Annotated in this window: 105 protein-coding genes, 3 tRNA genes, 2 pseudogenes and 2 riboswitches (1 of these 112 only partly in view); of the genes and pseudogenes, 58 read left to right on the top strand and 52 right to left on the bottom strand. The window is 60.8% G+C overall.

Annotated elements, in window-relative coordinates:
- Positions 1-112, bottom strand: a riboswitch (cobalamin riboswitch); it reaches 87 nt to the left of the window's first position.
- 28 nt (positions 113-140) lie between these two features.
- The 5 genes from ACF8GF_RS06790 to lpxO all read right to left on the bottom strand — a co-directional run bounded on the left by ACF8GF_RS06790 (position 141) and on the right by lpxO (position 5,966).
- Positions 141-1,307, bottom strand: a complete 1,167-nt coding sequence (locus tag ACF8GF_RS06790; RefSeq protein ID WP_176683868.1) for a DUF1624 domain-containing protein — start codon at positions 1,305-1,307, stop codon at positions 141-143.
- 109 nt (positions 1,308-1,416) lie between these two features.
- Positions 1,417-3,543, bottom strand: a complete 2,127-nt coding sequence (locus ACF8GF_RS06785; protein WP_392488659.1) for a TonB-dependent receptor — start codon at positions 3,541-3,543, stop codon at positions 1,417-1,419.
- A gap of 108 nt (positions 3,544-3,651) precedes the next feature.
- Positions 3,652-3,860, bottom strand: a riboswitch (cobalamin riboswitch).
- A gap of 94 nt (positions 3,861-3,954) precedes the next feature.
- A complete protein-coding gene (locus ACF8GF_RS06780; RefSeq protein WP_392488658.1) occupies positions 3,955-4,524 on the bottom strand; it encodes a GNAT family N-acetyltransferase in 570 nt (189 codons plus the stop codon).
- A 78-nt stretch (positions 4,525-4,602) separates the two neighbouring features.
- A complete protein-coding gene (locus ACF8GF_RS06775; protein ID WP_101196548.1) occupies positions 4,603-4,947 on the bottom strand; it encodes a carboxymuconolactone decarboxylase family protein in 345 nt (114 codons plus the stop codon).
- 119 nt (positions 4,948-5,066) lie between these two features.
- Positions 5,067-5,966 (bottom strand): lipid A hydroxylase LpxO, encoded by a 900-nt coding sequence (gene lpxO, locus ACF8GF_RS06770; RefSeq protein WP_021782806.1) that lies wholly within the window; start codon positions 5,964-5,966, stop codon positions 5,067-5,069.
- 158 nt (positions 5,967-6,124) lie between these two features.
- On the opposite strand from lpxO, the gene thpR reads away from it, so the two are divergent.
- The gene (thpR, locus tag ACF8GF_RS06765) at positions 6,125-6,670 is read left to right on the top strand and encodes an RNA 2',3'-cyclic phosphodiesterase (protein ID WP_176683866.1); all 546 of its coding nucleotides are present in this window, start codon (positions 6,125-6,127) and stop codon (positions 6,668-6,670) included.
- Between the two features lie 27 nt (positions 6,671-6,697).
- Here thpR and ACF8GF_RS06760 read toward each other — a convergent pair whose 3' ends face one another.
- On the bottom strand, positions 6,698-7,603 hold the full coding sequence (locus ACF8GF_RS06760; RefSeq protein ID WP_176683865.1) for an AraC family transcriptional regulator: 906 nt from the start codon (positions 7,601-7,603) through the stop codon (positions 6,698-6,700).
- 181 nt (positions 7,604-7,784) lie between these two features.
- On the opposite strand from ACF8GF_RS06760, the gene calA reads away from it, so the two are divergent.
- The gene (calA, locus tag ACF8GF_RS06755; RefSeq protein WP_392488657.1) at positions 7,785-8,837 is read left to right on the top strand and encodes a vanillin reductase; all 1,053 of its coding nucleotides are present in this window, start codon (positions 7,785-7,787) and stop codon (positions 8,835-8,837) included.
- Positions 8,838-8,947: 110 nt separating this feature from the next.
- On the opposite strand, the gene ACF8GF_RS06750 is transcribed toward calA, so the two are convergent.
- Complete coding sequence (locus ACF8GF_RS06750; protein WP_176683863.1) at positions 8,948-10,264, bottom strand: hypothetical protein; 1,317 nt, start codon at positions 10,262-10,264, stop codon at positions 8,948-8,950.
- Between the two features lie 205 nt (positions 10,265-10,469).
- Here ACF8GF_RS06750 and ACF8GF_RS06745 point away from each other — a divergent pair, with 205 nt between their 5' ends.
- The gene (locus tag ACF8GF_RS06745) at positions 10,470-11,669 is read left to right on the top strand and encodes a sugar transporter (RefSeq protein ID WP_176683862.1); all 1,200 of its coding nucleotides are present in this window, start codon (positions 10,470-10,472) and stop codon (positions 11,667-11,669) included.
- Between the two features lie 33 nt (positions 11,670-11,702).
- On the opposite strand, the gene ACF8GF_RS06740 is transcribed toward ACF8GF_RS06745, so the two are convergent.
- From ACF8GF_RS06740 to ACF8GF_RS06730, 3 genes are read right to left on the bottom strand one after another with little or no spacing between them, the layout of a single operon-like run.
- Complete coding sequence (locus tag ACF8GF_RS06740) at positions 11,703-12,287, bottom strand: LysE family translocator (protein WP_021782800.1); 585 nt, start codon at positions 12,285-12,287, stop codon at positions 11,703-11,705.
- A gap of 50 nt (positions 12,288-12,337) precedes the next feature.
- Complete coding sequence (locus ACF8GF_RS06735) at positions 12,338-13,168, bottom strand: AraC family transcriptional regulator (RefSeq protein ID WP_101196125.1); 831 nt, start codon at positions 13,166-13,168, stop codon at positions 12,338-12,340.
- A gap of 48 nt (positions 13,169-13,216) precedes the next feature.
- A complete protein-coding gene (locus ACF8GF_RS06730) occupies positions 13,217-14,140 on the bottom strand; it encodes a LysR family transcriptional regulator (protein ID WP_101196124.1) in 924 nt (307 codons plus the stop codon).
- Between the two features lie 103 nt (positions 14,141-14,243).
- On the opposite strand from ACF8GF_RS06730, the gene ACF8GF_RS06725 reads away from it, so the two are divergent.
- The 3 genes from ACF8GF_RS06725 (at position 14,244) to ACF8GF_RS06715 (ending at position 15,923) form a co-directional block, all read left to right on the top strand.
- Positions 14,244-14,897: an oxygen-insensitive NAD(P)H-dependent nitroreductase NfsB gene (locus ACF8GF_RS06725; protein WP_014591578.1), complete on the top strand. Its 654-nt coding sequence runs from the start codon at positions 14,244-14,246 to the stop codon at positions 14,895-14,897.
- A 142-nt stretch (positions 14,898-15,039) separates the two neighbouring features.
- Positions 15,040-15,489, top strand: a complete 450-nt coding sequence (locus ACF8GF_RS06720; protein WP_176683859.1) for an antitoxin Xre/MbcA/ParS toxin-binding domain-containing protein — start codon at positions 15,040-15,042, stop codon at positions 15,487-15,489.
- Positions 15,486-15,923, top strand: a complete 438-nt coding sequence (locus ACF8GF_RS06715; protein WP_176683858.1) for an RES family NAD+ phosphorylase — start codon at positions 15,486-15,488, stop codon at positions 15,921-15,923. The genes ACF8GF_RS06720 and ACF8GF_RS06715 overlap by 4 nt, the downstream gene beginning before the upstream one ends.
- 7 nt (positions 15,924-15,930) lie before the next feature.
- Here the strand turns inward: ACF8GF_RS06715 and ACF8GF_RS06710 are convergent, their stop codons facing one another.
- Positions 15,931-17,085 carry a cysteine desulfurase family protein gene (locus ACF8GF_RS06710; RefSeq protein ID WP_392488656.1) on the bottom strand — a complete coding sequence of 385 codons (1,155 nt, stop codon included), beginning with the start codon at positions 17,083-17,085 and terminating at the stop codon, positions 15,931-15,933.
- A 192-nt stretch (positions 17,086-17,277) separates the two neighbouring features.
- Entirely contained in the window at positions 17,278-18,204 is a 927-nt protein-coding gene (locus ACF8GF_RS06705) for a LysR family transcriptional regulator (protein WP_176683856.1), read from the bottom strand.
- A gap of 140 nt (positions 18,205-18,344) precedes the next feature.
- Between ACF8GF_RS06705 and ACF8GF_RS06700 the strand changes: the two genes are divergently transcribed.
- Positions 18,345-19,574: an acyl-CoA dehydrogenase gene (locus tag ACF8GF_RS06700; protein ID WP_176683855.1), complete on the top strand. Its 1,230-nt coding sequence runs from the start codon at positions 18,345-18,347 to the stop codon at positions 19,572-19,574.
- Between the two features lie 92 nt (positions 19,575-19,666).
- Here the strand turns inward: ACF8GF_RS06700 and ACF8GF_RS06695 are convergent, their stop codons facing one another.
- Complete coding sequence (locus ACF8GF_RS06695; RefSeq protein WP_176683854.1) at positions 19,667-20,731, bottom strand: TerC family protein; 1,065 nt, start codon at positions 20,729-20,731, stop codon at positions 19,667-19,669.
- A 321-nt stretch (positions 20,732-21,052) separates the two neighbouring features.
- On the opposite strand from ACF8GF_RS06695, the gene ahpC reads away from it, so the two are divergent.
- From ahpC to ACF8GF_RS06680, 3 genes are all read left to right on the top strand, one after another.
- Complete coding sequence (gene ahpC / locus ACF8GF_RS06690; RefSeq protein WP_176683853.1) at positions 21,053-21,616, top strand: alkyl hydroperoxide reductase subunit C; 564 nt, start codon at positions 21,053-21,055, stop codon at positions 21,614-21,616.
- 124 nt (positions 21,617-21,740) lie between these two features.
- Entirely contained in the window at positions 21,741-23,303 is a 1,563-nt protein-coding gene (ahpF, locus tag ACF8GF_RS06685) for an alkyl hydroperoxide reductase subunit F (protein ID WP_176683852.1), read from the top strand.
- Between the two features lie 316 nt (positions 23,304-23,619).
- Positions 23,620-23,808 (top strand): hypothetical protein, encoded by a 189-nt coding sequence (locus tag ACF8GF_RS06680; RefSeq protein WP_021782791.1) that lies wholly within the window; start codon positions 23,620-23,622, stop codon positions 23,806-23,808.
- A 4-nt stretch (positions 23,809-23,812) separates the two neighbouring features.
- Here the strand turns inward: ACF8GF_RS06680 and ACF8GF_RS06675 are convergent, their stop codons facing one another.
- The 3 genes from ACF8GF_RS06675 to nhaR all read right to left on the bottom strand — a co-directional run bounded on the left by ACF8GF_RS06675 (position 23,813) and on the right by nhaR (position 26,751).
- Positions 23,813-24,460: a YceH family protein gene (locus tag ACF8GF_RS06675; protein WP_021782790.1), complete on the bottom strand. Its 648-nt coding sequence runs from the start codon at positions 24,458-24,460 to the stop codon at positions 23,813-23,815.
- A gap of 88 nt (positions 24,461-24,548) precedes the next feature.
- The gene (gene sstT, locus ACF8GF_RS06670) at positions 24,549-25,760 is read right to left on the bottom strand and encodes a serine/threonine transporter SstT (protein ID WP_392461821.1); all 1,212 of its coding nucleotides are present in this window, start codon (positions 25,758-25,760) and stop codon (positions 24,549-24,551) included.
- Positions 25,761-25,857: 97 nt separating this feature from the next.
- Entirely contained in the window at positions 25,858-26,751 is an 894-nt protein-coding gene (nhaR, locus tag ACF8GF_RS06665; protein ID WP_176683850.1) for a transcriptional activator NhaR, read from the bottom strand.
- A gap of 132 nt (positions 26,752-26,883) precedes the next feature.
- Here nhaR and ACF8GF_RS06660 point away from each other — a divergent pair, with 132 nt between their 5' ends.
- Both ACF8GF_RS06660 and ACF8GF_RS06655 read left to right on the top strand, forming a co-directional pair.
- Complete coding sequence (locus tag ACF8GF_RS06660; RefSeq protein ID WP_176683849.1) at positions 26,884-27,123, top strand: hypothetical protein; 240 nt, start codon at positions 26,884-26,886, stop codon at positions 27,121-27,123.
- A gap of 28 nt (positions 27,124-27,151) precedes the next feature.
- Positions 27,152-27,904: a TerC family protein gene (locus ACF8GF_RS06655; protein WP_003250551.1), complete on the top strand. Its 753-nt coding sequence runs from the start codon at positions 27,152-27,154 to the stop codon at positions 27,902-27,904.
- A 131-nt stretch (positions 27,905-28,035) separates the two neighbouring features.
- Here ACF8GF_RS06655 and ACF8GF_RS06650 read toward each other — a convergent pair whose 3' ends face one another.
- Positions 28,036-28,215 (bottom strand): hypothetical protein, encoded by a 180-nt coding sequence (locus ACF8GF_RS06650; protein WP_176683848.1) that lies wholly within the window; start codon positions 28,213-28,215, stop codon positions 28,036-28,038.
- Between the two features lie 166 nt (positions 28,216-28,381).
- Between ACF8GF_RS06650 and ACF8GF_RS06645 the strand changes: the two genes are divergently transcribed.
- Positions 28,382-29,116 (top strand): peptidase C39 family protein, encoded by a 735-nt coding sequence (locus ACF8GF_RS06645; RefSeq protein ID WP_176683984.1) that lies wholly within the window; start codon positions 28,382-28,384, stop codon positions 29,114-29,116.
- An 89-nt stretch (positions 29,117-29,205) separates the two neighbouring features.
- Here ACF8GF_RS06645 and ACF8GF_RS06640 read toward each other — a convergent pair whose 3' ends face one another.
- The gene (locus tag ACF8GF_RS06640) at positions 29,206-30,489 is read right to left on the bottom strand and encodes an FAD-binding oxidoreductase (RefSeq protein WP_003250557.1); all 1,284 of its coding nucleotides are present in this window, start codon (positions 30,487-30,489) and stop codon (positions 29,206-29,208) included.
- A 203-nt stretch (positions 30,490-30,692) separates the two neighbouring features.
- Between ACF8GF_RS06640 and ACF8GF_RS06635 the strand changes: the two genes are divergently transcribed.
- The 4 genes from ACF8GF_RS06635 to ACF8GF_RS06620 all read left to right on the top strand — a co-directional run bounded on the left by ACF8GF_RS06635 (position 30,693) and on the right by ACF8GF_RS06620 (position 32,296).
- Positions 30,693-30,769 (top strand) — tRNA-Val (locus ACF8GF_RS06635).
- Between the two features lie 171 nt (positions 30,770-30,940).
- A tRNA-Val gene (locus ACF8GF_RS06630) sits at positions 30,941-31,017 on the top strand.
- 131 nt (positions 31,018-31,148) lie between these two features.
- Positions 31,149-31,718, top strand: a complete 570-nt coding sequence (locus ACF8GF_RS06625; protein ID WP_176683847.1) for an SPOR domain-containing protein — start codon at positions 31,149-31,151, stop codon at positions 31,716-31,718.
- Positions 31,719-31,870: 152 nt separating this feature from the next.
- Positions 31,871-32,296, top strand: coding sequence for a GTP pyrophosphokinase (locus ACF8GF_RS06620; RefSeq protein WP_209965023.1), 426 nt, complete (start codon positions 31,871-31,873; stop codon positions 32,294-32,296).
- 3 nt (positions 32,297-32,299) lie between these two features.
- Here ACF8GF_RS06620 and ACF8GF_RS06615 read toward each other — a convergent pair whose 3' ends face one another.
- The 3 genes from ACF8GF_RS06615 to ACF8GF_RS06605 all read right to left on the bottom strand — a co-directional run bounded on the left by ACF8GF_RS06615 (position 32,300) and on the right by ACF8GF_RS06605 (position 34,545).
- Positions 32,300-32,992, bottom strand: coding sequence for an endonuclease I family protein (locus ACF8GF_RS06615; RefSeq protein WP_339535281.1), 693 nt, complete (start codon positions 32,990-32,992; stop codon positions 32,300-32,302).
- A gap of 6 nt (positions 32,993-32,998) precedes the next feature.
- Positions 32,999-33,241, bottom strand: coding sequence for a DUF1654 domain-containing protein (locus tag ACF8GF_RS06610; protein ID WP_004574330.1), 243 nt, complete (start codon positions 33,239-33,241; stop codon positions 32,999-33,001).
- Positions 33,242-33,456: 215 nt separating this feature from the next.
- The gene (locus ACF8GF_RS06605; RefSeq protein WP_339442857.1) at positions 33,457-34,545 is read right to left on the bottom strand and encodes an asparaginase; all 1,089 of its coding nucleotides are present in this window, start codon (positions 34,543-34,545) and stop codon (positions 33,457-33,459) included.
- Positions 34,546-34,946: 401 nt separating this feature from the next.
- On the opposite strand from ACF8GF_RS06605, the gene ACF8GF_RS06600 reads away from it, so the two are divergent.
- From ACF8GF_RS06600 to ACF8GF_RS06570, 7 genes are all read left to right on the top strand, one after another.
- A complete protein-coding gene (locus ACF8GF_RS06600) occupies positions 34,947-35,906 on the top strand; it encodes a sugar ABC transporter substrate-binding protein (RefSeq protein ID WP_176683843.1) in 960 nt (319 codons plus the stop codon).
- A gap of 20 nt (positions 35,907-35,926) precedes the next feature.
- Positions 35,927-37,480: a sugar ABC transporter ATP-binding protein gene (locus tag ACF8GF_RS06595; protein WP_209965029.1), complete on the top strand. Its 1,554-nt coding sequence runs from the start codon at positions 35,927-35,929 to the stop codon at positions 37,478-37,480.
- Complete coding sequence (locus tag ACF8GF_RS06590; protein ID WP_176683841.1) at positions 37,477-38,472, top strand: ABC transporter permease; 996 nt, start codon at positions 37,477-37,479, stop codon at positions 38,470-38,472. The genes ACF8GF_RS06595 and ACF8GF_RS06590 overlap by 4 nt, the downstream gene beginning before the upstream one ends.
- A 4-nt stretch (positions 38,473-38,476) precedes the next feature.
- The gene (locus tag ACF8GF_RS06585) at positions 38,477-39,499 is read left to right on the top strand and encodes a LacI family DNA-binding transcriptional regulator (protein WP_104962064.1); all 1,023 of its coding nucleotides are present in this window, start codon (positions 38,477-38,479) and stop codon (positions 39,497-39,499) included.
- Positions 39,500-39,514: 15 nt separating this feature from the next.
- A complete protein-coding gene (gene rbsK / locus ACF8GF_RS06580) occupies positions 39,515-40,423 on the top strand; it encodes a ribokinase (protein WP_392488654.1) in 909 nt (302 codons plus the stop codon).
- Complete coding sequence (gene rbsD, locus ACF8GF_RS06575; RefSeq protein WP_176683839.1) at positions 40,420-40,818, top strand: D-ribose pyranase; 399 nt, start codon at positions 40,420-40,422, stop codon at positions 40,816-40,818. The genes rbsK and rbsD overlap by 4 nt, the downstream gene beginning before the upstream one ends.
- 64 nt (positions 40,819-40,882) lie before the next feature.
- Positions 40,883-41,884, top strand: coding sequence for a nucleoside hydrolase (locus ACF8GF_RS06570; protein ID WP_392488653.1), 1,002 nt, complete (start codon positions 40,883-40,885; stop codon positions 41,882-41,884).
- Here the strand turns inward: ACF8GF_RS06570 and ACF8GF_RS06565 are convergent.
- Positions 41,856-42,068, bottom strand: coding sequence for a hypothetical protein (locus ACF8GF_RS06565; protein WP_021782772.1), 213 nt, complete (start codon positions 42,066-42,068; stop codon positions 41,856-41,858). The genes ACF8GF_RS06570 and ACF8GF_RS06565 overlap by 29 nt on opposite strands.
- A gap of 274 nt (positions 42,069-42,342) precedes the next feature.
- Here ACF8GF_RS06565 and ACF8GF_RS06560 point away from each other — a divergent pair, with 274 nt between their 5' ends.
- Positions 42,343-42,663 carry an I78 family peptidase inhibitor gene (locus ACF8GF_RS06560; protein ID WP_176683837.1) on the top strand — a complete coding sequence of 107 codons (321 nt, stop codon included), beginning with the start codon at positions 42,343-42,345 and terminating at the stop codon, positions 42,661-42,663.
- A 201-nt stretch (positions 42,664-42,864) separates the two neighbouring features.
- Here the strand turns inward: ACF8GF_RS06560 and ACF8GF_RS06555 are convergent, their stop codons facing one another.
- Positions 42,865-43,077: a cold-shock protein gene (locus ACF8GF_RS06555; RefSeq protein WP_003250656.1), complete on the bottom strand. Its 213-nt coding sequence runs from the start codon at positions 43,075-43,077 to the stop codon at positions 42,865-42,867.
- Positions 43,078-43,239: 162 nt separating this feature from the next.
- Positions 43,240-43,545: a hypothetical protein gene (locus tag ACF8GF_RS06550; RefSeq protein WP_176683836.1), complete on the bottom strand. Its 306-nt coding sequence runs from the start codon at positions 43,543-43,545 to the stop codon at positions 43,240-43,242.
- Between the two features lie 338 nt (positions 43,546-43,883).
- On the opposite strand from ACF8GF_RS06550, the gene thrS reads away from it, so the two are divergent.
- From thrS to ACF8GF_RS06505, 9 genes are all read left to right on the top strand, one after another.
- Positions 43,884-45,806, top strand: coding sequence for a threonine--tRNA ligase (gene thrS / locus ACF8GF_RS06545; protein WP_176683835.1), 1,923 nt, complete (start codon positions 43,884-43,886; stop codon positions 45,804-45,806).
- The gene (infC, locus tag ACF8GF_RS06540) at positions 45,806-46,357 is read left to right on the top strand and encodes a translation initiation factor IF-3 (protein WP_012052879.1); all 552 of its coding nucleotides are present in this window, start codon (positions 45,806-45,808) and stop codon (positions 46,355-46,357) included. The genes thrS and infC overlap by 1 nt, the downstream gene beginning before the upstream one ends.
- Before the next feature lie 60 nt (positions 46,358-46,417).
- On the top strand, positions 46,418-46,612 hold the full coding sequence (gene rpmI, locus ACF8GF_RS06535) for a 50S ribosomal protein L35 (RefSeq protein WP_003250667.1): 195 nt from the start codon (positions 46,418-46,420) through the stop codon (positions 46,610-46,612).
- Between the two features lie 27 nt (positions 46,613-46,639).
- Positions 46,640-46,996 carry a 50S ribosomal protein L20 gene (gene rplT, locus ACF8GF_RS06530; RefSeq protein WP_003250671.1) on the top strand — a complete coding sequence of 119 codons (357 nt, stop codon included), beginning with the start codon at positions 46,640-46,642 and terminating at the stop codon, positions 46,994-46,996.
- Between the two features lie 109 nt (positions 46,997-47,105).
- Positions 47,106-48,122 (top strand): phenylalanine--tRNA ligase subunit alpha, encoded by a 1,017-nt coding sequence (gene pheS / locus ACF8GF_RS06525; RefSeq protein ID WP_176683834.1) that lies wholly within the window; start codon positions 47,106-47,108, stop codon positions 48,120-48,122.
- Positions 48,123-48,153: 31 nt separating this feature from the next.
- The gene (gene pheT / locus ACF8GF_RS06520; protein ID WP_392488652.1) at positions 48,154-50,535 is read left to right on the top strand and encodes a phenylalanine--tRNA ligase subunit beta; all 2,382 of its coding nucleotides are present in this window, start codon (positions 48,154-48,156) and stop codon (positions 50,533-50,535) included.
- A gap of 4 nt (positions 50,536-50,539) precedes the next feature.
- The gene (gene ihfA, locus ACF8GF_RS06515) at positions 50,540-50,842 is read left to right on the top strand and encodes an integration host factor subunit alpha (protein WP_003250679.1); all 303 of its coding nucleotides are present in this window, start codon (positions 50,540-50,542) and stop codon (positions 50,840-50,842) included.
- Complete coding sequence (locus tag ACF8GF_RS06510; RefSeq protein WP_003250681.1) at positions 50,823-51,179, top strand: MerR family transcriptional regulator; 357 nt, start codon at positions 50,823-50,825, stop codon at positions 51,177-51,179. Before ihfA ends, ACF8GF_RS06510 begins: the two co-directional genes overlap by 20 nt.
- A gap of 114 nt (positions 51,180-51,293) precedes the next feature.
- Positions 51,294-51,370, top strand: a tRNA-Pro gene (locus tag ACF8GF_RS06505).
- A 95-nt stretch (positions 51,371-51,465) separates the two neighbouring features.
- Here ACF8GF_RS06505 and ACF8GF_RS06500 read toward each other — a convergent pair.
- Positions 51,466-52,665, bottom strand: coding sequence for a tyrosine-type recombinase/integrase (locus ACF8GF_RS06500; protein ID WP_392519736.1), 1,200 nt, complete (start codon positions 52,663-52,665; stop codon positions 51,466-51,468).
- 35 nt (positions 52,666-52,700) lie between these two features.
- Here ACF8GF_RS06500 and ACF8GF_RS06495 point away from each other — a divergent pair, with 35 nt between their 5' ends.
- The 4 genes from ACF8GF_RS06495 (at position 52,701) to ACF8GF_RS06480 (ending at position 56,300) form a co-directional block, all read left to right on the top strand.
- Positions 52,701-52,937, top strand: a complete 237-nt coding sequence (locus ACF8GF_RS06495; RefSeq protein ID WP_392519735.1) for a hypothetical protein — start codon at positions 52,701-52,703, stop codon at positions 52,935-52,937.
- Positions 52,938-53,229: 292 nt separating this feature from the next.
- The gene (locus ACF8GF_RS06490) at positions 53,230-54,438 is read left to right on the top strand and encodes a hypothetical protein (protein WP_392519734.1); all 1,209 of its coding nucleotides are present in this window, start codon (positions 53,230-53,232) and stop codon (positions 54,436-54,438) included.
- A gap of 124 nt (positions 54,439-54,562) precedes the next feature.
- Positions 54,563-55,384 carry a type IV toxin-antitoxin system AbiEi family antitoxin domain-containing protein gene (locus ACF8GF_RS06485; protein WP_392519733.1) on the top strand — a complete coding sequence of 274 codons (822 nt, stop codon included), beginning with the start codon at positions 54,563-54,565 and terminating at the stop codon, positions 55,382-55,384.
- Positions 55,368-56,300 (top strand): nucleotidyl transferase AbiEii/AbiGii toxin family protein, encoded by a 933-nt coding sequence (locus ACF8GF_RS06480; RefSeq protein WP_392519732.1) that lies wholly within the window; start codon positions 55,368-55,370, stop codon positions 56,298-56,300. Before ACF8GF_RS06485 ends, ACF8GF_RS06480 begins: the two co-directional genes overlap by 17 nt.
- Positions 56,301-56,686: 386 nt before the next feature.
- Here the strand turns inward: ACF8GF_RS06480 and ACF8GF_RS06475 are convergent, their stop codons facing one another.
- Complete coding sequence (locus ACF8GF_RS06475) at positions 56,687-56,860, bottom strand: DUF2274 domain-containing protein (RefSeq protein WP_392519731.1); 174 nt, start codon at positions 56,858-56,860, stop codon at positions 56,687-56,689.
- 489 nt (positions 56,861-57,349) lie between these two features.
- On the opposite strand from ACF8GF_RS06475, the gene ACF8GF_RS06470 reads away from it, so the two are divergent.
- From ACF8GF_RS06470 to ACF8GF_RS06460, 3 genes are read left to right on the top strand one after another with little or no spacing between them, the layout of a single operon-like run.
- Positions 57,350-58,822: a DUF262 domain-containing protein gene (locus ACF8GF_RS06470; RefSeq protein ID WP_392519730.1), complete on the top strand. Its 1,473-nt coding sequence runs from the start codon at positions 57,350-57,352 to the stop codon at positions 58,820-58,822.
- Positions 58,819-60,774, top strand: a complete 1,956-nt coding sequence (locus tag ACF8GF_RS06465; RefSeq protein ID WP_392519729.1) for a DUF262 domain-containing protein — start codon at positions 58,819-58,821, stop codon at positions 60,772-60,774. The genes ACF8GF_RS06470 and ACF8GF_RS06465 overlap by 4 nt, the downstream gene beginning before the upstream one ends.
- Before the next feature lie 37 nt (positions 60,775-60,811).
- Positions 60,812-61,645 carry an HNH endonuclease gene (locus ACF8GF_RS06460; RefSeq protein ID WP_392519728.1) on the top strand — a complete coding sequence of 278 codons (834 nt, stop codon included), beginning with the start codon at positions 60,812-60,814 and terminating at the stop codon, positions 61,643-61,645.
- Between the two features lie 126 nt (positions 61,646-61,771).
- Here ACF8GF_RS06460 and ACF8GF_RS06455 read toward each other — a convergent pair whose 3' ends face one another.
- The 6 genes from ACF8GF_RS06455 to ACF8GF_RS06430 all read right to left on the bottom strand — a co-directional run bounded on the left by ACF8GF_RS06455 (position 61,772) and on the right by ACF8GF_RS06430 (position 70,658).
- A complete protein-coding gene (locus ACF8GF_RS06455; protein WP_392519727.1) occupies positions 61,772-62,530 on the bottom strand; it encodes a class I SAM-dependent methyltransferase in 759 nt (252 codons plus the stop codon).
- 296 nt (positions 62,531-62,826) lie between these two features.
- On the bottom strand, positions 62,827-63,729 hold the full coding sequence (locus ACF8GF_RS06450) for a helix-turn-helix transcriptional regulator (RefSeq protein ID WP_392519726.1): 903 nt from the start codon (positions 63,727-63,729) through the stop codon (positions 62,827-62,829).
- A 67-nt stretch (positions 63,730-63,796) separates the two neighbouring features.
- Positions 63,797-66,871 (bottom strand): efflux RND transporter permease subunit, encoded by a 3,075-nt coding sequence (locus tag ACF8GF_RS06445; protein ID WP_392519725.1) that lies wholly within the window; start codon positions 66,869-66,871, stop codon positions 63,797-63,799.
- On the bottom strand, positions 66,868-67,992 hold the full coding sequence (locus ACF8GF_RS06440; RefSeq protein WP_392519724.1) for an efflux RND transporter periplasmic adaptor subunit: 1,125 nt from the start codon (positions 67,990-67,992) through the stop codon (positions 66,868-66,870). Before ACF8GF_RS06440 ends, ACF8GF_RS06445 begins: the two co-directional genes overlap by 4 nt.
- The gene (locus ACF8GF_RS06435) at positions 67,982-68,830 is read right to left on the bottom strand and encodes an ABC transporter six-transmembrane domain-containing protein (RefSeq protein ID WP_392519723.1); all 849 of its coding nucleotides are present in this window, start codon (positions 68,828-68,830) and stop codon (positions 67,982-67,984) included. Before ACF8GF_RS06435 ends, ACF8GF_RS06440 begins: the two co-directional genes overlap by 11 nt.
- Before the next feature lie 373 nt (positions 68,831-69,203).
- A complete protein-coding gene (locus ACF8GF_RS06430) occupies positions 69,204-70,658 on the bottom strand; it encodes an efflux transporter outer membrane subunit (RefSeq protein WP_392519722.1) in 1,455 nt (484 codons plus the stop codon).
- 102 nt (positions 70,659-70,760) lie between these two features.
- On the opposite strand from ACF8GF_RS06430, the gene ACF8GF_RS06425 reads away from it, so the two are divergent.
- The 6 genes from ACF8GF_RS06425 (at position 70,761) to ACF8GF_RS06400 (ending at position 78,367) form a co-directional block, all read left to right on the top strand.
- Positions 70,761-71,378 carry a TetR/AcrR family transcriptional regulator gene (locus ACF8GF_RS06425; RefSeq protein ID WP_392519721.1) on the top strand — a complete coding sequence of 206 codons (618 nt, stop codon included), beginning with the start codon at positions 70,761-70,763 and terminating at the stop codon, positions 71,376-71,378.
- Positions 71,379-71,449: 71 nt separating this feature from the next.
- Positions 71,450-72,565 carry an efflux RND transporter periplasmic adaptor subunit gene (locus ACF8GF_RS06420; protein WP_333982524.1) on the top strand — a complete coding sequence of 372 codons (1,116 nt, stop codon included), beginning with the start codon at positions 71,450-71,452 and terminating at the stop codon, positions 72,563-72,565.
- Entirely contained in the window at positions 72,562-75,651 is a 3,090-nt protein-coding gene (locus ACF8GF_RS06415; protein WP_392519720.1) for an efflux RND transporter permease subunit, read from the top strand. Before ACF8GF_RS06420 ends, ACF8GF_RS06415 begins: the two co-directional genes overlap by 4 nt.
- Before the next feature lie 31 nt (positions 75,652-75,682).
- Positions 75,683-76,489: an oxidoreductase gene (locus tag ACF8GF_RS06410; RefSeq protein ID WP_333982522.1), complete on the top strand. Its 807-nt coding sequence runs from the start codon at positions 75,683-75,685 to the stop codon at positions 76,487-76,489.
- A 28-nt stretch (positions 76,490-76,517) separates the two neighbouring features.
- Positions 76,518-77,801, top strand: coding sequence for a beta-ketoacyl-ACP synthase II (fabF, locus tag ACF8GF_RS06405; protein WP_333982521.1), 1,284 nt, complete (start codon positions 76,518-76,520; stop codon positions 77,799-77,801).
- Between the two features lie 2 nt (positions 77,802-77,803).
- Positions 77,804-78,367, top strand: coding sequence for a helix-turn-helix domain-containing protein (locus ACF8GF_RS06400; protein ID WP_333982520.1), 564 nt, complete (start codon positions 77,804-77,806; stop codon positions 78,365-78,367).
- Positions 78,368-78,621: 254 nt separating this feature from the next.
- Here the strand turns inward: ACF8GF_RS06400 and ACF8GF_RS06395 are convergent, their stop codons facing one another.
- Positions 78,622-79,605 carry an MDR family oxidoreductase gene (locus ACF8GF_RS06395; protein ID WP_392519719.1) on the bottom strand — a complete coding sequence of 328 codons (984 nt, stop codon included), beginning with the start codon at positions 79,603-79,605 and terminating at the stop codon, positions 78,622-78,624.
- A gap of 47 nt (positions 79,606-79,652) precedes the next feature.
- Positions 79,653-80,285 carry a TetR/AcrR family transcriptional regulator gene (locus tag ACF8GF_RS06390; protein ID WP_392519718.1) on the bottom strand — a complete coding sequence of 211 codons (633 nt, stop codon included), beginning with the start codon at positions 80,283-80,285 and terminating at the stop codon, positions 79,653-79,655.
- Positions 80,286-80,459: 174 nt separating this feature from the next.
- On the opposite strand from ACF8GF_RS06390, the gene gcvA reads away from it, so the two are divergent.
- From gcvA to ACF8GF_RS06355, 7 genes and pseudogenes are all read left to right on the top strand, one after another.
- Positions 80,460-81,359, top strand: a complete 900-nt coding sequence (gcvA, locus tag ACF8GF_RS06385; RefSeq protein WP_333982517.1) for a transcriptional regulator GcvA — start codon at positions 80,460-80,462, stop codon at positions 81,357-81,359.
- 311 nt (positions 81,360-81,670) lie between these two features.
- Positions 81,671-84,166: a CoA transferase gene (locus tag ACF8GF_RS06380; protein WP_392519717.1), complete on the top strand. Its 2,496-nt coding sequence runs from the start codon at positions 81,671-81,673 to the stop codon at positions 84,164-84,166.
- Positions 84,167-84,424: 258 nt separating this feature from the next.
- Positions 84,425-86,071, top strand: a complete 1,647-nt coding sequence (locus ACF8GF_RS06375) for a BCCT family transporter (protein WP_392519716.1) — start codon at positions 84,425-84,427, stop codon at positions 86,069-86,071.
- Between the two features lie 115 nt (positions 86,072-86,186).
- Positions 86,187-87,344: an iron-containing alcohol dehydrogenase gene (locus ACF8GF_RS06370; protein WP_392519715.1), complete on the top strand. Its 1,158-nt coding sequence runs from the start codon at positions 86,187-86,189 to the stop codon at positions 87,342-87,344.
- Between the two features lie 66 nt (positions 87,345-87,410).
- On the top strand, positions 87,411-88,907 hold the full coding sequence (locus ACF8GF_RS06365; protein WP_392519714.1) for a CoA-acylating methylmalonate-semialdehyde dehydrogenase: 1,497 nt from the start codon (positions 87,411-87,413) through the stop codon (positions 88,905-88,907).
- Positions 88,908-89,004: 97 nt separating this feature from the next.
- A pseudogene (locus ACF8GF_RS06360) lies at positions 89,005-90,111 on the top strand (cache domain-containing protein); the annotation flags it as partial.
- A gap of 15 nt (positions 90,112-90,126) precedes the next feature.
- Positions 90,127-90,972, top strand: a complete 846-nt coding sequence (locus tag ACF8GF_RS06355) for a methyl-accepting chemotaxis protein (protein WP_371923283.1) — start codon at positions 90,127-90,129, stop codon at positions 90,970-90,972.
- A gap of 378 nt (positions 90,973-91,350) precedes the next feature.
- Here the strand turns inward: ACF8GF_RS06355 and ACF8GF_RS06350 are convergent, their stop codons facing one another.
- Positions 91,351-91,647: a helix-turn-helix domain-containing protein gene (locus ACF8GF_RS06350; RefSeq protein WP_392519713.1), complete on the bottom strand. Its 297-nt coding sequence runs from the start codon at positions 91,645-91,647 to the stop codon at positions 91,351-91,353.
- A gap of 278 nt (positions 91,648-91,925) precedes the next feature.
- On the opposite strand from ACF8GF_RS06350, the gene ACF8GF_RS06345 reads away from it, so the two are divergent.
- Positions 91,926-92,177 carry a helix-turn-helix transcriptional regulator gene (locus tag ACF8GF_RS06345; RefSeq protein WP_392519712.1) on the top strand — a complete coding sequence of 84 codons (252 nt, stop codon included), beginning with the start codon at positions 91,926-91,928 and terminating at the stop codon, positions 92,175-92,177.
- A 107-nt stretch (positions 92,178-92,284) separates the two neighbouring features.
- Here the strand turns inward: ACF8GF_RS06345 and ACF8GF_RS06340 are convergent, their stop codons facing one another.
- The 15 genes from ACF8GF_RS06340 to ACF8GF_RS06270 form a co-directional block, all read right to left on the bottom strand.
- The gene (locus tag ACF8GF_RS06340) at positions 92,285-92,572 is read right to left on the bottom strand and encodes a HigA family addiction module antitoxin (RefSeq protein WP_003108490.1); all 288 of its coding nucleotides are present in this window, start codon (positions 92,570-92,572) and stop codon (positions 92,285-92,287) included.
- Positions 92,573-92,589: 17 nt separating this feature from the next.
- Positions 92,590-92,868 carry a type II toxin-antitoxin system RelE/ParE family toxin gene (locus tag ACF8GF_RS06335; protein ID WP_392519711.1) on the bottom strand — a complete coding sequence of 93 codons (279 nt, stop codon included), beginning with the start codon at positions 92,866-92,868 and terminating at the stop codon, positions 92,590-92,592.
- A gap of 93 nt (positions 92,869-92,961) precedes the next feature.
- The gene (locus ACF8GF_RS06330; protein ID WP_392519710.1) at positions 92,962-93,195 is read right to left on the bottom strand and encodes a DUF2274 domain-containing protein; all 234 of its coding nucleotides are present in this window, start codon (positions 93,193-93,195) and stop codon (positions 92,962-92,964) included.
- Positions 93,192-94,454 (bottom strand): TrbI/VirB10 family protein, encoded by a 1,263-nt coding sequence (locus ACF8GF_RS06325; protein WP_392519709.1) that lies wholly within the window; start codon positions 94,452-94,454, stop codon positions 93,192-93,194. Before ACF8GF_RS06325 ends, ACF8GF_RS06330 begins: the two co-directional genes overlap by 4 nt.
- A 2-nt stretch (positions 94,455-94,456) precedes the next feature.
- The gene (trbG, locus tag ACF8GF_RS06320; RefSeq protein WP_392519708.1) at positions 94,457-95,443 is read right to left on the bottom strand and encodes a P-type conjugative transfer protein TrbG; all 987 of its coding nucleotides are present in this window, start codon (positions 95,441-95,443) and stop codon (positions 94,457-94,459) included.
- Positions 95,440-96,147 carry a conjugal transfer protein TrbF gene (gene trbF, locus ACF8GF_RS06315; protein ID WP_392519707.1) on the bottom strand — a complete coding sequence of 236 codons (708 nt, stop codon included), beginning with the start codon at positions 96,145-96,147 and terminating at the stop codon, positions 95,440-95,442. Before trbF ends, trbG begins: the two co-directional genes overlap by 4 nt.
- Positions 96,148-96,159: 12 nt before the next feature.
- Positions 96,160-97,320, bottom strand: coding sequence for a P-type conjugative transfer protein TrbL (gene trbL / locus ACF8GF_RS06310; protein ID WP_392519706.1), 1,161 nt, complete (start codon positions 97,318-97,320; stop codon positions 96,160-96,162).
- A complete protein-coding gene (locus ACF8GF_RS06305) occupies positions 97,317-97,502 on the bottom strand; it encodes a hypothetical protein (RefSeq protein WP_392519705.1) in 186 nt (61 codons plus the stop codon). Before ACF8GF_RS06305 ends, trbL begins: the two co-directional genes overlap by 4 nt.
- A gap of 11 nt (positions 97,503-97,513) precedes the next feature.
- Positions 97,514-98,248, bottom strand: coding sequence for a P-type conjugative transfer protein TrbJ (gene trbJ / locus ACF8GF_RS06300; RefSeq protein ID WP_392519704.1), 735 nt, complete (start codon positions 98,246-98,248; stop codon positions 97,514-97,516).
- Positions 98,245-100,674, bottom strand: coding sequence for a conjugal transfer protein TrbE (trbE, locus tag ACF8GF_RS06295; RefSeq protein ID WP_392519703.1), 2,430 nt, complete (start codon positions 100,672-100,674; stop codon positions 98,245-98,247). The genes trbJ and trbE overlap by 4 nt, the downstream gene beginning before the upstream one ends.
- Positions 100,675-100,684: 10 nt before the next feature.
- Positions 100,685-100,957 carry a VirB3 family type IV secretion system protein gene (locus ACF8GF_RS06290; protein ID WP_013791229.1) on the bottom strand — a complete coding sequence of 91 codons (273 nt, stop codon included), beginning with the start codon at positions 100,955-100,957 and terminating at the stop codon, positions 100,685-100,687.
- Positions 100,954-101,295 carry a TrbC/VirB2 family protein gene (locus ACF8GF_RS06285; RefSeq protein ID WP_392519702.1) on the bottom strand — a complete coding sequence of 114 codons (342 nt, stop codon included), beginning with the start codon at positions 101,293-101,295 and terminating at the stop codon, positions 100,954-100,956. The genes ACF8GF_RS06290 and ACF8GF_RS06285 overlap by 4 nt, the downstream gene beginning before the upstream one ends.
- On the bottom strand, positions 101,292-102,299 hold the full coding sequence (gene trbB / locus ACF8GF_RS06280; protein WP_392519701.1) for a P-type conjugative transfer ATPase TrbB: 1,008 nt from the start codon (positions 102,297-102,299) through the stop codon (positions 101,292-101,294). The genes ACF8GF_RS06285 and trbB overlap by 4 nt, the downstream gene beginning before the upstream one ends.
- Positions 102,296-102,730, bottom strand: a complete 435-nt coding sequence (locus ACF8GF_RS06275; protein ID WP_013791232.1) for a CopG family transcriptional regulator — start codon at positions 102,728-102,730, stop codon at positions 102,296-102,298. Before ACF8GF_RS06275 ends, trbB begins: the two co-directional genes overlap by 4 nt.
- Complete coding sequence (locus ACF8GF_RS06270; RefSeq protein WP_392519700.1) at positions 102,727-104,718, bottom strand: conjugal transfer protein TraG; 1,992 nt, start codon at positions 104,716-104,718, stop codon at positions 102,727-102,729. The genes ACF8GF_RS06275 and ACF8GF_RS06270 overlap by 4 nt, the downstream gene beginning before the upstream one ends.
- A 601-nt stretch (positions 104,719-105,319) precedes the next feature.
- On the opposite strand from ACF8GF_RS06270, the gene ACF8GF_RS06265 reads away from it, so the two are divergent.
- The 3 genes from ACF8GF_RS06265 to ACF8GF_RS06255 are packed head-to-tail and all read left to right on the top strand — an operon-like array spanning position 105,320 to position 109,709.
- Complete coding sequence (locus ACF8GF_RS06265; protein WP_392519699.1) at positions 105,320-107,155, top strand: VPA1262 family N-terminal domain-containing protein; 1,836 nt, start codon at positions 105,320-105,322, stop codon at positions 107,153-107,155.
- Between the two features lie 2 nt (positions 107,156-107,157).
- Positions 107,158-107,799, top strand: a complete 642-nt coding sequence (locus ACF8GF_RS06260; protein WP_392519698.1) for a hypothetical protein — start codon at positions 107,158-107,160, stop codon at positions 107,797-107,799.
- A 2-nt stretch (positions 107,800-107,801) separates the two neighbouring features.
- Positions 107,802-109,709 carry a hypothetical protein gene (locus ACF8GF_RS06255; RefSeq protein WP_392519697.1) on the top strand — a complete coding sequence of 636 codons (1,908 nt, stop codon included), beginning with the start codon at positions 107,802-107,804 and terminating at the stop codon, positions 109,707-109,709.
- 430 nt (positions 109,710-110,139) lie between these two features.
- Here ACF8GF_RS06255 and ACF8GF_RS06250 read toward each other — a convergent pair whose 3' ends face one another.
- A complete protein-coding gene (locus ACF8GF_RS06250; RefSeq protein WP_181094500.1) occupies positions 110,140-110,448 on the bottom strand; it encodes a transcriptional regulator in 309 nt (102 codons plus the stop codon).
- A pseudogene (locus tag ACF8GF_RS06245) lies at positions 110,445-110,667 on the bottom strand (toxin); the annotation flags it as partial. The pseudogene ACF8GF_RS06245 and the gene ACF8GF_RS06250, both read right to left, overlap by 4 nt.

Genomic DNA, 110,667 nt, shown 5'->3' with positions numbered 1-110,667 from the left:
ATGGAGCAGGCTCGGCACCTACAGTTGCGGGGGCAGTTCCGATTGGCCTGTATTGGCAGGCCTGGGATTCCCTGTTAGTTCCATGGTGGAAACCGGCGGCCCGCATGGTAGACCATCGCGCCGCCAGGTGAAAACGCTTTTCAGAAGTACTTCAGCCAACGGATGTCGCGGCGACGCTGCTTCAGGCGGGCGAACCCGCGCACTGGCAGGTACAGCGAAACCGCCAGCAGCACCGCGCCCAGCCACACCGCTGCAATACCGTCGAAACCGAAGTAGTCGCCATGGTTGAGCCCGAACAGCGCCACACAGGCCAGGTACAGCAGCTTCAGCACATACAGGTGCAGCAGATAGAAGAACATCGGTGCCGCACCGAACACTGCCAGTGCAGTGATCCAGCGCGCCTGGCCGGCCCGTTCGAACGTGCGCAACAACAACAGGCCGCAGCCCAGGGTCAGGGTCAGGAACAGAAGCGACGGTGGGTATTTGGTGATGTTGAAGAAGCTCATCAGGGTTTGCGTGAAGGTTGGGTAACCGCTCCACGGTGCCTCACCGTAACCGTTGAACATGCGCAGCAGGATAAAGCCAAGCAGCGCGAGCAAACCGGCCACCAGCAGGTGTTGCTGGCGTTGTCCGGCATCGCTGCCGCGACCGAACCAGGGCCCCAGGCCGTAGCCCAGGGCGATGACGCCGATCCACGGCAGCACCGGGTACGACGTGCGCAGGTGCAGGTTCTCGGAAAACGCCAGCCAGCCACGATCATGCAGGATTGCCCACGGCACATGCAGGGCTGACTCTACGCCGAAGTGCACGCCGTCGAGCAGGTTGTGGCCGGCGACGATGATGGCGCCCAGGGCGAGCAGCGCGGCGCGTGGCAGCCACACCAGCAGCGACAGGGCGATCATGCTGACGCCGATGGCCCAGATCACTTGCAGGTAGATCACGCTGGGGGGCAACTGGAAGGTCCAGGCGAAGTTGACCAGGGTGAACTCCAGCAACACCAGGAACAGCCCGCGTTTGAACAGGAAAGCCGAGACGTCGCCACGGCCCTGATGCTTCTCGCCATACAGCCAGGCCGATAGGCCGGTCAGCAGGACGAACACAGGCGCACACAGGTGGGCGAGGGTGCGGCTGAAGAACAGCACCGGTTCCGTGGTGTCGATGGCCATGGGGTCGCTGACCTGGCGGTGCAGGAGGAAAGTCTCGCGGACATGGTCCAGGAGCATGAACAGGATCACCAGGCCGCGCAGGGCGTCGATGCTCTGCAGCCGCTGGGTGATCAGAGTGGGCGTGGCGATGGCGCTTGTCATGGGTGAACGCTAATAGTAATGAATGTCATATAAAACGTTATCTTATAACTAGCCGGTGACGGGTTGGTAGCGGTTTTTGTGCTATCCGTGCCGTGAAGAGGTATTCAGGTCAGAAGCTGTAATCCACCGTCGCGAAGTACGACCGCGGCATCCCCATCAACCACTGCTGCCCGCTGAACGCCGACTGCACATACTCGCGATCGAACAGGTTGTTCAACTGCAACCCCAACTTCACATCCGGCAACACCTGCCAGGCGATGTTGGCATCGACCACGGTGTAGCCGGGGGCGCTTTGGGTATTGGCGGTATTGGCATAACGCTCATCCACATAGCGCGCCCCCAAGCCGGCCTCTACCTGCTGGCCGAAGCCTTTGCTCAACCAAAGGTTGGCGGTACGCCGTGGCACGTTGGCTGGCCGGTTGCCTGCGCGGTCCTGTGGCAGGCCGCCGACCATTTCGTCGAAGTCGTCGTACTTGGCGCGTACCAGCGATGCATTGGCCGACACCTGCCACTGATGGGCCAGGGCCAGCTCCAGCGTCGCTTCCAGGCCATCGGAGGTCTGCTGCCCGGCTTGTTGCTTCTCGTGCGTGATCGGGTCGTCGACCAGCAGTTTTTTCTTGACGATGTGGTAGGCGGCAAGCGTCCATTCGCCACGCCCCTCCCAAAAGCGCTGCTTGATGCCGGCCTCGGTCTGCTTCGCCTCGGTCAGGTCATAGTGCATCTGTGCGGGGCTGAGGCTGATGAGGTTGTTGACCCCGTCCTCGCTGGTTGAGTACTGGCCGTACAACGACAGGTCGTCGTTGAGTGCAAACACCAGCCCGACACGCCAGTTGCCACCTTGCAGGCTACGATCGCTGCGGCTGTCGTTGGTCAAGTTATTGCGGTCGATGTGGTTCTGGTCGCGACGCACGCCGGTAACCAACGACAGGCGATCGCTCAATTGCAGGCGGTTTTCGGCAAACAGGGCAAAGGTATGGGTGGTCGAGAGCGTTTGCGGCCGCAACGGCGAGGCGCTATGGAACCCGCCGGGCTGTGGCTGCCACGGGTCGATATAGTCGCCGCCGACATCGTTGTAGGGTGAATTGCTGTCGACGTTGAATCGCACCTTGTTGTACTCGGCACCGAGCGCGGTCTTGCTGGCCAGGCCGAACAGGGTGTGGTCGAAGGTGAAGGTCTGGCGGTCACCGAACTGTTCCTGGTTGTGCTTGATCTCCAGGTAGCTGCCGCGCAGCAGCTGCTGACGCCCGCTGTCCCAGCTGTAGTCCTCGGCGTTGCGCCAGTGACGGCGGCTTTTGATGTAGTACAGCTGGTTGCTGGCGCTGAGCTGGTCGTTCAGCGCCCAGTCGGTCGTGAGCCGGGTCCATTCATCAACGTACTGCTGCACGTCGTTCTGTACGTTGTAGTTCTTTTTGCGCAGGCTGCTGCGGTAGTGGCCGTCGATCAGCGGGGTGCCGTAGTAGTTGGCAGGTTGTGCATCGCCGCGATCATGGGCCAGCGTGAAGCTGAGGTCGTCACTGGCATCGAAACGCAGTGCGGCACTCAGGGCCAGGCTACGTGAAGCGGTGCGGTCGACCCAGCCATTGCCGGCCTGCTGGTTCAGCGTCAGGCGGTAGCTCAGGCGCTCGCTGAGGCTGCCGCCGCTGTCCAGGCCGAGCTGCTGGCGGTCCCATGAGCCGTAACCCAGGCGCAGGTGGTTGCGCACCTCGCCGGCAAAAGGTTTTTTCGGGATCACGTTGATCACCGCGCCGGTGGCGCCTTCGCCATGCAGTACCGAGGCCGGGCCGCGAATCACCTCGATGCGTTCGACCATCCACGGGTCGACCGGGAAGGTCTGGGTGCCGGCACCGGTGTACAGGCGCGCGCCGTCGAACAGGGTCATCACCGAGCTGTGGCCGGCAAAGCCGCGGGCAGACAGGCCTGTACCGCCGTCCCCCGGTGAGCCGACGAAGGTAATGCCCGGCGAACGGGTCACTGCATCCTGCACCGTGAGGTTGTTGCGCTGCTGAATCTGCCGTTCGCTGATACTGCTGGTGCTGGCCGGTGTTTCCAGGGCGCTGAGGCCAAGGCGCGAGCCGGCCTGGGTCGGCGTGGCCAGGTCGATGGCGCGGCTGTCGAGGGTGTCGGTGATGGCCGTGGAAGGCAGGGCCAGAGGCTGCGGCTCGGGCTCATCAGCCAACGCCGGCAGGGCGACGGCCAGGCAGGCCGCCAGGGGGGGAAGCTTGAACATACGGGACATGTCGTTCCACTGCTGCAGGAATGAAGGGATCCCGGTGGAAAACACGCAAAGGCGAACCATGCAGGCAGGCGCGCGCACGGATTCCGGCCTGCGCCCGCCCACCGCGGGTTGCCAAATGAAGCTCCAGGCCGGTCTCCGGGCTTGCGAGGGGCATGAAACCTTCACCTTCCCATGCTTGAGCACAGTGGTATCTCGAAGGATTCGCTCGCTTACCGTTGCGGGGGCAGCACCGGACTTGTCGTGGGCAACACGACGCACCGGTTTCCCGTTTCACCCTGCGCGCGGCGGCGCAGGGCACCTGAAACTGGCGCGCATCTGACCACTGAAATGCTGGGGCGTCAAATGTGGGTGTGCTGTGAATGTCGCGAAAAAATCAGGTTGTGAGTTTGAAGGCAGGCTTGCCTGTACAGGCTAGCGCCCGCGGCGTCGCGATACCCGTGCCTCGATGTTCTTGCGCCCGATCAGCAGCGGCGGCTTCTCCACCACCGGCTCATCCGCCAGCCACTTGTACATCACCAGGCAGTCCACCAGCCCCAAGCGGGCATGACGGTAGGCCTTGGGCAAACGGCCGACTGTTTCAAAGCCCAGCTTGTGCCATAGCGCCACGGCCACTTCGTTGCTGGCTACCACCGAGTTGAACTGCAAAGCCAGAAAGCCTTCCTGGCGCGCCAGCTTTTGCGAGTGCTCGCACATCAAGCGCGCCACGCCCCGGCCGCGCGCCTGTTCGCAGACCATGTAGCCGCAATTGCCCACATGCGCACCAGGCCCGGCAGCATTGGGCTTGAGGTAATACGAACCCAGTAGCTCGCCATCTTCTTCGGCCAGCAGCGTGTGCAAGGGCAGCTCCAGCCACAGCTGGCGGGCCTGCTCGAAGCTCAGGGCCGGGTCGAAAGCGTAGGTTTCACGGGCTTGGACAATGGCCTGGAAGGTGGGCCAGAAACGATCAAAATCGTCCGGCATCATGGGGCGAATGTGGATCATGCGGGTTCCTGCGCGGGGTGAGCCGCCCAGTCTGGGTGGCGCGGCGCCGTCGCGCAAGGGCGACGACGCCGTTTGTGCTCAACCGTTGGCCTTGCCCACCGCGTCCATCGCGCGGGCCGAGTACACCAGCGCGGCACCGGCGTTCATGGCCACGGCCACGCCAAGGGCCTCGGCAATTTCCTCGCGGCTGGCTCCCTCTTTGACGGCCTGCTGCGAATGCACGGCGATACAGCCGTCGCAGCGGGTGGTCACAGCCACGGCCAAGGAGATCAGCTCGCGGGTCTTGGCATCCAGGTGGTTGGTTTTGGCGCCTGCACCGCTGGCGGTCATGTAGCCGGCTACGGTGTCGGGTGAGAGTTGCTTGAGATCGCCGATGCCGGCCATCAACTGCTTACGGTAGGCGTCCCAGTCCATCATGCTCATCGTCTTCACCTTGGGGTGGTTGCGAGTGGAGCTTTCAGGCTAGTCGAAGCGTGGCACGTGTGAGGCGGTACTTTGGTTGGTAAACGCAGGTCACTCGTACAGTGGCCTGCGTTGAGCCTTCAGATGTAGATGAACACCAGCACCAACGCCGCGACCACTGCCCATTTTTCCAGGTAGTAGCGCATGCGGTTGCGCTTTTTCAGCGCCTTGCCACGCTCGCGGATCTTGTAGATGCGGGTGAACAGGCGGTTGATGCCACCGGTCTTGTCGCTGGCGTCGTTGGGCGCAGCGGCAGCGGCCATCACGTTGCGGCTGAACCAGCGGTTGAACGCAGTTGCCCAGCGGTACTTGAGCGGGCGTTCGACGTCGCAGAACAGGATGATGCGGTTGTGCTCGGTGGTGTTGGCCGCATAGTGGATGTAGGTTTCGTCGAAGATGACCCCCTCACCATCGCGCCATGCGTATTTCTCGCCGTCCACGTCGATGTAGCAGCCGTCGTCATTCGGTGTGTCCAGGCCCAGGTGGTAGCGGTACGAGCCGGCATACGGGTCACGGTGGCGCACCAGCTTGGCACCGGGTGGCAGGGTGGCGAACATGGCGGCCTTGACCGTGCCGATGCCTTGCAGCAGCTCGGTCGTGCGTGGGCAAAGGGCCATCGCCGACGGGTGGCTTTCGCCATACCACTTCAGGTAAAAGCGTTTCCAGCCGGTCTTGAAGAACGAGTTGAAACCGACGTCATCGTAATTGTCGGACTTCTTGATTTCACCGACGTGCAGCAACTGGCGGCCTTCCTCGCGGATCTCCTGCCAGTGGTCCTGCAGCGGTTTCAGTTCTGGAAAGGCCTCGACCGGCAGGTAAGGCTTGGCCGGGTGTTTGGAGAACAGGTACAGGAAACTGTTGATCGGGGCCAGGAAGCTGGAGTGGTCGCCCAGTTGGCGAGTCAGCTTGTGGCGAACCCGACCGCGCAGGTGAACATAGGCGATCGAGAGGACGAAGATAAGTACGAGAGCAATTTTCATGGACGTTTACTGGTCGAAGAATGGCCATGCGCCAGGGCATGAGCCCGCCAGCATAAACAATCATGGGGGTAGTTTGTACTGATTGTTACGAAACTGTGGGGCGACATTGGTGTAATACCCTACAGTCTTGCGCAAACGTTTCATGTCAGGGAGTTAGTATGGTTCAGGATATACGCCCCAGTGGTAGCCCGTTCAAGCGGCTGTTCTTCGCCTTGCCGGTCAGCGACGCCCAGCGCCGTGACCTGGCCCAGTGGCGGCGAGGGCTGAACCTGCGCAGCGGCAAACCGGTGCCGGCAGCCAACTTCCATGTCACGCTGCTGTTCCTCGGTGATGTGGACGCCGCGCAGGTGCCTGCGATTTGCGCGGCGGTCGACCAACTGGCGCTGCCAGCCTCGGCGCCGCGGCTGTTGCTCGACCGTTTGCAGGTGTGGCAACGGGCCAGCGCCCTGGTGCTGGAGGCGCAGCAGGTACCACCGGCCCTGTTGCAACTGGTGTACGGTTTGCAGCAGGCGTTGCTGCCGTTGGGGGTGGAAGCGGCCAAGCGGGAGTATCGACCGCACCTGACGCTGTCCAGGGATTACCGCGGGCAGCCGCCCGAGGCCAGCAGCGCGCCGGCGTTTTACCTCACCACGCGACACTTCACGCTCTACGAGTCGCGCAAGGGGGCTTACTGGCCATTGGCGCAGTGGCCGCTGGCGGACTGACCTGCAGGGGCCGTTCAGGTCAGGCGATTACACCGGCAGGCTCTGGTAAGGCAGTTCATCCCCCGGGCTACGTTCGAACTGACGCTTGTACTCGCGGCTGAACTGCGAGGTGCTCTGATAGCCCACCCGGTGCGCAGCCTGTGCCACGCCCAGGCCTTCGCCAATCAGCATCTGCTGCGCCTTGAGTAGCCGCAAACGCTTCAGGTACTGCATCGGCGCCATATCGGTGCAGCGCTTGAAATGTTCGTGGAAGGTGGAAACGCTCATGTTGGCACGCGTAGCCAGTGCCTCCACGCTCAGTGGCTCGCTGTAGTGCTCGCGCAGATGGGCGAGGGCGGCGCCGATGCGGGCGAAGTGCCCCTGTTGCTCCACCAGTGCCCGCAGCACACCGGCCTGGGGGCCGCGCAGGGCGGTGTACAGCACTTCGCGTACCCGCGCCGGGCCCAGCACCTTGGCGTCCAGCGGGTCGTGCAGGCAGCGCAGCAGGCGCTCCACGCTTTCGCGCATGGGCGCATCCAGTGCCGCCGACGTCATCGATTGCGGGGTTTGCGCCTGCACTTCAGCGTCCGGTGCCAGGCCCATGCTCTGCACCAACTCGCCCAGCACGCCACGGTCGATGCCCACCGCCACGCCCAACAGCGGCGCCTCGCGGGTGGCAAAGGTTTCACACATGAACGGCACCGACAACGCCTGCACCAGGTAATGCCCTGCACCGTACTCCAGCGTACGCGGCCCCAGGCGCGCCAGTTTGCTGCCCTGGGCCAGGATCATGAGGCTGGGTTCGTAGATCTGCGGGCTGCTGGCCACATAGTGGTCCCAGCTCAGCACCTGCACCTGGGGCAGGTGCGTGGGCACAAAGCCTGGGCGCGTGGCGAGGCTGCGGATCAGTGCGCAAAGCGGCGCATTGGCATCGACGTGACGGGTCAGTTGCATGGTGGACCAAGGGCAGAGAATCAGACACCTTGATCATCGCAGATTGAGGGCGTGGCGCCAGCTACGGGTTGGCATCTTCGTAGAATCAGGCATGCATGCCGGAGAATCAGCCGTGGGCGAGGCGGCAAACGGCGCGCAGAATGCGTCGCCTGAATCGTTTCACTTCACTGCGAGGCCCTGCATGTATACCGCCATCGGTTACGCCGCTCAAACCCCCACCAGCCCTCTGGCCCCCATGACGTTCCAACGCCGCAGCCCGCGCCCGGATGACGTCGCCATCGACATCCTGTACTGCGGCGTGTGCCACTCCGACATCCACCAGGCGCGCAACGAATGGGGCATTGCCGTGTACCCGCTGATGCCGGGCCACGAGATCATCGGCCGGGTCACGGCGGTGGGCGACAAGGTCACCGCGTACAACGTCGGTGACCTTGTGGGCGTTGGCTGCATGGTCGACTCGTGCCGTACCTGTGAAGCCTGCGCCAAGGACCTGGAGCAATACTGCCTGGAAGGCCCGACCATGACCTACGCCACCCCGGACCGGGTCGACGGCAGCAACACCATGGGGGGGTACTCCAGCAGCATCGTGGTCAGCGAGCACTTCGTGGTGCGCATACCGGCCGGCATGGACCTGCCCAGCGCTGCACCTATTCTGTGTGCCGGCATCACCACCTATTCGCCGCTCAAGCACCATGGCGTTGGCCCCGGCCACAAGATCGGCATCCTCGGCATGGGCGGCCTGGGCCACATGGGCATCAAACTGGCCAAGGCCCTGGGGGCGGAGGTGACCCTGTTCACGCGCTCTCAGGCCAAGGCCGAGGAAGCGCGCCGCCAAGGGGCCGACCATGTGATCGTCTCCACCGATGCCGAGCAGATGCGCGCCGCTGCCGGCCGTTTCGATTTCCTGCTCGACACCATTCCGGTGCAGCACGACCTCAACCCGTACCTGGAAACGCTGAAGTTCGACGGTGTGCACATCCTGGTCGGCCTGATCGAACCGATCGACCCGGCATTGCATGCGGCCAACCTGGTGATGAAGCGCCGGGTGCTGGCGGGGTCGTTGATCGGGGGGATTGCCGAGACTCAGGAAGTGCTGAACTTCTGCGCCGAGCACGACATCCGTTGCGATATCGAGATGCTGGATATCCGCAACATCAACCAGGCCTATGAGCGGATGATTGCCGGTGATGTGAAGTACCGGTTCGTGATCGACATGGCCACGTTACAAGGCTGATTGATTGGTTGCCTGTACGGGCATCTTCGCGGGCAAGCCCGCTCCTGCACAGGGGTGATGTAGGGCTTGCTTGCGGTGGGGGAGGCACAGGCAGCAACGATGCAGCCGTTTTACCAGGCCATCGGCTTGTCCCAGCCCTTCCAGAACAGCCATCGCCGCACCTCGCCGTGCGCGCCGGTACCGATCTGCCACTCGGGCCGCCCGCTATCCAGCGCAATCACCGAAATAACCCCCGCATGGCTCGCCGCCACCAGCGTTTGCCCGTCGGCGCTGATATCCATCGCACTGATGGTCGATCCCAGGTAGTGCTGCCAGTGCTCCGTACCCTTTTCGCCAAACGCCCGCAGGTAGCCATAGGCATCACCCACAATGTACTCGCCATCGCGCGCAACCCCTGCATACACCCTTGCGCCATCCTGCACCAGCGGGGTACGCGGGTCCTGGCTGTAGTAATCGGTATCCAGCCCGTGCAGGTCTGCCACCCTCACGGCCAGCGTGGCACCGCTGTAGAAATGGCAGGCATTGACGATCAACTGGTCACCGGCGCGGTTGAACAAGGCAAAGTGCGGGTATTCGCTGCCCGGGCCGATGTGCGCCAGCGGCTTGAGCTGTTCGTCCAGAACAAGGTGCCGGCTGCCTTGCTCACCCACGACGATCAGCCGGCCATCCGCCGACACTGCACCATGCTCCATGCTCAGCCCCAGGCTGATATCGTCCGGGTCGGTGCCCTCGGCCAGCTCATCGAGCACGCGTGCCTGCTGTGGCAGCAGGCGGGTCGCACCTTGGGTGGCCAGCACGAAGATACCTTCGGCACTCACCAGCAGCACGCGCTGGCCATCGGGGAAGGGGATCAGCGCGGTCGGTGTGGGCGGCAGGTCGAACGGCTCGAACGGGTAACCTGGCGGTAACCCCTCCAGCCCGGTGGGCCAGGCCAGGCGTTGCACTTGCGGGCCGCCCCAGCCATCGGTCACCCGCACGCCCTCGGCATTGGCCAGGGCGAAATAGCGCCGCGCCGGGCAGCGGCCAAAGTGTTCGATGCCGATGACCGGGGTTACCCCATGGTGGTCGATACGCACCACCTGGCCCTTGTCGTATGGCATGCCGATGCGCGCCAGCAGGCTGCCATCTTCCAACAGCAGGACATTGCAGATGCCTTGGCCGTGGTCTTCGAGCAACGGTATCAGGGGGTGGTGCGCCGGTGGCCAGGCGTCGCGGAATGCCTGGCGCTGCTGTTCGTCGATGTCAGGGCGGTTGGCTGCCTGCAGGGCTGCCAGCCACGCGTCGAGCAGGTGTTTGGTGGTGGGTGCCTGCGGCTCTTCGAGGTTGTCCCAGCCGTGCGCACGGCCCTGCGCGACATAGTCGTTGACGGCCTGGGCATAGGCGGTAACTGCCTGCTGCCACTGCTGCTGGGGGGGCTGCTTGTCCATGAGCGGATCGGGCTCCTTGTTGCACACGCGTTTCATACAAAGTGCGCATGGTACTCCTTCTGCCTGTGCTGCGGTTGTGAGGCCCCCGCTTGACGCGTACCATGCCGGGCATTCCTATCCATAACAAAACGTACGTTGGCACCCCGGCAAGCGGGTCGCTGGCGTGCGATTTGTTGCGTTGCCTGCGGAGAAGCAGTTTCCACCCATGAACGAACCCATACCCACGCACCTGCCGCCCACAACAGGCAGCGGCAGCTGGCTGAGCGTCATCGCCCTGGCCTTGGCGGCCTTCATTTTCAACACCACCGAGTTCGTCCCGGTGGCGCTGCTCAGTGACATTGGCCGCAGCTTCGACATGAGCACTGCCCAAGTCGGCCTGATGCTGACCATCTATGCCTGGATCGTGGCGCTGGCCTCGTTGCCCATGATGTTGCTGACCCGCAACATCGAACGGCGGCGTCTGCTGCTGTTCGTGTTCCTGGTGTTCATTGTCAGCCACTTGCTGTCGTGGCTTTCGCAAAGTTTCGCCATGCTGCTGGTCAGCCGCATCGGCATTGCCCTGGCGCATGCGGTGTTCTGGTCCATCACCGCCTCGCTGGCGGTGCGTGTGGCGCCGCCGGGCCAGCAGGCCAAGGCGCTGGGCCTGCTGGCCACCGGTACTACCCTGGCCATGGTCCTGGGCATCCCGCTGGGTCGTGTGGTGGGCGAGGCACTGGGCTGGCGCATCACGTTCCTGAGCATTGCCGGGGTAGCGCTAGCCACCATGCTGTGCCTGATGAAATCGCTGCCGCTGCTGCCCAGCCAGAACTCCGGTTCGTTGCGCAGCCTGCCGGTCCTGTTCAAGCGCCCGGCACTGGTCATTACCTACTTGCTGGTGACGCTGGTCATTACCGCGCAGTTCACGGCCTACAGCTATATCGAGCCATTCGCCCTGCACGTGGCGCAGATCGGCGGCGACCGTACCACGCTGTTGCTGCTGTTGTTCGGCGGCGCCGGGGTTTTTGGTTCGTTGTTGTTCAGCCGCTACAGCGATCGCTTCCCGCATGGCTTCCTGGTGGGTTCGATCGGAGTACTCGCCGCGTGCCTGTTGCTGATGTTGCCGCTGTCGGGCAATTTCTATGCGTTCGCAGTGCTGAGCATGTTCTGGGGCGTGGCGATTCTCAGCTTCAGCCTGGCGCTGCAGTCCAGGACCCTGAAGCTGGCGTCCGACGCCACCGATGTGGCCATGGCGCTGTTCTCGGGTATCTACAACATCGGCATTGGCGGTGGTGCGCTGCTGGGCAGTATCGTCAGCAGCCAGATGAACGTGGCGGATATCGGCCTGGTGGGCGGCAGCGTGGCAGTGGTCGGGCTGGTACTGGCCGTTGCCAGTACCCGGCGTTTTCGCGAGGCGTTGGCACCTTGAGCCGAGGCCGCCCCTTGCCGGTCAAGCAGAGACTCAGGCCAATACTGCAGCCCATGCCGATATCAACAAAACCCCCGCCAACACCTGATTGAACACCCGCAACCGCCCCGGTGCCTGCAGCCACCGGGCGCTCCCCACCCCCAACACCGCCCATGCGGTCATGCTCGGTAGAGCGATCAGCCAAAACACCAGCGCCAACTGCCACACTGGCAACGACGGCGCGGCAAATACCCCGACCACCGCCACGGCCATCAACCACACCTTGGGGTTCACCACCTGCAACGAGGCCGCGCTGAGCGCACTGAAGCCTGGCGCCGTGGTCGTGTGGAGCGGGGTGGCGGCACTGCGCAGCATCTTCCACGCCAGGCTGGTCAGCCACAGCACCCCGGCCCAGCTCATCAGCTGTTGCGCCAAGGGGTGACGCAGCAGCAGTTCGCCCAGCCCCAGCCCGACGAGCAGCACAATGGCTGCTGCCGCGCCACACGCCGCCACGATCGGCGCCAGGCTTGCGCGCAGGCCCCGGCGGGCGCCATGGGCCAGGATCAACAGGTTGGTCGGCCCCGGGCTGATGCTGGACACCAGGGCGAACAGAATGAAGGGCAACAACGACTGCGACATGGTTCAGGGCTCCGTAAACGCGGAGCACCATGCTCGCTGCGTGCCGGCACTCAGTCTGGAAGGTTTGAGCAGCGCCTGCGGTAGTCAGCCGGGGTTAACTGGTAGGCGCGGCGGAACCAGCGCCCCAGGTGGCTCTGGTCGGCAAAGCCCAACGCCACGGCCACTTCAGCAGGTGTCTGACCTTGGGCAAGCAGGCGCCGCGCGCGGGCCAGGCGCAGCTGGATCAGGTAGGCATGGGGTGCAATGCCGAACGCTGCCTTGAACGCACGGGTCAGGCGAAAGCGGTCGATGCCGCAGGCCTGGGCCAGGTCTTCCAGGCCGATGTCGCGCTCCAGGTTGGCGTGCAGGAAGTCCCGCGCACGCTGTGCGGTCAGCGGCAGGCGCGGGTCGGGATTGATGCGGCGGCGCCAGTGCAGGTGACGGGTCAGGCAGGCCAGTAAATCGTCCATGGCCGTTTGCCTGACGATGCGCAAGTCCTGATCATGCACGGCCTGGAAGGCCTGGGCGGTGGCCCGCGCCAGACGTTCGTCATGGCACAGGGTGTCGGCAAAGCTGGGCAGGCTGTCGCCTGGCGCGTGCTCGTACAGCGCGCGCAGCTGTTGGTCGAGCCAGGCGGGCTCCAGGTACAGCGTCGAATAGGTGAAGCCTTCTTCGGTGGGCGCCAGGCCATCGTGGATGTCGCCAGGCTCAAGTAAAAACACCTGCCCCGGCGTGCTGCGGTGGCGCACCCGGCGGCAGTTGAACTGCTGCACGCCCTGCTCGGTCACGCCGACCAGGAAGCTGTCGTGCCAGTGGGGGTCATAGGCATGCCCGACAAAATGCGCCCGGACCGACTCGATGCCGGTGTCGGCGTCTTGTTTGAAGTCGATCCAGTTGCTCATGGACGTGTACCGTGGGGTAAATCGCTACCTTAGCGCAACGCCCCCGGCTCAGTCTGGAACGATTGTGCAGCCGTTGGTCAGTGCCCGGGCGCGCAGGGCCTCGAAGCGTTCGCGTAGCCACAGGTGCAATTGCGTCACGGCAGGCGTGAGTTGCTTGCGATGAGGGCAAACCAACGTGAGCGGGGTAGACTCGCCGAGCAATTCGGGCAGGACGATTTCCAGTTCCCCGGCCGCAATATTGGCGCTGACATCCAGCCACGACTTGTAGACGATACCTTCCCCCTGGATGGCCAGGCGGCGGATGACGTCGGCATCGTCACTGACCAGCGGCCCACGCACCTGCACGGTGCGATTACCCAACTGCCACTTGTCGTACACCCGGCTGTGCTGCATGTAGAGCAGGCAGGCATGCTGTTGCAGCGCGTCGGGGGTGAGTGGGCGGCCGTGGCGGGCCAGGTAGTCGGGCGAGGCCACCAGCACTCGGCGGTTCCATTCGGCCAGCGGCAGGGCGATGTAGTTGGCATCCTGATTGAGGCCATAGCGGATGGCCACATCCACAGGGTCGCGGTTGAGGTCGGCCATCTGGTCGGACAGGAAGAAGCGCAGTTGCAATGCCGGGTGGTCGCGGCGGAAAGCGCTGAGCCAGGGCAGCAGCATGTTGCGGCCCATGTCGGAAGGGGCCGACACCTGCAGAGTGCCGCGCAGGCTATTGGGGTTGCCATGCAGATCTTCATGGCCCTGGCGCAGGCTTTCCAGCACATTCAGCGCGGTTGGCAGGTAGCGCTCGCCCTCGGCGGTCAGGCGCAGGCTGCGGGTGGTGCGGGCGAACAGGCGTACATCCAGGTCGCGTTCCAGGCGTTTGATCGCGGCAGCCACCTGGCCCGGCAGCAGGCCTGCTTCATGGGCGGCGGCAGTGAAGCTGCCCAGCACGCTGCTGCGGGCAAACAGTTCGAGGTCGGTGATGCGCAGCATTTTCATTCCAGGGATGAAAGTGTTGTTACATTGTGCCGCTTTTTCTTTTTTGCTGGAAAGATAAGATGCGCGGCACATCCACTGTTCATTCCGGAGTTGTCGCATGGATACCGTATCGCTGGCCAAGCGCCGTTACACTACCAAAGCTTACGATGCCTCACGCCGCATTCCCCAAGCCACTGTCGACGCCCTGCTCGAACAACTGCGCCACAGCCCGTCGTCGGTCAATTCCCAGCCCTGGCATTTCATCGTCGCCGACACGGCCGAAGGCAAGGCCCGCCTGGCCAAGAGCACGGCGGAGGGTTATGCCTACAACACGCAGAAGCTTCTCGATGCCTCGCATGTGATCGTGTTCTGCACCCGTACCGAAATGACTGAAGAACACCTGAACGCCGTGCTCGATCAAGAGGCTGCCGATGGCCGTTTCCGTGATGAGCAAGCGCGCGCCGGGCAAAACCAGAGCCGCCGTCACTATGTCAACCTGCACCGCTTCGACCAGAAGGATGTGCAGCACTGGATGGAAAAGCAGACCTACCTGGCGTTGGGTACTGCCTTGCTGGGTGCGGCAGCGCATGGGCTGGATGCCACGCCGATCGAGGGCTTCGACAGCAAGGTCCTCGATGCCGAACTGGGCTTGCGTGAGCGTGGGTTCACCAGTGTGGTGATCCTGAGCCTGGGTTACCGCAGCGAGGCGGACTTCAATGCCGGGCTGAACAAGTCGCGGTTGCCGGCATCGCAAGTGTTCACCTTCCTGTGAGGTTTCCGGGGCCGCTTTGCGGTCCTGGCAATGCTGGCGGTCAATCTGGCAAAGCCCTGGCTTCGATTGCCCGCCCCGGCAAACTGGCAATGACCCGGCATATACCGCATACTTATCGGCAAATACCGAAAAGGAGCGTGCCATGCTTGCCGAAGTGCTTCGCGACAACGGTTACCACGAGTACCGGGCGCGCCTGCAGGCGCTGCTGGACATTCCCGAGCTTGCCAGCGACTTCGAAATTCACACCCGCATCACCGATGGTTTTGCCGCCACCTGGTTGGTGAAACTGACCGAAGGCGGTGTGCTCACGCCGGTGGAGCGCGACCAGATCATCCCGCTGCGCACGCTCAAATCCCGTATCGAGCGTGACCAACCGCTGACCGTGGATGAGAGCGACCGGCTGTTCCGCTCGGCCCACATCACCGCCATGGCCGAGGCCGTGTTCGGTGAAGCGGGCAAGGCCAAGCGCTGGCTGTCCAAGCCCAAGGAACGCTTCTCGGGGCTGACGCCGATGCAGATGCTCACCACCCAGCAAGGCACCACTCAGGTCGAAGAAATGCTGCTGCAGATTGCCGAGGGCTATGGCCTGTGATTTTGTGGCGAATCAGCGCCTATGCAGACTTGAGCGGTACGGGGGGCTTGCGTGTAAGTGGCCGCTGGCACCAGGCGGGTCGGCCGGTGGTGTATGCCGCCACCAGCCCTCCCGGGGCGATGCTGGAAGTGTTAGTGCATCTGGAGATCGACCCGGAGGATTTCCCTACCACCATGCGCTTGCTTCGCATCGAACTGCCTGACACGGTTTCCCAGGCGCAGTTGCCCGCTTTGCAGCCCGGCTGGTCTGCCCACCCTGAGTTGACCCGTACGCTGGGCAATCGCTTTCTGGATGACTGTTCGGCATTGCTGCTGCCGGTGCCAAGCGCGATCATGCCCAGCACAACCAATTACCTGTTCAACCCACGGCACCCGCAGGCGCAGAGCGCGAAAATACTGGTTGAGGATTTCACGCCGGACAGCCGCCTGTTCTAGGGCGTGGTCACCACAGTGCTGTCGATGCTGACGCCAGCACCCGGCCAAACACCTCGAGCGCCTTGTCCACGTCAGCCTCGGTGCTGAAACGGCCGATGCTCAAGCGCACACTGTTGCGTGCCTGGCGTTCATCCAGCCCCAGTGCCAGCAGCACATGCGAGGCAGCGTTGCTCGCCGAGTTGCAGGCCGAGGTGGTCGACAAGGCCAGTTCGCTGGCCAGCGCCGTGCTGTTGAAGCCTTTGCTGTCGATGCACAGGTTCAAGGTATGGGGAATACGTTGCTTGGCGCAGCCATTCAGGGTAACGCCGGGCATGGCCAGCAGGCCTGTGCGCAGGCGTCTTGCCAATTGCTCAAGGCGCTGGTACTCGCTGTCGCCGGGTTGGCCGGCCAAGGCAAAGGCGCTGCCCATGCCAGCGATCTGATGGGTCGCCAGGGTGCCGGAACGCAAGCCTTGCTCATGGCCGCCGCCGTGCATCTGGGCACGCATCAGCGCGCGGGCGCGTGGCCCTACATACAGCGCACCGATACCTTTGGGCCCGTAGACCTTGTGCGCCGAAAAAGACATCAGGTCCACGGCCATCTTATGCAGGTCGATAGCCAGTTTGCCCACAGCCTGCGCGGCATCCACGTGCAGCAGGGCACCGTGGGCACGCACCTGCTCGCCGATCGCGGCAAAGTCGGTGACCGTACCCAGTTCGTTGTTGACCGCCATCAGCGATACCAGGCGGGTGTCAGCGCGCAACGCTGCCTGTACGCTTGTAGGCTGGATCAGGCCGTCGGCATCCGCTGCCAGGCGCGTAACGGCCCAGCCCTGGCGTTCCAGTTCGGCCACGGTGTCAAGCACGGCCTTGTGTTCCAGCTGGCTGGTGATCAGGTGTCCGGGCTGGCCGATGCCTTGGGCAATACCCTTGAGCGCCAGGTTGTTGGACTCGGTTGCGCCCGAGGTCCACACCAGTTGCTCGGATTGCGCACCGACGCACTCGGCTACTTGCTGACGGGCCTGTTCCACGGTGTGACGTGCAGCTTGGCCGTAGGCGTGGCCGCTGGACGCCGGATTGCCGAAGTTGGCCTGGTTTCCCAGGCTGGCGAGCATGGTTTCGATGACCCGGTCGTCGACCGGGGTTGTGGCGGCGTAATCGAAGTAGAGTGGGGCGCTAGGCATTGGGGCGGGTCCGTGTCAGTGGCCGTGAAATCGTTAATCATTGACGTAAGCGTACCCGCCAGCAGCGAGATATTTTTCCCTTCCCTTGTTCGATTCTCGATTCTTGTAGAAAAAAAATCTCTACTGAATAAATTTATGGGAATTTTCTACTTTCTTTGGTGAGGAGCCATGAATGGCTCCGCACCAGCCTTTTCAGGCGGGCTCCAGCGCCTTCTCTTCCTCGGCCACCACGCGCTCGCACAATTCGGTGATCTGCTCGCGCATCCAGCGGTTGGCCGGGTCCTGGTCGGTGCTTTCATGCCAGTACAGGTGCGTTTCCAGTGCAGGCACCTCCACCGGCAGCGCCTGATAACGCAACTGATGGCGACGTGCGAAGCGCTCGGGAACCGTCATCGCCATGTCGGTCTGCTGCAACACCTGGGATGCCATGAGGTAGTGTTGCGAACGCAGAGCGACCTTGCGTTGAACCCCCATCTTGCCCAGCGCCAGGTCGACGTAACCCAGGCCGTTGCGCCGGCTGGAGATATGGATATGGGTCATGCCCAGGTAGCTGTCGAGGGTCAGCTTGCTGTCGGCCAGCGGGTGGCCCTGGCGCAGGGCGCAGACATAGCGGTCCTGCATCAGTTTGATGTGGCGCACCTGCGGATCGGTGTTCAGTGGCGCGTCGATGGCAAAGTCCAGGCGGCCGGCGGCGAGTTCCTTGGTGGTCTCGCGGCGCTTGCACAGGAAGCTCTCGATCATTACCGCCGGTGCCAGGCGGCGCAGGCGCTGGAACAGCGGCGGCAAGATGACCGCCTCGGTCAGGTCGGTCATGCTGATGCGGAAGGTCTTGTTGGCCTGCTGCGGGTTGAACGTGCGGCTTTCCTGCACCGAGGTCCGCAGCAGCGCCAGGGCGTTGCGCACCGGACCGATGATGTTCTGCGCCATGGGTGTGGGCACCATGCCTTGCGCGGTGCGCACGAACAGCGGGTCATTGAAGGTTTCGCGCAGGCGCGACAGGGCATTGGATACTGCCGGCTGGGTAATGCCGACGATCTGCCCGGCGCGGGTCAGGTTGGCTTCGGTGTAGATCGCATCGAACACGATGAACAGGTTGAGGTCGACCTTGGTGAGGTTCATGGGCGCCGCTCTTTGTTGGAATTATCGGTCGATCATATATCGGTTATGAATGTTTATACACGCGGAAAATAGACTAGGTGGATGGAGCAATGCTGCTCTAGGCTCTGCCCCAAGTACTCCGAACTGTGAAGGTAGCCCTGATGGATTTCGCCTATTCACCCAAGGTCCAGGCACTGCGTGAGCGTGTCACTGCGTTCATGGACGCCCATGTCTACCCTGCCGAAGCCGTGTTCGAGCGCCAGGTCGCCGAAGGTGACCGCTGGCAGCCCACTGCAATCATGGAGGAGCTCAAGGCCAAGGCCCGCGCCGAAGGGCTGTGGAACCTGTTCTTGCCAGAGTCGGAATACGGCGCCGGCCTGAGCAACCTGGAGTACGCACCGCTGGCAGAAATCATGGGCCGCTCGTTGCTCGGGCCGGAGCCGTTCAACTGCTCGGCGCCGGACACCGGCAACATGGAAGTGCTGGTGCGCTATGGCAGCGAGGCGCAGAAATGCCAGTGGCTGGAGCCGCTGCTGCGTGGCGAGATCCGCTCGGCGTTTGCCATGACCGAACCGGACGTGGCCTCCTCGGACGCCACCAACATGGCTGCTACCGCCATACGTGACGGTGACGAGTGGGTGATCAACGGCCGCAAGTGGTGGACTTCCGGCGCCTGCGACCCGCGCTGCAAGGTCATGATCTTCATGGGCCTGTCTGACCCTGAAGGGCCACGCCACCAGCAGCATTCCATGGTGCTGGTGCCGACCGACACGCCGGGCGTGAAGATCGTCCGCCCGCTGCCGGTGTTCGGTTATGACGATGCGCCCCATGGTCATGCCGAAGTCCTTTTCGAGAATGTGCGGGTGCCGTACGAAAACGTGATCCTTGGCGAAGGCCGCGGCTTCGAAATTGCCCAGGGCCGACTGGGCCCAGGCCGTATCCACCACTGCATGCGCTCGATCGGCATGGCCGAGCGCGCGCTGGAGCTGATGTGCAAGCGCTCGGTGGAGCGTACTGCCTTTGGTCGGCCACTGGCACGCTTGGGCGGCAACGTCGACAAGATCGCCGACTCGCGCATGGAAATCGACATGGCCCGGCTGCTGACGCTCAAAGCGGCCTACATGATGGACACCGTCGGCAACAAGGTGGCCCGTAGCGAGATCGCCCAGATCAAGGTGGTGGCGCCGAACGTGGCATTGAACGTGATCGACCGGGCTATCCAGATACATGGCGGGGCAGGGGTAAGCGGCGATTTCCCGCTGGCCTACATGTATGCCATGCAGCGCACCCTGCGCCTGGCTGACGGGCCGGATGAAGTGCACCGGGCGGCGATTGGCAAATACGAAATTGGCAAGTATGTGCCGGTGGAGATGTTGCGTAGCGGGCGGTGAACGCGTCAGCCTGCGCCGGCCCATTCGCGGGTGAACCCGCTCCTACACGGGCACCCAGCTTGCCCGCGACGTGGCCAGTGCAAGTGATTCACTCAGGCACCTAGTTGCGTGTCTTTTTCCCTCTTGGACGCGGGTTCTTGTCCAATGGCGTGGGGCTGGTGCCCATCCATACTGTCATCCTTTTTTTGCCCCCGCGTCTTGATCAACGAAATCACCACCCCACCCAGCAACAACCCGAATGTCACGCCCAACGACAGCAGCGCCGGCACCTTGCCCACCATGCCGTGGTAGAAAATCTTGCAGCCAATGAAGATCAACACCAGCGCCAGTGCGTACTTGAGGTAAACGAACCGGTGCATCAGCGCCGCCAGCGCGAAATACAGCGAGCGCAGGCCGAGGATGGCGAAGATGTTGGAGGTGTAGACGATGAACGGGTCCTGGGTGATGGCGAAGATCGCCGGCACGCTGTCGACGGCAAACACCAGGTCGGCCAGTTCGATCAGTACCAGCGCCAGAAACAGCGGGGTGGCATAACGCAGCGCCTTGCTGTGTCCGGGCGGGGTCTGGCGTACGAAGAAGTGCGAGCCATGGATCTGGTCGGTAACCCGCATGTGCCGCCGCACGAACTTGAGGATCGGGTTGTTGGCCAGGTCCGGGCGGCTGTCTTCCTTCGACAGCGCCATCTTCACCCCGGTAAACAGCAGGAAGGCACCGAAGATGTACAGCACCCAGGCAAAGTTCTGTACCAGCGCCGCGCCCACGCCGATCATGATGGCCCGCAGGAACACCACGCCCAGGATGCCCCAGAACAGCACGCGGTGCTGGTAGCGACGCGGGATGGCGAAGTAGCTGAAGATCATTGCCATGACGAACACGTTGTCCATCGACAGCGACTGTTCGACCAGGAAGCCGGTGTAGAACTCCAGCGCAGACTGCGCACCCAACTGGTACCAGACCCCCGCGCCGAACAGCACACCGACACTGAAATAGCCTGAATACAGCAGCAGGCTCTCGCGCATTTCAATTTCCCGGTCGTGGCGGTGCAGCACGCCCAGGTCGAGCACCAGCAAACCGATGACGATGGCCATGAACACCAGCCACAACCAGGCGCTGGTACCGAGGACAGGTGTTGTGAGGAATGCTTGCAGAGCTGTCATGAGCCCCTCCTTGAATGTCGACGTTGCATGGCAACAGTGATCCGACATGGCGGCTTGGCAGCCGTCAGAGGGGCCCGGTATCACATGAGCTTGAGCCTAGACCCGTTTGCCAGTGGTGCCGAATGGGTAGCTGTTACATTTCTTTGCCAGTGCAGCGCTCAAGCCCGCAATCCTTTGCTCAGCCCTTTCCCTTCTATTAAATAACTCCGGTTATAGCCAAAACCAATCGAAAGCATGAGCTTTGCCAATGAGCCTTCAGCGGGATGATTAGTTAGGATTCTATCCATCAACTGATTCCAACCCCATGAAGGAGCGTCTCTCATGCCAATCATCAACAGCCAGGTCAAACCCTTCAACGCCACCGCCTACCACAAAGGCGAGTTCGTTCAGGTCAGCGAAGCCGATCTGAAAGGCAAGTGGTCTGTCGTGTTCTTCTACCCGGCCGACTTCACCTTCGTTTGCCCGACCGAGCTGGGTGACCTTGCTGACAACTACGCCGAGTTCCAGAAGCTGGGCGTGGAAATTTACGGTGTTTCCACCGATACCCACTTCACTCACAAAGCCTGGCACGACACTTCCGACACCATCGGCAAGATCCAATACCCGCTGATCGGTGACCCGACTCACGTCATTTCGCGCAACTTCGACGTGCTGATCGAAGAAGCCGGCCTGGCCGACCGCGGTACCTTCGTGATCAACCCGGACGGCCAGATCAAGATCGTCGAGCTGAACGACGGTGGCGTAGGCCGTGATGCTGCCGAACTGCTGCGCAAGGTCAAGGCTGCCCAGTACGTTGCCGCTCACCCAGGCGAAGTGTGCCCGGCCAAGTGGAAAGAAGGCGAAGCCACTCTGGCGCCGTCGCTGGACCTCGTAGGCAAGATCTAAGGTCATGCCCACAGCGCGGGCGGTAAGCAGCCGCCAAAGCTGAAATACCTACCGCCCCGTCAAACGCCCGGGCGACCTTGCCTGGGCGTTTTTGTATCCGAGTTTTGAAAAAGGAATCGCCCGTATGTTGGACGCCACGCTTAAATCGCAACTGAAAACCTACCTGGAGCGGGTCACCCAGCCGATCGAGATCGTTGCCTCCCTCGACGACGGCGCGAAGTCCCGCGAATTGCACGACCTGCTGGTGGAAATTGCCGGCCTGTCGAACCTCATTACCTTCAGCGCGGACGGTACCGATGCCCGTCGCCCTTCGTTCTCGCTGAACCGCCCGGGTGCCGATATCAGCCTGCGCTTCGCCGGCATACCCATGGGCCACGAGTTCACCTCGTTGGTGCTGGCGCTGCTGCAAGTCGGCGGCCATCCGTCAAAGGCCAGTGCCGAAGTGATCGAGCAGATCCAGGCCCTGGAAGGCGAATTCAGCTTCGAAACCTACTTCTCGCTGTCGTGCCAGAACTGCCCGGACGTGGTCCAGGCGTTGAACCTGATGGCGGTACTCAACCCCAACGTGCGTCATGTGGCTATCGACGGTGCGCTGTTCCAGGACGAAGTGGAATCGCGCAAGATCATGGCGGTACCGAGTATCTACCTGAACGGTGAAGTGTTTGGTCAGGGCCGTATGGGCCTGGAAGAAATCATTGGCAAGATCGACACCAACGCCGGCGCCCGCCAGGCCGAGAAGATCAACGCCAAGGATGCCTTTGACGTGCTGGTTGTCGGCGGTGGCCCCGCTGGCGCCGCTGCTGCCATCTACGCTGCCCGCAAGGGCATCCGTACCGGTGTTGCTGCCGAGCGCTTCGGCGGCCAGGTGCTCGATACACTGGCCATCGAGAACTTCATCTCGGTGCAGGAAACCGAAGGACCGAAGCTGGCCACGGCGCTGGAAGAGCACGTCAAGCAGTACGACGTCGACATCATGAACCTGCAGCGCGGTGAAGCGCTGATTCCCGCTGCCGAGGGCGGTCTGCACGAAGTGCGTCTGGCGGGGGGCGCTTCGCTGAAGGCCAAGACTGTAATCCTGGCCACCGGCGCCCGCTGGCGCGAAATGAACGTGCCAGGTGAGCAGGAGTACCGCGGCCGCGGCGTGGCCTACTGCCCGCACTGTGACGGCCCGCTGTTCAAGGGTAAACGCGTGGCGGTGATTGGCGGCGGCAACTCGGGTGTGGAGGCGGCTATCGACCTGGCCGGTATCGTCGCCCAGGTGACGCTGATCGAGTTCGACAGCCAGCTGCGTGCCGATGCGGTGTTGCAACGCAAGCTGCACAGTCTGCCGAACGTTAACGTGATCACCAGCGCGCTGACCACCGAGGTGCTGGGCAATGGCGAGAAGGTGACCGGCCTGCGCTACAAGGACCGTACCACGGATGAACAGCACGAAGTGGCACTGGAAGGCATCTTCGTACAGATTGGCTTGCTGCCCAATACTGACTGGCTGAAGGGCACCGTCGAGCTGTCGCCGCGTGGCGAAATCATTGTCGACGCCAAGGGCCAGACCAGCATCCCGGGAGTGTTTGCCGCAGGTGACGTGACTACCGTGCCGTACAAGCAGATCGTCATTGCGGTGGGTGAGGGGGCCAAGGCATCGCTGGCGGCCTTTGACCACCTGATTCGGACTTCGGCACCGGCGTAAGCCTGTACCGGCCGCTTCGCCGCTAAAGCCGCTCTTGCAGGACTGCGCAGTGGTTGAAACTGTGAAGATCCCCGTAGGAGCGGTTTACCCGCGAAGAGGCCGGCCCTGCTGGCCAATTTCCACCCGCCGTTCACCGTTGCCGCCGCGACCGTATTCGCGGGTAAACCCGCTCCTACACAGATTGGTGGTGGACACACATCGGGAGTTGGACACAGACCGCTGTAGGAGCGGGTTCACCCGCGAAAGGGCCGGTACAAGCAAAGCATCAACCTGAAGGTGTCTATGCTTACACGTAAACCCCTCAGGAATCCCCCGCATGACCCTGATCAGCCGCGAACCCTGGTGGCTAGTCCCCCCGAAGCCCGGGGAGCAAGAGCAGGACCTGCACTGGGGCTACCTGGAAATCTACGCCGACGGTCGCGCTGTGTTCGTCGACCAGCGCCCCACTGACCGGGAGCTGGCCGAGCGCAAGAGCTGCCGCAATTTCCCCGACCCCGAGCCGTGACGGCTCAGCCTTCCAGCTCGGCCAGGCGCGCTTCCAGCGCCGCAATGCGGGCTTCGAGGGCTTCGATGCGGTCTTCTGACACACTGCCGCCACTGTTGCGAGCGCCGCCTTCCTGTTGGCGTGCAGCGAGAATCGCCTCGATTTCCGCCGGGTCGCCCAAGGCATGGGTGTAGCGGTCTTCACGCTGGCCGGCCTGACGTGGCAGGTGCAAAGCCAGGTCCCGCGAGATCAGGCGCTCCAGCTGATGCTGGATCTGCTCGGTGTCGTCAAAGTCGTGCAGGCGGTTGCTACGGGTCAGCAGTTCGTTGAGGGTTTGCGGGCCCCGCAGGAACATCAGGCCCATCAGCACCAACTGTGCTGGCACCAACTCCAGTGCCTTGTCTACCCGATGTTCCCAGCGGTCGGCACGGCTGCCCATCTGCAGGCGGGTCATGCCCTGACCTTCGAGGGCGCGCAGCGCCTGGCCGACCTGGCCTTGGGTGAGGTTCATCACCGGCTCGCGGCTGGTCTTCTGGTTGCAGGCCAGGACCAGGGCATTGAGGGTCAGCGGGTAGCTTTCCGGGCTGGTGGCCTGCTTTTCGATCAGCGAGCCGAGAACGCGGATTTCGATGCTGTTGAAGCGGCCTTCACCTGCGGTTTCGTGTTCTGACATGGCCCTGTCTCGTGGCTGGGGAAAGGCCACTAGGGTAGGTAATGCCACCGCGTAAGGCAATTGGGGCCGCAATGCGGCCCCGGCGCGCTTAGCCGTTACGCTGCTCTTCAGCCTGACACGCCGCTGCAGTGAACAGCACATCGGTCGAAGAATTCAGCGCCGTTTCGGCCGAATCCTGTAACACGCCAATGATGAAGCCCACCGCCACTACTTGCATGGCTATTTCGCTTGGGATGCCAAACAGGCTGCACGCCAGCGGAATCAGCAGCAGCGACCCCCCGGCCACGCCCGAGGCGCCGCAGGCGCACACTGCCGCCACCACGCTGAGCAGCACGGCAGTGGGCAGGTCCACCTGGATACCCAGGGTATGCACTGCGGCCAGGGTCAGCACGGTAATGGTGGTTGCCGCACCGGCCATGTTGATGGTCGCGCCCAGCGGGATCGACACCGAGTAAGTGTCTTTATGCAGGCCAAGGCGTTCCGACAATGCCAGGTTGACCGGGATGTTGGCGGCCGAGCTGCGGGTGAAGAACGCAGTAATGCCGCTTTCACGCAGGCACAGCAGTGTCAGTGGGTAGGGGTTGCGGCGGATCTTCCAGAACACGATCAGCGGGTTCATCACCAGTGCCACGAACAGCATGCAGCCGATCAGTACCGCCAGCAGGTGCAGGTAGCCGAGCAGGGCGTCCAGGCCCGACTGTGCCAGGGTGGAGCTGACCAGGCCAAAGATACCCAGCGGGGCGAAGCGGATGACCATGCGCACGATCAGGGTGACGCCATTGGACAGGTCTGCGACCACGGTTCGGGTGGTTTCACCGGCATGGCGCAGGGCCACGCCCAAGCCGATGGCCCAGGTCAGCACGCCGATGAAGTTGGCATTGAGCAGGGCATTGACCGGGTTGTCTACCGCACTCAGCAACAGGTTCTGCATCACCTCGGCGATGCCGCCTGGCGCGCTCAGCGTGGCTTCGCTGGCGCTTAGCGCCAGGTGCGAGGGGAACAGCATGCTGGCAACCACGGCCACCACTGCAGCGGCAAAGGTGCCCAGCAGGTACAGCCAGAGGATCGGGCGAATGTGGACTTCCTGGCCGTGACGATGGTTGGCGACCGAAGCCATGACCAGGATGAACACCAGCACGGGCGCAACCGCCTTCAGGGCACTGACGAACACCTTGCCAAGAAAGGCCAGGTCACGGGCGATGGCAGGTGCCAGCAGGGCGAGGGCGATACCGGCGAGCAGGCCGATGACGATCTGGGTCACCAGGCTGGTGCGGTTGAGGAGGCGGAGAAAAGGGGTCATGTGCAGCGGTATCTCGGAATCTGGAAAGGGCGGACTTTACCATAGAGCACCTATAGCGCATGCCGGCCCGTGCTCGTAGTCAATCAGGCTTTTACGGCTACCAGTGAAACAATTCCCGCCGCGCCCCTTCGGTAATCGCCACGATCCCAGGGTGCTTGACCTTGCGCTCCACCGAAATGGCGTAGAACGACTCGTGCACGGCCTCGGTCTGCCCGATCAGTTGCACGCCGTACTGACGGCACACCTCCTCGGCGATTACGCTGGGAGCAACGAAAATGCCGCTGCCCGACTGCCCGAACGCTTGCATCAAGGCACTGTCATCGAATTCCCCCACGATCCGTGGCTGCACCTGCTGCTCGCCCAGCCACCGCAGCAGCCGGCTGCGTACCACGGTCTCCTGACCGGGAACAAGCAGTGGAGCATCCTGCAGACAAGCTGGAAAAGGACCGTCCAGCCGTTGTACCAGCGCCGGGGTGGCGAAGAAGCTCAGCCCGCACTCGCCCAGCTTCTGGCTGTAGCACTTGATGTCCAGGTGGTTAGGCATGGGGCTGTCGGAAATCACCAGGTCCAGGCGCTGGATGGCCAGGTCTGCCAGTAACCGCTCAAGTTTGTCTTCGCGGCAGTTGATGCGCAGCACCTCCTCCAGGTCCATGGTCGGTGCCAGCAGGCGGTAGACAATGGATTTTGGCACTACGTCAGCCACCCCCACACGGAACAGGATCTGCTCCTGCGGGCCGGCGCGCAGCATGGCCTCAAGCTCGCTGCCGATCTGAAACATCTGCTCTGCGTACACCAGGGTCTGGCGGCCGGTTTCGGTCAGTTCCAGCTGCCGGCCGGCGCGCTGGAACAGTTCCAGGCCGTAGGTTTGCTCGAACAAGGTGATCTGCCCGCTGATGGTTTGCGGTGTGAGGTTCAGCTGTTGGCTGGCGCGGGTGATGCTGCCCGTCTTGGCCACGGCCCAGAAGTAATGCAGCTGGCGATAGTTAAGCACCGTCGGTCGTTCCGATTCGTAAAAACCGAAGTATATGCCATGAAAATACGAATTTTCCTGAACTATTGCCGTCTCTAGAATGCACGGCTATCAGGCGCCATGCGCCGCCGGGTTATTTTAAGCGAGGACACCATGCTGCAATTCAAATCCATTGGCACCCCGTTGGTGCTGGCTTTGGCCCTGTTCACCCTGGCAGGCTGCGACCAGGCCGAGAAATCCGCACAGCAGATGCTCGATCAGGCGGCGCAGTCGGCCAAGCAGGCTATCGACGACACCAACAAGGCTGCCCAGCAGGCGCTGAGCGAAGCCATCGGCAGCGAAGGGCAGAAGCCCAAGGATGCCGAGAAGAAAGAAGAAACCCAGGAAATCTGACCCCAACCGCCGCTGCAGGATTTGAACAATGGAATATTTGCTGGAACTCGCCGCTAGCCCTACCGCCTGGGTTGCCCTGGCTACGCTGGTGGCCATGGAAGTTGTACTGGGCATCGACAACCTGATCTTCATCTCGATCCTGACCAACAAACTGCCGGTGGAGTACCGCTCCAAGGCGCGACGTATCGGGATCAGCATGGCCTTGGTCATGCGACTGGCCTTGCTCAGCACCGTGGCCTGGATCGTCCAGTTGACCGACCCAGTGTTCGAAGTGTTCGGCAACGCCTTCTCGTGGAAGGATGTGATCCTGATTGCCGGTGGTCTGTTCCTGCTGTGGAAGGCGACCAAGGAAATTCACGAAAACGTCGACCCGCATGGCGCCAAGGAGGAAGCCAAAGTCTCCTCCACGGTTACCCTGGGCTTTGCTGCGGCGATCTTCCAGATCCTGTTGCTGGACATCGTTTTCTCGGTAGACAGCATCATCACCGCCGTGGGCATGACCGAGCATCTGCCCATCATGATTATCGCCGTTATCACGGCTGTGATCGTGATGATGGTGGCAGCCGACCCGCTGGCCAATTTCATCAACGACAACCCGACCGTGGTGATGCTGGCGCTGGGCTTCCTCATCATGATCGGCATGACGCTGATCGCCGAGGGCTTTGGCGCCCATGTACCCAAGGGCTATGTGTATGCGGCCATGGCGTTCTCGACGGCTATCGAGGTCCTCAACATTCTGGCCCGCCGGGCGCGTCTGAAGCGTGAGGCGGCTGAAGGCTGATGCAAAAAAGGGGCGCTTTGCGCCCCCATTCGTGAACAAGCCCGCTTTCACAGGTACTTCGAGCCGCGCTGGCATCGCGAAATACCTGTGCAGCGGGCTTGTCTGCGAGTGGGCTTCAGGAAATCCTGAGGTCAGTTCACCCCCGCATGCCGCCGCGCCCGTCTTACCGGCTGTGGCCTGGGCGGGGCCTGCGGTGGCAAGTGGTGATGGTGTGCGTGACGCCGCACGATACGCAGTACACCCCACAGCATGGCGGCTGCGACGCTCAGCCACATGCCTACCAGCATGAGAATTGCCATGGTCAGGCTCATCTGTGCCTCCATCTCTACGGCAAGCGCTTGATTGGCCCGCGTTTACCTTCCAGACACTGCTTTAGTCTAGCCCTTCGCCTGTGACGTTCCATCGAACAATGGTCAATCTCTAGTGCCGATTCGCTCCAAGGCGCTGTCGGACTATACCCGCGCCGCTGTCGGACCTATGATCGGTGGCCAGAGCCGGGCGCTGCCTGCCTGGCGTTGGAACAAGCGAGTGCCCATGGAGCAACATTCCTTCAAGGCTGCCCCCCGGCGGCTACTGGCTGCCTGTCTGCTGGCTGCCACCCTGGCCGGCTGTGCCAGCGCACCGCCCGGCAATCTCAAAGGCTTGCCGCAGCGAGTCGAGATCAGCAGCGTGCCGTTCTACCGTGGCAACGCCAACCACAGCGGGGCCATGGCGCTGGCGGCAGTGCTGTCGCAGCAGGGGGCGCCTATTACGCCAGGGTTGTTGGATAAACCGCTGAACCTGCCTCAGGGGGCCGAAACGCTGGATACCGCTATTCCCCGTGTGGCGCGGGACTACGGTAGGGTGGTGTACCCGCTGGACAAGCAGCTGGACGCGCTGCTGACCCAGGTGGCGGCGGGCAACCCGGTGCTGCTGCGTTACGAGGAAGGTTCGGCCTGGTGGAGCGGGCCCCGCTATGCAGTGTTGATGGGTTATGACCGTTACAAGCAGCGGGTGCTGCTGCGTTCGGGCATGCACCGGCGGCAGGTGCTGGCATTCGATGAGTTTGCATCGGCGTGGGAGAAGCAGGGGAGTTGGGCGGTGCTGGTGCAGCCACCTCGGCAACTGCCGGCCCAGGTTGATCGCCAGCGCTGGTTGCGTGCTGCGGATGAATTGGCCAAGGCGGGGCAAGAGAGTGCGGCGAAGCAGGCTGTGAATAGCCTGAACAAATAGCGTTGCCTGTGCCTGCCCTTCGCAGGTAAGCCCGCGCCCACACGGACTGTGCAAGCAGCACAAATCCTGTGGGCGCGGGCCTGCCTGAATCAGAAGCCCAGGCGATCGCGCAGGCTGTAGTACCAGGCACCGATGGCGCTGAAGGGGACGCGCAGCATCTGGCCACCCGGGAACGGGTAGTGCGGCAGGCCGGCAAAGGCGTCGAAACGCTCTGCCTGGCCGCGCAGGGCCTCGGCCAGTACCTTGCCCGCCAGGTGGGTATAGGTCACGCCGTGGCCCGAGCAACCCTGCGAGTAGTAGATGTTGTCGCCGATCCGTCCAACCTGTGGCAGGCGCGACAGGGTCAGCAGGAAGTTACCGGTCCAGGCGTAGTCGATCTTCACGTTCTTCAGCTGCGGGAAGGCCTTGAGCATTTTCGGGCGGATGATCGCCTCGATGTTGGCCGGGTCACGCGCGCCGTACACCACGCCGCCACCGAAAATCAGGCGCTTGTCGCTGGTCAGGCGATAGTAGTCGAGCAGGTAGTTGCAATCCTCGACGCAGTAGTCCTGCGGCAGCAGGGTGCGTGCCAGTTCTTCGCCCAGTGGCTCGGTGGTGATTACCTGCGTGCCGCATGGCATGGACTTGGCGGCCAGCTCGGGTACCAGGTTGCCCAGGTAGGCGTTGCCGGCAACGATGATGAACTTGGCGCGGACCTTGCCCTGCGGGGTATGCACCACTGGGTTGGCACCACGTTCGATGCGCACGGCCGGGGTTTGTTCATAGATGATGCCACCCAGCGACTCGACCGCAGCAGCTTCGCCCAGGGCCAGGTTCAGCGGGTGGATGTGGCCGCCGCTCATGTCGAGCATGCCGCCGATGTAGCTGTCGCAGGCAACCACTTCGCGGATGCGCTTCTGGTCCATCAGCTCCAGCTGATTATGGCCAAAGCGTTCCCACAGGCGCTTTTGCGATTCCAGGTGGCCCATCTGCTTGCTGGTAAGGGCGGCGAATACGCCACCATCTTTCAGGTCGCACTGAATGTTGTACTTGGCCACGCGCTCACGAATGATGCGCCCGCCCTCGAAGGCCATGTGGCCCAGCAGTTGTGCCTGCTTGGGGCCAACGGTGCGTTCGATGACATCAATGTCGCGGCTGTAGCTGTTGACGATCTGGCCGCCGTTGCGGCCCGATGCGCCAAAGCCGACCTTGGCCGCTTCGACGATGCTTACCTTGAAACCGTTCTCCAGAAGGAACAGGGCGCTGGACAGGCCGGTGTAGCCGGCACCGATGATGCACACATCGGTTTCCACCTCACCCTGCAGCGCCGGACGTGGCGGCACCGGGTTGGCCGAGGCGGCGTAGTAGGACTGGGGGTAGGGGGTGTTAGCCATGCTGCAGGAACCTCGTGTTTTATATTTTTAACGAATGTACCGATGCTATCAATAATAATAAACACCCGCTAGTCGTCTGGTGAAAATCCTTTACGGGATACCCTCCAGCCCGCCTTTATATAAAGAGTTTAAGATTCAGTAGGTTAGCGCGAAAAAAAGTGTTGACAGGGTTTTTGTAATGCGTAGAATGCGCACCACACGACAGGCACATAGCTCAGTTGGTTAGAGCACCACCTTGACATGGTGGGGGTCGTTGGTTCGAGTCCAATTGTGCCTACCAAATCGAAAAAGGGGTGATCCGAAAGGGTCACCCCTTTTTTCATTGTCCATTGCCATGTGGGTCGAAAACCGCGGTATGGGCACGAAGCACTTGCATGCGAAAGTTTTTGATTTTTCTCAAAAAAAAGCTTTACAGGTGCGTATCGGATCACTAATATGCGCACCACACGACAGGCACATAGCTCAGTTGGTTAGAGCACCACCTTGACATGGTGGGGGTCGTTGGTTCGAGTCCAATTGTGCCTACCAAATCGAAAAAGGGCGATCAGAAATGATCGCCCTTTTTGCATTTGCGCCCGAAGCAGCGTGTAACGTTTGGTCGCGGTTCGGGCATACCCCGGCGTGCTAGAATCCGCCCCTTCGAATCTGGAGGTACACGCGTGCGCAAACTGGCTGTGGTAATGGCAGTGCTCGCCCTGGCGGGCTGTGAGAACGAGGTCGAAGGCGTGCACAAGCAGGTGGCCGAACACCTGAACAACCCCAAGACCGCCAAGTTCGGCAACGTGCGGATCGACACCCAGGGCACCATCTGCGGTCAGGTCCGCGGCAAGGACGATGCCGGGCAGTACGAAGCCTACCGCAGTTATGTGGCGATCAAGCGCGACGGCCAGTACGACATCATCGTTGACGATACCGGCAATAACCTGCGTATCCGCGAGCTTTGCGGCGGCGCCGACCTGCAGCGGCGTGCCGAGGCCCTGGCAGACCAGCCGGCGCCCCAGGGTTGGGATGTGGAAGTGGTGCAGGGCGCCAACATGGGTGCCCTCAGCGACATGACGGCGCGCCTGATCGAAAAGGGCATCCCGTCTTCGGTCGAGTACCGCGACGGCAAGCCAGTGGTGCTGCTGGGGCCGTTCCCCACCCGCGAAGAGGCGCAAGCGCGCAGGGACGAAGTGATGGCCAAGCTGGGTACCGATTCGGTGGTCATCCAGCACGGCGCATCACGCTAGGGTCTGTTTTCAACGCAGCATGAACAAGTATCAAGGCTTTTCCTGCAGAGTCTAAGCCTGGGCGGAGGCGGCGCAGCAAAGGCTTGTGTCAGGCGCCGTTCACACAAGTTTGGCTATGCTTGGGTGGGTAGCGGCCAAACGGGGAGGACCTCATGTCTACACTGGAGCGTGCCATTGCCGTGGCCGCCAGGGCGCATGAAGGGCAATACGATAAGGGTGGGGCGGCTTATATCCTCCACCCGTTACGCGTGATGATGCGGGTTACCACACCTGAACAGCGGATTGTGGCGGTGCTTCACGATGTGATCGAAGACACCCCGCTGACCCTGTCTGACCTGGCGCGCGAGGGCTTCGCGCTGAAAATCCTGGCCGCGTTGCTGGCGCTTAGCCGCCGCGAGGGCGAGCCTTACCAGGATTTCGTGGTGCGCCTGGGTGATGACCCGTTGGCGCGCACCGTCAAGCTGGCCGATCTGGCCGACAACAGTGACCTCTCGCGCATCCCCTGCCCGGGCCCCGCCGACCTGGCGCGGCTGGCCCGTTACCGGGAGGCCAGCGCCTATTTACAAGCGCTGGCTTAAGGGTCAACCGCACGCCTTGAGGTTGACCGGCCCCACGAATGCGTTTCCCCGCCCCATCACGCAGGCGACCTGTTGGTTGCGTTGCCGCTCCCAGGCTTGCGGCGGGTAGGTCTTGTTCCAGGCTTCGAACAGCTGGCGGTCCTGTTTGGACAGGCGCAGGTTGTACTGCTTGCTCATGTAGAAGTAGGTGCGGGCGATCATGCCGCGGATCGATGGGCGCGGCATCACTTTCCTGGCCTTGAAATCGACCTGGGTCAGGCAGCGGCCATACTGGCCACGTTGCTCCGGCAGCCAGCCGAAACTGAAGTTGCTGCGGTCGCCGTTGACCTCACCGATGCTTGGCACCAGGTTGTGCAGGTCGGCTTCGGCGCGCTGGTACACTTCGTCATGCTGCGAGCACTGCTTGCGCCCGCCACTCTGCCAGCATTGGCGCTGATGGCCGATCTGCCAGGCGGGTACGATGTGTTCCCATTCGATGCGCGAGGCGCGCCGGGCATTCTTGCGCGGGGTATAGCCGCAGGACGCCAAGTCGACCTTGTTGCCCTTGTATTTGCACCCGCAATAGAACTCGGTCGATTGCGGTGCATAGAGCTTCCAGGCGACCTTCTTGGCCTCCTGGAAGGTACGCGGGGCGTCGGCCTGGGCAAGTGGCGTGGTCAGTAACAGGCAAGCGGCTGCGAAAAGCGAAACTCTCATGCGCAGTCAGTCTTCCTTTGGTACGGTCCAGAAAATCTGCACGCCGCCATCGTCGCGGTGGGCGAGGGTGACGTTGTCGTTCTCGGCGATCTCCTGAAGCAGAGTTTCCCAGTCATCCGGGCTTTCCTGTTCCAGGCGGAAGATCAGCGCCGCGCGGCTGCGCTGGGCGGTTGGGCTGTTGATGATCTTCTGGATGCGTACACCCAGCTGTTCATAGCTGCTCGGGGTGGCGGAGGCGGTGCTGGACACAGGAATTCCCTTGTTTTTGCTGTATGCACGTACAGTATTTCACTGTAAGTAATTTCGCAACTGCTTGTCAGGAGAAATCCAGGGTTGGCCTGTAAACCATGAGGCCGGTCAGAAAGGTAAGCGATGTCGCCGGTTTGTACCCTCAGTATCTGTGCGGTTCAGGAGAGGGCAGTGAGGCCCTCAGAGCCGGAGAGCCGGCTCTGAGGGAGGAGCACTCAGTACTCCCAGAAGATGCGCTGCAGCTCCTTGCTGTCCTGGGTCTTGGTCATTGCCACCATCGCCAGGATCCGCGCCTTCTGCGGGTTCAGGTCGTGAGCCACGACCCAGTCGTTCTTGTCATCCGGCTGTTCGGCGTTACGCAGTACGAAACCACCCTGGTTGACATGCGACGAGCGGATGATCTGCACGCCGTTCTTGCGCAGTTCCTGCAGCGCCGGGACAACTCGCGACGATACCGAACCGTTGCCGGTACCGGCATGGATCAGCGCCTTGGCGCCGTTCTGTGCCAGGGCCTTGTAGGCGGTGTCGGTGACGTTGCCATAGCCATAGGCAATGTCCACCTGTGGCAGGCTGCTGATCTGCTTGATATCGAACTCGGAATTGACCGTATGGCGCTTGGCCGGCAGGCGGAACCAGTACGATTTGCCTTCCACTACCATGCCCATCGGGCCCCAGGTGCTCTTGAAGGCTTCAGTCTTGATGTTGACCGTCTTGCTCACGTCGCGGCCGGACTGGATCTCGTCGTTCATGGTCACCAGCACGCCCTTGCCGCGCGACTGCTTGTCGCTGGCTACGGCCACGGCGTTGTACAGGTTGAGCATGCCGTCGGCGGACATGGCGGTACCCGGGCGCATCGAGCCGACCACCACGATTGGCTTGTCGGTCTTCTCTACCAGGTTGAGGAAGTAGGCGGTTTCTTCGAGAGTGTCGGTGCCGTGGGTGATGACGATACCGTCGACGTCCTTGCTTTCGGCCAGCTCGGCGACGCGCTTGCCCAGTTTCAGCAGGTCGTCATTGCTGATGCTCTCGGAGGCGATCTGCATGACTTGTTCGCCGCGTACGTTGGCGATGTCGGCCAGTTCCGGCACGCCGGCGATGAGCTTGTCGACGCCCAGCTTGGCAGCCTGGTAAGTGGCGCTGTTGGCAGCGCTGGCGCCGGCGCCGGCAATGGTGCCGCCGGTGGCGAGGATGACCACGTTGGCCAGCTTCTGTTGGGTTTCGGCTTCTTTGGCCGAGGCACTGGTTGGCAGGATCAGCAGCAGGGCGAGTGCGCTGGGGGCGAAGGTTTTCAGTGCGGCATTCATCGTTATTGTTCTCGCTTCCTAGTGAGTTAGTTATTGAGTCGCGCGGGGCTACAGGCATTTTTCGTACCAAGGCGCCACGTGCGCCAGGGTCGGGACGGCCGTGCGTTGCAATGGGCTGTGTAGCAGCCCCGCCAATGCGCGGTGTTGCACCGGGTCGGGGGCGCCGCGCGACGCATTCGTGACGCGAGACCGCACCTGAAAAAAGGGGGGGCTGCATTCGCAATTCCGAACAAAAAAAGGTAAAGGTGTTCGGTTTTTCGGAAAATCTGCATAATCGGTCCCAGCAGCACTCTGGCCTCCGATAGCCAAACGGATTTGACAAACAACGGTCCTGTTACCATAGTTGGTCAACGCAAACGTTTGCGATCCGATAAAAAACACAAGATTCGGAGTCATCGTCCATGAAGCTGCCGTTCCCCGGTCGTCTGCTGGCCTTCGCTGTCATTTCCTCGCTTAGCCTCGTCTTGCCATTGTCTGCTGCTCACGCCGAAGACAAGCCCAAGGTCGCCCTTGTCATGAAGTCGCTGGCCAACGAGTTCTTCCGCACCATGGAAGACGGCGCCAAGGATTACCAGAAAACCCACGCCGACGAGTTCGACCTGATCGCCAACGGCATCAAGAACGAAACCGACACTGGCGAGCAGATCCGCATCGTCGAGCAGATGGTCAATGCCGGCGCCAAGGCCCTGGTCATTGCGCCGGCTGACTCGAAGGCACTTGTGTCGGCGGTGAAGAAGGCCATGGACCAGGGCGTGGTGGTGATCAATATCGACAATCGTCTTGACCCTGATCTGCTCAAGAGCAAAGGCATCAGCGTTCCCTTCGTCGGCCCCGACAACCGCAAGGGCGCGCGTCTGGTTGGCGATTACCTGGCCAGCCAGAAACTCAAGGCCGGCGACCAGGTGGGTATTATCGAAGGGGTGCCGACCACCACCAATGCCCAGCAGCGCACCGCCGGCTTCAAGGACGCCATGAATGCCGCGCAGATGAACATCGTCTCGGTACAAAGCGGCAATTGGGAGATCGACAAAGGCAACGCCGTCGCTGCCTCCATGCTCAACGAATACCCCGACCTGAAGGCCTTGCTGGCTGGCAACGACAGCATGGCGCTGGGCGCTGTGTCCGCCGTGCGTGCCGCTGGCAAGACAGGCCAGGTGCAAGTGGTGGGCTATGACAACATCAATGCCATCAAGCCAATGCTTGCAGACGGTCGCGTGCTTGCCACCCTCGACCAGGCCGCCAGCCAGCAGGCGGTGTACGGCATTCAGGCGGCGCTGAAAATGGTCAAGGGCGAAAAACCTGATGTGGATGCCGACAACGTCATCCAGACCCCGGTCGAACTCATCACCAAGAAGCCCTGATGCTGCCAGGAGAATCGGCCATGCCTGCATCGGCCAATGAAGTGGTGCTTGCCGCCAGCGGCCTGGGCAAGACCTATGCCCAGCCCGTGCTCGGCGAGGTCAGCCTGAACCTGCGCGCCGGTGAAGTGCTGGCCCTGACCGGCGAGAACGGCGCTGGCAAGAGCACGTTGTCCAAGCTCATCAGTGGCCTGGAGGTGCCCACCACCGGGCACATGACCTACCGCGGCCAGGCCTACGCGCCCGGCAGTCGCGGCGAGGCCGAACGCCTTGGGGTGCGCATGGTCATGCAGGAGTTGAACCTGCTGCCGACGCTGACCGTGGCGGAAAACCTGTTTCTCGACAACCTGCCCAGCCGTTTCGGCTGGATCAGCCACAAGCGCCTGCGCCAACTGGCAATGGCCGCCATGGCCCGGGTCGGGCTCGACGCCATCGACCCGGACACCCCTGTCGGCGAACTGGGCATCGGCCATCAGCAAATGGTCGAGATTGCCCGCAACCTGATCGGTGACTGCCATGTACTGATCCTGGACGAGCCCACAGCCATGCTCACTGCGCGCGAGGTGGAGTTGCTGTTCACCCAGATCGAGCGCCTGCGTGCGCGTGGCGTGGCCATTGTTTATATCTCGCATCGCCTGGAAGAGTTGCAGCGCGTGGCGCAACGCATCGTTGTGCTACGCGATGGCAAGCTGGTGTGCGACGAGCCGATCCAGCGCTACAGCAGCGCCGAACTGGTCAACCTGATGGTCGGCCGCGAGCTGGGCGAGCATATCGACCTGGGCCGGCGGCAGATGGGGGCACCGCTGCTCAAGGTCGACAAGTTGTGCCGCGGCGACAAAGTGCGCGAGGTGTCGTTCGAAGTCAGGGCAGGGGAGATTTTTGGCATCTCCGGCCTGATCGGCGCCGGTCGTACCGAGCTGCTGCGCCTGATCTACGGTGCCGATCGCGCGGACAGCGGCGGTATCGCGCTGGGCCAGCCGCCGCAGGCGGTAAACATCGACTCGCCCAAGGCTGCAGTGCGGGCCGGTATCGCGCTGATAACCGAAGACCGCAAGGGCGAGGGCCTGCTGTTGACGCAGTCGATCAGCGCCAACATTGCGTTGGGCAACCTGGGCGCGGTATCGCGCGCCGGTGTGCTCGATGGCGAGGCGGAAAAGGCCTTGGCCGAACGCCAGATCCAGGCCATGCGCATTCGCAGTGCTGGCGCGCAGCAAGTGGTGGGTGAGCTGTCTGGCGGTAACCAGCAGAAGGTGGTGATTGGCCGCTGGCTGGAGCGCGATTGCCAGGTGCTGCTGTTCGACGAACCCACGCGTGGCATCGATGTGGGCGCCAAGTTCGACATCTATGGCCTGTTGGCCGAGCTGGCGCGTCAAGGCAAGGCCTTGGTGGTGGTGTCCAGTGACCTGCGCGAACTGATGCTGATTTGCGATCGCATCGCCGTGCTGTCCGCCGGCCGCCTGATCGACACCTTCGCGCGTGATCATTGGAGCCAGGACCAGTTGCTTGCCGCCGCCTTCGCCGGTTATCAGAAACGTGACGCGCTGCTGCATGATGCAGCCCCCAGGATGGATGCATGAAAACCACCCCGCTAAACAACCCGGGCGCCGCCCCCGTGCGCCGCAGCGGTACGTACTTTGGCCTGGGCACCTACCTGGGCCTGGCTGGCGCCTTGCTGGCGATGATTGTGCTGTTCTCGTTCCTCAGCAGCCACTTCTGGTCGTATGGCACCTTCAGCACGCTGGCCAACCAGATCCCGGACCTGATGGTGCTGGCGGTGGGCATGACCTTCGTGCTGATCATCGGCGGCATCGACCTGTCGGTGGGTTCGGTGCTGGCGCTGGCCGCCTCGACGGTGAGCGTGGCGATACTCGGCTGGGGCTGGGGCGTGCTGCCCTCGGCGCTGCTGGGCATGGCCGTGGCCGCGCTGGCCGGCAGCATTACCGGTAGCGTCACCGTGGCCTGGCGCATCCCGTCGTTCATCGTTTCGCTTGGTGTGCTGGAGATGGCCCGTGGCCTGGCCTACCAGTTCACCGACTCGCGCACCGCCTATATCGGCGATGCCTATGCCTGGTTCTCCAACCCGGTCGCCTTTGGTGTTTCGCCAGCGTTCATCATCGCCTTGTTGGTGATCGTGCTCGCCCAGTTGGTCCTGACGCGCACGGTATTCGGTCGTTACCTGATCGGTATCGGCACCAATGAAGAGGCCGTGCGCCTGGCCGGTATCGATCCGCGCCCCTACAAAGTGCTGGTGTTCGCCCTGATGGGCCTGCTCGCCGGCCTGGCCGCGCTGTTCCAGATCTCGCGGCTGGAAGCGGCCGACCCCAATGCCGGCTCTGGCCTGGAGCTGCAGGTCATTGCCGCCGTCGTGATCGGCGGCACCAGCCTGATGGGTGGGCGTGGCTCGGTCATCAGCACCTTCTTTGGCGTACTGATCATTTCCGTATTGGCCGCCGGGCTGGCGCAGATCGGCGCCAGCGAGCCGACCAAACGTATCATCACCGGGGCGGTGATCGTCATCGCCGTGGTGCTCGACACTTACCGTAGCCGGCGCGCGGGCCGGCGGAACTGACAACATGGCAACCATCAAAGACGTCGCGGCACTGGCGGGTATTTCTTATACCACTGTGTCCCATGTACTCAACAAGACCCGTCCGGTCAGCGAGCAGGTGCGGCTGAAAGTGGAAGCCGCCATCATCGAACTGGATTACGTGCCCAGTGCGGTGGCGCGCTCGCTGAAGGCGCGCAGCACGGCCACCATCGGGCTGTTGGTGCCCAACAGCGTCAACCCGTACTTTGCCGAGCTGGCGCGGGGTATCGAAGACGCCTGCGAGCGCAACGGCTATTGCGTGATTCTGTGCAACTCCGACGACAACCCGCAGAAGCAGCGCAGCTACCTGCGCGTGCTGCTGGAAAAACGCATCGACGGGCTGGTAGTGGCCTCGGTGGGCCAGGACGACGACCTGCTGCAAAGCCTGGCCAGTGTGCGCACGCCAATGGTCATCGTCGACCGTGAGCTGGAAGGCGTCGATGCCGACCTGGTGCGTATTGACCACGAGCAGGGGGCGTACCTGGCCACCCGGCATTTGCTGGAACTTGGCCATCGCGACGTCGCCTATATCGGCGGTCCCGCCGAAACCGGGGTTACCCAGCTGCGCCTGAGCGGCTTCCGCCGTGCCATGGCCGAAGCGGGAGCGCCTGTGCCGGGCAGCCGTGTACTGCACTGCGACTTCACCAGCCCGGGTGGCCATGCGGCGGCGGCGCAGGTGCTGGAAGGCAAGCGGCCCTCGGCGATTTTTGCCGGCAACGACATGATCGGCTTTGGTGTGCTGCGGGCTGCAGCCGAACGCAATATCAGCGTACCCGGCGAGCTGTCGGTGATCGGCTTCGACGACATCGAGCTCAGCCGCTACGTGTACCCGCCACTGACCACGGTGGGCCAGTCGATCCGCGAGCTGGGCGAAAGCGCTGCCTCGTTGCTGCTGACGCGTATCGCTACGCCCCGGCAAGGCGCAGCGGAGCAGCGCATTGTCGCCCCGCGTATCGTCTTGCGTGAGTCCACCGGGCCGCGCCCGGACCTGTTCAATGATTACCGCTAACGCTAAGGAAACGTCATGAATGCCAAGGTTGTGGTGGTCGGCAGCCTCAATATGGACCTGGTGGCTCGCGCCCAGCGCCTGCCTCGGGCCGGCGAAACACTCCCCGGCGATAGCTTTTTCACGGTACCGGGCGGCAAGGGTGCCAACCAGGCCGTGGCGGCTGCGCGGCTGGGCGGCAGCGTGGCGATGATCGGCAATGTTGGGGATGATGATTACGGTCGGCAACTGCACCGGGCCTTGTATGTCGAGGGGATCGACTGTCAGGGCGTCAGCACCTGCCCAGGTGTGTCCAGCGGTGTGGCGCTGATCACGGTGGATGCTGCCAGCCAGAACTGTATTGTCATCATTCCCGGCGCCAACGGCCTGCTGACGCCGCAGTCGGTGCGGCGCTTCGATGCGTTACTGCAGGCTGCCGAGGTAATCATCTGCCAGTTGGAAGTGCCAGCCAGCACCGTGGCCTGGACACTGGCCAGAGGGCACGAACTGGGCAAGCAGGTGATCCTGAACCCAGCACCCGCTACCGGCCCCTTGCCAGCGGAGTGGTTTGCGCATATCGATTACCTTACCCCTAACGAAAGCGAGGCCGAAGCCTTGACCGGTGTGGCGGTGACCGACCAGGACAGTGCCCGGCGCGCAGGCGAGCGCTTGCTGCAGCTGGGGGCAGGCAAAGTGATCATCACCTTGGGTGCGCAAGGTGCCTTGCTGGTCGCTGGCCAAGGCCATCAGCACTATCCGGCGCCGCACGTGCAACCGCTGGACACCACCGCTGCCGGCGATACCTTCATTGGTGGCTTTGCTGCCGGCCTGGTACGTGGGCTGGGGGAGGGTGAGGCGATCATCTTTGGCCAGCGTGCCGCAGCATTGTCGGTTACCCGTGCCGGTGCCCAACCGTCCATTCCCTACCTGGCGGAGCTGACGCCATGAAGAAAACCCCACTGTTGAACGTTGCCCTGTCACGGGTCATTGCCGGCATGGGGCATGGCGATATCCTGGTGATCGGCGATGCCGGGCTGCCGGTGCCGCCGGGGGTGGAACTTATCGACCTGGCCATTACGCCTGGCCTGCCGGACTTCGCCAGCGTGCTGCGGGTGGTGCTGAGCGAATTGCAGGTTGAGCGGCACGTGCTGGCTGAAGAAATGCAGAAAGTGGTGCCACCCGCGCTGGTCGAAATCGAGCGACTGAAGGGCAAGCTGGGCAAGCGCGAATGGCTGGCCCATGAGGATTTCAAAGTGCTGTCGCGCAGTGCCCGTGCGGTGGTGCGTACAGGCGAGTGCCAGCCCTACAGCAACATTGCCCTCATCTCCGGCGTCACCTTCTAGCCGCTTCCACAGAGGACGCCGGGCTGTGTAACCGCATGATTCATAGGCAACAGGAGTGCCACCCATGCTCAAGTCCCTGCTACAAGGAGTCGTCTTCATGGCCACAGCCTCGACCCTCCAGGCCGCCCCCATCGACCTGATCATCGACACCGATCCCGGCGCCGACGATGTGGTGGGGCTGTTTCTGGCCATGGCTTCGCCCAACGAACTCAGTATCCGCGCCATCACTACCGTGGCCGGCAACGTGCGCCTGGACAAGACCTCGCGCAATGCCCGCCTGGCCCGCGAATGGGCGGGGCGCGAAGACATCCCGGTGTACGCCGGTGCCGGCCGCCCATTGGTGCGCACGCCGATCTATGCCGCCGATGTTCATGGTGAAGAAGGCCTCACCGGTGTCCAGGTACACGAGCCGAAAGCGCCCTTGGCCCAGGGCAATGCCGTGCAATACCTGGTCGATACCCTCGGCGCAGCCAAACCGCACAGCATCACCGTCGCCATGCTCGGCCCGCAGACCAACCTGGCCCTGGCGCTGATCCAGCGCCCGAGCATCGTCAAAGGCATCAAAGAGGTGGTGGTCATGGGGGGAGCGCATTTCAACGGCGGTAACATCACCCCGGTGGCGGAGTTCAACCTCTACGCCGACCCGCACGCCGCCGAAGTGGTGCTGGCCAGCGGCGTGCCGCTGACCTACCTGCCGCTGGACGTCACCCACAAGCTGCTGACCAGCAGCGCCCGCCTGACGCAACTGACAGCCGTGAACAACCAGGCCAGCAAGCGCGTGGTGGACATCCTCAATGCCTACATCACCCACGACATGGACCTGTACGGCATGCCCGGAGGCCCTGTGCATGACGCCAGTGTCATCGCCTACCTGTTAAAGCCCGAGCTGTTCAGTGGCCGGCGCATCCACATGAGCATCGACAGCCGCGAAGGGCCCACTTTCGGCCAGACAATTGCGGACTGGTACGGCGTGCTCAAGCAGCCAGCGAATGTGCTGTGGGTGGAGCAGGGGGATGCCCAGGGGCTGTTCGACCTGCTCAGTGCCCGCCTGGCGCGATTGGAATAGCCGCGTGCGGCGCGTAGCGCTCGAACACCTGGTCGATGAAGCTGCGTGCCGCCTCGGCGCCGTTATCGCGCACCAACAGGTCGATGGCGATCAACAGCAACTCTTCCGGTGTGCCAGGGCTGTACGCGCTCTGGCCCTCGGCCCATTTGACCTTGATATCGGCATCGATGCTGTGGGTGCTCATGAAAAGCTCTCGCTGGGGGCCCGGAACGAAGGAGGAACACCTGACCCTGGTGTTCGATGGAGGCGGGATGCGCTCCACTTCTTGCAGCAAATCATGGCTTTGCGCCGGTGACCGTGCGAGCTAAGCATATGGCAAACACAGCACGTTGTGCAAAATCCGGTCACGATTGCTTTTCGCCTCCCTGCTACAGTTCAGGCAGACTTGACAGGTTTTGCAACAAATGATGAGCGGAGCTGTCGGATCAGGCAGTTCCCGGACCGATTTAGGAGGCTTCATGTTCCGTACCCGTGCTTACCTGGCAACTTTGGCTGTGGCTGCTGTCCTGGCGGGTTGCAGCACTGGTGGCAACGCTGATGGTGGGGCTGCGCCGGCCGCCCCAGCTGGCAACGATGGCCGCTGCCAGGCCAGCGGTGCCGACTTTGCCATTGGCAAACAGGCCAGTGCCGAACTGCTGGAGCAGGCACGCAAGGCCAGCGGCTCGCAGATGGCGCGCATTCTCAAGCCGCGCGATGTGGTCACCCTGGAGTACCGCTCAGAGCGCCTGAACCTGAACGTGGACGAGCAGGGCAGGGTAACCCGCGTCAACTGCGGTTGATGCACGCGGGGGCAACTGCCTTGCGCAAAATGTGAAAAGCCTGCGCAGTCGCCTGTAGGGGCGGGTTCACCCGCGAACACGAGCGAAGCCCGTGCCATTCACCCTAAAGTCTGTTTCGCAGGCAATCCCGCCCCACTCAGATGATGCAATCACCCATAAAAAAACCCGCCACAAGGGCGGGTTTTTTTACAGCTATCCGAATTACTCCGGACGAACCTGTGCAGCCTGCATGCCCTTCTGGCCGCGCTCGGCGACGAAGGAAACAGTCTGGCCTTCTTTCAGGCTCTTGAAGCCGTCAGATTCGATGGCTTTGAAGTGTACGAACAGGTCGTCGCCGCCGCCTGCTGGGGTGATGAAGCCGTAGCCTTTCTCATCATTGAACCATTTGACGGTGCCTTGTTGGCGATTGGACATGGGTGAATCTCCAGAACATTTAGTTTTTTCATTGGTGCAATGCGGCCGAGGCTACGGAGCACGGGATACATCATAGTCTAATTCTGCGCATCTAGCGCCTTTTACCTTCGCAGGATATTGATCCAGCTCAAAGAATGGCTGGTCGTCGCTGGCTTTAAGGTTTCAGCTCTTCGGTGCGCAGGCCTGTTTTACCACCATCTGCGCCCTCTGCATCAGCTTGGCGTCAACGCCGTCTTTGCTGTCGAGGTCGGCAATCTCGGCGTCGGTAAAGTTCTTTTTGATGGCTTGCGCGCCACAGTCGCAGTGCTTTTTCGCGGTGGCAGCGTCAACGCCCTGGCCGCTGGCCACTTGCGTGCACTGGGTCATGTAGCCGGCCTCCTTCCCGGGGGGGAAGTTGCCGGCGTTCGCAGCCACGGGCAGCAGCAGGGCGCCAGCGGCCGCCAGGGCCAGAAGAGACGGAACTCGCATCACCAGTTACTCCTTGGGTTAAGGTCTCATCAAGAGTAGGTTGCTTCCCAAAGTCTGAGCGGTATTTTTCCGCGTTAGTTCACCGCTGCGGTGCAATTTCCAAATATTTCTGCCTGGGGTGCAACCCCCGTGCTAGCATGCTCGGCTTGCGGTCGCGCTGTTGCCGGCTGCAGCTATCTTTTTTCTTTCCAGTCACTCTGGTTCGTCCCTGACAAGCCGAAAGGCTTCTGCCACTGTGGGGCAGGCTTCCTTTTACCGGAAGGCAGGTCGGATCTTGTACTGGCTCATCCCAACCCACGTGACCTTTGGTAGGGGTCACCACTAGGAGAGGAGGCGCCATGCCCGTTATTACTCTTCCCGATGGCAGTCAACGTTCGTTCGATCACGCCGTATCCGTAGCCGAAGTAGCCGCTTCCATCGGCGCTGGCCTGGCCAAGGCCACCGTTGCCGGCAAGGTCGACGGCAAGCTGGTCGATGCGTGTGACCTGATCAGCAACGACGCCACCCTGCAGATCATCACCCCTAAAGATGAAGAGGGACTGGAGATCATCCGTCACTCGTGCGCCCACTTGGTTGGCCACGCCGTGAAGCAGCTGTACCCGACCGCCAGGATGGTGATCGGCCCGGTCATTGACGAAGGCTTCTATTACGACATCGCCTACGAGCGCCCCTTCACCCCAGAAGACATGGCCGCCATCGAAAAGCGCATGATGGAGCTGATCGAAAAAGACTACGACGTGGTCAAGAAAATGACCCCGCGCGCCGAAGTCATCGATGTGTTCAAGGCCCGTGGTGAAGACTACAAACTGCGTCTGGTCGAAGATATGCCGGATGAACAGGCCATGGGTCTGTACTACCACGAAGAATACGTCGACATGTGCCGTGGCCCGCATGTTCCGAACACCCGCTTCCTCAAGGCATTCAAGCTGACCAAGCTGTCCGGCGCCTACTGGCGTGGCGATGCCAAGAACGAGCAACTGCAGCGCGTGTACGGCACGGCCTGGGCTGACAAAAAGCAGCTGGCTGCGTACATCCAGCGCATCGAAGAAGCCGAAAAACGCGATCACCGCAAGATCGGCAAGCAGCTCGACCTGTTCCACCTGCAGGAAGAAGCCCCGGGCATGGTGTTCTGGCACGCCAACGGCTGGACCGTCTACCAGGTACTCGAGCAGTACATGCGTGGCGTGCAGCGCGAAAACGGCTACCAGGAAATCAAGACCCCGCAGGTTGTCGACCGCATCCTGTGGGAGCGTTCCGGCCACTGGTCCAACTATGCCGAAAACATGTTCACCACTTCGTCGGAAAGCCGTGACTACGCGGTAAAGCCGATGAACTGCCCGTGCCACGTGCAGGTGTTCAACCAGGGCCTGAAAAGCTACCGCGACCTGCCGCTGCGTCTGGCCGAGTTCGGTGCCTGCCACCGTAACGAGCCGTCCGGCGCACTGCACGGCATCATGCGCGTGCGTGGCTTCGTACAGGACGATGCGCACATTTTCTGCACCGAAGATCAGGTGAAGAAAGAAGCCGCCGACTTCATCAAGCTGACCCTGGACGTGTACAAGGACTTCGGTTTCAGCGACATCGCCATGAAACTGTCCACTCGTCCGGCCAAGCGTGTCGGTTCCGAAGAGTTGTGGGACCGTGCTGAAACTGCGCTGGCCGACGCCCTGAACGAATCCGGCCTCGAGTGGGAGTACCAGCCAGGCGAGGGCGCCTTCTACGGCCCGAAAATCGAGTTCACCCTGCGCGACTGCCTCGGCCGTAACTGGCAGTGCGGTACCCTGCAGTACGACCCGAACCTGCCAGAGCGTCTGGATGCCAGCTATATTGCCGAAGATAACAGCCGAGTACGCCCGGTCATGCTGCACCGCGCCATCCTCGGTTCGTTCGAGCGCTTCATCGGCATGCTGATCGAGCACTACGCTGGCGTGTTCCCGGCGTGGCTGGCCCCAACCCAGGCGGTGATCATGAATATCACCGACAAACAGGCCGATTTTGCCCTCGAGGTTGAGAAATCTCTGAACGGAAGCGGTTTCCGTGCCAAGTCGGACTTGAGAAATGAGAAGATCGGCTTTAAAATCCGCGAGCATACTTTGCTCAAGGTCCCGTACCTTTTGGTTATAGGGGACCGCGAAGTCGAAACGCAAACCGTCGCTGTGCGTACTCGCGAAGGTGCAGACCTGGGCTCCATGCCCGTCGCCCAATTCGCTGAGCTGCTGACACAAGCGGTTTCCCGGCGTGGTCGCCAAGAATCGGAGTAATGACTATTAAGCGTGAAATGAGAAACGATAAGCGTGCTGTACCGAAGGCCCCGATCAACGAGAATATCTCGGCCCGCGAGGTTCGGTTAATTGGCGCAGACGGCGAGCAGGTTGGCATCGTCTCGATTGATGAAGCGCTGCGTATCGCTGATGAAGCGAAGCTGGACCTGGTAGAAATCTCTGCAGACGCGGTACCGCCCGTCTGCAAGGTCATGGACTACGGCAAGCACCTCTTCGAGAAGAAGAAGCAGGCTAACGAAGCCAAGAAAAACCAGAAGCAGATCCAGATCAAAGAAATCAAGTTTCGTCCAGGGACGGAGGATGGGGATTACCAGGTAAAACTACGCAACCTGGTACGTTTCCTTACCGATGGGGACAAGGCCAAGATCTCTCTGAGATTCCGTGGTCGTGAGATGGCCCACCAGGAGCTGGGCATGGAGCTGTTGAAGCGGGTCGAAGCCGACCTCGCCGAATACGGCACCGTTGAGCAGCATCCGAAGATGGAAGGACGCCAGCTTATGATGGTCATCGCCCCCAAGAAAAAGAAGTAATCTCCCGGGCACGGCAGGCCTGATGATTATGTGTAATTTTATCGAATGCGGAGTTCCAACATGCCAAAAATGAAAACCAAGAGCGGTGCTGCGAAGCGCTTCCTGAAGACAGCTTCGGGCTTCAAGCACAAGCACGCTTTCAAGAGCCACATCCTGACCAAAATGTCGACCAAGCGTAAGCGTCAACTGCGCGGTGCAAGCTTGCTGCACCCGTCCGACGTCGCAAAAGTCGAGCGCATGCTGCGCGTTCGTTAATTCTGGTTAAGATAGAGGAAGTTACTCATGGCTCGTGTTAAGCGCGGCGTTATCGCTCGTAAGCGTCACAAAAAAATTCTGAAACTGGCTAAAGGTTACTACGGTGCACGTTCGCGCGTATTCCGTGTAGCCAAGCAAGCGGTCATCAAGGCAGGCCAATACGCCTACCGCGACCGTCGCCAGAAGAAGCGTCAGTTCCGCGCACTGTGGATCGCTCGTATCAACGCCGGTGCCCGCACCAACGGTCTGTCCTACAGCCGTCTGATTGCTGGCCTGAAAAAGGCTTCGATCGAAATCGACCGTAAGGTTCTGGCTGATCTGGCAGTGAACGAAAAAGCGGCGTTTGCTGCGATTGTCGAGAAAGCTAAAGCCGTTCTGGCTTAAGTACCCGCGACAATCACCCGGCGGTGCTAGCGCTGCCGGGCATTGAACGTCATCGATAGGGGAAGAGCCTTCAAAGCTCTTCCCCTATTTTCGTATCTGGAGTCTGTACATGGAAAACCTGGATGCGCTGGTCTCCCAAGCCCTAGAGGCCGTGGAACGCGCTGAAGACATCAACGCCCTGGAACAGATCCGGGTTAATTATCTCGGCAAGAAGGGCGAGCTGACCCAGGTGATGAAGACCCTGGGCAACCTGCCAGCCGAAGAGCGGCCGAAAGTCGGCGCGCTGATCAATGACGCCAAAGAGCGCGTCACCGTTGTGCTCAATGCCCGCAAGGCAGCCTTTGAAGAAGCGGAGCTCAGCGCTCGCCTGGCTGCCGAATGCATTGACGTCACCCTGCCAGGCCGCGGCCAGGCCACCGGTGGCCTGCACCCGATCACCCGTACACTCGAGCGCATCGAGCAGTTCTTCACCCACATTGGCTACGGCATTGCCGAAGGCCCAGAGGTGGAAGACGACTACCACAACTTCGAAGCGCTCAACATCCCTGGCCACCACCCGGCGCGGGCGATGCACGACACCTTCTACTTCAATGCCAACATGCTGCTGCGTACCCACACCTCGCCGGTGCAGGTGCGGACCATGGAGTCCACCCAGCCGCCCATCCGCATTGTGTGCCCGGGCCGCGTATACCGCTGCGACTCGGATATCACCCACTCGCCGATGTTCCACCAGGTCGAAGGCCTGCTGGTCGATCGCGATATCAACTTCGCCGACCTCAAGGGCACCATCGAAGAATTCCTGCGCGTATTCTTCGAGAAAGAACTGGCGGTCCGTTTCCGCCCATCGTTCTTCCCCTTCACCGAGCCGTCTGCAGAAGTCGACATCCAGTGCGTGATGTGTTCCGGCAACGGCTGCCGCGTGTGCAAGCAAACCGGCTGGCTGGAAGTGATGGGCTGCGGCATGGTGCACCCGAACGTGTTGCGCATGTCCGGCATCGACCCAGAAGAGTTCCAGGGCTTCGCCTTCGGCATGGGTGCCGAGCGCCTGGCCATGCTGCGTTATGGCGTCAACGATTTGCGTCTGTTCTTCGACAACGACCTGCGGTTCCTAGCCCAATTCCGCTAGGCCCAATCGACGCAACTTTCAGGAGAACAGCATGAAATTCAGTGAACAGTGGCTGCGCGGTTGGGTCAACCCGCAAGTCTCCCGTGACGAACTGGTCGCCCGCCTGTCCATGGCCGGCCTCGAAGTTGACAGCGTTACCCCCGCTGCCGGCCAGTTCAGCGGCATCGTCGTGGGCGAAATTCTCGCCACCGAGCAACACCCGGACGCCGACAAGCTGCGCGTGTGCCAGGTAAGCAGCGGCCAGGAAACCTTCCAGGTTGTGTGCGGCGCCCCTAACGCCCGCCCAGGCATCAAGATCCCGTTCGCCATGATCGGTGCCGAACTGCCAGGCGACTTCAAGATCAAGAAGGCCAAGCTGCGCGGTGTCGAGTCCTTCGGTATGCTGTGCTCGGCTGCCGAACTGCAGATCAGCGAAGAAAACGACGGCCTGCTGGAACTGGCTGCCGACGCTCCGGTTGGCGAAGACATTCGCACGTACCTGAGCCTGGATGATGCCAGCATCGAAATCGGCCTGACCCCGAACCGCGGCGACTGCCTGTCCATCGCCGGCCTGGCCCGCGACGTCAGCGCCCTGTACGACACCCCGGTCACCCGCCCGGTGGTGCCAGCCGTAGCGGCCGCCCATGACGAAGTGCGCCCGGTCGAAGTCAGCGCCCCGGCTGCCTGCCCGCGCTACCTGGGCCGCGTTATCCGTAACGTCGACCTGAGCAAGCCAACCCCACTGTGGATGGTGGAGCGCCTGCGCCGCAGCGACGTTCGCAGCATCGACGCCGCCGTCGACATCACCAACTACGTGATGCTCGAACTCGGCCAGCCGATGCACGCCTTCGACCTGGCAGAAATCAACGGCGGCATCCGCGTGCGTATGGCCGAAGAGGGCGAAAAGCTCGTCCTGCTCGACGGCCAGGAAGTTGCCCTGCGGGCCGACACCCTGGTCATCGCCGACCACACCCGCGCCTTGGCCATCGCCGGTGTCATGGGTGGCGAGCACAGCGGTGTGAACACCGAAAAAACCCGCGACCTGTTCCTGGAAAGCGCCTTCTTCGAGCCGATTTCCGTCGCCGGTAAAGCCCGTTCCTACGGCCTGCACACCGATGCCTCGCACCGCTACGAGCGCGGCGTCGACTCGCAATTGGCCCGCGAAGCCATGGAGCGCGCCACGCAGTTGCTGCTGGACATCGTTGGCGGCGAAGCCGGCCCTGTGGTCGAAGCGGTCAGCGAACAGCACCTGCCACAAGTAGCCCCGGTTACCCTGCGCGCCGAACGCATCACCCAGATGCTTGGCATGGAAATGGACCCGGCCCAGGTCGAGCAGTTGCTCAACGCCCTCGAGCTGACCACGACCAAGAGCGGGGAAGGGCAGTGGACCGTCAGCGTACCAAGCCACCGCTTCGACATCAGCCTGGAAGTGGACCTGATCGAAGAGCTGGCCCGCCTGTATGGCTACAACAACCTGCCGGTTCGTTACCCGCAAGCCCGCCTGGCCCCACAGGGTAAGCCGGAAACCCGCGGTGACCTGCCGACCCTGCGCCGCCTGCTGGTTGCCCGCGGCTACCAGGAAGCCATCACCTACAGCTTCATCGACCCGAAACTGTTCGAACTGTTCAGCCCGGGCGTAGAGCCGCTGCTGCTGGCCAACCCCATCTCCAGCGACATGGCCGCCATGCGCGCCTCGCTGTGGCCGGGCCTGGTCAAGGCACTGCAGCACAACCTGAACCGCCAGCAAGACCGCGTGCGCCTGTTCGAGAGCGGCCTGCGCTTCGTCGGCCAGCTGGGTGACCTGCAGCAGCAGCCAATGATTGCCGGCGTCGTCACCGGCAGCCGCCTGCCAGAAGGCTGGGCCAACGGCCGCGACGGCGTCGACTTCTTCGACGTCAAAGCCGACGTGGAAGCCCTGCTGGGTTACTCCGGCGCCCTGAGCGACTTCACCTTCAGCGCCGGCAAACACCCAGCCCTGCACCCGGGCCAGACCGCGGTCATCGAGCGCGACGGCAAGCTGGTCGGCTACCTCGGCGCCATCCACCCAGAGCTGGCCAAAGCCCTGGGCCTTGACCGCCCGGTGTTCCTGTTCGAGCTGGTGCTGGGCGACGTGGTCGAAGGCCGCCTGCCGAAATTCAGCGAACTGTCCAAGTTCCCGGAAACCCGTCGTGACCTGGCTTTGATCGCAGGACGTGATGTAGCTTCTAGCGCGGTGCTTGAATTAATTCGTGACAATGCAGGCGAATGGCTCACAGACCTCAGGCTGTTTGATGTGTACCAAGGTAAAGGCATTGATCCTGATAGAAAAAGCCTTGCCGTCGGCTTGACCTGGCAGCATCCATCGCGCACTCTTAACGACGATGAGGTGAACACTACCCTGCAAAACATCCTCACCTCGCTCGAACAAAGGTTGAACACCACGTTAAGGAAATAACGGCATGGGTGCTCTGACGAAAGCTGAGATGGCCGAAAGGCTGTACGAGGAGCTGGGGCTTAACAAGCGTGAGGCCAAGGAGCTGGTCGAGCTGTTTTTCGAAGAAATTCGGCACGCACTTGAAGAGAACGAGCAGGTCAAGCTGTCCGGTTTCGGCAACTTCGACCTTCGCGACAAACGCCAGCGGCCGGGCCGTAACCCCAAGACTGGGGAAGAGATCCCGATCACCGCACGGCGCGTCGTCACCTTTCGTCCAGGGCAGAAGTTGAAGGCCCGGGTTGAGGCCTATGCTGGAACCAAGCCATAACGACGAACTGCCCCCCATACCGGGCAAACGCTACTTCACCATTGGTGAAGTGAGCGAGTTGTGTGCCGTAAAGCCACACGTGCTGCGGTATTGGGAGCAGGAGTTCGACCAGCTGAACCCTGTGAAGCGGCGGGGGAACCGGCGGTATTACCAGCGCCAGGATGTGCTGATGATCCGCCAGATTCGTGCGCTGCTGTATGATCAGGGGTTCACCATTGGCGGGGCTCGGTTGAGGCTCTCCAGTGATGAGGCTAAGGATGAATCCAGCCAGTACAAGCAACTGATTCGGCAGATGATTGTTGAGTTGGAGGATGTGTTGGTGGTGTTGAAGAAGTAAGCCGGGTTTCTGATGAATGGAAAATTTTTTGAGAAAAAGCTTTCATTTATCAGAGGGTTAGGGTACATTCTTCAACGTTCTCGGCAAGATTGAGAACATGCTTCAAAGCCCAGTCGGGGCGTAGCGCAGCCCGGTAGCGCACTTGCATGGGGTGCAAGGGGTCGAGTGTTCGAATCACTCCGTCCCGACCAAAAAATCCCTAGAAAATCCAGTCACTTAGCGGTGACTGGATTTTTTTATGGGCGCTTCACGCGTAGAAGCGTAGGGACTTTTGCGAGACTTTTTTTCATCCTGCCATTCTCCTCAAAATTGTCAGGGCCGGACCGCGCGAGTCGGTGGCCGAAATCCTGTTGGCTTCATCGATCAGTTTGCCCAACTCGGCGGCTGAGTAGTGACTGGTGATGCTACCGTTCTTGTGCCCCAGCAGAGCCTTCCTGTCTTCCTCCGTTACCCCAGCTGCCCGAAGTCTTCGGCCGAAAGTGTGCTTCAGATCGTGAACGCGGATCGAAGCAAATCCAGCTGGGGCAGGGCGCATAAAACGCTCTTGGAACTTCTTCGCTGCTCTGACCCTGGCTTTCTTCCATGCCGAATCGTTCATCCGGTGAACGGGAGTGGCCTTGCCGTTTTGATCGGGTTGTCCGTAAGGAAATACCCAAACCGGATCAAGCCCACGCTGTCCCTCGATGACCGACTTGGCTACGTTGTTGAGTACAACGAGGCGCTCGTCGCCGTTCTTGACCCCGGAGCTCTCATGCCGGCCACCAAAATCCGCCGGTATGAGAAATACGCTGGTGTTGAGCTCAGGAATCGGTATCTCCCAATCCCAGCGAAGCTTCACAACCTCCTGTTCGCGTGAGCCGCTGTTGACCTTGTACAGGGCCATGCGGCGCAAATGATCAGGCAGTTCGGTGAAGAGAATCGACTGCTCTTCCCAGGACATCGGGTAGGGCATGCGTCTGGTTTTCTTCTCTTCCAGCTTGGTGATCATCGGTACTACGTCGAGCCAGGGACGCTTCTGCTCATCACGCCATTTTCGGGCGCATAGATTCAAGATGCGTATGACGCGTTCCAGGGCGATGTTCACCGTGCGGTGTGAGACGCCAGGCTTCAACTTGCCATCGCTGGTTCTGGTGCCCTTGAGTCGATCCCTTATGTAGGGAGCCAGGGTCTCATCGTCGACATGAGTCAGAGGCTGGTCGCCAATATACGGATCCAACTGCTCCAGATAGATGGCCGTGAGGCCTATCGACGGCTGATCCTTGTACTCGATCAGGTAACGCGTAGCGGCTTCCCGCCAGGTTCTGATCGTGCGGACGCCATAGATCTTCTGTTCACGGAGCTTTTCCAGCTTGTGTATCAGGTATTGCTCTGCCTCCTTCCTATCGCTTGATCCAGTGCTTTCCTGAATTCGCTGACCTCTGAAGACCTTGTCGATGTGCCAGATCCCGTTCCTTTGGTAGAGGCCGCTAATGGTTTTTCGCGCCATGGTTTTTCTCCTTGGCGCTCGCTGCGGGAGTGATCATGTCCCTTGGCACCTTCCTTTTCAATGGTGGCCCGGTCGATGTAGATGTCTGCCCAGGCATCCAGCTCTTGGCGATCAAAGCCGATGCCTTGCACTCCAATGCGGAATTCCCGCACGTAAGGCCGGACGGTTTTGTTGAATTCTGCGCGGCACATGCCGAGGTAGGCGGGGGCCGCACTGGCTCGCAGGATTCGGGGTGGGCAGGTGATCAAGCGTGCGGCTATCTGTTCAGATGATGCGGGCATGAATGTCGCCTCCTTATCGGCCCTGATCCGTGCTGCAGATGCTGTCCGCTGCTCGCTGGGCGAACAACGTGGTGGAGGGGGCTGCGGAGGGTTTGGTACAACAACCGTTTTGGCTCGGTTTGACCTGATGGATCGTGGGGTATGGCCTGACGTTGGCTGGTACGGTGATATCAGGCTTAAGGATTGATGAGTGTCTTCCGAAGACGTATCCCTGCAACCTGGTTCCAGTCCTGGTGGCCCAGTCAGTCGTGAGGAAATGTACGCAGAGGTATGGCGGCTTCCCATGACCAAGATCGCGGATCACCATCGTGTTTCCTCCAGCTTCTTGGCGCGCGTGTGCACCCGCATGAATGTTCCGCGGCCGCCGCGTGGGCACTGGGTAAAGCTGGAGAATGGAGTACCCAGTCCTCAGCCACCCCTGCCTGAGGCTGGTCCTGGTGATCTGCAGGTTTGGCGCAGGGGAGATGCTCTTGGTGCTGTTTCTCGACCGGTACCGAAGGCACCTGCACCGCGCAAAATCAAACCCGAACAGCTCCGTATATCGCGATCAAGGCAGCATCCTGTTGTCGTGGGGGCGTATGAGGTCTTTGAGCAGGGGCGAGTCATCGACCAGGGGTTCCTCAAGCCAGGTAGGCAGCGCCTGGTGGATGTCGTGGTGACCAAGCCTCAGCTTCAGCCGGCCCTGAAACTGGCGAATCAGCTGTTTCTCAAGCTGGAGGCTGCCGGCCATCGCGTGATGTTTGCACCGAGTGACCGAACCTATGCCCGGGCCTCGCTTGATGAGCATGAACACCCACCCAAGAAGCCAAGGCACCGGCATCCGGCGTTGTGGTCACCATCCAAGCCCACAGTGGTCTTCATCGGGACGGTTGCCATTGGGCTGACGTTATTTGAGATGACTGAGGAACTGGAGGCCCGCTACATCGATGGCAAGTACATCCCCACCTCCAAGATACCGTCGCAGCAGATGCACCGCTTAAGCTCAACCTGGAACTGGTCGACGCGCATGGACTTTGCGACCGGCCGCCTATGTATAAGGGCGTTTTCGCCATATCCGTGGACTGATTGGTCTCAGAGTTGGAAGGAGGCCAAGCAATGCTCGTTACGAGGCCAACTGGATGAGATCGTCCAGCAGCTAACGGACGCAGCGCCTGTAATTGCCCGATTGGTAGAGGAGGCCGAGGAGCAGGCCAGAATTCGGCAGCGGGAGTGGAAGGAGCAGATTCGCCGGCGTGAGGAGAGGGAGCGGATTCGACTGCAAAACGAGGCAAGGGAGCAGGCGAGGACTGATTTGTTGAGTGCCATCAAGCATTGGGATGACATAAAGCGGATCCAGGCTTTTTTCAGTGACGCGGAGAGCTCCGTTTCGAATCTGCCCGAAACCGAGCGATGTATTGCTATGGACAAGCTCGCCGAAGCGCGTGAGCTTGTTGGCGAGCTGGATCCGCTACAGGCGTTGCTGGAATGGAAGGGGCCTAGGGAGCGCCTATAGCAATGTTCAAGAGTTCCTTGTATGGTTTATAGAAACTAAATTTTGCTCACTATTGGTGAGTATTTTTTGATTTTTCTAAACCTTCTTCTTGCTGAGGGTTTAGAAAAGCTCTATTTTGCTCACTATGAGTGTGCAAAAATCTGAAAAACTAAACTCCTTGCTTGCAGGGCTCGGCGACAGCGACCTGGTATCCAGTAGCTGGTTGAAGGCTCATGGCTACAGCAGCAGCCTGGTAGCGCGATATATCGCGAGCGGCTGGCTGGAATCGCCTGCGCGTGGAATCTATCAACGACGAGGCGGACGTCTCACCTGGGCTGCTGTAGTGCACGCGCTGCAGGAAGGAGAGCGATTGCCGCTGCATGTTGGCGGGCGTTTTGCCTTGGCTTGGCATGGGCACGAGCACTACCTGCGGTTGGGCGAGCGTGAGAGGGTCACTCTATATGGCCCTGGAAGCCTCCCCGCCTGGGTGGAAAAGCTTCCCTTGAAGGCTGAGGTGGTGCTGTGCGGCAAAAGCCCATTCAATCTGTCGGCGTTGTCATTCAAGGCCGACATGGATGACGAAGCCCTAAGGAATCTTGGGCTCGAGTGGGTGGATGCTGATGGCGACCGCGGCCGCATCGTCGTCGCGACACCTGAGCGCGCAATCCTTGAGCAGTGTGATGGCGTGTCAGACGCATCGCTCGTTTATGAAGTGGATGCGCTGATGCAGGGTGCGGACACCCTTCGTCCTCAAAGGCTAAGCATGCTGCTGCGACATTGCACCAGCATAAAAGCCAAGCGTTTGTTCCTAGCCCTCGCAGAACGCCACCAGCACGCCTGGGTGGATCATGTCTCGTTGGACGGCGTCTATCTAGGGAAGGGAAAGCGTTGCCTGGTTCCCGGTGGTCGCTTGAACCCAACCTACCAAATAACCTTGCCGGCGGATCTTGATGAGCACCTGGGATAAGCGCTACACCGACCGAGTCCAGTTGTTGGTGGAAATTCTGCCGACCTTGGCGAAAGAAACACGATTTGCCCTCAAAGGAGGGACGGCGATCAACCTGTTCGAGCATGACTTGCCCAGGTTGTCTGTGGATATCGATCTGACTTGGTTGCCGATGCAGGACTATGCGCAGGATGCTGGTCAGATCTCCGATGCATTAGAAAGTCTGGGAAGGGCGCTTGGCTCTGCGCCATTAAGGCTACAGGTACAAACATCGGCTCCAGAGAGAGGTGGCTTCATAAACAGACTGATAGTGAGTCGTGGACGATCCCGAGTCCAAATAGAAACGACTCCGGTGATGTGCGGTTCCGTGCATCCGGTGCGGACAATGGTTGTCCAGCCGCAGGTCCAGGAGGCCTTTGGCTTTGCCTCGATCCAGGTGCTCGACTTTGCGGATCTATATGCGGGGAAAATGGCAGCAGCATTGTCGAGGCAGCATCCGCGTGACCTGTTTGATATCGGTTTGCTTCTGGCCGATCCGCGCACAGATGAGCGACTTTGGCGAACCTTCCTGATCTACATGACCTGTAGCCCGAAACCTGCCTGGGAGGTGCTGGTTCCCAATGAGCCCAAGGATTTCGAGGCGATATACCAGACTCACTTCCGTGGTATGACTGCAGCACCTGTCAGCTCAGAGATACTGCTGGAACACCGCGCCAGGCTTCTTCTGCAAATTTCGGAGTGGCTGACTCCGCAGTCGAGAGCGTTTCTGGAGTCCATCGAGATGGAAAATCCAGATTTCGACTTGATCGAGTTGCCACAGGCAGCAGAGCTACCTGCGGTAAAACGGAAACTGCAGAATCTTGCTTCACGATCAGCTGCGAAGCGGGCTTCCGACCATTCTCAGTTGCAAGCGGCCTTCGAGATGTTCAAACGTTGATAGTGTCTGCTGGCTACCCAGGCTTGGCAGTCGGCGCCGGCACTTTAAATTCCGTAAATCTGGATAAGCGGCATTAAAGTGCCTTTATTGCTCCATAAATACACGGAATCGGCAACTTAGTGCCGATTTTGCTTCGTAATATCGAGAGCCACAGTTTCCACATGGTGCATGTCAAGAATTCCTTTAGCTTGGCTCTGTTCCCCAGATTTTCTTGATTGAGACAGGAAAATCTTAAGTTTTGGCGGTTCAGCTGATTTTTTCTTAATCCATTCAGGTCAATTTCGTCCGAGTGCCTTTGGGGCGAAGGCCCGTGATCACATTTGTTACCAGCCTCTTCGGAGGCAAGGGCTTAACGGGCGGCCAGCCAAGGTAAACCGATTCGGTTGTCAGCACGTTTTACCAAGTCTCCTGAATACCCGATCCCTCACCATGAACGCCTCCAGCATGCACGGAACGAGCGTCAGGGCGTCGACCTCTTCACCGTAGGTCTGTGAGTGCAGCGCCGCGTAGCGCTTGAGGTCAGCCCTCAGGCTGGCCGGACAGGTGAAGGTCAGCTTCATGTTCTAGGTTTTCGTCAGTGGGCCGAGACGTAGTTTGGTCGTGCTCATTGCAGGCTCCCTGTTCAACGTATGCGAAATTGCACTCATCTGACTAGGCAATTGCATTGATGTTGACCACCCGCTTGCATCCGACTTGACCAGCGGGCGGCAGAGACGCGGAGGCAGAGACCGCTCCATTGCTGCCGGTAGCAATAGGCAGCAACCGGCCAAAAGCTGACAGACTTGGGCAAGATGAGTGGCCTCGCTTTGGGGTACTGAGGGCTTCAGGAAAGTGGAGCCAATTCGCTGGGATGCGGCAACCTTGGCATGGTCGGAGTGGTCGTCAGGTTATCCTTCAGTCTGCTTGCCGTCTCTAGAGCATCATCCATCCCGATACCTAGTATTTGATGGCGCTTCTGGTTTCGTACGATGATGTCGGCGTGACACCATTTAGAGGTGGGTTGATCTATCGCTCCCCTTTGCTCCTTTGTTCACGGAAGAGTTCTGCACATGACGCAGTCCCTCAAGAGCGAGGTTAAGACGCTAAGCGGCCTCGTAACACCTGATATCGTCGTAGCCAGCACCTCTGTTGCTACCTTGCTTGGCGGAGAGTTGATCCTCGGCAGCGATGGCAGCCCCATTAGCGGCCGCTTAACCATCCCCGAGTACCAGCGCCCGTATCGCTGGCAGGTCAAGCACCTGCAACGCCTACTGCTCGATCTCACCGAGTATTTTTCGCTGTCTGACGATGCAATACCTCCAGAGCACGATTTCTACTTGGGTAGCATCATCATCCATCAAGCTCGCCCACCGCGAATGCGCTCCGATGTCTTGAGCATCATCGATGGCCAGCAACGCCTAATCACCTTGGCGTTGATAGCGCATGTGCTGAAACAGCGTGATCTCGCCAAAGGCATCGAGCTGACATCTCCGGAGTCCCAGGCCCGCGCTCTGTACAACTTGCGCTGGCTTGAGCAACAGCAGTTGCCAGCGGTGGATTTCTCCAGAGTGAACATCACCTTGGTTGTCACTCGCAGTGAGGATGATGCCTACCGCTTCTTCGAGACGCAGAATACCGGTGGGGTCAGGCTGGACGGCCCGGCGATTCTGAAGGCGCATCATTTACGTGGGGTACCGCAACAGGAGCAAGACAAACAAGCGCGTCGCTGGGAGGCTTGGGGTGCGCTGGACGGTACCGTGGATGCGCTGATGAAAGCGCGCCATTGGCAACTGCTTAAGTGGCGCAGTCTCTCGAGCCATCGCCAACCGCTGCAGACACGTGAAGAGATCGTCGCGGAATTGGCTGAGCGCACTGGGCAGGGACGGGATATAGCGTACCGGACTGCTCGGGTCCACCACATAGAACAGGGCCAACACTTGCAAGTGGACAGCGGATACGCCATGCGTCAGCCGCTTAACACGGGCGTCAATGCCATTCACTACTTCGACTATTTCCATGTGCTGCGGCGCACGGTGTTGGTCCGGCGTGATGACCCGGGTCTAGCGCCCTTTCATCAGCTCTACGACCACCTAGTGGTGCAGGCTAATGGCAGTGAATTCCTGCGCAAGCTCTTTGACTGCGCAGTGTTGCTGTACGTCAGCCAGTTTGGTCGACAAGGCTTGTTAGAGGCTGCTTGCTGGCTGTTCAGGGCAATCTTCTCGCCGCGGCTGAGTAATGAGAAGGCCGTACGTGAAAGCACGGCGCAGAGTTTCGCTGAGCACAATCCAGTGTTGGACTGGATCGCCCACAGCTACACCCATGCTGAGCTAATCGAGACGTTGCAAGGCTTCAGTTACCTCATTGCAGAGAGGTTGGATGCGAACAGCGTGAAGTACCGGTTTGTACGTACGGTGCAAGCCTACTTTTCAATGAATCTGAGTGCACCGGGCGAAGCGCTGCAGTCTGATTTTGATACTGCGCTAAAGCAGGCGATCTCCCGCAAGTTCCAGAAAAGCTCTTTCGACCTTGTGGGTGAGCAATGAGCGAAAGTGTCCGTTCCTATGTTCAGGCGCCTGCCTTGTTGTGCGCCGCCGAAATCACCCTGGTCATTCCCAGCTACCAACGACCCTACGTCTGGCCAAGTGAGGACGTTGTCACCCTGCTAGAGCAGATCATGGAGGCCTGCGATACCGGCTTGCCGCATTACTACATCGGAACAGTCCTGACGTCCGTCGTTGCATCTCGCGATTCGAGTAGTGCCCACACTGTCTACGAAGTGATTGATGGCCAGCAGCGTATGACCACCTTGATGTTGCTCGCATTCGCACTCACCGAGGTAGTGCCCAACACTGAATTGTCGAACTTCATCGTGTGGAACAAGCGGCCCCGACTCACCTTTGCTATTCGTGATGAAGTGCAGCGTCTATTCGCGGCGTGGGCTGGACTTAGCAGCGAGGAGGGTAGGAACGGAACCTCGGAGACAGACGAAGCTTACATCAAACATCTTGCTGCGGCCCGAAAGGCACTTTCCGATCGCCTTGGGGTGTTGCTCCGTCTACGGAGCGACGCGTATCTGGCCGAGGTTGCTGAGTACCTGTATTCGAAGGTTCGCTGGGTGAACAACATCATGCCCCCAGGCATGGATTTAAACCGATTGTTCTCGACCATGAACAACAGCGGTGTCCAACTCGAGCACAGTGACATCCTCAAGGCCCGCCTCCTGGCGGTGATCGGAGCGCAGAAGCATCGCTACGATGCGATCTGGCAAGCCTGTGAAAACATGGGCGACTTCTTCGAGCGCAATCTACGCAAGGTCTTCCCAGGCGCCGATTGGAAAAGTCTGAAACAGGATGACTTAGCAAAGCACTGCGCCAAGACCTTTCCCCTGACGCGCAGCACCGCCCGGGACGTGCAGGGTCTAACGATTGCGCAGCTAGCGAAGCTCTCAGTGTTGGATTCTGACAAGCCTGAAGCACTGCAAGAAGCTAAGCACAATTGCCGCCCGATCATCAGCTTCGGTCTGTTACTGATGCACGCCCATCGCATCTATTTGCATCAGCAGCGTCAGGACGATGTCGAGGTACGTCTGCATGACAGCCGGCTCAATGACTACTTTGCTGACTTCATCGACCAAGCCACCGAGAAGCATGCCAAGGCCTTCATCGAATGCCTGTGGACAGTGCGTTATCAGTTCGACCTTTGGGTGGTGAAATGGCTTCCCGAGGCTGACAGTCAGGCCTCTAATTTACGTCTGACCAACGTCAATAGAAGCCGTTTGGACGATGGCTGGCGGCTGGTGCGCGCCAAGCTGGAGAGCAGTGACCTGAGCCAGTTGCAGAGTGTGCGTAACTTTACCGGCGAGCGAAGTGCACAGTATTGGTTGACCCCATTTCTCGGTGCCTTGGTAGCCGGTGAGGCAAAGACACAAGCACAGGTCCTGAAGTTGCTTGAGCGTATCGATAACCAACTGTCTCTGGCGGAAGAAAGCCAGAAGGAAGCCAGCTTTGCGCTGTTGAATGGTGATGAAGTCGCCATGCGTAGCATCGAAAGTGTGATTGAAGAATTGGAGGAGCCTAGCGGCACTCGCTTCGAACACTACTGGTTCCAGAAGCTGGAATATATCCTCTGGCGTGAGCGCGACCGCTTCGGTACTTATGACGCCGTAAAGCTTGCAACCTACCGAATCACTTCGAAGAACTCGGTAGAGCATGTCCATCCTCAACGTGAAGAGTTCGGTGTTGAGTTGGCTAGGGATCACCTCGACAGCTTTGGCAATCTGGTGCTGCTGAGTCCTGGTGAAAACTCGTCGTATAGCAACCAGCGAGTTGGCAAGAAGCGAGAAGACTTCAAAGGCAAGCCTCGCTACGACTCACTCAAGCTTGCCCACATCTTTAGTGGCGAAACCGACATGGAATGGGACATGCCAGCTATAGCCCGGCATCAGACACAGATGCTGGCTTTGATCAAGAAACACTATGAGACGGCGGGAGCCTAAAAATCGCCAGTAAACCGGCCCTGATCGGAGTGGATCGATGATCACAGTAGAACAGTACATGCAGGCTCTGGCCGAGCTAGCGAATGACCAGTCGAAGCTAATGCAAAATGGATTTGCCATGCTGAAGGCGAACTATCGGTCTCCTGGTCGCCTAATCAGCGCGACTCGTCTGTCTCAGGCCGCGGATGAGAGTTATACGGGGCATGGCCCCGCCAACATCCAGTACGGCCACTTTGCTCGCCGGATTGCGAGTCTCCTTAAGTACACCCCGGACGTTGTTGCCAATGACTATCCGCGCTGGACCTACACCCTATGCACTGCCCATGAGCACAAAGACCGCAATGGGCATTTCCAATGGATTCTGCGTCCCGAGGTAGCCGAGGCTATGGAAAGCCTGGGCATGGTGGATCCCATCGGAACTCATGACGCCTTGGATGATCTTCAGGCTATGGAAGAGGTAGCTAGTGCACTTAGCGAGAAGGAGCGTAGTACCTATCAGAAGGCACGGATCGGGCAGGGCCCGTATCGCGAGCGGCTCACTAACTATTGGGGAGGATGCGCTGTCACCGGCTGCCAGATGCACGAGGTATTAATTGCTTCGCACATGAAGCCTTGGCGCGAGTGCAATGTGCAGGAAGCCGTGGATATGCCCAATGGTCTTCTGCTAGCCCCTAATCTCGATGCCGCCTTCGATCAGGGATTCATCACTTTTGACGATAACGGGCAGATAATGTTATCCCCTCAGTTGAAGCCGTCCAACGCAGCGCTTTTAGGCATTGCGGAGGACATGTGCCTGCGCAAGGAGCTTACCGATTACCACCTTCCTTACTTGCAGTACCATCGTGACAATGTCTTTAGATCCAAGCCGTAGTGGTCACCCGAGGTGCCCTAAACACTCGATGAGCGCTTCTGGCCGGGAGCAGTCGCTCGTGACAGGCGGCTTCCGGCCAGAATCGCTCATTGAGTGTCTACTAGCTCCGGGACAGACCAGCTTTCCTCAGCTTGGGCGACTCGCTTCAAAGCTGATGATGTGATCATCCTGACAGGGTTGACGTCCGTACTGATAGTTACCCGACACCACCACATCCACAAAGCCCGCTTCTCGCAATGCGAATGCCAACTCATCGACGCCCCACCACCGTAAGTGGAATAGATCGAGCTCGGCACCCTGCAGGTTGCCATCTCGCCAGTGCTGATAGTGCAAGTGGGAGAGGGTGGTTTGCTTGATGTAATCGATCTTGGCTCGATGGCAGGTCAACGTTAACAGGTCACTGCCAGTAACCTCCCAACTGCGAGCAGAGCTTCCTTCTCCGATGATGCCTTGAATTGGATCAACGTCCAGTATCAGCCGCCCACCAGGCTGCAAGTGATCCCAAAATCGCTTGAGCACGGTCATCGCCGTCGCAGTATCCGTAATCAACTGGAACGACCCAGCGGGCATGATGATTGCGGTGAAACGATGATCGTAGCTGAACTGCTCGAATGTTTGGCAGGTCAGGGGGATGGGAAGCCGCCGATTGAGGCACTCCTGGCGACAGTATTCGAGCATGTCTTGCGAGGCGTCAAAGCCTTCTACGGCCAGGCCTAATTCAAGCAGTGGTATGAAGATGCGCCCGTTGCCAACCGCAGGTTCGAGGATAGGACCATCACACCCCTTCAAACGCTGCTGGTAGTACTCCAAATCGCCGAATGAGTGGCCAATTGGCTTATCGAGATGATAGATCCAAGAGGCGAGTCGTCCGTACCTGTTTTGCATTTCTTTTCTCCCTACTGACGTGACAAGGCTACCTCATGTGATCTGAACTTGAGTACCTTGCCAGGGAGTTCGAGCACAAAATCAATTCAGTCTTTTGCTCAGTGGTTTCTGAACAGTCACTTCTGACGAGTTCGGCGATTCTCTGACTGTCTTTGCCGACCTTTTCTGGAGGTGCTGGGGCGGGGGCGTGGCTCGTGGAATCATTGTTCCTAGTCCATCCAGTCGACCTAGTAGCCGGCAGCTGGTCTGTCCCGGGCTGTGTGCATTCCGCCCGAGTCTGCCGTTTTCGGCCCAACTTAGCGCCTCACAGGCACTTCCACGCGCAGCACGATACCGCCTGTCATCGAGTCATCTATCTCAAGTATCTGCTCGACGCACAGTCCATCCCAATCAGGGCAGACATCAAGCCTTTTTGCCTGTTTCTCCATGCCTTCTAGCGCTGCCATATAACCCATGTCCGAGGCGATATAGCACTCGCAGGTAAGGTATTCACCGGCGGGGACCCGCTTGTGTTTGGCGCTTTCTGTCACTACCGGACACCAGCTACCAAACCACTGAATGCAGTCTTCCCAGGGGGCGTCGAGTAATTTCACTGGTGTCAGGATCGCCCGGTTGTAGAGCTTGTCACCCAGTCGCTCGCAGAGTTCTTCGAAACTGATATCTGGAAGCCTTTCGATGTGTAGAGCGCGCTCCTCAAGTACCTCAAGGCGACAGGGTAGGTTTTCTGCCAGTTGAATCTCTAGCGGATTTTGATTCGACGGTACACGGTGTGCCAAAGGCTCGAGCACGCTTCTAACCTGATCCAGCGTGCCGCTTTTGCCGATCACTTTGATTGCTTTGGCCGTTTGCTGTAGCTCTCTTTGCAAGGCCTTGGCCAGTGCCTGGGAGGAAGAGAAACCACAGGCCAGGGCAATATCTGTGATTTTTCTCTGTGGACTGTCCAGTAGCATGGATACGGCCCACTGCAGTTGCACGCGGCTCAGGTAGCTGCCGGGTGTTTCACTAAATACTCGGGTGAACTGCCGGTGGAAATGATACGGAGAGATGGCACTACGCCTGGCCACCTCCTGCCAGGCGAGTGCCGAACCTTGCGTCGAGTGTATGAGCTGCAATGCGGTCTCAAATCGTTTGCGCTGGTGGGGCGGTAGGTTTTTCAGCAGCGCATGTTCCGGCGCCAACATGTGAGGGGTATTACGCATCTGCTCTTGCTCCATGAGCTAGGACTTGTCTGTATCTGCTATGTGCGGGTCTTGGAAGGTGACAACATCATCGCGCTGCCGCCGTCGAGAGATTCTGGTTTTTGAGCCGATAGCTGATGCCGAGCAAAATCGGGACCAGAATCAAGGTAATGGCGGTGGCAAACAGCTCGCCAAACACCAGCGATACTGCCGCAGGCTTCAGGTACTGAGCTTGCTCACTGCTCTCGCTGATCAACGGCAATAGACCGCATACAGTCGTTACAGTAGTGAGAAAAATGGCGCGAAAGCGACTACTAGCACTGCTGATCAATGCCTCTCGCAGGCCCAAACCTGTGCGGATGTTCTGGTTGAAATGGGTGATCAGTACCAGTGAGTCGTTTACCACGATTCCGGTCAGGGCCAGCATTCCAAACATCGATAGAAGGCTGATCGGTAACCCCATGAGCCCATGGCCAAAAATCGCCCCTGCGAAACCGAAGGGGATCACTGCCATTATGAGTAGCGGCTGCCAGTATGACTTGAGCGGGATCGCCAGGAGTGAGTAGATAAGAAGTAGAGTCAGCAGCATGGCCTGCTTGAAACCATCCTGTACCTCGTCGATTTCTTCGAACTCTCCGGCAGCTCTGATCGTGACTGCGGGGTAGCGCGCTTCGACTGTGGCAATTTCGTCCTGCAGTTGTTCCAGTGTGTGCTCCGGTGCCTGAATGTCGCGGTCCTGTCGCCAAGACAGATTGACCACCTGTTCACGGTTACGTCGGTACAAGGTTTCAGGCTCGCGTTCGATGTGTAGCTCTGCCACATCGCCGAGCGCTACTGTTTGGCCGTTGTTCAGGAACACGGGCGTGTTGAGCAACTGCTCCTTGTTACGACGTGCGCTAGCGGGATAGCGCAAGATCAGCTTCGTTTCCTGTCCATTCTCAAGCATGCGGTGAATTTCGCGTTGGCCGAAGGCTTCTCCAGCCAATTGTGCTAAGTGGTATTGGCTGAGGCCCAGTTGGCGGCCAAACTCGTTGAGCTTGAGGCTGATCTGGGGCTGTCCGCCTTGGCCGTCGTCATACACGTCGCTTACGCCGGGAAGCCCGGCAAGCGCGTTCGCCAGCGCTTGGCTGGCATCGCGGGCCAGGTCTCGGTCCAAGGCTGCAATAGCTAGTCGACTGCCGCCCGTAGGCGATTCCGCAGAAGCAAAACTCACGGCGTACGCGCCTTCCAGGGGACCCGTCCGTTCGCGCCAGCGGTTAAGCAGGGTATTGCTGGGGAGTTGACGCAGGGCTTCTTGGCTGAGTTCGGCGGTTACCTCGATCTCGCCATAGCCATCAGAGTGGCTCAGCAGGTTGATCAGCAGTGGCTGTTTCAGCGCATATTCTCGCATCAACGTGCTGGAAGTCTGTTCGGCACTCTGGGTTAGCTGTTCCAGTACTCTGGCTTGCAACGCCAAAGGGGCTCCGTCCTCTAGGTCGACTTTTGCGGTGATGTAGCGCCCGGGGATTTCGGGGAAAATCGCGCTGCGGATTGCGCCGCTGCTCCAGAGTCCGTACGCAAGCAGGATAAAAGCGGCGAAGCCGAGCAGGGTGGCGGCGCTGTGCTCGAGCGCCGCACTCAGAAGTGGTCGATACACTTTGTTGATGAACCACTGCAGGCCGCTTTGGGCACCATGCTGCAGGCGACTCAGACCCAGGGGCATTCGTATCTCGTTGCCGCACAAATGTGCCGGCAGGATCAGTTTGCTTTCCAGCAGGGAGAACATCAGTGCGAAGATCACCACGGCGGAGAAACCTGCCAGCACTTTGGCCAGCTCATTGTTGATCCACAGCATGGGTGAGAATGCGGCAATGCTGGTCAGCACCCCAAAGACGGTTGCGACGGAAACCCTGTTTACGCCTTGCAAGGCAGCTTCGGCCGGAGGGCGCCCAGCGCGCCGCTGAGCATAGATGCTCTCGCCGACGACGACGGCGTCATCGACCAGAATGCCCAGCACGAGTATGAAACCGAACAGGGTAATATCGTTCACGCTGTACTCGAAAACCTGCATCGCGGCGAGGGTGCCGGCCAGGGCCAGGGGGATACCCGCGGCGACCCAGAATGCCAGTTTCAACTCGAGGAACAGCCCCAGCAGCACGGTAACAATCAACAGCCCCTGCCACGCGCTGTTACCCAACAGTCCAAGCTGTTCGCGGATGTACGGCGCCATTTCCGCCATAGTTGTCAGGGTGATATCCGCTGGTAGCAAACGTTGCTGGCGGGCCAGAGTTTCTGCGATGGCTTCGCTGACCAGCAGCAGGTTGTCTTCCCTGGCGGTGCTGACTAATAGGGCGATGGCAGTCTGGCCGTTGTTTCGGACGATCGCTCCGTCGTCTTGGAACTCGCGTTTGATGCTGGCGACATCGCCCAGAGTCACTGTGCCTTGAGCGTTATTGAGCAGGGCAATGCTGCTGAGCGGCTGCAGCCCATCGGCGTAGCCGTCGCCACGCAGTAGCAGGCGCCCAGCGGCGTTCTTCATCTCGCCGCTGCGGGTTTCCAGGGAGTTGCGTGCCACCGCGTCGGCAACCTGCTCCAGGTTCATGCCGGTGCTTTGCAGCTTGTCGAGGTCAGGTTCGATGACCAGTAGCGCTTGACGACTGCCGAGGTTGGCTACCTTGGCGATACGTGGGTGCTGTTTGAGGGCCTGTTCGACCTGCCTGGCAATGGGTTGCAGCATGCTGTTGTCATGCGGGCCAGATACGATGACAAAGGCGGCCAGGTTGGTGAACTCCTCGCGGGTGATCTGCGGTTTCTCCGCTTGTTGTGGCATTCCCTCTATCGCGTTGACCTGATTGCGTACCTCTTCGACCAGCTTGTCCAAGTCGGCCGCTGCTGTCTTGCGTACTCTTACGCTGGACATGCCGGCACTGGACTGACTGAGGATCTGCTTGATCCCACCGATACCGCTGATCGCCGATTCGACGCGTTGGGTTACGCTCTGATCGATCTGCGCCGCAGTGCCGCCTGGGTAGGCAATGTTGACCACCAGGCTGCTAGGGGCAATCTGCGGGAACGACTCAATCCGCAGTTGCGTCAGCGACAACAAGCCAGCAGCCAGGATCGTTATCATCAGCAGATTGGCCGCGACGGGGTTAGCAATGAACCAGCGGTTCAGGTAGTTCATAACTCTGCCTCAATCGGCGTCACTACTTGCCCAGGCAGCATGGAGTGCAGTGGATAAAGCACCACTTGGCGCGGCTCGCTTGGTGATTCGTTGAAGATTACCCAGGCGCTGGCTTCTGTATGCTGCAGCCGGCGAACATGCTCTTTGACCAGTCGAGCCTCTTGCACCGTCCAGACTTCGTCGTCGCGGGTGAGCGCGCTCAGGGGCAGTTGCATGGCATCTTGCTGTTCGGTCAGACGCAGATGCACCTTGACGTGCTGGTTGGGCAGCAGGCGCGGTATGCGCTGGTAGGGGGTGTCGACCCGCAGCACGATTTCTCTTTGGCGGGTAACCTCATTGGCCAGTGGCGCGAGGTAGCGCAAGCTGGCTGGCCAGCGTTGCTGCTGACGGTCCTCCAAGCTGATTTTGGCCTTGCCCAACTCGCCAGATAAGCGTTGCCATTGGTTGTCGCTGATCGGCAGTTTGACGTCCAGGCTATCGCTGGCGGCAATCTCGAACAGTACCTGGCCCTGTTCAACATGTTGCGCAGGGCTGACCTGCCGCTGAAAAATCACTGCGTCGTACGGCGCTCGGATCTGTGTATCCGTCAGCATTTTTTCGACACTTGTGACAGTGGCGCGGGCCTTGCTAAGCGCGAGTCGCGCCGCAGCAACTTGCGGCTCGCGGCGACCGAAAGCAGTGTTTTGCTCGCCGCGTAGCATTTTCAGCGCAACGGCTTGTTCAAGCTGGGTGCGTGTCAGTTGCAGTTTGGCTTCAGCCACATCACTTTTGGCTTGCGCCAGTTGGGCCTCCAGCACGGTGGTGTCGAGGCTGGCCAGCAACTGATCCTTGTGCACGATGGAGCCCGGCTCCAGGCTGTCGTCGAGCCAGTGCAGCTGCGCGCCGCTGCGAGCCTTGAGTTCAGCCCGCCAGCGTGCTGATGTTGTGCCCAGCACGGTAAGTGTCGGAGCGAAAGCTTGCGCGTATACCGTCACTACTGTCACCGGCGCAGGATCAGCAGCGAGCGGTTTGGTCGTAACCGGCGCAGGTTCGGTAATGATCACCAAAGTAATGGCCACAAGCAGCAGGCCAATGCCGCCAACTATGGGCAGGGTGCGTCGCATCCTTGAATTACGCTGCATTGAGTCGCTCGTGGATATCGCGCAGACGCGAGAGGGTTTGCAATGTGATCGGTAAGAGCAGTGCCGCTTCTACGAACTCCAGTGAATAGGTCACCACTGCAAACAGTTGGCCTGCACTCGGTGTGTTTAGCTGAGTGGTCAACAGCAGGTTGGTCAGCACAAAGGCGAACAGCACCATGAACACGATGCCGTAGAGCGCGGCCTCGGTATCGGAGAGCTTAACTTCACGCGCCTTTAGCTTTCTCAGATGCGTATACAGGCCGCTAGGGGGGAGGGAACTGAGTACGTTGACCTGACGCTCAACCTGACTGTTCAGGCGTGCATTCAGCCTTACGAAGGACTGGTGAAACAGGGTATAGATAGTGAGCATCAGTAGCCCAGCCCCTCCAGCGCTCATCGCAAGCCAAGGGCTGAAACTGGCAAGCACGATCAATGTAACCAGCAACTGAATGATGGCGGTGAGCAGTGGCGGCAGGTCGTGCTCGAGGAAGTCGACGAGCTCGCGGGACATACTCAAACGAGCACTGCGCGTACTCACCGGGCGGCTGCGCAGGCGACTATCGGTATCCAAACCCACTTTTACGCGAATGTCGCCATAGATACGGGTGTCGTAAATGCGCCGTGCCACTGCCACGATGACCAAGGCAGTCAACACGCCGGCGAGTATCAGTACATCCTGATACTGATTGTTCATCAGACTGTCGATCGAATAGCCGATAAAGAGCGGCAGCAAAGCCATAAGGAGATTTTCAGCTATTACCAAAAGCCAGGTAACACTGATCTTGTGCTTGTGCCCGACAACAATCTTCGCCAGGGAAATCGTTTGTAAAGCGCTCACGCTATGGCCTCTGAATTGGATCAGAGGCGATTGTCGCGCTGCTCGTACTTGAAAAAGTGTCTCAGCTTGCTGTCTTAGCACTGGGGGGAGTGGTGGGTCTAGGAGTCGGTCTCCCTGTTGCACGCCTGTCAGGCCGGAGTTGCAGGCATGATGGCGAGCAGGATTAGTGGCTGGAGAGCTGGCAGCAGGCACTGAAGCGCGCAGGGTGAAAGCCTTCGCCAGAGAGCCGAAGCTACGGCAGGGCCTTCAGTCACCCAGCGCCCGCGTTTGGCCGATAGCGGGATAGGCAGCTACCGGCCAATAGCGGACTGTCGGCATCGCTATCACGTAACCAAAGATCAGCACAAAGCAACTACTTGGTACAGCCTTGCAATCAGTTCGCTGCTAGTGAGCTTGGTACATTCCAACCGCCACCTAGCGCCTTGAATACCGCAACGCCAGCGCGAGCAGACTCGGCTTTTGCCTGGGCTCGGGCGTCTGCAGCGCGCAACAGATTGTCGTCGGCCTGCAGCACTTCGATCAGGCTGGCGACGCCTTGTCGGTAGGCTTCGAACGACGCTTGCCGGGCGCGGCTGAGCGAGTCTACTCCCTGCTCCAACACGTTGGCCTGTATCTCGCGCTTGATCAGTGCGGAGAAGGCATTCTCCACGTCCTCGGTGGCTCGAAGCACGGCGAGGCGGTAGGCGGCCAGTTGCTCGGCTTCCTGCCCTTTGGCCAGGTCGATCTGGGCATTGATGCGGCCGAAGTCGAACAGGCGCCAGCGCAGCCCCAGCACGCCACTCATCTGGCTGGCACTGCTGCTGAACAGGTTGCCGCCGGACACCGACGTGGCACTGCCGATCAGTCCACTCAGTGAGAACTTCGGGTAGTACTCAGCGACGGCGGTACCAATACGCGCGTTCGAGGCGGCCAGCCGGCGTTCGGCGACGATCAGGTCGGGCCGACGACGCAACAGGTCCCCAGGCGTAACGCCCGTATTGATTTGCGGTGTCACCGGGATGGCCTCGACCTCGGCCAACTCGGTGCTGTACGTGCCAGGTTGTGAGCCGAGCAGCACGTCGAGGGCGTTCATCGCAGCGTCCAAGCCGGATTCCAGGACAGGTACCGAAGCGCGCACCTGGGCGAGTGCCCCACGGGCTTGGTGTACCTGCAGGTCAGCGGCCAAGCCCTGGCTCTGCAGCAACTCGATGGTCGTCAACAGGTCTTGTTGCGTCTTCACCTGCTGCTGCGCCACGCCGATGCGGGTTTGCAGGCCACGAATGCTGATGTAGATGTCGGCAGCCTGTGCCGCGACGGCAAGCCGTGTGGCGGCTATGCCTGCCTGCGAAGCTTGGTATTCCGCCAACGCAGCCTCGCGATCACGGCGCAGGCCACCGAAAACATCCAGCTCCCAAGTGGCGCCAAGATTGGCTTCGTAGCTGTTGCCGTAGCGGTCAAAGCCAGGCGCGGAGTCGAGTACCTGGCCCAGTGGCGTCTCCACCGATTGGTAGGCGCGCGCCGCCTGGCCGTTGATGGAGCCAGAGGGCAGCAACGCCGCATTGGCCGAACTCAGGCCAGCCCGGGCTTGGGCGATACGTGCTTCGGCCTGGACCAGATCCAGATTCTGCTGCAGCGCAAGTGTCACGAATCGAGTCAGTTGCGGGTCGCCAAAGCTTGCCCACCAATCGATCAAATCAGCCGTGGAGCTCCCAGACCGCTGCTCGATGGCATCCTGCCCCCAAAAGCGCTCGGACAGGGAAATCTTGGGGGGCTGGTAGTCTGGACCTACTGTGCAACCTGCCACCAGGCTGATGCTGATCAATACAACGAGGGTGCGCTTCGGCAGCATGGGATTTTCTTCCGAGATAAAGGGAAATGGTTAAGGATGTGACCATAATACATTTTGGTCACTTGTTGTCCATCACCCTGACGCTCTGTAGGCTATCTCCCCATGAACAAGACTCCCTCCCCCAAAGTTGCAGCACGTGGTCCGGTGGATCACGAGGTACGTGATCAGATCGTGGCAGCGGCGACCGAGCATTTCCGCCTGTACGGCTACGAGAAGACCACGGTTTCCGACCTGGCCAAGGCCATCGGCTTTTCCAAGGCCTATATCTACAAGTTCTTCGAGTCCAAGCAGGCCATCGGCGAGATGATCTGCTCGAACTGTCTGCAGCAGATACAGACCGAGGTGATGACCGCCATTGACGAGGTGGACAGCCCACCCGAGAAACTGCGGCGCATGCTCAAGGCCCTGGTAGAAGCCTGCCTGCAGCTGTTCTTCGAGGATCGCAAGCTCTACGACATTGCTGCCTCAGCCGCCTCCGGGCGCTGGCCGGCGACCTTGCTCTACGAGGGTTTCATCGAGCGAACCCTTCGCGAGATCCTGCAGCAGGGGCGGCAAAGCGGCGACTTCGAGCGCAAGACGCCCTTGGACGAAGCCACCCGTGCGATCCACCTGATCATGCGCCCCTATTTCAATCCGCTGCTGCTCCAGTATGGGCTCGACACCACCGATGAAGCGCCGACCCTGCTGTCCAGCCTGGTGTTACGCAGTTTGTCACCCTGAGTCGTGACTATTGACTAAATTGGTCACAAGGCTCAAAGTGAGGCTCCCTACGACTTCGCGATGGGTTCCTCATGCGCCGGCGCAACCTCCTTCTGTCCACCCTGGTCGGCGTCATGCCGTTCGCGCTGGTCGCCTGCAGCGACCAGACGCTCCCTGATCCCCGTACTGATGCGCCCCTGGTTCGCATCGCCACCATCCAGTCAGCAACCTCCACGTCGCGTGCTTTCACCGGCATCGTCGCGGCCAGGGTGCAGAGCGACCTCGGTTTCCGCGTATCCGGCAAGGTGTTGCAGCGCCTGGTCGATACTGGCCAGACCGTCAAGCGCGGCCAGGTCCTGCTGCGCCTTGATCCGGTCGACCTGCAACTCGCTGCCCATGCCCAGCGTGAGGCGGTGGCCGCAGCGCGTGCACGGGCTCAGCAGGCGACTGATGACGAGGCACGCTACCGCGCTCTGCGCGGTACCGGTGCGGTATCGGCGTCCGCCTACGATCAGTACAAGGCGGCGGCGGATGCGGCCCGTGCACAACTCAGTGCAGCAGAGGCCCAGGCCAAGGTTGCCGGCAATGCCACTCGCTATGCTGAATTGCTCGCCGATGCCGATGGCATTGTCATGGAAACCCTGGCCGAGCCCGGCCAGGTGGTCAGCGCCGGCCAGGCTGTAGTAAGGCTTGCGCATGCCGGCCCACGCGAAGCCCTCGTACAGCTGCCGGAAACCCTACGCCCGGCGGTCGGTTCCAGCGCCCAGGCCAGACTCTTCGGCAGGCAAGACGTTAGCGTCGCTACTCGGCTGCGCCAGCTGTCAGATGTCGCTGACCGCCAGACCCGCACCTTCGAGGCGCGCTATGTGCTCGATGGCGATCTAGCCGATGCGCCACTGGGCACCACCATCACCGTGCAAATCAGCGATCCGCAGACCATCACGCCGAGCGCAGTGCAGGTGCCTATCGCCGCGCTGTACGACGCTGGCAACGGACCTGGCATCTGGATTATCCGCGGGGAGCCGGCGCAGGTGGCGTGGACACCCGTCAGTGTTCAGTCACTGGATGATGAAAGCGCCCGCGTCAGCGGCGCGATCAAAACGGGCGACAAGGTAGTCGCCCTGGGCGCGCACCTGCTGCGCGACGGCCAACCTGTACGCCTAGTCGAGCCGGCCACGGTGGCAGCAGCCGAGGAAGGTCAGCCATGAGCGACGGTCGTTTCAATCTCTCCGCACTTGCAGTACGCGAGCGCTCCGTCACCCTGTTCCTGGTCTGCCTGATCTCCCTGGCGGGGCTGGTCGCCTTCTTCAAGCTCGGGCGCGCCGAGGATCCGGCCTTCACCATCAAGGTGATGACCATCGTCACCGCCTGGCCCGGCGCCACCGCCCAGGAGATGCAGGATCAGGTTGCCGAGAAGATCGAGAAGCGCCTGCAGGAACTGCGTTGGTACGACCGCAGCGAAACTTACACACGCCCGGGCCTAGCCTTCACCACCCTGTCCCTGCTCGACACCACACCGCCCTCGGAGGTACCCGAGGAGTTCTACCAGGCGCGCAAGAAGATCAGCGACGAGGCCAAGACACTACCAGCCGGGGTGATCGGCCCGCTGGTCAACGATGAGTATTCGGACGTCACCTTCGCCCTGTTCGCACTCAAGGCCAGGGGCGAGCCGCAGCGCCACCTGGTGCGCGACGCCGAGACCCTGCGTCAGCGCCTGCTGCATGTACCCGGCGTGAAGAAGGTCAATATCATTGGCGAACAGGCCGAGCGCATCTTCGTCGAGTTCTCCCACGAGCGCCTGGCCACCTTGGGCATCGGCCCCCAGGAAGTGTTCGCCGCGCTCAAAGGGCAGAACGTCCTGACCCCGGCCGGCTCCGTGGAAACCCATGGCCCGGACGTCTTCCTGCGTCTCGACGGCGCCTTCGATGAACTACAGAAGATCCGCGACACCCCGATCATCGCCCAGGGCCGCACCCTGAAGCTTTCCGATGTCGCCACGGTCAAGCGCGGCTATGAAGACCCGGCCACCTTCCTGATTCGCAGCGGCGGCGAGCCGGCCCTGTTGCTCGGCATCATAATGCGTGAAGGCTGGAACGGGCTCGACCTGGGCAAGGCCTTGAACGATGAAGTGCAACAGATCAACGCTGAACTGCCGCTGGGCATGAGCCTGAGCAAGGTCACCGACCAGTCCGTCAACATCAGTGCATCCGTCGACGAGTTCATGGTCAAGTTCTTCGTCGCGCTGCTTGTGGTCATGCTGGTGTGCTTCGTCAGTATGGGCTGGCGCGTCGGCGTGGTAGTCGCGGTGGCGGTGCCGCTGACCCTGGCGATGGTTTTCGTGGTGATGGCCGCCACCGGCAAGAACTTCGACCGCATCACCCTGGGCTCGTTGATCCTCGCCCTCGGCTTGCTGGTGGACGATGCGATCATCGCCATCGAAATGATGGTGGTGAAGATGGAGGAGGGCTATGACCGTGTGCGGGCATCCGCCTATGCCTGGAGCCACACAGCCGCGCCGATGCTCTCCGGCACCCTGGTCACCGCCGTAGGCTTCATGCCTAACGGTTTTGCCCGTTCTACGGCTGGTGAATACACCAGCAACATGTTCTGGATTGTCGGCATCGCGCTGATCGCCTCCTGGCTGGTCGCGGTGATTTTCACACCTTACTTCGGCGTTAAGCTGCTGCCAGAGATCAAGAAGGTCGAAGGTGGTCACGACGCTATCTACGACACTCCGCGCTATAACCACTTTCGCCAACTCCTAGGTCGGGTAATTGCACACAAGTGGCTGGTCGCAGGCTCCGTGATCGGGCTGTTCGTGGCGGCCGTACTCGGCATGGCGCTGGTCAAGAAACAGTTCTTCCCCATCTCCGACCGTCCCGAAGTCATGGTCGAGGTGCAGATGCCCTATGGCTCCTCGATCGCCCAGACCAGTGGCGCTGCGGAAAAAATCGAAGCTTGGCTGGCGAGGCAGCCAGAGGCGAAGATCGTCACGGCCTACATCGGCCAGGGAGCACCTCGCTTCTTCATGTCCATGAGTCCGGAGCTGCCGGATCCGTCGTTCGCCAAGGTCGTCATACGTACTGGTAACGCGGATGAGCGCGAGGCATTGAAGCACCGCCTGCGCAAGGCGATTGCCGAGGGCTTGGCCAGCGAGGCCCAGGTGCGCGTCAGCCAGTTGGTGTTCGGCCCGTATTCGCCCTATCCGGTGGCCTACCGGGTTACCGGTCCGGATCCGCGGCTCCTGCGCGAGATCGCTGCCGAGGTGCGGCAGGTGATGGAGGCCAGCCCGCTAATGCGCACGGTCAATACCGACTGGGGCACCCGCGTTCCCACGCTGCACTTCAATCTGCAGCAGGATCGCCTGCAGGCGGTGGGGCTGACTTCCAGTGCAGTGGCGCAGCAGCTGCAGTTTCTGCTCAGCGGTGTTCCCGTCACTGCTGTGCGCGAAGACATCCGCACCGTCCAGGTCATGGCCCGTGCAGCCGGTGATATCCGACTCGATCCGGCGCGGGTGATGGATTTCACTCTGGCCGGTGCCAATGGCCAGCGCATTCCGTTGTCACAGGTGGGCGAAGTGGAGGTGCGCATGGAGGAGCCTATCATGCGCTGGCGCGATCGCCTGCCGACCATCACCGTGCGCGGCGATATCGCCGAAGGCCTGCAGCCGCCCGACGTTTCGACCGCCATCAGCCAGCAGTTGCAGCCGATCATCGAACGGCTGCCGAGCGGCTATCGCATCGAGCAGGCGGGATCCATCGAGGAGTCTGGCAAGGCGAGCAAGGCCATGCTGCCACTGTTCCCGATCATGCTGGCCGTCACGCTGATCATCATCATTCTGCAGGTACGTTCGATTGCCGCGATGATCATGGTTTTCCTCACCAGCCCATTGGGACTGATCGGCGTGGTGCCGACGCTGATCCTGTTCCAGCAGCCGTTCGGCATCAACGCGCTGGTCGGGCTGATCGCGCTGTCCGGCATCCTCATGCGCAACACCCTGATCCTGATCGGGCAGATCCGCCAGAACGAGGCGGCGGGGCTCGATCCGTTCCGCGCTGTGGTCGAGGCCACCGTGCAGCGTGCCCGACCGGTGATCCTTACCGCGTTGGCGGCGATCCTGGCGTTCATCCCGCTCACCCATTCCGTGTTCTGGGGCACGCTCGCTTACACCCTGATCGGCGGCACCTTCGCTGGCACCGTGCTGACCCTGGTATTTCTGCCGGCCATGTACGCGATCTGGTTCGGCATCCGTCCCATCCACCACGGTCCGCTCACGCAGGCACAGCCTGCATGACCCCCCATTCCCTTGATCGAGAGTAACCACCATGTCCAACCCCACAGTGGTCGTCATAACCGGTGTGTCATCAGGTATCGGTCGCACAGCGGCAGAACAGTTCGCCCGGCGCGGCTGCCGCGTGTTCGGTAGTGTACGCAACCCGGCCACCGCGCAGGCTATCCCCGGCGTTGAGCTGATCCAGCTGGATGTCCGTGACGAAGCCTCGATCCACCACGCTATCGAGCAGGTCGTCGCCGTGGCCGGACGCATCGATGTCCTGGTCAACAACGCCGGCACCACACTGCTCGGTGCGACCGAGGAAACCGCTATCGACGAGGCCCAGGAGCTGTTCGATACCAACGTATTCGGCATCTTGCGCGTCACCCAGGCGGTACTACCGCAGATGCGCAAGCAAGGCAGCGGGCGCATCGTCAACGTCAGTTCTGTGCTCGGCTTCCTGCCGGCGCCCTACATGGGCCTGTACTCGGCCTCCAAACATGCGGTGGAGGGGTTGTCCGAAACCCTGGATCACGAGGTGCGGCGCTTCGGCATTCGCGTCGCGCTGGTCGAGCCGTCGTTCACCAAGACCAGCCTCGACCTCAACGCGCCACAGGTCGCCCTGCGTATCGCCGCCTACGACAGCGAGCGGGCAACCGTCTCCCAGGCCATCCAGATGAATGTGCAGAAGGCGCCTTTGCCCGATGCGGCAGCCGCGACCATCGTCGAGGCTGCCCTGGGCGCGTGGAAAATGCGCCATACCCCCAAAGGTGAGGCCTCCCTGCTCAGACGCCTGCGCCGCTTTATGCCGGCAGGCCCAGTTGACTCGGGCCTGCGCAAGACCTTCGGCCTCGGCTGATCCACCTCTTCACGTACGAGACCACACCATGCACAGAGAACACAGCACACGCATCGTCGTTACTGGCCTGGGCATCGTCAGCCCTCTGGGCTGTGGCAGCGAGATGGTATGGACGCGCCTGCTGGCTGGCCACTCGGGCATCCGTAGGTTGCCGGTTGAGCTGAGCGAAGGTACTGGCAGTGAGGTTGGCGGGCAGGTGCCCGGTATTGCCGACGATCCCCAGGCCGGCTTCGATCCCGAGCGGTACATCCCCGCCAAGGAGCGCAAGAAGATGGACCGTTTCATCGAGTTCGCTCTGGTCGCTGCAGAGGAAGCCCTGGCGCAGGCCGGCTGGCGGCCGACTGAGGAAACACAGCGCCAGCGCACAGCGACTCTCATCGCCTCTGGTGTCGGCGGCTTCGGTGCCATTGCGGAGGCCGTGCGCACCACCGATCAGCGCGGGCCACGGCGGCTGTCCCCCTTCACCGCACCGTCATTCCTGGCCAATATGGCGGCCGGCCAGGTGTCTATCCGGTATGGTTTCAAAGGGCCGCTCGGAGCGCCGGTAACCGCTTGCGCGGCCGGCGCGCAGGCCATCGGCGACGCAGCCCGGCTGATCCGCAGTGGCGAGGCCGATATCGCCCTGTGCGGTGGCACCGAAGCTGCCATCGATCGAGTCACGCTCGGCAGCTTCGCCGCGGCACGTGCGCTGTCCAGTGGCTACAACGACAGCCCTCACGAAGCATCGCGTCCGTTTGATCGCGACCGCGACGGTTTCGTCATGGCCGAAGGCGCAGGGCTACTGGTGATCGAGTCGCTGGAACATGCCCTGGCAAGGGGAGCACGACCGCTGGCTGAACTGACCGGCTACGGTACCAGTGCCGACGCCTACCACCTTACTGCCGGCCCTGAAGATGGCGATGGTGCCCGCCGCGCCATGCAACTGGCATTGCGCCAGGCCGGCATCGCTCCTGGTGAAGTGCAACATATCAACGCCCACGCCACCTCAACGCCAGTAGGCGACCGTGGCGAGCTGGCGGCCATCCGCTCCGTGTTCGGCAGTGACTCGGGCGTAGCGATTACCTCGACCAAATCCAGCACCGGGCATCTGCTCGGCGCTGCCGGTGGCGTCGAGGCCATATTCACCGTGCTGGCGCTGCGTGATCAGGTCGTCCCGCCGACTCTCAACCTAACCGCCCCCGATGAGGCCGCCGACGGTCTCGATCTGGTAGCCCTGAGTGCCCGGCGCATGTCCCTGCAATACGCACTGTCGAATGGCTTCGGCTTTGGCGGTGTCAATGCCAGCCTGTTGTTCCGGCGCTGGAAGACCTGACGATGAACCAGCCAACCACCAAGGACTTGCGCCGGGACAAGCGCCGGCAAGCGATGCTGCTCGCCGCGAGCGAGGTTTTCATGGCGTTCGGCTTCGACCATGCGAGCATGCAGGCCCTGGCCGATTCGGCCGGTGTGACCAAGGCAACGCTCTACGCCCATTTTGGTGACAAGGCACAGCTCTACAGCGCGGTGATCGAATACTGGTTGGAGCAACTACCGGAGCCGAGATTGCCAATCCAGGCGCGAGGAGGACTGCGTGTCTGCCTGGAAAGAGCTGCACATGAGCTGCTACTACAGAATCAGCACACTGCCTCTCACGCCCTCACTCAAATGGTGCTGCGTTCGAACCGGATTGCACATAAGCGCTGGCGGCAGCGCTTTCTCCCCTATCAGCGCTACCTGGAAAAGGCCCTGTCCCGTTGGGCTCGTTGTTCAGCGCCCGAGCAAGCAGCCATCCAGTTCCTTCTGCTGGCGATTGGCAGCCTAGACTGCAGCAGTCCCCTGGCAGTTAGCAAAGCGCGGCTGGCCGCGGCTGTCGAGATGTTCGCCCAAGCCTATGCGTAAGCTATTTGGACGAGTCTAAGACATGGTGATTCTCTGGGCTCAAACCGAAGACGAACTTCATTTTGCTGCTCTACTTGCGATATCAGCCCAGCCACCCAGGTGCTGACGTTTGTTGAAACGTCCACTTCTGGCCAGTTCCCGCCCTTCGTCAGCGGCGGTAGCCGGCCAGTTGCGGAGAGGCCTGAGTCGGTCCACTGGCGTCCATCTGAGGGTTGGAGGGCTCTGGGAAAGCAGGGGCGATTCAGCCGGAGGTATTAGCGGTTGACATCAACCACCACACGCCCTCGAACCTTGCCGTCGAGAAGGTCGTTAGCCGCATCGATAGCCTCACTGAGTGCAATCTCACGAGTAATGTCGTCCAGTTGCGCCAGATCCAGCTCCGAGCACAGGCGTTGCCAGGCAGCCACCCGTTCCTCATGGGGGCGGGTCACACTGTTGATTCCCAGCAGGCTGACTCCGCGCAGGATGAAGGGGGCTACCGTGGCGGGAAAGTCCATACCCTGGGCCAGACCGCATGCTGCAACGGTGCCGTCCGCGCGCGTGCTGGCGCAGACATTGGCCAGCGTGTGGCTTCCCACCGAGTCGATTGCTGCCGCCCAGCGCTCAGCCGCCAAGGGGCGTCCGGGGTTGCTCAGCTCGGATCGGTCGATGATCGTGCTGGCGCCCAGTTGCTTCAGATAATCAGCCTCCGCCGGGCGGCCAGTGGAGGCGGTTACCGAGTAGCCCAGCCTGGCGAGCAGTGCTATGGCGAAGCTGCCGACCCCGCCATTGGCGCCTGTGACCAGTACTTCGCCACGCTCGGGCGATAGCCCGTGACGCTCCAGCGCCATCAGGCAGAGCATGGCGGTGTAGCCAGCGGTGCCAATTGCCATGGCCTGGCGTGCACTCAGTTGGTCGGGCAGAGGGATCAGCCAGTCGCCCTTCAGTTGGGCCTTCTGGGCCAGCCCACCCCAGTGCGTCTCGCCAACACCCCAGCCATTGAGCAGGACCCGGTCGCCAGTCTTGTATCGGGTGTGGTTGCTGGCTTCGACGACGCCCGCCAGGTCGATGCCCGGAACCATGGGGAAGCGGCGTACCACCGGGCTGCGGCCACTGATGGCAAGGCCATCCTTGTAGTTGAGCGTGCTGAACTCGACACGTACGGTGACGTCGCCTTCAGGCAACTGCGAGTCATCCAGCTCCGTCAGGCGTGTCTGATAGAGGTCTTCATTCTTTTCGATGAGCAGGGCTTTGAACATGGTCTCTCCTTATTTAGACTGATCGTCTATAAATGGTTGAAAGAACACTAGCGTGCCGCGCTGGCCAGAAAGCCATTGGCGAAAGTGTCTAGCGGTTGGGCGTTCTGGACCAACTTGGCGCGCAGCACGGCGCCTTCCCAGCCAATCCAGAAATAGGCGGCAAGCGCGTCGCAATCGCTGTCAGGCCTCAATTGTCCGAGGCTGACTGCCTGAATCAGGCAATTGGCCAGCCGTTCTTGCCAGTCGAGGAGGACATTCTCCAGCGCATCGCGAAAGCTGGCTGGCAGTGCCGTTATTTCCTGACCCAGGTTGCCGACCAGGCAACCCCGGCGAAACTGATGCCGGGCCATACCTGCTTTGGCATCCTCGACGAAATTGCTCAGGCGCTGCAGGGGCGGGACGTTGTCATCCAGCAACCAGCGATCCAGCTTGCGCGCGAAGTAGGTGGCATAGCGCTGCAGCACCTCCTGGACGAAGGCTTCCTTGCTGTCGAAGTAGTGATAGAACGAGCCCTTGGGAACACGTACACGCTTGAGTACGGTATCGATCCCCGTGGCGGCAAAGCCCTGCTCGGTCAGCACTTCCATACCGCAGTGCAGCAGCGCCTCACGCGTGTCGTCAAAGCTTCTCGCAATTTTCGGCGGGCGGCCACGGCGGGGCTGAGGATTGGAAGTAGTCATGGCAATATATTAGACCGACCGTCTATAATGTCAATCGCACGATGCCGGAGCAGATACACCCATGTGCACAGACGGTGCCAGCGCAATGGTGATGATCGACGTGTCGATCCTTCGGCCCAGCCACTATGGCAAGGTCTGCAGTGGTTGGCTCATGATTTTCGGAGACCACCTTTCATGAAGCAAAGCTTGCCACCGCTCAACTGGTTGCGGGCATTCGAGTCCGCGGCGCGCCATCTCAACTTCACCCATGCTGCAGAGGAGCTCAACCTGACGCAGGCGGCTGTGAGTCAGCAGGTCAAGGGGCTGGAGATGAAGCTGGGAGCGGCGCTGTTCAAGCGTTTGCCCAGAGGGCTGGAACTCAGCGAGGCCGGCCAGGCCTACCTGCCGGCGGTTCATGAAGCCATCGAGCGCTTGGCCGCGGCCACCGATGAGATCTTTGGCCAAGGGCATCGCAAGGTACTGACCGTGCGCGTCAATCTGGTGTTCTTCATCCACTGGTTGTCGATGCGTCTGCCTGACTTTCGCAGGCAACACCCCGACATCAACCTGCATATCACCAGTAACATCTGGGTCGGAGACACCGATGTCGAGGCCGACCTGGAGATTCGCCACGGCCAGGGCAAGTGGGCGGGCCTGAAAGCGGATCGGCTGACCTGGGACTCCCTGGTACCGGTGTGTTCGCCCTCGTTGGCGAGTGAGCTGAAACCACTGAACACGCCAGCGGATCTTGGGCACCACGAATTGCTGCACGTGCTGGGGTATGAAGAGGGCTGGGGCTACTGGTTGAAAAAGGCCGGGGCGAACCGAGTGGACTCATCCCAGGGGCTGCAGTTCGACACGTTGATCTCAGCCTTGAGAATGGCCGAACTGGGTCAGGGCGTGGCCCTGGCGCGTTCCTCCCTGGTCGAGCACATGCTCGATCGGGGAGCGCTGATCGCGCCTTTCGAGCAACGCTTCACTACCCAGGAAGCCTTCTATCTGGTGTATTCCCCCCTTGTCACGGCTAATCCCCAGGCCGTTGCCTTCATCACCTGGCTGGTCTCGCAGGCTCAGGCTGCGCTCCCTCACAACTGAGTTTCACCGCCGTTTCGGCGGCCCTGGCAGTTGGGTTAGCACCTCATTTCTTCTGTTCCGTTCAAGCGCCGGATCCTGCTCCAGGATCCGGACCTCTGAGCCTGCTTATCAATAAGCAGGCTTATGCAGCCATAAAAAAAATCGTGTCTTAGGGTTTTTTTTTATTGCTTTTCGCCTTCCTGCATTTTTCCCAAAGTAGCGCTCCAAGTCGTCTCCAAATCCCATCAGCAAGGCAGGGGAGAGGTGCGTCGACGATTACTCACAACAACAAAAGCCTGCACTGCAGCGGGCTTTGCAAGCGATGGTGAATCATGGGACAGCTCAGCCAACTCCCCCTCAATGGCGTAAAAGTCATCGACTTCGGTCAGTACATCGCCGGGCCTGCCGTGGCCATGATCCTCGCGGATCTCGGTGCGACGGTCATTCATGTCGATCCGCCCAGCGGGCCGCTGTGGGACAGTCCGGCCAACGCCGTGCTCAACCGCAACAAGCATTGCCTGCAGCTCGACCTGAAGTCCGCCCAGGGCCTGCAGGAAGCCAAGGCGCTGATCGCCAGCGCCGACATCCTGATCGAGAACTTCCGCCCGGGCGTCATGCAGCGCTTGGGGCTGGATTTCACCGAGTTGCGCCGTCAGCGCCCAGAACTGATCACCCTGTCCATCCCGGGTTTTGCCAGCAATGACGAGCTGCGCCGCGACTGGCGGGCCTTCGAGTCGATCATTGCCTCGGCCTCCGGGGTGTTCACCGACATGGGCCAGAACCGCGTGCTGATGGGGATCAACCCGAGCTTCTCGCCGCTGCCGCTGGCTTCGTCCTACGGCACCATGCTGGCCGTATCGGCTGTGGTGCTGGCTCTGCAGGCCCGGCAGCGCAGCGGGCAGGGTGATGAAATCGAGGTGCCGCTGGCTTCCGCTGTCATGGAGGGCCTGTCGTACAACTCGATCAAGATTGATGGCTATCCGCTCCGCTACAAGACGCTGCGTGAGAAGGAAATCGAGCGCCGCCGCGCCGAGAACCTGCCGATGAACCTCAGCTACGAGGATCTGCAGGAATACCTCGATCCGTTCTACCGCACCTATGAATGCGCCGATGGCCGCAAGTTCTATGCGGTCTGCCCGTCACACCGCTCCCACGCCAAGCGTTGCCTGCAGGCCATGGGCCTGTATGAGGAAATGCTCGCGGCCGGCCTGCCCAAGGTCGAAGACCCCTATCTGCCGATGTCGCAGTGGGAGGGCGACGCCTCGCTGGGTGTTTACCCGCTGCCGGCACATTGGGCTCAACGTATTTCGGCGCGCATGAAGGAAGTATTCCTCACCAAGACTGCTGCCGAATGGGAGAAGATTTTCGGTGAGGGCCAGTTCCCGGGCGCACCGCATCGCTCCACTCAGGAATGGCTGCATGACGAACACGCCAATACTGCTGGCCTGGTGGTCGAGGTTGATGATCCTCAATACGGCAAGATGAAGCAGCCGGGCGCGATCAGTTGGTTGGAAGACAGCGCGGCGATGATGTTGGCCCCCAACCCGCGTCGCACGGTGAGTATCAAGGAAGCCCTCGCGACGCTGGCCGAGTGTGCCTCGCCAGCGCTTCCTGCTCCAGCCGAAAAAGCCGCTGGCTGGCTGGAAGGCGTACGTGTTCTTGACCTGACTAACGTCATCGCAGGACCTCACTCGGCTTCGTTCCTGGGGCGCTTCGGCGCTGATGTGATCAAACTCGATCCGGCCACCCCAAACTACGATCCGTGGAACACCGTTGTCTTCGGTATGTCCTCGGCGCGTGGCAAGCAGAGCATCCTGGTCGATCTGAACCAGGTCGATGGTCGCGAGGTGTTCAACACTCTGGTGCGTTCGGTGGACGTCATTGTGATGAACGCCCCCGATCGACAGCTGGCGCCCCTGGGCCTCGACGAGGCCAGCCTGCAGGCGGTGAATCCGGGCGTGATCTTCTGCCAGCTGGACTGCTTCGGCGGCCCGCGTCGTGGCCCTCGCACCGATTATCTGGGCTATGACGACCTGATCCAGGCCACCACCGGCATCATGCTGCGTTTCGGCGGCGGTATGGAAACGCCGGAAGAGCACGCCCACGTAGGCACCATTGATGTCATGTGTGGCTTTGCCGCCGCGCTAGGTGTCGCCTCCGCGCTGTACCGCAAAGCGGCAACCGGGCAGGTAAGTCGTGCACGCACCTCCCTGGCATCGCTGGGCAACCTGGTACAGCTTCCCTTCTGCTTCGACTATGCGGGCAGGGGCCCCTTCAATGAGCCCTCCGGCCGCGATGCCGTCGGCTACAGCGACCTGTCGCGTTTCTATCGTACCGCTGACCACTGGTTGTACCTGGACAGCAACGAGAGCGAACTGGAGAGTCTGGAGCGCGTGGACGGTCTGGTTGGCATCAGTGCCGCCACTGATCGTGCGGCCTTCCTCAGTCATGCCCTGGCCTCGGAGACGGCTGCAACCTGGCAGGGGCGATTGCACGCCGCCGATATCGCAGCAGTGGCGCCGGACAACCTCGACAGCCTGCGCAAACGCTACAGCCGTCCGGCCGATGGACGTCCTGGCACCGACAATGGCAGCTATTCGTTCAGCATCTATGCCGATCATCCGAGTGGCCATTGCGTCACTCAGCTCGATCCCTACGCGATCCGCCCGCGCCGTGCGCCCATCCGTGCTCTGTCTCCGGCTGAAAAGTTCGGTGCCTCGACTCGCCGCGTGCTGCAGGAGTTCGGTTACAGCCAAGCCCAGATCGATGCGCTGATCGAGCGCAACTGCATCAGCGAAAGCTGGAGCGAGGAGTACCTGCCGAGCTGACCGCCCGGCATCAGTCGTCGCCCCTGCATGCCGCTGCCCGGCCCTGCGGGGCGATTCCCCCGAAGCGACCTTGTGAGAAGCACCATGAATAACAAATACAAGAAAGCTACACCCGATGTTCATCGCCATCTCTTTGACCGGCAGCGCTTCCGCGCCGAGTGATACGACGGATAACCCGCATTCCGTTTCCGCGCATTACGGCCCCGGCAGCTATTCAGAGCATGTCGCCGTGGCCCGCCAAAAGAGGATTTTCCCGCGATGAGCAATATCAACCACGGCTCGGCCCTAGACGGCCGGGTATTCTGGCCCTCGATTGCCGTCATTCTCGGCATCACCATTCCCCTGGTCCTGTTTCCTGAGTCTGGAAACCTGATCATCAAGCAGCTGTTCGGCTTCGCTACCGGTAATTTCGGCTGGCTCTATCTGCTTGCCGGCCTCGGCGCGGTCGTGTTTCTGTTGTGGCTCGCGCTGGGTCGCTATGGCCAGGTTCGCCTTGGCCGCGCCGAGGATCTACCTGAGTTTTCCTACTTCAGCTGGGTGGCCATGATTTTCTGTGGCGGCATCGGTATCGCCATTGCCAACTGGGCCTGGGTCGAGCCGATCTACTACTTCGATGGCCCACCACGAGGGCTCGCTGCTCACGGCAAGGAGGCTGCCGAGTGGGCGTTGGCTTATGGACAGTTCCACTGGGGCCTGACTCCCTGGGCCTTCTACTGCCTGCCGGCGATTCCTATCGCCTATTCCATGTACGTTCGCCGCCAGCCTGGCGTCCGTCTTTCGGTGGCTGCGCGAGGACTGCTGGGCGACAAGGCCAACGGTTGGCTCGGGATTCTGCTCGATACGGTGGTGGTCTTCGGCATCGTCGGTGGCGTGGGAACCTCGCTTGGCCTGGCTGTACCGCTGGTATCGACCCTGGCCTCGGACGTGATCGGCCTGCAGCCGTCGTTCGGTTTCGACATGCTGATTCTCGGCCTGTGGACCGCGCTGTTCGGCATGAGCGTGTGGTTCGGTCTGAGCAAAGGCATCAAGTTGCTCAGTGACATCAATGTCTATCTGGCAGTCCTGCTCCTGTTGTTCGTCCTGGCCATCGGTCCGACCCTGTTCATCATCAACGGCTGGTCCAATAGCGTCGGCCTGATGATCAACAACTTCGTGCAGATGAGCCTGTGGACCGATCCGATCGCCAAAGGCAGCTTTCCCCAGGACTGGACCATCTTCTACTGGGCCTGGTGGATCGCCTATGCACCCATGATGGGGCTGTTCGTCGCGCGCATCTCCCGAGGCCGCACCATCAGAGAGTTGGTGTTTGCTGAACTGATCTGGGGCAGCTTGGGCTGCTGGGTGTTCTTTGCGGTGTGGGGTGGCTACGCCCTTGACCTGCAGCTCTCGGGGACGCTGGATGTCAGCGCCATTCTCAACCAGCAGGGCATTCCAGCCACTGTCCTAGCGATACTGAAGACGATGCCTCTGGCCGATTGGGTCATAACCGGCTTCGTTCTGCTGTGCTTCGTCTTTCTGGCCACGACGCTGGACTCAGCGGCCTACGTGCTGGCATCGGTCACTTCGCGCGAGCTGTCCGGTTATGAGGAGCCGCGCCGCTGGATTCGCATCACTTGGGCTCTGCTCCTGGCAGTCGTCGGCATCGGCCTGATCAAGGTGGGGGGGCTCAAGGCGGTGCAGACGTCCACCATCATCGTCGCGCTGCCACTGATTCCGGTACTGGGTGTCCTGGCCTGGTCGCTGCTGCGCATGCTCGATCAGGACTTCGGCAAGCGCCTGAGTTCGCCGACGCTGGTCGTCGACAGCACGATCCCGACTGCTCCGCGCGGGCCGGCGCAGGGGAGTCCCGATTATTCCTATGGCGCAGCGCCCAATCCTGCTGCGCCGATGAGTTCCGCCCAATAGCGTAGGTACCGCGCGCCGTCGCAGACCGCGCTACGCCAAACAGTTCCTAGACAACGCATGGGATGGCCTTGCTGGTCCCAGGGGCCTTCTCATGCCTACACAACCTGGAGTGCACATGACCAATCAAGTGATACTGCCCCGCATCATGCAGTTAGGTGCCGGTGCCAGCGAGGCCATCCCGAACGTGCTAAGCAGTCTTGGCTGTTCACGCCCGCTGCTGATTACCGACAAGATGATGGTTCAACTTGGCTACGCAACGCGTACTCAGGACACGTTGGCCGCCAGTGGGCTCAAGGCGGACATCTTCGCTGACACCGTTCCCGAACCCACAGTCGCGTCGATTCAGGCCGGTGTGGATATGGCGCGCGCTGGCGATTACGACAGCATCATCGCCCTGGGCGGTGGCAGCCCAATCGACAGCGCCAAGGCCATTGGCATCTTGGCCAAGCTGGGCGGGCAAATGCGCGACTACAAGTTCCCGCGTAACGTCACCGAGACCGGGCTGCCGATCATCGCGGTGCCGACCACCGCCGGTACCGGCTCGGAGGTGACCCGTTTCACCATCATCACCGATGAGCAGAACGACGAGAAAATGCTCTGCGTCGGCATCGGCTTCATGCCTGTCGCAGCACTGGTCGACTACAGCCTGACCCTCAGCCTGCCAGCACGTGTGACGGCCGACACCGGTCTCGATGCCCTGACTCACGCTATCGAGGCGTATGTCAGTCAGAAGGCCAACCTCTATAGCGACAGCCAGGCCCTGGCAGCGATGCGCCTGATCGGACCGAATCTGCGCCGGGTCTACCATGACGGCTCCGACCAGGTGGCGCGCGAAGCCATGATGCTGGGCTCGACGCTCGCCGGCGTCGCCTTCTCCAGTGCCTCGGTGGCGCTGGTGCACGGCATGAGCCGTCCGATCGGCGCCTTCTTCCATGTGCCGCATGGCCTGTCGAACGCCATGTTGCTGCCCTGCGTGACGGCTTTCTCCATCCCTGCCGCTGCCGAGCGCTACGCCGATTGTGCGCGGGCCATGGGGGTCGCCAGCGAACAGGACAGCACCGAGCAGGCCAACGCCAAGCTGCTCAGTGAACTGCAGGCGCTCAATGACGAGCTGCAGGTGCCGACACCGGAGCAGTTCGGTATCAACCGCGAGCGTTTTTTCGAGCTGATGCCGACGATGGCGCAGCAGGCGCTCGCCTCGGGGTCACCGGGTAACAACCCTCGTGTGCCCACGGTTGAGCAAATGGTCGAGCTCTACAGCAGCCTTTGGTAACCCTTCCTCTTTCAACGTTCAGGCAGTGCTCTTTCGCCCTGCCAACCACTCTCTAGGAGTCACCCGATGAACACAGTAGGACACCTGATCAACGGCCAGATCGTCAGCGACGCTGCTCGTCTGCAGGACGTGTACAACCCCTCCACCGGCGAAGTCAGCAAGCAAGTGGCGCTGGCGTCCACGGCCACCGTCGAGCAGGCCATTGTCGCTGCCGAGGCCGCTTTCCCGGAGTGGCGCAATACGCCGCCGATCAAGCGTGCGCGGATCATGTTCCGCTTCAAGGAACTGCTGGAGCAGAACGCCGACCGTATCGCCCAGATGATCGGCGAGGAGCACGGTAAGATTTCCCATGACGCGTTGGGTGAACTGCAGCGCGGCATCGAGAACGTCGAATACGCCTGCGGTGCCCCCGAGCTGCTCAAGGGCGAGCACAGCAAGAACGTCGGCCCGAACATCGACTCCTGGAGCGAGTTCCAGCCGTTGGGCGTGGTCGCCGGTATCACCCCGTTCAACTTCCCGGTGATGGTGCCGCTGTGGATGTTCCCGATGGCCATTGTCTGTGGCAACTGCTTCATCCTCAAGCCGTCCGAGCGTGACCCCAGCTCCACCCTGTTCATCGCGCAACTGTTGCAGGAGGCTGGCCTGCCGAAGGGCGTGATGAACGTCGTCAACGGTGACAAGGAAGCGGTCGACGTGCTGCTGCGCGATCCGCGCATCCAGGCGGTCAGCTTCGTTGGTTCGACTCCGATCGCCGAGTACATCTACAAGACCGCGAATGCCAACGGCAAGCGCTGCCAGGCCCTGGGCGGCGCCAAGAACCACGCTATCGTGATGCCCGACGCGGACATGGACAACGCCGTCAGCCAATTGCTGGGTGCAGCCTTCGGCTCCTCCGGTGAGCGTTGCATGGCACTGTCCGTTGCCGTTGCGGTGGGTGATGCCGCTGCCGACGCGCTGATCGAGAAGATGCAGGCTGCCATGCAGTCGCTGAAGGTCGGTGCCTACTCGGACAAGAACAACGACTTCGGCCCGGTGATCACCAAGGCCCATCAACAGAAGGTCGTTGGCTACATCAACAGTGCCGAAGAGCAGGGTGCGACCATCGTGGTCGACGGCCGCAAGCCGCAGGTCGCGGGCTACGAAAACGGCTTCTTCGTTGGCGGTACGCTGATCGATGGCGTGAAGCCGGACATGCTCAGCTACAAGGAAGAGATCTTCGGCCCGGTGCTGCAGGTCGTGCGGGTGGACAGCATGCAGGCTGCAATGGATCTGATCGATGCTCACGAGTACGGCAACGGCACCTGTATCTTCACCCGTGATGGCGAGGCTGCACGTTACTTCTCCGACAACATCAAGGTCGGCATGGTCGGTATCAACGTACCGCTGCCGGTGCCGGTGGCCTATCACAGCTTCGGCGGCTGGAAACGTTCGCTGTTCGGTGACCTGCACGCCTATGGCCCGGATGCCGTTCGCTTCTACACCAAGCGCAAGACCGTTACTCAGCGCTGGCCGTCGGCAGGAGTGCGGGAGAGTGTCTCGTTCTCCATGCCAACGATGAAGTGATTCCGCTCTCCTTATCTTTATTGTTGCTGCGCCCCTGACAGCGGGCGCAGTATTCAAGTGCTCCTACGTTTATGCAGTCCTAGTGAGGCCTGAAACAATGAAGATCAGATCCAAGCTGCTGGTGAGTTTTCTGGTTGCAACGCTGATCCCGGTCCTGATCGTGGCGTTGCTGACTATCCGCAATGTCACGGAACAGGCCAGAGAGAATTTTCTGCTATCGAGCAGCCTGGACATGAAACTGGTGAACAGCAGTTTCACCACCTTTTTCGACTCGGTGGGCTACACCGTCTCGGCCTTGGCAGAATACCCGGCAGTCAGGGATGCCGACGGCGGTGCACTGAGTACCTACTTCGCCGAGGCGCACAAGCCTGGCGAGGTCGCCACGGCCAACGGCGGGCGCGAGAAGCAGATCTTCGATTACTTCTCCAGTATCGGTGAGAGCAACCCAACGCTTGGCTACGTCTACATGAGCGATACCCAGGGTGGCTACGTGGAGTGGCCGGGTACCGGCGACTACGGCGACTGGGACCCGCGCAAGCGCGAGTGGTACACCAAGGGCCGTGACGCCAACTTCACGCTGGCTCGTCGTGACGGCTACTACTGGGAACCGGACGACGCGGTCTATGTATCGGTGCTCAAGGGCTTCAAGGATAACGCCGGGGCGTTCTCCGGGGTCGTGGCGGTGGACGTATCGCTCAAGGCGCTGACGGAGATGGCGCAGAAGGTACGCTTCGGCGAAACCGGTTTTCTGATGGTGGCGGAGGGGAGTGGCACCCTGCTCGTGGATGGTCATCAGCCGGACAACAACTTCAAGAAAATCAGCGAGCTGCCGGGTGAGTACTTTGCAACTATCGCCAAGACCGACAATGGCCTGGTCGAGTTGGATATCGACGGCGTCGCCTACATGGCCAATGTCTATACGTCACCTGAGCTGGGCTGGAAGTTCGTTGGCCTGAAGCAGGCGGACGAGGTATATGCCAGTGCCCGCGAGCTGACCTGGTTGACCCTTGGGGTTTGCATCGTACTGGTCGCGCTGTTCGGTATCGCCGGGGTGATCATCGCCCAGCGGATCGCCAATCCGATCAACCTGGTGACAGGTGGACTGCGCGTCATCGCGCAGGGGGAAGGGGACCTGACTCGCCGCCTGGCGCGCCTCAGCTCGGACGAAACCGGGGAACTGGCCAGCTGGTTCAATCAGTTCATCGAGTCCATCCAGGGCATGATCCGGGTGATCAAGGACAATGCCGTCAGAATGGATGGCGTCTCCAGTGAGACCAGCAAGCGCACTACCGCGATGTCCGCCACGCTGCAGAGCCAGTTGAGTTCGGTGGAGCAGATCGTCACGGCCGTCACCGAGATGTCCTCGGCCGCCAATGAAGTGGCGAAAACCTGTGTGCAGACCGCCGACGTCTCGGAGCAGGGGTTGGCGGCCACGCGCAATGGCAAGGAGGTCATCGCGCGCAGCACGTCGGGGGTCAACAAGCTCGGCAGCAGCATCCAGAGTTCCAGCAAGGTGATTCAGGAGCTGGAGAAGGAAACGGTCAATATCAACAATATCCTCTCGACCATTCAGCAGATCGCCGAGCAGACCAACCTGCTGGCGCTGAACGCGGCCATCGAGGCGGCCCGGGCGGGTGAGCAGGGGAGAGGGTTTGCAGTCGTCGCCGATGAGGTGCGTCATCTTGCCAAGCGCACCCAGGACTCCACCGGGGAGATCAACCATATCCTCAACCTCCTGGTCAGCCGAATCAAGGAAGTGACGGTGAGCATGAATCAGAGCCTGGTCGAGTCGGAGGGCGCCATCAGGTCGTCCGAGGAGGTGCTGGCGGCTTTCGAAAGCATCGAAGGCAAGGTGCAGATGATCCGCGACATGACCATGCAGATTGCGACCGCCACCGAGGAACAGCATCTGGTCACCGAGGAGATCAACCAGAACATCGTGACCATCAACGATGCGGTTGCGCAGATCTCGGCTCAGGCTGCCGAGGTCGAGAGCTACGCCGAAGAGCAAAGCGCGCTGAGCAGTGAGCTGAAGACGCTGGTCGGGCGTTTCCGTACGGATTGAGACGCGCGGGCAACGGTGTCTCGCCTCGATCATCCTGGCGCAGTGCTGTCCGGCCTGAGCTGCCTGCGCCAGCTGGTGTTCAGACGACCGCACACAGCGTTGGATTACAGAACGACGCGTCAGGCAAGGTCATGGTGGCTCGGGCAACTGTCCGCTTCTGGCCGGTAGCTGCCTGTCGCGACCGGCAGCTTGGGGTCGACTTCGGCCGCTCGTCACTACAGCGTGTATTGGTCAAGCCGCATGCAATCGGGTGGTCAATACGAATGCAATTGCCTGGTAAGCTGGGATGCAATTCGGTGGTCAAGTCAGTGCTATTTCGCAACGCCCGTGACGCTGACCGGTGTGGCTGCGAGCAATACCTACAAGTATTGATGGATTTTATCGGCGCCCCCGGGTGCGTCCTGTTTGTTTGATTTCTTCAAGCGAGGCAGGTTGTTCATGCTTGAACAGTTCAGCGATTTGGCGTGTGGCACCAAGTGCTGTAGCGATGAGAACCAGAGCATCAAGGGTGATCTGACCATTGGACTCGAACCGCTTAATGGTCGATTCGGAAATACCCACCATCTTCGCCAAGGACTTGCGGGAGAGGTTCTGTGCGAGTCGCGCTTCTCGAGCGTTGGCACCGATCTTCTGGACTAGTTCGCCTGGAGCGAGCAGAGAATGGATTAGGGCCAAGGTAAGACCTTATTTAATGGTTCACTTCTGATACATTATGCGCCATAAAGCACTTTAATAGTTCAAATATGGCCTTTTGTATTTTGCTGGCCTGGATTGCTCTAGGCGGAGATCGTATGCCCATGATCCTCATGCGTAAGCGGATTGCGTTGTCATAAGTCTGAGCTAGGCATCAATCTGATGAATGCATCGATTCTTGGATTTATTAGCTCGCTGTATTTGATTTTTGCAGGTTCGGTATACGATACATTCAGCCTAATTTGTCTCGTATACGGAACATGGACTACTCCCTAATCACACTTCGACTTGGTGAGCAGCTTCGGCAGCGCCGTCTGAATTGTGGGTTGACACAGGCAGCGCTCGCTTCCCTTGCGGGCATCACCCGTCAGAAGGTTATCGCCATGGAGAAGGGCGACCTCTCAGTGGGGATGATTGCCTATGCGGGAGTACTGGCCGCCCTCGACTCTGAACTCAATGTGGTGCCGGCAGCCATGCCCACTCTGGACGAAATCCATGGAGTATTCGACTAATGATGCTGCAGGTTGCAACGCCTGAAGGTGCCTCTGGGAGGATTCTTACCAGTGGCACTGACTACCTGTTCCGCTGCCACGAGGACGCCAAGGCCCAGGCTACGGAACTAAGCAATCGCAGCAAAGCGCTCGATGTGCGGCTGTTCGCGATGCCTGGCTTGCCAAAGGTCGTAGTCGGCTTGCACTCCGAGCCAGGTGCGAGCTTTGCCGATGCCGGCCAATTCTAGGCGAACAGCCAAATCCGGACTGACCGGCGCATGGCCGTGCAAGATGCGAGACAGGGACTCCCGCGCGAAGCCAAGGCGGCGGGCAAGTTCGGCAATGCTGATGCCCAGTTCGGGGAGCACGTCCTCAAGCAGGGTTTCACCAGGATGCGGTGGGTTGAACATGGTCATGGATAACCCCCTCCTGTTTAGTGGTAGTCAAGGTAGTCGACGAGCTCGATGTCGCTACCCACGAATCGAAAGATCACTCGCCAGTTTCCATTGACGGTGAGCGGCCAGAACTCTTCCAGTTTCCCTCTGAGGGGAAGTAGCCGCCAACCGGGGATGTCGAGGTCGGCGGGTTCATTGGCTCTATCCATAAAACTCAGCATTCGGCCCAGGCGCTTTGCGTGGTCGGCCCGGATGCCTTTGGTTGAGCCAGATTCAAAGAAAATGCATAGACCTTTGTGCCGGAAGCTTACGATCATGGTAATAAGTGTGATGTATTAGGTCACGGTTTTCAACCGTGTGTGGGTTTTCTGCCGTTGTCATCACGGCAGCTGGGAGGGGGGGCAGGCTTATCAATTGCCGCTGCAAGATTGTGTATTTGTTCTCCTGAACACCCGATCCCTCGCCATGAAGGCCTTCAGCATGTGCGGAATGAGCGTCAGGGCGTCGACTTCTTCACCGTAGGTCTGTGAGTGCAGTGCCGCGTAGCGCTCAAGGTCGGCCTTCAGGCTGGCGGGGCAGGTGAAGGTCAGCTTTATGTTTTCGGTTTTCGGCAGTGGGCCGAGACGCAGCTTGGTCGTGCTCATTGCAGGTTCCTCTGTTGAGTGGAGAAAGGCTGATAGGGACGCAGCACCAGATCGCGGTTTACGATCACGCGTAGGGTTAGGCCAGGGCGCTGGGTCAACGTGGGCTGGATATCGAGGTTACGGCGGGTGACCTCCTGGCCGACCTGATTCACCGTGTCCTGCAGGCTGTCGCGCCCGGCGATGATGATGCGGTCGCCATCGGTGCGACTGGTCGGTGCGGCCAACTCGGCACCGATACCCAGCAGGCTGGTCATGGCTGCGCCGGCGACGATCCGATCCCAGTGCCAGTCGACGCCATCCTCGAGACCGGCATAGCCGGCGGCGTCGGTACCCACCAGATTGTCGAGCTGGAAGGACGAGGTGTCCGGCAGGATCACTCGCTGCCACACCACCTGCACGCGGCTTTGTCCGTAGCTCACCTGGCTGTTGTAGCGGCCCAGCAGGCGCGAGTCCTGGGGAATCAGTACGTGGTCACCGGTGGCACTGTCGTAGACCGGCTCGGTCACTGTGGCGATCACGTCGCCGGGTAGATCCGACTTGATGCCGGTTACCAGTGCTGCCGGGATGACGGTACCGGCCATCACCTGGTAAGGCGACTCAGGCATCTGCAGCAATCCGGAATTACGGATTTGTGCGTTTACGGATTTACTGAGAAACGCCTCGTTCCGCTCCTGCTGCGTTGGTGTTCCTGCGGCGGCTACTGCGCCTGACGAAACCATACCCAGAGCCGGGGACTCGAGTTGAGCGCCACCACCAGATGCGACGTTCGATTTCCGCGGGCTGCTGGTCTGGAAAAACACCGAGGACTGCGCGGCTTCCTCAGCTTCCTTGAGCAGGGCAAGGCGCTCAGCTTCGGCGGTATCTGACCCATGTCCATAACCTTGCGCCTGCTGCTCCGCCCTGAGGATTGGCCCGCCCAGATCGCCGGGCAGCGGTGGGCCCAGTTGCGGTACCTCGGGTGCAGGGGGAGGCGGCAGCTGCGAGTAGTCTGCCGGTAACTGCTCCAGCCCCTCGGAGCGTGCCACGCGGTCGACGTTGTATAGCTCGTTCGGCTCGGCGCCCGGGCGGCGCTGCTGCGGCTGAAGCGACCACAGCATGGCTCCGAGTACCGCGGCCGATAGACCGCCCACCACTGCCGCCAGCATGCGCGGGTTGAGGCGGGTAACCGGGCGCGGCTTGGCGCGCAGTTCCAACGACTCCGGCGCCTCCTTGGGCGGTAGCGAGGTTGCTGCGGCTTGATTGTCGTTCTTGGCCGTCATGCTCATGGCCTCCGTGCCACGCCGTCGGTGCGCTCGATCCGCACCACGTCACCCTTGTCGGCGCCCAAGCGCAGCTCGGCCGCGCCGAACAGGCGGTCGACGATGTAGTAGGGCGAGCGGAAACGATAGTTGACCAGCTGTCCGTCACCTTCGGGGCCAATTACGAACAGCGGCGGCAGCTCGCCTTGGGCGATACCGGCGGGGAACTGGATATACACCTTGCGGCCGTCATCGAAGGCACGTAGCGGCTTCCAGGGTGGATTGCTGCCGCTGATTGCATAACGAAAGCGCAGCTGCTCCAGCGCCAGGGCGGCATCCACCGGCGCCGCAGCCTGGGCTTCACTGGCGCGGCGTTGCAGGGCGAGCATGCGATCCTTCGGATAGTCCCAGGACACCGACGCCATCCAAGCCTGCTCGGTGGAACTCAGCTCGATCAGGTAGGTGCGGCGCGTGGTGGTGATCACCAAGTTGGTCTTGAGGTCGACCCGCGTCGGTTTGATAAGCACGCTGGTGCGCAACTCATCGCCGCTGCCGCTGGTGGTGTCACCGACGATCCAGCGCACGGTGTCGCCAGCGGCCACGGTGACAAGTTCCTCGCCGGGCTGCAGGTTGATCGCCGTCAACCGACCCGGGCTCGCATACACCTGATACAACGCGCCATCGGAGTAGGGCCAGACCTGGATGGCATTGATATAGCCTTCCCGGGTCGGCGCGACCCGAGCCTCGCGATTGGCACGCGAGACCCGCACGCGCTCATCGGTCGGTTCCTTGGCCGGCTTACTGCGCTGAGTTTCCGGCAATGGCTTGAGCTGGGCGGGCAGGGCCAGGGGCTTGGGTATTTCCACCACTTCGATGGGCTTGGGCGGCTCCGGCAGGCGCTGCGCTTCTACCGGTTCTTCCAGTGCGATCACTGGCGGTTCCTGGCTGGCGCAGCCGGCCAGCACGCTCAGCAACAGAGGGCATATACAGAGGTTAAGGGAGGTTTTCATGGTTTCTTGGCTCCTTCCGTAGTGTCCAGTTCACGGCTCCAGGACAGGCCGTTGACGTAGATGCCGAGCGGGTTGCGGCGCAGCTTTTCCTCGGTACGTGGAGGCTGCAGCACCAGTGAGATCACCGCGGTCCAGCGCTCCAGGCCGGCGGCTGCACCATTCACGAAACGACGTTCGATCCAGCGCACCTGGAACGATCTGTCGCTGGCACGCACCACGCTGGTGACTTCCACCGATACCGACTCCTTGCCGACCCGGGTGAAGGGATCGTTGGCGCGGGCATAGTCGTTGAGGGTGGCTGCGCCTCGGTCGGTGGTGGAGTGATAGGCTTCCAGCCAGTTCTGCCGCACCACCACCGGATCGATCGATAGCGAGCGCACCTGCTCGATAAAGTGCGCCAGGTGATGGGCGATTTGCGCATCCTGGGGCTGGTAGGGACTGGCGGCTTCGCCGACGGCGCGCACCTGGCCGAGGTTGTCGACCTCCACTACGTAGGGCGTCACCGTCGACTGCGCCGAACGCCAGACCAGTCCGCCAGCCATCAGCAGCGCCAGGCCCAGGCAACCAAAGGCCATCAGTCGCCAGTTGCGTGCCTGCGCCAGGCTGTTGCCCATGCGCAGGTCCCAGGCCTGTGCCGCGGCCTGGTAAGGGGTGACAGGTTGAGGAGTGTCGCTGTAGCGCACCCGTGGACGTCTGAATCGCATCTTCGTCCTCCTTTACGAATTCGATGGGTCGCGGATCTGCGGCCCAGGTGACGAACCACCGCCATCGCCACCACGAAGGGTGTGGGCGACCGTACTGGTGGCCTGTGATAGTTGTTGCCTGCGCTGCAGGCGCCTGGCCCAGTCGGGCTGTTTGGCAGGGGCAGTTGCAGGTTCTGAAGTGGCGGGGGCGCCACTTGCCACGGCGCTGGAAGAGGCTCCTGCCAGAGAGCGAGCGCTGCCCATTGCCAAGCGTGCTGCACCGGGTGCCATACGTGCGCCGGCCAATACCGCGCCCCCGACACCTGTGGCGACCGCAGCCGCACCTGCTGCCATGCCCGCCGCGCCTAGCGCAGTTCCGGCTGCTGCACCAGCACCCAGTTGCGGTGCGCCGGAGACCAGGCCGGTGGCAATGCCCGGCCCGAAGATGCCCAGGCCGAGCAGAGCCAGCGAGGCGAGCATGGCCACCAGCGCATGGTCGATGGAGGGCTCGTCCGGCACAGCCTGGAACTCGGCGAACAGCCCACTGCCAATGCCGACGATCACGGCCAGCACCAGCACCTTGATGCCGGACGCGACCACGTTGCCCAGCACCTTCTCGGCGAGAAAGGCGGTCTTGTTCCACAGCGCGAAGGGCACCAGCACGAAGCCAGCGAGGGTGGTCAGCTTGAACTCGATCAAGGTGACGAACAGCTGGATGGCCAGGAAGAAGAAACTGACGATCACCACCAGCCAGGCCAGAAATAACACCAGGATGCCGTGTAGGTTACTGAAGACTTCGGGAAATCCGCTGAGGCTGCTGATCTGCTCGAGCAGCGGCCCTCCGGCATCAACCCCAATCGCGGCCAATCGTCCCGGCTGCAGAAACTCCGCATGACTCAACGCGGAACCTGAGGCGAGCAGACCCAATCCCGCGAAGGAGTTGAAGACGATCTTGGCCAGCGCGTTGAAGTTGCCGATGATGAACGCGAAGGCGCCGACATAGAGGGTCTTGCGAATCAGCTTGGCGCTGACGTCCTCGCCGCCCATGGCCCAGAACAGCCCGGCCAGGGTCATGTCGATCACCACCAGAGTCATGGTGAGAAAGGCCACCTCACCGGCGAGCAGGCCGAAGCCGGTGTCGATATACAGCCCGAACACCTCGAGGAATCGGTCGATCACGCTGACGTCGTTCATTGCACGTCCTCGTCGAAGCTTGGTGGTATGACGGGTAGGTCAGCAGGACGGAGAAACTCGCCTGGATGGGCGCAGCCCGAGTAGAAGCGCTCAGTCGCATCGTCTTGCCGAGCCATGACCCCGTTGTCGTCCTGCCCGCAGGCGACCAGCACCAGCAGCGGCAGCAGTGCCAGGAGTCTCATGAGGGCGCCTCCTACCGATAGAACTGCACGGGGTGGGGGGTATAGGGAGTGCCATTGCCCATAAAGCGCCGCCGCCGTTCGCGTGCTTCCTCGGCCGCTGCAGATTGACGGGCAAGCTCCAGGGCGACGGCGCGGTTTTGGGTGATCTGAAGTTGCTGCGCCTGGATCGACTGCTTGGCCTGCAGGGCCAGCAACTGATTGGTAGCCTGGGCAGCCTGCAAGGCACCACCCGCGGACTGGCTCTGCTGTACCAGCGCGGCCAAGGCGCTTTCATCCTCGACCAGACTCTGTTTCATCTGAGCCTGTACGCGCAGCGCCGTATGCAGCCCGTCGAGGCCCTGCTGCCAGCGCTCCCGCGCTTCTTCTGCCAGGCGCTGGCTGCTGACGTCGCCGGTGTATTCGTTTGGATAGAGTCGGCTGAACTCCTGATCCAGGCGCTGCACTTCGTAGGCCAGCCCTCGCGCCTCGGTGAGCAGTCGCTCGGTATTGGCCAAGCTCGCACGTAATTGGCTGACCACGTTGTAGTCCAGACGCTGCAGGTGACGGGCCTGGTTCAGCAGCATCTGGGTTTCGTTCTGCAACTGGCGAACCTGGTTGTTTGCCATCTCCAGGGTGCGCACCGCAGTCAGCGTGTTCTGCACCAGATTGGTCGGATCGATTACGGTGAAGGCGTTGGCCGGCTTCAATGCCAGCAGGCCCAATACCAGCAGCGTGGCGCAGGGGAAATGGTGGACAGGGGATCTCATGGCAGGCACTCCTTGCGTGACGAGGGATAAGCGGTGAGCAGGTCGGCGGCCCAGTCCAGGCCGCGGTGACGCAACCAGACAGGGGCGAAACCGGCTGCGCCGGAAGACTGTTGGATTCGGTCGATCTCGCGCTGCTCGGCTGGGCTGGCCGAGGCGGCGAAGGCCAGCGCCACCGGTCCCAGGTCGAGGTCGAACAGGCGGTTGCCCAGGCGCGACTGGTAGTAGTAATCACGCTTGGGTGTGGCCTGGGCGATGATCTCGATCTGCCGGCCGTTGAGGCCGAAGCCTTGGTAGATGCCTCGGATCTGCGGCTCGCCCGCCTGCGGATTGGGCAGGAAGATGCGACTGGCGCAGCTTTCGATGATTGCCGCAGCGATGCTGGAGTCCTTGATGTCGGCCAGCGACTGGGTGGCGAAGATGACGCTGACGTTCTTCTTGCGCAGGGTCTTGAGCCACTGGCGGATGCGCGCGGCGAACAGCGGGTCGTCGAGAAACAGCCAAGCCTCGTCGAGGATCAGCAGTGTGGGCGCGCCGTCGAAACGTTCCTCGAAGCGAGCGAACAGGTAGCTCAGCACGGCAGCCACTGCCGCCTTGCTGTGCATCAGTTCCTCCATCTCGAAACACTGCACGTCGGCGCTGCCCAGACGATCCTGGTCGGCATCCAGCAATGCGCCATGCGCACCGCCCAGCACATAGGGCTGCAGCGCCTGGCGCATGGCGTTGTTCTGCAGCAGCACCGACAAACCGGTCAGTGTGCGCTGCGTCTCCGGCGCACCGGCCAGGCTGTCGAGTGCCGTCCACAGCGCAGCCTTCTGCTCGGGGCCGACGGCCACGCCTTCCTGCAGCAAGCGCGCCTCCAGCCACTCGGCGGCCCAGGCTCGGTATCCCGGCTGATCGATGCGCGCCAGAGGCTGGAAGGCCAGGTCGCCGTCGCCTCCGAGGTCGTAGTGCTCGCCACCCAGGCCCAGCACCGTTGCGCGCAGCGAACGGCCCATATCGAAGAGAAACAGGCGTGATCCCGGGTAGCGTCGAAACTGCAGAGCCAGGGTCGCCAGCAGCACTGACTTACCCATACCGGTAGGGCCAGCCACAAGGGTGTGGCCGACGTCGCCGACATGAGTGACCAGGCGAAACGGTGTTGCGCCATCGGTGCGGGTGATCACCAATGGCGGGCCATCCAGATGTTCGTTGCGTGCCGGACCAGCCCAGACTGCCGAGACCGGCATCAGGTGCGCCAGATTGAGCGTGGAGATCAGCGGCTGGCGGACGTTGGCGTAGGCGTTGCCGGGGATCGACGACAGCCAGGCCTCCACCGCGTTGAGACTCTCGGCGATGGTGACGAAACCGCGGCCCTGGATCACCCGCTCGACCCGGCGCAGCTTCTCGTCGGCGACCTGGGCGTCGGTATCGCTCACCGTCACGGTAGCCGTCACATAGCCGAAGGCGACCTGGTCGGCACCGAGCTCCTGCAGTGCCTCGTCGGCGTCGCCGGCCTTGTTCGCGGCGTCGCTGTCGAGTAGTGGGCTTTCCTGCTGGAAGATTACTTCGCGCAGCAGCGCCAGGACACCCTTGCGCTTGGCGAACCACTGTCGGCGCAGGCGCACCAGTTCCTTCTCGGCCTCGTCCTTGTCCAGGCAGATAAAGCGGGTCGACCAGCGATAGGCGAAGCCCAGACGGTTGAGGTCATCCAGCACGCCTGGCCAGGTCGAGGCGGGGAAACCACGTACCGACAGCACGCGCAGGTGCTGCTCGCCCAGGCGTGGCGCCAGGCCGGTGGCCAAAGGACTGTCGGCCAGCAGGGCGTCGAGGTGGAAGGGCACCTCTGGTACAGCCACCCGCTGGCGATGGGTCGAAATCGTGGCATGCAGGTAAGTCAGCGTCTGGCTGTCATCTAGCCAGGCAAGCTCTGGCATAACCCCATCCAGCAGATCGAAGAAACGATCCGTCTCGGCGACGAAGGCGGTCAGTCGTTCGCGCCAGTCGACTCCGCGTTGCGGCTGGTACTCGTAGAGCAGGCCGGCGGCGCGCGAGCGCGATTCTTCCGGTGGCAGGTAGAGCAGCGTCAGGTGATAACTGCTCTCGAAGTGGCTTCCGTGCGTCTCGAAGGCGGCGCGGCGCTCCTCGTCCACCAGCCAGGACAAGGGTTCCGGAAAGTCGCTGTCAGGGTAGTCCGCCGCCGCCAGACGCTCGGCCTCGACAAACAGCGCCCAGCCCGAGCCAAGGCGACGCAGGGCATTGTTCAGGCGCGCCGAGGTGGCCACCAGCTCGCCTTGGGTGGCGCTGTCCAGGTCTGGCCCGCGAAAGCGCAGGCTGCGTTGGAACGAACCGTCCTTGTTCAATACGACGCCGGGTGCGACCAGACCGGCCCAGGGTAGCAAGTCGGCGAGCTGGGCGGGGCGGCGCTGGTATTCGGTGAGGTTCAGCATGTCAGCCTCCTCACACATCCAGCAGCGACGGCTGCTTGATATGCCGGGCGAACACCTGCAGGAACTGCGGATCCAGACGGGCACCCCAGACCGCCAGCGAGTGGCCGACCAACCAAAGTGCCAAGCCAGGCAGCCACAGCTGCAGGCCCAGGCCGACCACTGCTGCCAGAGTGCCGTTGAGGATCGCCACGTTGCGTGGTGCGCCACCGAGCAAAATCGGCTCGGCCAGCGAGCGGTGCAATGGCACCTCGAAACCGGGGATGAGGTCGCGCTCGCCGTTCATGCGATCACCGCCCCGCCGGCAAAGCTGAAAAAGCTGAGGAAGAACGACGACGCGGCGAAGGCAATCGACAGGCCGAAGACGATCTGGATCAGCTTGCGAAAGCCGCCGCTGGTGTCGCCGAAGGCCAGCGTCAGGCCGGTGGTAATGATGATGATCACCGCGATGATGCGCGCCACCGGACCCTGTACCGAGTCGAGGATCGATTGCAGCGGTCCCTCCCAGGGCATGCCGGAGCCGGCGGCGAGCACGGGCAGGGAAGCGCCCAGGCAGAAGGCGCCGAGCATCAAGGCGTAGGCGCCGCGGCGACGATAAGCAGCGGAAAGCTGAAGCACAGTCATGGCTGAGTTCCTGAGGCAGAGGTGGAGCGAAGGAGGGTGTCGAGGGCGCTGAGCTGGTAGCCGCGCTCGTCATGGCCGATGACGCGGGCGATCTGCTGGACATGGCGGGCGCGGCCGCGCCCGGCGAGGAACACCACCAGGTTCACCGCCTCGGCGATCAGCGCCCTTGGCGCGGCCAGGGCAACCTCCAGGATCAGTTGCTCCAGGCGCAGCAGAGCACCCTGCGCGGAGCCGGCGTGAATCGTCGCGATACCGCCGGGATGGCCGGTGCCCCAGGCCTTGACCAGGTCCAGCGCCTCGCCGCCGCGCACCTCGCCGACCACCACGCGGTCTGGGCGCAGGCGCAGCGTGCTGCGCACCAGGTCGGCCATGGACACCACGCCAGGCTTGGTACGCAGGGCGACGTGATCGCGGGCCGGGCACTGCAGCTCGACCGTGTCCTCCAGCACCATCACGCGATCGCCGCTGTCGGCCACCTCGGCCAGCAGTGCGTTGGCCAGCGTGGTCTTGCCGCTGCTCGTACCGCCGGCCACCAGGATGTTCTGCCGCTCGCGCACGGCCACGCGCAGGTACTCGGCCTGGGTGGCGCTGAGGATGCCGTCGGCGACGTACTGCTGCAGCGGGATTACGCCAGCGGCGCGCTTGCGCAGCGCGAAGGTCGGCCCGGCCACCACCGGCGGCAGCACGCCCTCGAAGCGCTCGCCGGTTTCCGGCAGCTCGGCGCTCAGCAGCGGCCTGCCATGATGCACTTCCGCGCCGACATGCGCGGCCACCAGGCGGATGATCCGCTCGCCGTCGGCAGCTGCCAGCGTGCCCAGATGGGCGCGGCCAATTGACAGGCGATCCAGCCAGAGCAGGCCGTCGGGGTTGAGCATCACCTCGACCACGTCCGGATCATCCAGGGCCGCCGCGATCAGCGGGCCCATCGCCGTGCGCAACATGCGGGTGCGACGATCCAAGGAGGTCACCGCCGCGTTCAGCACGATGGAAGAGGAGCTGTTCATAGGCGCTCTCCAGTGGCCTGAGCCTCTGCCTGAACCTCCTCGTGTATGTCCCTGACCAGGCTGCGCCCGCGCTGCAGGTGACGTCCCAGTTGCTCGACAAACTGGCTGAAGCGCAGCTTGCCCTGCGCGCGTGCTGCTTCCTGATGCGCCTCTGGTACCGGCGTGCTGACCGTGAGGTAGTAGCGCACGTACAGCGCCACGGTCTCGATCAGGATGTGCTGGTCGCGCTCCAGGCGCTCGAACTGACGTGACAGGCGATCCAGGCGTTTGGCCATGGCCACCTCGCGCTGCTCGCCGGACTCGGGCGACAGCCAGGAGGCCAGCGCCGCGGCGATGATCGAGGACTTCGATACGCCCTTGGTGATCGCCAGTTCGTTCAGGCGCTTGGCATGCTCGGGTTGGATAAACAGGTTGAGGCGGGCTCGGCTCATAGGGCTATTCCATCGTCAGGGTCGAGGGCGGCCAGCCGCGCCACGCGCTGCAGGCGTGGATCCGGCTGGGTGGGGAAGGGCGTGGAAATGTCGTCCTCGTCGAGCAGCAGCAGGTCGCTGGCCAGCTCGTCGTGATCCGGCAACTCGGCGAACTCCGTCAGCTCGGGCTGACGGCGTGGGCCGCCGTCCTCGATGGTCTCGTCATCGCTCAGATCGGTCGGCGACGCGGCAACGACTACGGGCACGGCCAGGCTGCTCCAGTCGTCCGCGCGCGGCGCCGGTGTGTCGGCGTAGCGACCCGGCTGCAAGCGCGGCGCCGGCAGCACCCGGCTCTGGAAGTTGGCGTCGGTGAAGTAGCGCAGCTTCTTCGCGCGGATCGGAGCGAGACCTGAGAGCATCACCACGGCCTCGTCGCTTGGCAGTTGCATGACCTCGCCCGGGGTCAGCAGTGGGCGGGCGGTTTCCTGGCGCGACACCATCAGATGGCCCAGCCAGGGCGCCAGACGGTGGCCGGCGTAATTGCGCTGCGCGCGCAGTTCGGTGGCGGTGCCCAGGGTCTCGGAGATGCGTTTGGCGGTGCGTTCGTCGTTGGTGGCGAAGGTCACCCGCGCATGGCAGTTATCGAGGATCGAGTGGTTCTGGCCGTAGGCCTTGTCGATCTGGTTCAACGACTGCGAAATGAGGAAGGCGCGCAGCCCATAGCCGGCCATGAAGGCCAGCGCTGTCTCGAAGAAATCAAGCCGCCCCAGCGCCGGAAACTCATCAAGCATCAACAGCAGCTTGTGCCGGCGCTCGATACCATCGGAGCCGTCGAGCGACTCGGTCAGGCGCCGGCCGACCTGATTGAGGATCAGGCGGATCAACGGCTTGGTGCGGCTGATATCCGAGGGCGGCACTACCAGGTACAGCGACACCGGATGCTCGGCCGAGATCAGGTCGGCGATGCGCCAGTCGCAGCGAGAGGTTACCTCGGCCACCGTCGGGTCGCGGTAAAGGCCGAGGAAGGACATGGCCGTGGACAGCACGCCCGAGCGCTCGTTGTCGCTCTTGTTCAGCACCTCCCGCGCGGCCGAGGCCACCACCGGATGCGGTGCATCGCCCAAGTGCGGCGTGGTCATCATCCGGTGCAGGGTCAGCTCGAAGGTGCAGGCCGGATCGGAGAGGAAGTTGGCTACGCCGCGCAGGGTCTTGTCTTGGCCGGCGTAGAGCACGTGCAGGATGGCGCCGACCAGCAGCGCATGGCTGGTCTTCTCCCAGTGATTGCGCCGCTCCAGCGCGCCCTCAGGGTCGACCAGGATATCAGCGATGTTCTGCACGTCGCGCACCTCGTGTGCACCGCGACGCACTTCCAGCAGCGGGTTGTAGGCGGCCGAAGCCAGGTCGGTGGGGTTGAATAACAGGCAGTAGGAGAAGCGCGAACGCCAGCCCGCGGTTAGGCTCCAGTTCTCGCCCTTGATGTCGTGGATCACGGCCGAGGCCGGCCAGGAGAGCAGGGTAGGTACCACCAGGCCAACGCCCTTACCTGAGCGCGTCGGCGCGAAGGTCAGCACATGTTCGGGGCCTTCGTGGCGCAGGTACTGATCGTCGAATTGGCCGAGGAACACGCCCGCAGGCTGGGTCAGCCCGGCCTTGCGTACTTCGTCGGCATTGGCCCAACGCGCCGAGCCGTAGGTGGTGACGCGCCGTGCCTGGCGCGCGCGCCAGATAGCCATACCAATGGCCACCACCGACGCCAGCAGGCTGCTGCAAGCGGCGATGCTGCCGCCGATGTTGAAGACGTCCGGCGCATAGGCATCGAAGACGAACCACCACTCGAATAGACGCCAGGGGTGATACACCGGCGTGCCCAGCAACTCGAACCAGGGTGCCCCCAGGCGAGCCTGGTAGCCGAGCGCTGCAGCGGTCCACTGCGTAGCACCCCATACCCCGGACAGGGTGATGGCCAACACCACCAGCATCTGGCCGTAAAGCACCGTTGTCGCTTGCATCCCTGAACCCAACCTCCCAGGCAAAACGCACGGCACGCCGATGTGCCGCGGGCGAGAGGTTCGGTACTGGAAGGGAAGGGGTCAAAGACCGTTTCGGTGGGGAATATAAGACGGTTGGGACAACAAAGCAGGCTGTGGCGGTCGGTGGAAAAGCTCAGCAGGGTGTGTACACGAGGTAGATGTCTATCAGAAGCTGCACTTGGCGACTGGCAGAAACCGACCATTCGCTCACAACCGTCTTCTGACCGGTCAGCGCCTGGCTCCCTTTGATCGAGGGCTACGCATCATTCCGACTATGGACGCGGAGATGGCACATTGCTAGCCTACGGGTTCTTAGGTACAGCCAACTGGACAGATGCCTTCAGAACAAGCTTCCTCAGCTAGGAAGGTTTATGTTGATGCAGGAATGAGCACCCTGCGCTACCGAGCATGGGGGCGGCAATTACAGGAGACAGCCAAGTCCAGATCTTCCCTTCCGGCTACGCCTCCAGATTCCTCCGTGCCGCTACATAATGGACAGGCATGCACCCGGCAGAATGACCTTCGAGGTGGTACTCCACTGAACTCTTAACTCAGGCCTCCCACCGATACCGAGCCCTACATGGAAAGTGAAAGCAGTAACCCATACAGCAAATTGATTGAGGGCTTCGAACATGCCGTCGTGCATGTCGCGGTGGTTGTACCACCATCTTCGAAGCCTTCTACATCTGACGCTCCGCTAACATCTGAACGACCTCCTCTGCGTTTACTGTTCGCATCGGTCTGGTTCCTGGCGTCAGGAAGGCAAGTCCCATCGAGACCTCCCAAGCCCTACTTCAAAAAAATCAAGGAAGAGGGCGCTATTGCAGTCGATCGTATCGTTATGACCGCGGAAGAGGCCGTCCGATGGTACCGAAGCGCATCGGAAGAACTTCATACACCTAGGCCCCTAAATGGTTTCCGGGAGGGCTCCGACGACGTCCCCCTCTCCGCTGACAGGCTAAGCGACTTCCCAAGGTGGCCTGTACTGGGCGTACCAATGGAAAGTGACGACATCACACTTAAATCTGAACGTTCTTCCATCCCGTTCCGTAACCTCGGCATCATGAGGTACTCACGTCGAATTTCGGACAGCCAAGAATGGCCGAGCTTCCTTGACCAAGAGGGACAAAGCAAACATTGCCAGGAAGCTTTCCAATTCCTAGAGCACCATATGCATGTCAATTTTAGGGAGTACCCTGAATATCTGGGGGGGATGGTACTGGGAGTGCCTGACTGCGATGTCCTTTCAGTCCGACAATTCGTTGATTCTAAAGAGGACAACTCTGAATCGTTGTACTTCCATTTGAAGCCCCACCCAGGCCGGAAGCTTCAAGGTCTAAGCTTGACCTCGATGGAAGGCCAGGAAGGTGTACTCACCTCATTTGATACAGTTCCGGTACCGGAAGATGGATTGGTTGAAATTAAAAGACCATACTCTATCCACGTCTCAGGGCTAGTTCTGACACACAAGGAGCGCGGGGTGTTGATGCAAACGCCCATGCGACAGTTCATGCGGCAAATGAACATGACGACAGAGTTGGTCGAACGACGCGTCAAGGTTCAAGCCCCTGAAACTGATAAAAAGAAGAGCCCAGTCAATGAGTACGTTGCCGAAAAGAAAACGTTGGCATCCTCTCAAACGTTTGGTGAGGCACCGAACACAACAGGCGCCTTTCAGCGTTTGCTGGACGCAAAAAGCGAACGACTGCTCAATCACAGCGCCCAGCTATATGATCAGACTTGGTTTACGACTGGCCAACGCAAAGAGGCACTCGAACACATCAGGGAAAAGCTTAAACACGCTCGCTCCACTATTTTCATCGCAGATCCCTACTTCAGCGCAAATCAAATCTCCCAATACCTGTATTCCATAGAGCGAGACGAGATAAAGATACAAATCCTGACCTCAAATGGCGCTTTCAAGAAGATCAAGGAAGCAGAAGCCGGCACTGAGGCTGATACTAGTGAGGGCTCCCTGGATACTCACCAAACATTGCTCCAGAACCTGAATATATTCCAAGCCAGTCACAAAAATAGTATTGAAGTCAAAGTAGCGAATACAGAAAGCAGTCTGTTCCATGATCGATTCCTCGCCGTCGACAGTCGCGTGTGGATGCTCGGCAGTTCGCTGAACTCTATCGGCATACGGCCAACGCTTATCATGCGCATACCGCATGGTGAAAAAATTCTCGCCCACCTTATGAGCCTCTACAAAAACGCCATTCCTCTGGAGGATTTCAAAGTTCCGCGGGAAGCCCCCAAAAAACCATGTGTGCACTGTGGGCGTGACATGGAAGACACGAAAGAAGCGCAGCTGCCAAAAGCGGAGGGAGGGGGTCAGGAGCAGGGTATGCCGAGCGGGCAAGGGACGCAGAACGCGGAGATGCAGGACACACCGGACGCGCAGGGTCGTTAATAATGGCTAAGTTCTCGTCCCAGATTAGTATCAGCACGACAGCGCCGGCGGCAGAGACAAATTTTACTCCGCAGCTACTAATACCTTGCGAGGCGCCCTACCGGGACGAATCACGCCATCATTTTCCATGTATTCATGCCATCAAGGCTCGTCGTGCAGTTCCGGATGTACGGTTAGTTGAAGAATTTGAAAAAGCGATTAGTGCTGCACAAAAGGTCTGGATAATTGACAAACATTTATTCTCTGCGGATGGCCCAAAACCAGACCATGGCCGAAGAATTAAAAAGGTTGTGGACTGGTTTTACACAGAAAATATTCAAGCGGTAAAAATATTAACTGGTCATCATGATTCACAGAAAGAAATCGAGAAAGGTTTCGAGGATTTAAAACAGATCGTAACAGAAGATCGAGCCAAACTCGCCCCACCCATCACAATAGCGCTCTCATTTGCCCTCAGAGACGCCGATTGCATTCACGATCGCTTTGCTATCATCGATAACGAATTATGGCATTTTGGTGCAACTGTAGGCGGTTTTCACCGGGACGTAAATGCTGTGAGTAGAGGCTGGAATGCTCAGGCTCATGACGCAGTACAGTTTTTTGATACAGCTTGGAAGATGGCCAACGGCAACGGGAGAAAATAGTCATGAACAAAGAATGGCAATTGCCGCCCGCTTATGAGTCGGACATGCACAAATCGTACACAATCGCCGAGTCGGTGATTGGAGACTTCGCAGAAGGTCGCTTCGCACCTCCCGATGTATTGTTGACGTCTGTTAAAGAATACTTCTGTGCCCAAGACGATGCCAAGAATGCTCTTAAGAAGTTTACCACCCAACTAGGCGGTTCCAGCGAGGACTTCGATGCGTCAGACGATCCGAGAATTCAGGCGGCCTTGGCGATCGGAATTGTAACGATCTGGGCCTCTTCAGAAACCGAAAACCGGTACAACGCCTTCAGGACTCTCGTCCGAAACTCATGGTGGGTTGAACACTTGTGGACGGAAGTGGCACTGGTTATAGCCCTGAAAAATAATGTTTTCAAAGAAGTAATCTTAAATTTAGCCGAAAAATATTTCGCCGATGCTGAAAAAAAGCTGCTTCAGGAATATGGGGTTGATCCATCTCATCCAACCACACTCGATGAAATTTGGTACGGACATACTAGGGAAAGTCGGGTCGATGAATCCAGTTGGCCATGGATTGAATTGCTAGCAAGGCTCGATCCCGACAAACTGTTTAAATGGATGAATTCCACACAAAGCCTACTCTTGATCAATCGAGTACTCGACAGCCCGGAGTTTTACCGTAACTACGAACTGTGGGAGCAGTTCACACTCGGGGCTCCACCAAGTTTCCAAAGCGATGGCTCGTGGAATGGAGCCCTATTGCTTCCCAGTTTGCTCAGGTACGGAAGTGCGAAAATCATCCACATAGCCGATGGCCGAGAATACCATCCGTCTGTGCTAGAGCCGCACGTCAGGTCACTGCTCGCCTGTTTCGTAGCTACTGTCGCTAAAAGATCCGATTTCGAGGGCCTGTTCAAGCGTTGGGGTACGTGGCTCACTCGCCAGCATCTTAACTTTCCTGATAACAACTCGGATAAAAAACGACCTCTGAGCAGCCTAGATATATTATGGGAATTAGCCGATAAACTCCCACTTCCCTGTTCCCCAACCGTTTCCGACCAATTGAATTTTTCTTGGGAGCCATGGGTTTACCAATCCATGCTAGCACTTCTACATTCGAACGCCCCCAACAAATTTCCGACACCGGACGTCAGTGCTTTCATAAAAGAGTGGAACTTGACACCTACCGAGTGGAATTCCTCCAAAGGTAAGTCGCTTCGAAGCCATGTTAGTGAATATCACGCCACTCAGCCCAACAACTATGCCTGCCGGGTGCTTGGGTATTCTGTCGCATTGAGCGATGACTTCACCAGTCACTGGCTGAGCATGTGGAACTCTAGCGTTGCGCTGAGAGAAATTCTCGAGTTCCGTCCAATTTATAAAATTTCCAAAGAATGGCAACCTTCGGATGCTTCAGGACTGATGCGCACATTGGTTGACATAGGCTTGGGGATTCTGGACTGTACTGCCAACGCACAGGAAACTCTCAACCCCGAAATACTTAAGCAATCCGCCGAGCTATTTCATGCGCTGTGGGAGGCTACCACTGAGATGTTGAGCATTGACTTCTATGGTGACGACTTCTGGCCAATCATGCAGCAACACCTAGTCATTCGCAGACTACGGTGGACAGTCGAAGCAGAGAGCGCGAATGATGAGCATTGTAGTAAATGGCTAGATCTGGCCGCCTACCCGACGTCACGGGAAACATTGGCCTTAGTCTCCAGCAATCCCTGTTCATTCATAAGCCTGCTGCCCCTGCTTGTGCAAAACCAAATTCCCAAGCAAGCCTTGAAGGACTTGGTCAACCAGATCGAAATTGACTTAGCTTCTCTCGCATCGAGTGCAGCCAGATACCAGAGTGGGCCTGAGAAGAAATTCAAGATATATCCTTATCACGTCAACTTGATCGAAGAGTTAGCTTAGATCTGCAAATGATATGGGTGAGTCGCCCCCTATTTCTGTAGGCGCTTTCAAGCTTCAAGGAGGAACTGCTCACCCTGTCCGCGTTTGGTCGATTTCTACCGGTTGTGATCGGCAATCCGTGACCGGAGGTCGCCCCCTACCTGATAGTAGGTTTACCCTCAGCGCTGGGAGTTATTCGGCTGGCAACTTTGTCATCCGGTTGAAGCAGATTACTTTCCGCTCCAGAACATCTCGAAATGGGTAGTCTGGATGATCGAGGTGACAGGACATGGAGCCATCAGCGCCCTACAGACGTTGCCGAAGGGCGAAATGACTCGTGGTGCAGGCTTTTGCATGCCGCCCGCTTCACTTGTTTCCCAATCAATTTGGGGGCCGGCGAGTGATTCTGCCGACCCGCTGCTGTTACAAGGAACAACAGCACTCTGGTGATCTACGCCAGTTCGCGTATGAGTTCAGGGTGCTTGCTTAGGACACGGATCAAGACGGTGGCCTGATCGTTGGGTTTTGAGCGGTTCTGCTCCCAGTTCTTTAAGGTCGCAGGCTTGGCGTGAATGGCCTGCGCAAATACACCCTGGGACATTTGCAGCTTTTCGCGCAGTGCGACGATTTCCGCACCTGTCGCGGGTTCGATTGGCTTGTATTCAACCTTGTGAGTACGCAGCGTACGCTTGCCTTCACGTGCTGCGGCAAGGTCGTCGAAACCTTCGATCAGCTCGGAAAAAATATCGCGTTTGGTCATGGTGCTTGCCTCGCCTTCACTTCGCGTTCAAGGAGCGCTTTCAACTGCCTAAGCTGGTCACTGCTCAGGTCATTGAGTTCGTCTTTGTCATACAGGGTGAAGAGCCAGAACTGCAGACCGCTGTGCCAGTAGTAATAAATCACCCGAACGCCACCTCGCTTTCCCTTGCTGCGCCTGACTGATCCGAAGCGAACCTTCCTCAGGCCACCGCTGTTGGCG

Source organism: Pseudomonas sp. yb_5, from assembly GCF_043103865.1.
Taxonomy (GTDB): Bacteria; Pseudomonadota; Gammaproteobacteria; order Pseudomonadales; family Pseudomonadaceae; genus Aquipseudomonas; species Aquipseudomonas putida_Y.
This window is presented reverse-complemented; position numbering and strand designations above follow the sequence as displayed.

What these genes read in the sequence shown, in the direction of transcription:
- ACF8GF_RS06790 (WP_176683868.1), bottom strand. Translation starts at nt 1,307, where the DNA reads ATGACAAGCGCCATCGCCACGCCCACTCTGATCACCCAGCGGCTGCAG.
- ACF8GF_RS06785 (WP_392488659.1), bottom strand. Translation starts at nt 3,543, where the DNA reads ATGTCCCGTATGTTCAAGCTTCCCCCCCTGGCGGCCTGCCTGGCCGTC.
- ACF8GF_RS06780 (WP_392488658.1), bottom strand. Translation starts at nt 4,524, where the DNA reads ATGATCCACATTCGCCCCATGATGCCGGACGATTTTGATCGTTTCTGG.
- ACF8GF_RS06775 (WP_101196548.1), bottom strand. Translation starts at nt 4,947, where the DNA reads ATGAGCATGATGGACTGGGACGCCTACCGTAAGCAGTTGATGGCCGGC.
- lpxO (WP_021782806.1), bottom strand. Translation starts at nt 5,966, where the DNA reads ATGAAAATTGCTCTCGTACTTATCTTCGTCCTCTCGATCGCCTATGTT.
- thpR (WP_176683866.1), top strand. Translation starts at nt 6,125, where the DNA reads ATGGTTCAGGATATACGCCCCAGTGGTAGCCCGTTCAAGCGGCTGTTC.
- ACF8GF_RS06760 (WP_176683865.1), bottom strand. Translation starts at nt 7,603, where the DNA reads ATGCAACTGACCCGTCACGTCGATGCCAATGCGCCGCTTTGCGCACTG.
- calA (WP_392488657.1), top strand. Translation starts at nt 7,785, where the DNA reads ATGTATACCGCCATCGGTTACGCCGCTCAAACCCCCACCAGCCCTCTG.
- ACF8GF_RS06750 (WP_176683863.1), bottom strand. Translation starts at nt 10,264, where the DNA reads ATGGACAAGCAGCCCCCCCAGCAGCAGTGGCAGCAGGCAGTTACCGCC.
- ACF8GF_RS06745 (WP_176683862.1), top strand. Translation starts at nt 10,470, where the DNA reads ATGAACGAACCCATACCCACGCACCTGCCGCCCACAACAGGCAGCGGC.
- ACF8GF_RS06740 (WP_021782800.1), bottom strand. Translation starts at nt 12,287, where the DNA reads ATGTCGCAGTCGTTGTTGCCCTTCATTCTGTTCGCCCTGGTGTCCAGC.
- ACF8GF_RS06735 (WP_101196125.1), bottom strand. Translation starts at nt 13,168, where the DNA reads ATGAGCAACTGGATCGACTTCAAACAAGACGCCGACACCGGCATCGAG.
- ACF8GF_RS06730 (WP_101196124.1), bottom strand. Translation starts at nt 14,140, where the DNA reads ATGCTGCGCATCACCGACCTCGAACTGTTTGCCCGCAGCAGCGTGCTG.
- ACF8GF_RS06725 (WP_014591578.1), top strand. Translation starts at nt 14,244, where the DNA reads ATGGATACCGTATCGCTGGCCAAGCGCCGTTACACTACCAAAGCTTAC.
- ACF8GF_RS06720 (WP_176683859.1), top strand. Translation starts at nt 15,040, where the DNA reads ATGCTTGCCGAAGTGCTTCGCGACAACGGTTACCACGAGTACCGGGCG.
- ACF8GF_RS06710 (WP_392488656.1), bottom strand. Translation starts at nt 17,085, where the DNA reads ATGCCTAGCGCCCCACTCTACTTCGATTACGCCGCCACAACCCCGGTC.
- ACF8GF_RS06705 (WP_176683856.1), bottom strand. Translation starts at nt 18,204, where the DNA reads ATGAACCTCACCAAGGTCGACCTCAACCTGTTCATCGTGTTCGATGCG.
- ACF8GF_RS06700 (WP_176683855.1), top strand. Translation starts at nt 18,345, where the DNA reads ATGGATTTCGCCTATTCACCCAAGGTCCAGGCACTGCGTGAGCGTGTC.
- ACF8GF_RS06695 (WP_176683854.1), bottom strand. Translation starts at nt 20,731, where the DNA reads ATGACAGCTCTGCAAGCATTCCTCACAACACCTGTCCTCGGTACCAGC.
- ahpC (WP_176683853.1), top strand. Translation starts at nt 21,053, where the DNA reads ATGCCAATCATCAACAGCCAGGTCAAACCCTTCAACGCCACCGCCTAC.
- ahpF (WP_176683852.1), top strand. Translation starts at nt 21,741, where the DNA reads ATGTTGGACGCCACGCTTAAATCGCAACTGAAAACCTACCTGGAGCGG.
- ACF8GF_RS06680 (WP_021782791.1), top strand. Translation starts at nt 23,620, where the DNA reads ATGACCCTGATCAGCCGCGAACCCTGGTGGCTAGTCCCCCCGAAGCCC.
- ACF8GF_RS06675 (WP_021782790.1), bottom strand. Translation starts at nt 24,460, where the DNA reads ATGTCAGAACACGAAACCGCAGGTGAAGGCCGCTTCAACAGCATCGAA.
- sstT (WP_392461821.1), bottom strand. Translation starts at nt 25,760, where the DNA reads ATGACCCCTTTTCTCCGCCTCCTCAACCGCACCAGCCTGGTGACCCAG.
- ACF8GF_RS06660 (WP_176683849.1), top strand. Translation starts at nt 26,884, where the DNA reads ATGCTGCAATTCAAATCCATTGGCACCCCGTTGGTGCTGGCTTTGGCC.
- ACF8GF_RS06655 (WP_003250551.1), top strand. Translation starts at nt 27,152, where the DNA reads ATGGAATATTTGCTGGAACTCGCCGCTAGCCCTACCGCCTGGGTTGCC.
- ACF8GF_RS06650 (WP_176683848.1), bottom strand. Translation starts at nt 28,215, where the DNA reads ATGAGCCTGACCATGGCAATTCTCATGCTGGTAGGCATGTGGCTGAGC.
- ACF8GF_RS06645 (WP_176683984.1), top strand. Translation starts at nt 28,382, where the DNA reads ATGATCGGTGGCCAGAGCCGGGCGCTGCCTGCCTGGCGTTGGAACAAG.
- ACF8GF_RS06640 (WP_003250557.1), bottom strand. Translation starts at nt 30,489, where the DNA reads ATGGCTAACACCCCCTACCCCCAGTCCTACTACGCCGCCTCGGCCAAC.
- ACF8GF_RS06620 (WP_209965023.1), top strand. Translation starts at nt 31,871, where the DNA reads ATGTCTACACTGGAGCGTGCCATTGCCGTGGCCGCCAGGGCGCATGAA.
- ACF8GF_RS06615 (WP_339535281.1), bottom strand. Translation starts at nt 32,992, where the DNA reads ATGAGAGTTTCGCTTTTCGCAGCCGCTTGCCTGTTACTGACCACGCCA.
- ACF8GF_RS06605 (WP_339442857.1), bottom strand. Translation starts at nt 34,545, where the DNA reads ATGAATGCCGCACTGAAAACCTTCGCCCCCAGCGCACTCGCCCTGCTG.
- ACF8GF_RS06600 (WP_176683843.1), top strand. Translation starts at nt 34,947, where the DNA reads ATGAAGCTGCCGTTCCCCGGTCGTCTGCTGGCCTTCGCTGTCATTTCC.
- ACF8GF_RS06595 (WP_209965029.1), top strand. Translation starts at nt 35,927, where the DNA reads ATGCCTGCATCGGCCAATGAAGTGGTGCTTGCCGCCAGCGGCCTGGGC.
- ACF8GF_RS06590 (WP_176683841.1), top strand. Translation starts at nt 37,477, where the DNA reads ATGAAAACCACCCCGCTAAACAACCCGGGCGCCGCCCCCGTGCGCCGC.
- ACF8GF_RS06585 (WP_104962064.1), top strand. Translation starts at nt 38,477, where the DNA reads ATGGCAACCATCAAAGACGTCGCGGCACTGGCGGGTATTTCTTATACC.
- rbsK (WP_392488654.1), top strand. Translation starts at nt 39,515, where the DNA reads ATGAATGCCAAGGTTGTGGTGGTCGGCAGCCTCAATATGGACCTGGTG.
- rbsD (WP_176683839.1), top strand. Translation starts at nt 40,420, where the DNA reads ATGAAGAAAACCCCACTGTTGAACGTTGCCCTGTCACGGGTCATTGCC.
- ACF8GF_RS06570 (WP_392488653.1), top strand. Translation starts at nt 40,883, where the DNA reads ATGCTCAAGTCCCTGCTACAAGGAGTCGTCTTCATGGCCACAGCCTCG.
- ACF8GF_RS06565 (WP_021782772.1), bottom strand. Translation starts at nt 42,068, where the DNA reads ATGAGCACCCACAGCATCGATGCCGATATCAAGGTCAAATGGGCCGAG.
- ACF8GF_RS06560 (WP_176683837.1), top strand. Translation starts at nt 42,343, where the DNA reads ATGTTCCGTACCCGTGCTTACCTGGCAACTTTGGCTGTGGCTGCTGTC.
- ACF8GF_RS06555 (WP_003250656.1), bottom strand. Translation starts at nt 43,077, where the DNA reads ATGTCCAATCGCCAACAAGGCACCGTCAAATGGTTCAATGATGAGAAA.
- ACF8GF_RS06550 (WP_176683836.1), bottom strand. Translation starts at nt 43,545, where the DNA reads ATGCGAGTTCCGTCTCTTCTGGCCCTGGCGGCCGCTGGCGCCCTGCTG.
- thrS (WP_176683835.1), top strand. Translation starts at nt 43,884, where the DNA reads ATGCCCGTTATTACTCTTCCCGATGGCAGTCAACGTTCGTTCGATCAC.
- infC (WP_012052879.1), top strand. Translation starts at nt 45,806, where the DNA reads ATGACTATTAAGCGTGAAATGAGAAACGATAAGCGTGCTGTACCGAAG.
- rpmI (WP_003250667.1), top strand. Translation starts at nt 46,418, where the DNA reads ATGCCAAAAATGAAAACCAAGAGCGGTGCTGCGAAGCGCTTCCTGAAG.
- rplT (WP_003250671.1), top strand. Translation starts at nt 46,640, where the DNA reads ATGGCTCGTGTTAAGCGCGGCGTTATCGCTCGTAAGCGTCACAAAAAA.
- pheS (WP_176683834.1), top strand. Translation starts at nt 47,106, where the DNA reads ATGGAAAACCTGGATGCGCTGGTCTCCCAAGCCCTAGAGGCCGTGGAA.
- pheT (WP_392488652.1), top strand. Translation starts at nt 48,154, where the DNA reads ATGAAATTCAGTGAACAGTGGCTGCGCGGTTGGGTCAACCCGCAAGTC.
- ihfA (WP_003250679.1), top strand. Translation starts at nt 50,540, where the DNA reads ATGGGTGCTCTGACGAAAGCTGAGATGGCCGAAAGGCTGTACGAGGAG.
- ACF8GF_RS06510 (WP_003250681.1), top strand. Translation starts at nt 50,823, where the DNA reads ATGCTGGAACCAAGCCATAACGACGAACTGCCCCCCATACCGGGCAAA.
- ACF8GF_RS06500 (WP_392519736.1), bottom strand. Translation starts at nt 52,665, where the DNA reads ATGGCGCGAAAAACCATTAGCGGCCTCTACCAAAGGAACGGGATCTGG.
- ACF8GF_RS06495 (WP_392519735.1), top strand. Translation starts at nt 52,701, where the DNA reads ATGTCCCTTGGCACCTTCCTTTTCAATGGTGGCCCGGTCGATGTAGAT.
- ACF8GF_RS06490 (WP_392519734.1), top strand. Translation starts at nt 53,230, where the DNA reads ATGACCAAGATCGCGGATCACCATCGTGTTTCCTCCAGCTTCTTGGCG.
- ACF8GF_RS06485 (WP_392519733.1), top strand. Translation starts at nt 54,563, where the DNA reads ATGAGTGTGCAAAAATCTGAAAAACTAAACTCCTTGCTTGCAGGGCTC.
- ACF8GF_RS06480 (WP_392519732.1), top strand. Translation starts at nt 55,368, where the DNA reads ATGAGCACCTGGGATAAGCGCTACACCGACCGAGTCCAGTTGTTGGTG.
- ACF8GF_RS06475 (WP_392519731.1), bottom strand. Translation starts at nt 56,860, where the DNA reads ATGAAGCTGACCTTCACCTGTCCGGCCAGCCTGAGGGCTGACCTCAAG.
- ACF8GF_RS06470 (WP_392519730.1), top strand. Translation starts at nt 57,350, where the DNA reads ATGACGCAGTCCCTCAAGAGCGAGGTTAAGACGCTAAGCGGCCTCGTA.
- ACF8GF_RS06465 (WP_392519729.1), top strand. Translation starts at nt 58,819, where the DNA reads ATGAGCGAAAGTGTCCGTTCCTATGTTCAGGCGCCTGCCTTGTTGTGC.
- ACF8GF_RS06460 (WP_392519728.1), top strand. Translation starts at nt 60,812, where the DNA reads ATGATCACAGTAGAACAGTACATGCAGGCTCTGGCCGAGCTAGCGAAT.
- ACF8GF_RS06455 (WP_392519727.1), bottom strand. Translation starts at nt 62,530, where the DNA reads ATGCAAAACAGGTACGGACGACTCGCCTCTTGGATCTATCATCTCGAT.
- ACF8GF_RS06450 (WP_392519726.1), bottom strand. Translation starts at nt 63,729, where the DNA reads ATGCGTAATACCCCTCACATGTTGGCGCCGGAACATGCGCTGCTGAAA.
- ACF8GF_RS06445 (WP_392519725.1), bottom strand. Translation starts at nt 66,871, where the DNA reads ATGAACTACCTGAACCGCTGGTTCATTGCTAACCCCGTCGCGGCCAAT.
- ACF8GF_RS06440 (WP_392519724.1), bottom strand. Translation starts at nt 67,992, where the DNA reads ATGCAGCGTAATTCAAGGATGCGACGCACCCTGCCCATAGTTGGCGGC.
- ACF8GF_RS06430 (WP_392519722.1), bottom strand. Translation starts at nt 70,658, where the DNA reads ATGCTGCCGAAGCGCACCCTCGTTGTATTGATCAGCATCAGCCTGGTG.
- ACF8GF_RS06425 (WP_392519721.1), top strand. Translation starts at nt 70,761, where the DNA reads ATGAACAAGACTCCCTCCCCCAAAGTTGCAGCACGTGGTCCGGTGGAT.
- ACF8GF_RS06420 (WP_333982524.1), top strand. Translation starts at nt 71,450, where the DNA reads ATGCGCCGGCGCAACCTCCTTCTGTCCACCCTGGTCGGCGTCATGCCG.
- ACF8GF_RS06415 (WP_392519720.1), top strand. Translation starts at nt 72,562, where the DNA reads ATGAGCGACGGTCGTTTCAATCTCTCCGCACTTGCAGTACGCGAGCGC.
- ACF8GF_RS06410 (WP_333982522.1), top strand. Translation starts at nt 75,683, where the DNA reads ATGTCCAACCCCACAGTGGTCGTCATAACCGGTGTGTCATCAGGTATC.
- fabF (WP_333982521.1), top strand. Translation starts at nt 76,518, where the DNA reads ATGCACAGAGAACACAGCACACGCATCGTCGTTACTGGCCTGGGCATC.
- ACF8GF_RS06400 (WP_333982520.1), top strand. Translation starts at nt 77,804, where the DNA reads ATGAACCAGCCAACCACCAAGGACTTGCGCCGGGACAAGCGCCGGCAA.
- ACF8GF_RS06395 (WP_392519719.1), bottom strand. Translation starts at nt 79,605, where the DNA reads ATGTTCAAAGCCCTGCTCATCGAAAAGAATGAAGACCTCTATCAGACA.
- ACF8GF_RS06390 (WP_392519718.1), bottom strand. Translation starts at nt 80,285, where the DNA reads ATGACTACTTCCAATCCTCAGCCCCGCCGTGGCCGCCCGCCGAAAATT.
- gcvA (WP_333982517.1), top strand. Translation starts at nt 80,460, where the DNA reads ATGAAGCAAAGCTTGCCACCGCTCAACTGGTTGCGGGCATTCGAGTCC.
- ACF8GF_RS06380 (WP_392519717.1), top strand. Translation starts at nt 81,671, where the DNA reads ATGGGACAGCTCAGCCAACTCCCCCTCAATGGCGTAAAAGTCATCGAC.
- ACF8GF_RS06375 (WP_392519716.1), top strand. Translation starts at nt 84,425, where the DNA reads ATGAGCAATATCAACCACGGCTCGGCCCTAGACGGCCGGGTATTCTGG.
- ACF8GF_RS06370 (WP_392519715.1), top strand. Translation starts at nt 86,187, where the DNA reads ATGACCAATCAAGTGATACTGCCCCGCATCATGCAGTTAGGTGCCGGT.
- ACF8GF_RS06365 (WP_392519714.1), top strand. Translation starts at nt 87,411, where the DNA reads ATGAACACAGTAGGACACCTGATCAACGGCCAGATCGTCAGCGACGCT.
- ACF8GF_RS06355 (WP_371923283.1), top strand. Translation starts at nt 90,127, where the DNA reads ATGATCCGGGTGATCAAGGACAATGCCGTCAGAATGGATGGCGTCTCC.
- ACF8GF_RS06345 (WP_392519712.1), top strand. Translation starts at nt 91,926, where the DNA reads ATGGACTACTCCCTAATCACACTTCGACTTGGTGAGCAGCTTCGGCAG.
- ACF8GF_RS06340 (WP_003108490.1), bottom strand. Translation starts at nt 92,572, where the DNA reads ATGACCATGTTCAACCCACCGCATCCTGGTGAAACCCTGCTTGAGGAC.
- ACF8GF_RS06335 (WP_392519711.1), bottom strand. Translation starts at nt 92,868, where the DNA reads ATGATCGTAAGCTTCCGGCACAAAGGTCTATGCATTTTCTTTGAATCT.
- ACF8GF_RS06330 (WP_392519710.1), bottom strand. Translation starts at nt 93,195, where the DNA reads ATGAGCACGACCAAGCTGCGTCTCGGCCCACTGCCGAAAACCGAAAAC.
- ACF8GF_RS06325 (WP_392519709.1), bottom strand. Translation starts at nt 94,454, where the DNA reads ATGACGGCCAAGAACGACAATCAAGCCGCAGCAACCTCGCTACCGCCC.
- trbG (WP_392519708.1), bottom strand. Translation starts at nt 95,443, where the DNA reads ATGAAAACCTCCCTTAACCTCTGTATATGCCCTCTGTTGCTGAGCGTG.
- trbF (WP_392519707.1), bottom strand. Translation starts at nt 96,147, where the DNA reads ATGCGATTCAGACGTCCACGGGTGCGCTACAGCGACACTCCTCAACCT.
- trbL (WP_392519706.1), bottom strand. Translation starts at nt 97,320, where the DNA reads ATGAACGACGTCAGCGTGATCGACCGATTCCTCGAGGTGTTCGGGCTG.
- ACF8GF_RS06305 (WP_392519705.1), bottom strand. Translation starts at nt 97,502, where the DNA reads ATGAGACTCCTGGCACTGCTGCCGCTGCTGGTGCTGGTCGCCTGCGGG.
- trbJ (WP_392519704.1), bottom strand. Translation starts at nt 98,248, where the DNA reads ATGAGATCCCCTGTCCACCATTTCCCCTGCGCCACGCTGCTGGTATTG.
- trbE (WP_392519703.1), bottom strand. Translation starts at nt 100,674, where the DNA reads ATGCTGAACCTCACCGAATACCAGCGCCGCCCCGCCCAGCTCGCCGAC.
- ACF8GF_RS06290 (WP_013791229.1), bottom strand. Translation starts at nt 100,957, where the DNA reads ATGAACGGCGAGCGCGACCTCATCCCCGGTTTCGAGGTGCCATTGCAC.
- ACF8GF_RS06285 (WP_392519702.1), bottom strand. Translation starts at nt 101,295, where the DNA reads ATGACTGTGCTTCAGCTTTCCGCTGCTTATCGTCGCCGCGGCGCCTAC.
- trbB (WP_392519701.1), bottom strand. Translation starts at nt 102,299, where the DNA reads ATGAACAGCTCCTCTTCCATCGTGCTGAACGCGGCGGTGACCTCCTTG.
- ACF8GF_RS06275 (WP_013791232.1), bottom strand. Translation starts at nt 102,730, where the DNA reads ATGAGCCGAGCCCGCCTCAACCTGTTTATCCAACCCGAGCATGCCAAG.
- ACF8GF_RS06270 (WP_392519700.1), bottom strand. Translation starts at nt 104,718, where the DNA reads ATGCAAGCGACAACGGTGCTTTACGGCCAGATGCTGGTGGTGTTGGCC.
- ACF8GF_RS06265 (WP_392519699.1), top strand. Translation starts at nt 105,320, where the DNA reads ATGGAAAGTGAAAGCAGTAACCCATACAGCAAATTGATTGAGGGCTTC.
- ACF8GF_RS06260 (WP_392519698.1), top strand. Translation starts at nt 107,158, where the DNA reads ATGGCTAAGTTCTCGTCCCAGATTAGTATCAGCACGACAGCGCCGGCG.
- ACF8GF_RS06255 (WP_392519697.1), top strand. Translation starts at nt 107,802, where the DNA reads ATGAACAAAGAATGGCAATTGCCGCCCGCTTATGAGTCGGACATGCAC.
- ACF8GF_RS06250 (WP_181094500.1), bottom strand. Translation starts at nt 110,448, where the DNA reads ATGACCAAACGCGATATTTTTTCCGAGCTGATCGAAGGTTTCGACGAC.